This window comes from Spirosoma koreense (assembly GCF_054777875.1).
The window spans coordinates 114,822-230,164 of record NZ_BAAHAC010000002.1 but is presented as its reverse complement, the minus strand read 5'-3'; the positions used below and the strand labels follow the sequence as shown (position 1 = coordinate 230,164).

95 protein-coding genes and 2 tRNA genes (2 of these 97 cut by a window edge) are annotated in these 115,343 nt (G+C 51.5%); 40 read left to right on the top strand and 57 right to left on the bottom strand.

The features are described from left to right. The 6 genes from ACYVC2_RS01610 to ACYVC2_RS01585 form a co-directional block, all read right to left on the bottom strand. Positions 1-1,041 carry the 5' portion of a DEAD/DEAH box helicase gene (locus tag ACYVC2_RS01610; protein ID WP_461100524.1) on the bottom strand. It extends 1,959 nt beyond the left edge of the window, so the window shows 1,041 of its 3,000 coding nt (coding positions 1-1,041); it begins with the start codon at positions 1,039-1,041; its stop codon lies off the left edge, out of view. 490 nt (positions 1,042-1,531) lie between these two features. Beyond that, positions 1,532-1,957, bottom strand: a complete 426-nt coding sequence (locus ACYVC2_RS01605) for a response regulator (RefSeq protein ID WP_461100523.1) — start codon at positions 1,955-1,957, stop codon at positions 1,532-1,534. A 148-nt stretch (positions 1,958-2,105) separates the two neighbouring features. Further along, a tRNA-Leu gene (locus ACYVC2_RS01600) sits at positions 2,106-2,191 on the bottom strand. Positions 2,192-2,246: 55 nt separating this feature from the next. Then, a tRNA-Gly gene (locus ACYVC2_RS01595) sits at positions 2,247-2,322 on the bottom strand. 150 nt (positions 2,323-2,472) lie between these two features. Further along, on the bottom strand, positions 2,473-4,170 hold the full coding sequence (locus ACYVC2_RS01590) for a hypothetical protein (protein ID WP_461100522.1): 1,698 nt from the start codon (positions 4,168-4,170) through the stop codon (positions 2,473-2,475). An 11-nt stretch (positions 4,171-4,181) separates the two neighbouring features. Next, a complete protein-coding gene (locus ACYVC2_RS01585; RefSeq protein WP_461100521.1) occupies positions 4,182-5,417 on the bottom strand; it encodes a hypothetical protein in 1,236 nt (411 codons plus the stop codon). Between the two features lie 162 nt (positions 5,418-5,579). Between ACYVC2_RS01585 and ACYVC2_RS01580 the strand changes: the two genes are divergently transcribed. From ACYVC2_RS01580 to nfi, 4 genes are all read left to right on the top strand, one after another. After that, a complete protein-coding gene (locus tag ACYVC2_RS01580; RefSeq protein ID WP_461100520.1) occupies positions 5,580-6,206 on the top strand; it encodes a hypothetical protein in 627 nt (208 codons plus the stop codon). A 69-nt stretch (positions 6,207-6,275) separates the two neighbouring features. Beyond that, the gene (locus ACYVC2_RS01575) at positions 6,276-7,433 is read left to right on the top strand and encodes a helix-turn-helix domain-containing protein (RefSeq protein WP_461100519.1); all 1,158 of its coding nucleotides are present in this window, start codon (positions 6,276-6,278) and stop codon (positions 7,431-7,433) included. A gap of 46 nt (positions 7,434-7,479) precedes the next feature. Next, a complete protein-coding gene (locus ACYVC2_RS01570) occupies positions 7,480-8,859 on the top strand; it encodes a serine hydrolase (protein WP_461100518.1) in 1,380 nt (459 codons plus the stop codon). A 97-nt stretch (positions 8,860-8,956) separates the two neighbouring features. Then, positions 8,957-9,649 (top strand): deoxyribonuclease V, encoded by a 693-nt coding sequence (nfi, locus tag ACYVC2_RS01565; protein ID WP_461100517.1) that lies wholly within the window; start codon positions 8,957-8,959, stop codon positions 9,647-9,649. On the opposite strand, the gene cydB is transcribed toward nfi, so the two are convergent. The 5 genes from cydB to ACYVC2_RS01540 all read right to left on the bottom strand — a co-directional run bounded on the left by cydB (position 9,643) and on the right by ACYVC2_RS01540 (position 16,157). Then, positions 9,643-10,677 (bottom strand): cytochrome d ubiquinol oxidase subunit II, encoded by a 1,035-nt coding sequence (cydB, locus tag ACYVC2_RS01560; RefSeq protein WP_461100516.1) that lies wholly within the window; start codon positions 10,675-10,677, stop codon positions 9,643-9,645. The two genes, nfi and cydB, sit on opposite strands and share 7 nt — an antisense overlap. 3 nt (positions 10,678-10,680) lie before the next feature. Next, the gene (locus tag ACYVC2_RS01555) at positions 10,681-12,063 is read right to left on the bottom strand and encodes a cytochrome ubiquinol oxidase subunit I (protein WP_461100883.1); all 1,383 of its coding nucleotides are present in this window, start codon (positions 12,061-12,063) and stop codon (positions 10,681-10,683) included. A gap of 1,856 nt (positions 12,064-13,919) precedes the next feature. Beyond that, entirely contained in the window at positions 13,920-14,693 is a 774-nt protein-coding gene (locus tag ACYVC2_RS01550; protein WP_461100515.1) for a hypothetical protein, read from the bottom strand. 296 nt (positions 14,694-14,989) lie between these two features. Then, positions 14,990-15,358 (bottom strand): hypothetical protein, encoded by a 369-nt coding sequence (locus tag ACYVC2_RS01545; protein ID WP_461100514.1) that lies wholly within the window; start codon positions 15,356-15,358, stop codon positions 14,990-14,992. A gap of 448 nt (positions 15,359-15,806) precedes the next feature. Then, on the bottom strand, positions 15,807-16,157 hold the full coding sequence (locus ACYVC2_RS01540; RefSeq protein WP_461100513.1) for a transposase: 351 nt from the start codon (positions 16,155-16,157) through the stop codon (positions 15,807-15,809). Positions 16,158-16,407: 250 nt separating this feature from the next. On the opposite strand from ACYVC2_RS01540, the gene ACYVC2_RS01535 reads away from it, so the two are divergent. The 3 genes from ACYVC2_RS01535 (at position 16,408) to ACYVC2_RS01525 (ending at position 21,580) form a co-directional block, all read left to right on the top strand. Next, on the top strand, positions 16,408-18,504 hold the full coding sequence (locus tag ACYVC2_RS01535; protein ID WP_461100512.1) for a hypothetical protein: 2,097 nt from the start codon (positions 16,408-16,410) through the stop codon (positions 18,502-18,504). A gap of 78 nt (positions 18,505-18,582) precedes the next feature. Then, positions 18,583-18,930 carry a winged helix-turn-helix domain-containing protein gene (locus ACYVC2_RS01530; RefSeq protein ID WP_461100511.1) on the top strand — a complete coding sequence of 116 codons (348 nt, stop codon included), beginning with the start codon at positions 18,583-18,585 and terminating at the stop codon, positions 18,928-18,930. A 91-nt stretch (positions 18,931-19,021) separates the two neighbouring features. Next, positions 19,022-21,580 carry a TonB-dependent receptor gene (locus tag ACYVC2_RS01525; protein WP_461100510.1) on the top strand — a complete coding sequence of 853 codons (2,559 nt, stop codon included), beginning with the start codon at positions 19,022-19,024 and terminating at the stop codon, positions 21,578-21,580. Positions 21,581-21,631: 51 nt separating this feature from the next. On the opposite strand, the gene ACYVC2_RS01520 is transcribed toward ACYVC2_RS01525, so the two are convergent. Both ACYVC2_RS01520 and ACYVC2_RS01515 read right to left on the bottom strand, forming a co-directional pair. After that, entirely contained in the window at positions 21,632-22,825 is a 1,194-nt protein-coding gene (locus ACYVC2_RS01520) for a rhomboid family intramembrane serine protease (RefSeq protein ID WP_461100509.1), read from the bottom strand. Between the two features lie 36 nt (positions 22,826-22,861). After that, positions 22,862-24,217, bottom strand: coding sequence for a PQQ-dependent sugar dehydrogenase (locus ACYVC2_RS01515; protein WP_461100508.1), 1,356 nt, complete (start codon positions 24,215-24,217; stop codon positions 22,862-22,864). 310 nt (positions 24,218-24,527) lie between these two features. Between ACYVC2_RS01515 and ACYVC2_RS01510 the strand changes: the two genes are divergently transcribed. From ACYVC2_RS01510 to ACYVC2_RS01465, 10 genes are all read left to right on the top strand, one after another. Beyond that, the gene (locus ACYVC2_RS01510; RefSeq protein WP_461100507.1) at positions 24,528-26,234 is read left to right on the top strand and encodes a PA14 domain-containing protein; all 1,707 of its coding nucleotides are present in this window, start codon (positions 24,528-24,530) and stop codon (positions 26,232-26,234) included. 41 nt (positions 26,235-26,275) lie between these two features. Further along, a complete protein-coding gene (locus ACYVC2_RS01505) occupies positions 26,276-26,614 on the top strand; it encodes a tRNA-binding protein (RefSeq protein ID WP_461100506.1) in 339 nt (112 codons plus the stop codon). A 27-nt stretch (positions 26,615-26,641) separates the two neighbouring features. After that, complete coding sequence (locus tag ACYVC2_RS01500; RefSeq protein ID WP_461100505.1) at positions 26,642-28,663, top strand: plastocyanin/azurin family copper-binding protein; 2,022 nt, start codon at positions 26,642-26,644, stop codon at positions 28,661-28,663. Between the two features lie 126 nt (positions 28,664-28,789). Next, positions 28,790-29,032, top strand: a complete 243-nt coding sequence (locus ACYVC2_RS01495) for an AbrB/MazE/SpoVT family DNA-binding domain-containing protein (protein WP_461100504.1) — start codon at positions 28,790-28,792, stop codon at positions 29,030-29,032. Continuing rightward, entirely contained in the window at positions 29,026-29,349 is a 324-nt protein-coding gene (locus tag ACYVC2_RS01490; RefSeq protein ID WP_461100503.1) for a type II toxin-antitoxin system PemK/MazF family toxin, read from the top strand. The genes ACYVC2_RS01495 and ACYVC2_RS01490 overlap by 7 nt, the downstream gene beginning before the upstream one ends. A gap of 7 nt (positions 29,350-29,356) precedes the next feature. After that, positions 29,357-29,896: a hypothetical protein gene (locus ACYVC2_RS01485; RefSeq protein WP_461100502.1), complete on the top strand. Its 540-nt coding sequence runs from the start codon at positions 29,357-29,359 to the stop codon at positions 29,894-29,896. Between the two features lie 81 nt (positions 29,897-29,977). Then, complete coding sequence (locus ACYVC2_RS01480; protein WP_461100501.1) at positions 29,978-31,372, top strand: M28 family metallopeptidase; 1,395 nt, start codon at positions 29,978-29,980, stop codon at positions 31,370-31,372. 127 nt (positions 31,373-31,499) lie between these two features. After that, positions 31,500-32,780, top strand: a complete 1,281-nt coding sequence (locus tag ACYVC2_RS01475) for an aminotransferase class V-fold PLP-dependent enzyme (RefSeq protein ID WP_461100500.1) — start codon at positions 31,500-31,502, stop codon at positions 32,778-32,780. 229 nt (positions 32,781-33,009) lie between these two features. After that, a complete protein-coding gene (locus ACYVC2_RS01470; protein WP_461100499.1) occupies positions 33,010-33,468 on the top strand; it encodes a hypothetical protein in 459 nt (152 codons plus the stop codon). Between the two features lie 35 nt (positions 33,469-33,503). After that, positions 33,504-33,971, top strand: a complete 468-nt coding sequence (locus tag ACYVC2_RS01465) for a hypothetical protein (RefSeq protein WP_461100498.1) — start codon at positions 33,504-33,506, stop codon at positions 33,969-33,971. A 139-nt stretch (positions 33,972-34,110) separates the two neighbouring features. On the opposite strand, the gene ACYVC2_RS01460 is transcribed toward ACYVC2_RS01465, so the two are convergent. Next, positions 34,111-35,124 (bottom strand): trypsin-like serine peptidase, encoded by a 1,014-nt coding sequence (locus tag ACYVC2_RS01460; protein WP_461100497.1) that lies wholly within the window; start codon positions 35,122-35,124, stop codon positions 34,111-34,113. A 413-nt stretch (positions 35,125-35,537) separates the two neighbouring features. Between ACYVC2_RS01460 and ACYVC2_RS01455 the strand changes: the two genes are divergently transcribed. From ACYVC2_RS01455 to ACYVC2_RS01435, 5 genes are all read left to right on the top strand, one after another. Next, on the top strand, positions 35,538-36,710 hold the full coding sequence (locus ACYVC2_RS01455) for a pyridoxal phosphate-dependent aminotransferase (protein WP_461100496.1): 1,173 nt from the start codon (positions 35,538-35,540) through the stop codon (positions 36,708-36,710). 91 nt (positions 36,711-36,801) lie between these two features. Continuing rightward, the gene (locus ACYVC2_RS01450) at positions 36,802-38,373 is read left to right on the top strand and encodes a flavin monoamine oxidase family protein (RefSeq protein WP_461100495.1); all 1,572 of its coding nucleotides are present in this window, start codon (positions 36,802-36,804) and stop codon (positions 38,371-38,373) included. Between the two features lie 34 nt (positions 38,374-38,407). Further along, positions 38,408-39,415: a Hint domain-containing protein gene (locus ACYVC2_RS01445; RefSeq protein ID WP_461100494.1), complete on the top strand. Its 1,008-nt coding sequence runs from the start codon at positions 38,408-38,410 to the stop codon at positions 39,413-39,415. Between the two features lie 246 nt (positions 39,416-39,661). After that, entirely contained in the window at positions 39,662-40,870 is a 1,209-nt protein-coding gene (locus tag ACYVC2_RS01440) for an acetyl-CoA C-acetyltransferase (protein WP_461100493.1), read from the top strand. A gap of 96 nt (positions 40,871-40,966) precedes the next feature. Next, positions 40,967-43,114 (top strand): 3-hydroxyacyl-CoA dehydrogenase NAD-binding domain-containing protein, encoded by a 2,148-nt coding sequence (locus ACYVC2_RS01435; RefSeq protein ID WP_461100492.1) that lies wholly within the window; start codon positions 40,967-40,969, stop codon positions 43,112-43,114. Between the two features lie 163 nt (positions 43,115-43,277). On the opposite strand, the gene ACYVC2_RS01430 is transcribed toward ACYVC2_RS01435, so the two are convergent. Genes ACYVC2_RS01430 through ACYVC2_RS01400 form a run of 7 tightly spaced genes read right to left on the bottom strand, consistent with a single transcriptional unit; the run spans position 43,278 to position 50,353 of the window. Continuing rightward, the gene (locus tag ACYVC2_RS01430) at positions 43,278-44,222 is read right to left on the bottom strand and encodes a sugar ABC transporter substrate-binding protein (RefSeq protein WP_461100491.1); all 945 of its coding nucleotides are present in this window, start codon (positions 44,220-44,222) and stop codon (positions 43,278-43,280) included. A 34-nt stretch (positions 44,223-44,256) separates the two neighbouring features. Continuing rightward, complete coding sequence (locus tag ACYVC2_RS01425; protein WP_461100490.1) at positions 44,257-45,243, bottom strand: ABC transporter permease; 987 nt, start codon at positions 45,241-45,243, stop codon at positions 44,257-44,259. Between the two features lie 26 nt (positions 45,244-45,269). Continuing rightward, positions 45,270-46,769, bottom strand: a complete 1,500-nt coding sequence (locus ACYVC2_RS01420) for a sugar ABC transporter ATP-binding protein (protein ID WP_461100489.1) — start codon at positions 46,767-46,769, stop codon at positions 45,270-45,272. 58 nt (positions 46,770-46,827) lie between these two features. Next, on the bottom strand, positions 46,828-47,403 hold the full coding sequence (locus tag ACYVC2_RS01415; protein WP_461100487.1) for a ribonuclease HII: 576 nt from the start codon (positions 47,401-47,403) through the stop codon (positions 46,828-46,830). Positions 47,404-47,434: 31 nt separating this feature from the next. Continuing rightward, positions 47,435-48,520, bottom strand: coding sequence for a VWA domain-containing protein (locus ACYVC2_RS01410; protein WP_461100882.1), 1,086 nt, complete (start codon positions 48,518-48,520; stop codon positions 47,435-47,437). Between the two features lie 4 nt (positions 48,521-48,524). Next, positions 48,525-49,490, bottom strand: a complete 966-nt coding sequence (locus ACYVC2_RS01405) for a hypothetical protein (protein ID WP_461100485.1) — start codon at positions 49,488-49,490, stop codon at positions 48,525-48,527. Further along, positions 49,487-50,353, bottom strand: coding sequence for a DUF58 domain-containing protein (locus tag ACYVC2_RS01400; protein ID WP_461100484.1), 867 nt, complete (start codon positions 50,351-50,353; stop codon positions 49,487-49,489). The genes ACYVC2_RS01405 and ACYVC2_RS01400 overlap by 4 nt, the downstream gene beginning before the upstream one ends. 360 nt (positions 50,354-50,713) lie before the next feature. On the opposite strand from ACYVC2_RS01400, the gene ACYVC2_RS01395 reads away from it, so the two are divergent. From ACYVC2_RS01395 to ACYVC2_RS01385, 3 genes are all read left to right on the top strand, one after another. Continuing rightward, complete coding sequence (locus tag ACYVC2_RS01395; protein WP_461100482.1) at positions 50,714-51,088, top strand: DUF4296 domain-containing protein; 375 nt, start codon at positions 50,714-50,716, stop codon at positions 51,086-51,088. Further along, the gene (hemG, locus tag ACYVC2_RS01390) at positions 51,085-52,434 is read left to right on the top strand and encodes a protoporphyrinogen oxidase (protein ID WP_461100480.1); all 1,350 of its coding nucleotides are present in this window, start codon (positions 51,085-51,087) and stop codon (positions 52,432-52,434) included. Before ACYVC2_RS01395 ends, hemG begins: the two co-directional genes overlap by 4 nt. A gap of 65 nt (positions 52,435-52,499) precedes the next feature. Then, positions 52,500-53,339: a polyprenol monophosphomannose synthase gene (locus tag ACYVC2_RS01385; protein WP_461100479.1), complete on the top strand. Its 840-nt coding sequence runs from the start codon at positions 52,500-52,502 to the stop codon at positions 53,337-53,339. Between the two features lie 18 nt (positions 53,340-53,357). On the opposite strand, the gene ACYVC2_RS01380 is transcribed toward ACYVC2_RS01385, so the two are convergent. After that, complete coding sequence (locus tag ACYVC2_RS01380) at positions 53,358-53,702, bottom strand: hypothetical protein (protein WP_461100478.1); 345 nt, start codon at positions 53,700-53,702, stop codon at positions 53,358-53,360. A 334-nt stretch (positions 53,703-54,036) separates the two neighbouring features. On the opposite strand from ACYVC2_RS01380, the gene ffh reads away from it, so the two are divergent. After that, positions 54,037-55,356 carry a signal recognition particle protein gene (ffh, locus tag ACYVC2_RS01375; protein WP_461100477.1) on the top strand — a complete coding sequence of 440 codons (1,320 nt, stop codon included), beginning with the start codon at positions 54,037-54,039 and terminating at the stop codon, positions 55,354-55,356. A gap of 81 nt (positions 55,357-55,437) precedes the next feature. Here ffh and ACYVC2_RS01370 read toward each other — a convergent pair whose 3' ends face one another. The 23 genes from ACYVC2_RS01370 to ACYVC2_RS01260 all read right to left on the bottom strand — a co-directional run bounded on the left by ACYVC2_RS01370 (position 55,438) and on the right by ACYVC2_RS01260 (position 79,943). Beyond that, a complete protein-coding gene (locus ACYVC2_RS01370; protein WP_461100476.1) occupies positions 55,438-56,142 on the bottom strand; it encodes a DNA alkylation repair protein in 705 nt (234 codons plus the stop codon). A 70-nt stretch (positions 56,143-56,212) separates the two neighbouring features. Beyond that, positions 56,213-57,667 carry a cell division protein FtsZ gene (ftsZ, locus tag ACYVC2_RS01365; RefSeq protein WP_461100475.1) on the bottom strand — a complete coding sequence of 485 codons (1,455 nt, stop codon included), beginning with the start codon at positions 57,665-57,667 and terminating at the stop codon, positions 56,213-56,215. 87 nt (positions 57,668-57,754) lie between these two features. Further along, positions 57,755-59,158, bottom strand: a complete 1,404-nt coding sequence (gene ftsA, locus ACYVC2_RS01360) for a cell division protein FtsA (protein ID WP_461100474.1) — start codon at positions 59,156-59,158, stop codon at positions 57,755-57,757. A gap of 11 nt (positions 59,159-59,169) precedes the next feature. Then, the gene (locus ACYVC2_RS01355) at positions 59,170-59,943 is read right to left on the bottom strand and encodes a cell division protein FtsQ/DivIB (protein ID WP_461100473.1); all 774 of its coding nucleotides are present in this window, start codon (positions 59,941-59,943) and stop codon (positions 59,170-59,172) included. 37 nt (positions 59,944-59,980) lie between these two features. Continuing rightward, positions 59,981-61,366, bottom strand: coding sequence for a UDP-N-acetylmuramate--L-alanine ligase (gene murC / locus ACYVC2_RS01350; RefSeq protein WP_461100472.1), 1,386 nt, complete (start codon positions 61,364-61,366; stop codon positions 59,981-59,983). A gap of 45 nt (positions 61,367-61,411) precedes the next feature. After that, positions 61,412-62,503, bottom strand: a complete 1,092-nt coding sequence (murG, locus tag ACYVC2_RS01345) for an undecaprenyldiphospho-muramoylpentapeptide beta-N-acetylglucosaminyltransferase (protein WP_461100471.1) — start codon at positions 62,501-62,503, stop codon at positions 61,412-61,414. Positions 62,504-62,566: 63 nt separating this feature from the next. Beyond that, complete coding sequence (locus ACYVC2_RS01340) at positions 62,567-63,688, bottom strand: FtsW/RodA/SpoVE family cell cycle protein (RefSeq protein ID WP_461100470.1); 1,122 nt, start codon at positions 63,686-63,688, stop codon at positions 62,567-62,569. A 72-nt stretch (positions 63,689-63,760) separates the two neighbouring features. Further along, positions 63,761-65,104 (bottom strand): UDP-N-acetylmuramoyl-L-alanine--D-glutamate ligase, encoded by a 1,344-nt coding sequence (gene murD, locus ACYVC2_RS01335; RefSeq protein WP_461100469.1) that lies wholly within the window; start codon positions 65,102-65,104, stop codon positions 63,761-63,763. Positions 65,105-65,193: 89 nt separating this feature from the next. Beyond that, positions 65,194-65,526, bottom strand: coding sequence for a large-conductance mechanosensitive channel protein MscL (gene mscL, locus ACYVC2_RS01330; protein WP_461100468.1), 333 nt, complete (start codon positions 65,524-65,526; stop codon positions 65,194-65,196). A 49-nt stretch (positions 65,527-65,575) separates the two neighbouring features. Next, entirely contained in the window at positions 65,576-66,574 is a 999-nt protein-coding gene (locus ACYVC2_RS01325) for a DUF3078 domain-containing protein (protein WP_461100467.1), read from the bottom strand. Between the two features lie 55 nt (positions 66,575-66,629). Further along, complete coding sequence (locus ACYVC2_RS01320) at positions 66,630-67,454, bottom strand: mechanosensitive ion channel family protein (RefSeq protein WP_461100466.1); 825 nt, start codon at positions 67,452-67,454, stop codon at positions 66,630-66,632. Then, positions 67,451-67,654: a hypothetical protein gene (locus ACYVC2_RS01315; protein ID WP_461100465.1), complete on the bottom strand. Its 204-nt coding sequence runs from the start codon at positions 67,652-67,654 to the stop codon at positions 67,451-67,453. The genes ACYVC2_RS01320 and ACYVC2_RS01315 overlap by 4 nt, the downstream gene beginning before the upstream one ends. A 13-nt stretch (positions 67,655-67,667) precedes the next feature. Further along, a complete protein-coding gene (locus ACYVC2_RS01310; RefSeq protein ID WP_461100464.1) occupies positions 67,668-68,273 on the bottom strand; it encodes an RNA polymerase sigma factor in 606 nt (201 codons plus the stop codon). 550 nt (positions 68,274-68,823) lie between these two features. Then, the gene (gene tsf / locus ACYVC2_RS01305; protein WP_461100463.1) at positions 68,824-69,657 is read right to left on the bottom strand and encodes a translation elongation factor Ts; all 834 of its coding nucleotides are present in this window, start codon (positions 69,655-69,657) and stop codon (positions 68,824-68,826) included. Positions 69,658-69,833: 176 nt separating this feature from the next. Further along, positions 69,834-70,667 carry a 30S ribosomal protein S2 gene (gene rpsB / locus ACYVC2_RS01300; protein WP_461100462.1) on the bottom strand — a complete coding sequence of 278 codons (834 nt, stop codon included), beginning with the start codon at positions 70,665-70,667 and terminating at the stop codon, positions 69,834-69,836. A gap of 156 nt (positions 70,668-70,823) precedes the next feature. Then, on the bottom strand, positions 70,824-71,210 hold the full coding sequence (gene rpsI / locus ACYVC2_RS01295; protein ID WP_461100461.1) for a 30S ribosomal protein S9: 387 nt from the start codon (positions 71,208-71,210) through the stop codon (positions 70,824-70,826). 6 nt (positions 71,211-71,216) lie between these two features. Then, on the bottom strand, positions 71,217-71,660 hold the full coding sequence (gene rplM, locus ACYVC2_RS01290) for a 50S ribosomal protein L13 (protein ID WP_461100460.1): 444 nt from the start codon (positions 71,658-71,660) through the stop codon (positions 71,217-71,219). A gap of 464 nt (positions 71,661-72,124) precedes the next feature. Then, on the bottom strand, positions 72,125-73,333 hold the full coding sequence (gene mraY, locus ACYVC2_RS01285; RefSeq protein ID WP_461100459.1) for a phospho-N-acetylmuramoyl-pentapeptide-transferase: 1,209 nt from the start codon (positions 73,331-73,333) through the stop codon (positions 72,125-72,127). A gap of 103 nt (positions 73,334-73,436) precedes the next feature. Then, positions 73,437-74,915, bottom strand: a complete 1,479-nt coding sequence (locus ACYVC2_RS01280; protein ID WP_461100458.1) for a UDP-N-acetylmuramoyl-L-alanyl-D-glutamate--2,6-diaminopimelate ligase — start codon at positions 74,913-74,915, stop codon at positions 73,437-73,439. An 85-nt stretch (positions 74,916-75,000) separates the two neighbouring features. Further along, on the bottom strand, positions 75,001-77,115 hold the full coding sequence (locus ACYVC2_RS01275) for a penicillin-binding protein (RefSeq protein WP_461100457.1): 2,115 nt from the start codon (positions 77,113-77,115) through the stop codon (positions 75,001-75,003). Then, positions 77,105-77,512 (bottom strand): FtsL-like putative cell division protein, encoded by a 408-nt coding sequence (locus tag ACYVC2_RS01270; protein WP_461100456.1) that lies wholly within the window; start codon positions 77,510-77,512, stop codon positions 77,105-77,107. Before ACYVC2_RS01270 ends, ACYVC2_RS01275 begins: the two co-directional genes overlap by 11 nt. A gap of 122 nt (positions 77,513-77,634) precedes the next feature. Then, entirely contained in the window at positions 77,635-79,128 is a 1,494-nt protein-coding gene (locus tag ACYVC2_RS01265; protein WP_461100455.1) for a M20/M25/M40 family metallo-hydrolase, read from the bottom strand. 134 nt (positions 79,129-79,262) lie between these two features. Then, the gene (locus ACYVC2_RS01260) at positions 79,263-79,943 is read right to left on the bottom strand and encodes a DUF3431 domain-containing protein (RefSeq protein ID WP_461100454.1); all 681 of its coding nucleotides are present in this window, start codon (positions 79,941-79,943) and stop codon (positions 79,263-79,265) included. 116 nt (positions 79,944-80,059) lie between these two features. Here ACYVC2_RS01260 and ACYVC2_RS01255 point away from each other — a divergent pair, with 116 nt between their 5' ends. Both ACYVC2_RS01255 and ACYVC2_RS01250 read left to right on the top strand, forming a co-directional pair. After that, on the top strand, positions 80,060-82,213 hold the full coding sequence (locus tag ACYVC2_RS01255) for a S9 family peptidase (protein WP_461100453.1): 2,154 nt from the start codon (positions 80,060-80,062) through the stop codon (positions 82,211-82,213). 136 nt (positions 82,214-82,349) lie between these two features. Continuing rightward, positions 82,350-83,876 carry an FG-GAP repeat domain-containing protein gene (locus ACYVC2_RS01250; protein ID WP_461100452.1) on the top strand — a complete coding sequence of 509 codons (1,527 nt, stop codon included), beginning with the start codon at positions 82,350-82,352 and terminating at the stop codon, positions 83,874-83,876. A gap of 47 nt (positions 83,877-83,923) precedes the next feature. On the opposite strand, the gene ACYVC2_RS01245 is transcribed toward ACYVC2_RS01250, so the two are convergent. From ACYVC2_RS01245 to ACYVC2_RS01225, 5 genes are all read right to left on the bottom strand, one after another. Then, on the bottom strand, positions 83,924-85,300 hold the full coding sequence (locus ACYVC2_RS01245; RefSeq protein ID WP_461100451.1) for a glucoamylase family protein: 1,377 nt from the start codon (positions 85,298-85,300) through the stop codon (positions 83,924-83,926). A gap of 64 nt (positions 85,301-85,364) precedes the next feature. Then, entirely contained in the window at positions 85,365-87,035 is a 1,671-nt protein-coding gene (locus tag ACYVC2_RS01240) for a glucoamylase family protein (RefSeq protein WP_461100450.1), read from the bottom strand. Between the two features lie 87 nt (positions 87,036-87,122). Further along, entirely contained in the window at positions 87,123-88,049 is a 927-nt protein-coding gene (locus tag ACYVC2_RS01235; RefSeq protein ID WP_461100449.1) for a LamG-like jellyroll fold domain-containing protein, read from the bottom strand. 189 nt (positions 88,050-88,238) lie between these two features. Beyond that, on the bottom strand, positions 88,239-89,774 hold the full coding sequence (locus ACYVC2_RS01230) for a RagB/SusD family nutrient uptake outer membrane protein (RefSeq protein ID WP_461100448.1): 1,536 nt from the start codon (positions 89,772-89,774) through the stop codon (positions 88,239-88,241). A gap of 14 nt (positions 89,775-89,788) precedes the next feature. After that, positions 89,789-92,851, bottom strand: a complete 3,063-nt coding sequence (locus ACYVC2_RS01225) for a SusC/RagA family TonB-linked outer membrane protein (RefSeq protein WP_461100447.1) — start codon at positions 92,849-92,851, stop codon at positions 89,789-89,791. 284 nt (positions 92,852-93,135) lie between these two features. Between ACYVC2_RS01225 and ACYVC2_RS01220 the strand changes: the two genes are divergently transcribed. After that, positions 93,136-95,934, top strand: coding sequence for a two-component regulator propeller domain-containing protein (locus tag ACYVC2_RS01220; RefSeq protein WP_461100446.1), 2,799 nt, complete (start codon positions 93,136-93,138; stop codon positions 95,932-95,934). A 91-nt stretch (positions 95,935-96,025) separates the two neighbouring features. Here the strand turns inward: ACYVC2_RS01220 and ACYVC2_RS01215 are convergent, their stop codons facing one another. The 3 genes from ACYVC2_RS01215 to ACYVC2_RS01205 all read right to left on the bottom strand — a co-directional run bounded on the left by ACYVC2_RS01215 (position 96,026) and on the right by ACYVC2_RS01205 (position 99,392). Then, complete coding sequence (locus tag ACYVC2_RS01215; protein ID WP_461100445.1) at positions 96,026-97,309, bottom strand: Gfo/Idh/MocA family protein; 1,284 nt, start codon at positions 97,307-97,309, stop codon at positions 96,026-96,028. A gap of 138 nt (positions 97,310-97,447) precedes the next feature. After that, positions 97,448-98,200, bottom strand: a complete 753-nt coding sequence (locus tag ACYVC2_RS01210; RefSeq protein WP_461100444.1) for a LytR/AlgR family response regulator transcription factor — start codon at positions 98,198-98,200, stop codon at positions 97,448-97,450. A gap of 10 nt (positions 98,201-98,210) precedes the next feature. Continuing rightward, positions 98,211-99,392, bottom strand: coding sequence for a sensor histidine kinase (locus ACYVC2_RS01205; RefSeq protein ID WP_461100443.1), 1,182 nt, complete (start codon positions 99,390-99,392; stop codon positions 98,211-98,213). 242 nt (positions 99,393-99,634) lie between these two features. Between ACYVC2_RS01205 and ACYVC2_RS01200 the strand changes: the two genes are divergently transcribed. The 4 genes from ACYVC2_RS01200 to ACYVC2_RS01185 all read left to right on the top strand — a co-directional run bounded on the left by ACYVC2_RS01200 (position 99,635) and on the right by ACYVC2_RS01185 (position 102,779). Beyond that, positions 99,635-99,976 (top strand): hypothetical protein, encoded by a 342-nt coding sequence (locus ACYVC2_RS01200; RefSeq protein WP_461100442.1) that lies wholly within the window; start codon positions 99,635-99,637, stop codon positions 99,974-99,976. 131 nt (positions 99,977-100,107) lie between these two features. Further along, positions 100,108-101,565 (top strand): Gfo/Idh/MocA family protein, encoded by a 1,458-nt coding sequence (locus ACYVC2_RS01195; RefSeq protein ID WP_461100441.1) that lies wholly within the window; start codon positions 100,108-100,110, stop codon positions 101,563-101,565. 149 nt (positions 101,566-101,714) lie between these two features. Further along, complete coding sequence (locus ACYVC2_RS01190) at positions 101,715-102,020, top strand: (2Fe-2S) ferredoxin domain-containing protein (protein ID WP_461100440.1); 306 nt, start codon at positions 101,715-101,717, stop codon at positions 102,018-102,020. A 69-nt stretch (positions 102,021-102,089) separates the two neighbouring features. After that, positions 102,090-102,779, top strand: coding sequence for a YjjG family noncanonical pyrimidine nucleotidase (locus ACYVC2_RS01185; protein WP_461100439.1), 690 nt, complete (start codon positions 102,090-102,092; stop codon positions 102,777-102,779). Positions 102,780-102,969: 190 nt separating this feature from the next. Here ACYVC2_RS01185 and ACYVC2_RS01180 read toward each other — a convergent pair whose 3' ends face one another. Further along, complete coding sequence (locus ACYVC2_RS01180) at positions 102,970-103,596, bottom strand: LuxR C-terminal-related transcriptional regulator (RefSeq protein WP_461100438.1); 627 nt, start codon at positions 103,594-103,596, stop codon at positions 102,970-102,972. Positions 103,597-104,032: 436 nt separating this feature from the next. Here ACYVC2_RS01180 and ACYVC2_RS01175 point away from each other — a divergent pair, with 436 nt between their 5' ends. Further along, positions 104,033-105,601 (top strand): FAD-dependent oxidoreductase, encoded by a 1,569-nt coding sequence (locus ACYVC2_RS01175; RefSeq protein WP_461100437.1) that lies wholly within the window; start codon positions 104,033-104,035, stop codon positions 105,599-105,601. 106 nt (positions 105,602-105,707) lie between these two features. Continuing rightward, the gene (locus tag ACYVC2_RS01170; RefSeq protein ID WP_461100436.1) at positions 105,708-106,487 is read left to right on the top strand and encodes a 3-hydroxyacyl-CoA dehydrogenase; all 780 of its coding nucleotides are present in this window, start codon (positions 105,708-105,710) and stop codon (positions 106,485-106,487) included. A gap of 127 nt (positions 106,488-106,614) precedes the next feature. Here the strand turns inward: ACYVC2_RS01170 and ACYVC2_RS01165 are convergent, their stop codons facing one another. The 3 genes from ACYVC2_RS01165 to ACYVC2_RS01155 form a co-directional block, all read right to left on the bottom strand. Further along, positions 106,615-107,514 (bottom strand): FKBP-type peptidyl-prolyl cis-trans isomerase, encoded by a 900-nt coding sequence (locus ACYVC2_RS01165; RefSeq protein WP_461100435.1) that lies wholly within the window; start codon positions 107,512-107,514, stop codon positions 106,615-106,617. Between the two features lie 236 nt (positions 107,515-107,750). Then, positions 107,751-108,674, bottom strand: coding sequence for an FKBP-type peptidyl-prolyl cis-trans isomerase (locus ACYVC2_RS01160; RefSeq protein WP_461100434.1), 924 nt, complete (start codon positions 108,672-108,674; stop codon positions 107,751-107,753). Between the two features lie 102 nt (positions 108,675-108,776). Further along, a complete protein-coding gene (locus tag ACYVC2_RS01155) occupies positions 108,777-109,736 on the bottom strand; it encodes a fasciclin domain-containing protein (protein ID WP_461100433.1) in 960 nt (319 codons plus the stop codon). Between the two features lie 302 nt (positions 109,737-110,038). On the opposite strand from ACYVC2_RS01155, the gene ACYVC2_RS01150 reads away from it, so the two are divergent. The 5 genes from ACYVC2_RS01150 to ACYVC2_RS01130 form a co-directional block, all read left to right on the top strand. After that, the gene (locus ACYVC2_RS01150) at positions 110,039-110,776 is read left to right on the top strand and encodes an isoprenyl transferase (RefSeq protein WP_461100432.1); all 738 of its coding nucleotides are present in this window, start codon (positions 110,039-110,041) and stop codon (positions 110,774-110,776) included. 152 nt (positions 110,777-110,928) lie between these two features. Beyond that, positions 110,929-113,475, top strand: a complete 2,547-nt coding sequence (gene bamA, locus ACYVC2_RS01145) for an outer membrane protein assembly factor BamA (protein ID WP_461100881.1) — start codon at positions 110,929-110,931, stop codon at positions 113,473-113,475. Between the two features lie 119 nt (positions 113,476-113,594). After that, positions 113,595-114,173 (top strand): OmpH/Skp family outer membrane protein, encoded by a 579-nt coding sequence (locus ACYVC2_RS01140; RefSeq protein ID WP_461100430.1) that lies wholly within the window; start codon positions 113,595-113,597, stop codon positions 114,171-114,173. 20 nt (positions 114,174-114,193) lie between these two features. Continuing rightward, positions 114,194-114,868 carry an OmpH/Skp family outer membrane protein gene (locus ACYVC2_RS01135; RefSeq protein WP_461100429.1) on the top strand — a complete coding sequence of 225 codons (675 nt, stop codon included), beginning with the start codon at positions 114,194-114,196 and terminating at the stop codon, positions 114,866-114,868. Positions 114,869-115,114: 246 nt separating this feature from the next. Continuing rightward, positions 115,115-115,343, top strand: partial view of a hypothetical protein gene (locus ACYVC2_RS01130; RefSeq protein ID WP_461100428.1) — the 5' portion only. 1,343 nt of this gene lie beyond the right edge of the window; only the first 229 of its 1,572 coding nucleotides appear in the window; it begins with the start codon at positions 115,115-115,117; the stop codon falls past the right edge of the window.

The following is a 115,343-nucleotide window of genomic DNA, read 5'->3' as shown; positions in this document are numbered from 1 at the left end:
GCGAATTTTATGAAAAATGTACTCATCGTTTTTCTTTTCCAGACTCACATTGGCCGACGGCCCAAAATTATCGAAGTGAAAGGTGAAGTCGCCATACTGGAACGAAAGATCGAACGACATCCGCTGATTCGTTTCGTCATTTCGGTCGATCGTATCGGTGCCCCCTGTTCCGTGCTGAAGCACCGAAGCTGAAACAGGCCGACTGGAGGATACCATCTCCGAAACCGTCAGAACAGGCACAGGTTCCAGAATTTCACTCCGGATTTCGAACCCTTGGGCATATACGTCGTAAGAGGCAATGAGCTGAGTGACAAACCGCTCGTAGTACTGCTGTTCAATGTTTCGCGGAATAACGATGTGGTTTTTGGAGAAGAAAGGCCGCAGTTTTTTCCCGTCGACATTTTTGCTGAAATGATACAGGCGATTGCCTACCATGAGGTAGGCCGGTTCATCGCAAATCATCAGAGCCTCTTTGAACTGAAACTCGACCCGCGTGGTTTCCGTCGATCCATCTTCCCGCGTACCAACCGGATACCGGATAATCGGAAAATAATGGGTAGAATCGGCATTGCGGATAAAGTGGAAATGAACGCGGGCCGGTTCGGGCATCCAGTTGATTTTTTCCCAGGCTGGGTTACCGTCGTTACCCATGATGTAAAACGGCTTACCGGGCATCAGGGCCATAATCTGCGCCTTTATGTTTTCCAGATAACCACAAATTGCTTCCTGAATCAGCTTATCGCCTTTCTGCTGATCATATATCTTCAGAAAGAAATCGACAGCGGGCAACTTCCGGGTATTGAACTTCTTAACGATAGTATCCTGCTGAATACTGTCGATGAGTTTTACCAGTTCGAAATCACGCTCGTCTAAACCTTTCGCAAATTCACTAACATTTTGTGTAGATAGGGTCTGATTGAGTAACGTTAGTTCGCCCCGGCTGTTCCGCTGTACCACAAAAGCCTCAATAAGATAGCCCAGAAACTCGTGATCCAGTAACGAATACACGATTTGAAACGGTTGCAAAGGCGAAACTTTCATGTGGATGATGCAATTCAAAGCCTGCCCGTTCGTAGCTGAACAGGAGGCTGGATTTAGTTGAACACTGAAACTATCAGATCGGGTGGATAATGGCTAAAAAAAGAGCTCATAAGTTATTCATAATGAATAGATTCTGAGCAATTAATATTTGCCAAAGGTGTCAAATATACGAATCAAAATAAAATGTACAAGTAAGAACCTGACAAAATTAGAAAATGGATATGATGAACAGAAAACCGAGGAAATGGAAGGCTAAACTACGAGAAAGAACGAATTCAAAGCGGATCAGGAACAACTGGTAACGGGCTTAGCGTCGTCGATTTCGTGCAGGCATGAGCCTGGTTTAGTGATGGCCACTAAAACAAACTAATGAAGGCGCTTCTAACGGGAGCCGGATCGAACCGGAAAGCTATAAAGGATTGATACGTTACGCGTCAACCAATTGCCGGCTACGTGATTTTCTGCGCATATATTATTGATAATAAGCTATTTACCTATTGGCTTGGATTCCCTTTTTGCTGACGAGTTCGTCGATTAGCTGAGTGAGCATCGTTACCGCAACTGGTTTCACCAGATGAGCATCGAACCCGGCTTCCCTGGTCCGTTGTCTATCTTCCTCCTGACCGTAACCTGTCAGGGCAATGACCACCACAAATTGCCCCCAGGGCTGTTGGCGAAGCAGTTGACAGGTCTCAAAGCCATCCAGGTCAGGCATGCCAATATCCAGCAGGATGATCTCAGGGCTTAGGGATTCCCCAGCTTCGAGCCCCGCCCGGCCACTATTTCGGGTATGTACTTCGTATCCTCTTCCTTTCAGAAGCATGGACAGCATCAGAGTCGCGTCCATACTGTCATCGATCACTAAAATTCGATGGCCTGGCGGATTCGCTTTGCTTTTCCCGTTTCTGGCAGGCATATTCTATTCGGATTTATCTAAGAAGGGTCGTTTTTGTCTGGAAACGCAATATGCACTAATTCCTGTTTGATCTGTCAGCCGTAATCGGCTAATGTTTGAATAAAAAAGAGGTTGTATCAACGAATGACACAACCTCTGTATAATCATGTACCAGGAGCGGGAATCGAACCCGCACGGCCCGTAAGGACCACAGGATTTTAAGTCCGGCGCGTCTACCTATTCCGCCATCCCGGCTTGCCCCGCCGAAGCGGACATTTACAAAAAAAGCACCGGGTCCGGTGCCTCTTTGTGGAGCGAAAGACGGGGTTCGAACCCGCGACCTCGACCTTGGCAAGGTCGCGCTCTACCAGCTGAGCTACTTTCGCGTTTTGCAATTTGCCAGTCCATCGGCGAATTGTGGATGCAAATTTAGGGCGTTTTCATGGTTTGTCAAGCACTCTTTTCAAAAATATTTTCAAATAGGCTACGATTGGATCAGTCCTAAACTGATTCTGAATAAGTTATAGCTATTAGATTCACATAAGCGGATCATCGACTTGTGTATCGAACACGCCCGTCAGAACACGCCCGTTCCGCTTAACCTGAACCCAAATCCGGTAATGACCAGCTCGCGGAAAAGCATACGGAAATTCGACCATGTTGTTGATCGGTAACGAATGTTTCATAACGGGCATACCACCCATCAGCTGCTTGTTTTTCTCGGCTTCGGATAAAGCGTTGAGCCTGGCTACATAGGCATCTATACTGTCGCGGAATGAAGCGGCACGGGGGTAGAGGAAGGTCCGGGCGGTGTCGGCAATGCGGCTGACAAAGGACCCTTCGGCAGCCATCGAATAGGTGCCGATCGGGTGCAGGTGAATATAGACTGTGCCATCGGAGCGGAGAAGTACGGCGTGCCCACCCATGCCCAGATAGGGTTCCAGCATCGCGGCTTTTCCGGCCGAATCGGCCACGGCAAATTTTAACGTATACACTTTTCCCGTTTCTAAAACCGGGCTTGGTTTATCCATCCATAGCATCGTCGATCCATCGGCGAGTCTGGTGCCAGCGCCGGGTTTACCGCAGATGACCATATCGTTGTCTAAGCGGGGGATAGCGGCCGCTCCTGTCTTGACACCCATCGGCTCGGTGGTGAGCCAGCTGTCATCCGAATCCGTAAGTCTGGCGCTGGTGGCTGCTTCAGGACGAATTCGTAAAGCAGGTACGTCGACGGTGTCTGTTACCGTTTCGGTAAAACCGCTTCGATACACAATGTCGGCATAAAGCAGGTACTTACCACCTGGAAGTGGGGGAAGGGCTGTCTGGAACTGCAGGGTGTGTTTGCGAGCGGGATGTAAATGAGCAAAAGCATCCAGGCCTGGCACACGAACCAGAAACGCATGCATCAACTTGCCGTGGTCCGGTATGAGGTAACTCAGCTTCCGGCGGTTCCACCGGCTGGCTTTGACTCGGGCCGTATCGAACCGAATAGTCAGTTGTCGCTGGGCATCAATTACCTGAATCGACGTATGAATCGGCATAGGTCGAAAAAGCTGCTCATTCCGGTAATCCGCGGCTTTGCTGGTCCACCAGAATCGCCAACCCGTCAGGAGCAGCGTCAGCACGACCAGCCCGATCCCCATGCCTACGTAACGTCGTCGCTGAATAGAAGCCGGAATCGGTTGATTGGGGGGCGTAACTCCGTCGGCATTGCTGGCGCCGATGATCGTGATCAGCATGACGACCAGCAACAGTCCGAGTGCTGCGAGGGCGAACCCGGTACCCGCAGGCATTTCCCGCAGGGCGGTTGCTTCGGCCATCACCGGTACTACGACCTGTTGTTTTCCGTCGGGTCCGTCGATGCTCAGCTCGATACTCGATGAGCCTGATTCCATCAACCAGACCTCGCCCTCGTAGCGGTGGGTATCGATGGATTTCAGGATGTCGTGCGTGGGGGCTCCTTCATCGCCGGCATTGAAATAAATAGGTCGCGCGCCAATGGTACTTACTCGTCCCTGTTCGACAAAAACCGTGATCGAGGCTGTTCCGGGAACTACGTCGGGTGGTTTTATGCTGACCAGCAGTTGATACTTACCCGCCTGTTTCTGAACAATAACGCCTGAACTGCCAACGTGTGCTTCGACTGACTGAGCCAGCGGTAACCAACAAACCAGTATCAGAATAAGCGCAGGCCACGGCAGGCGAGCGTACTTTTTTATAAACTCGAAACGCATCTTCTTTACATTTATCGTACCACCCGTTTCATCCAGTTCCCCCACAACAAGCCGATCCGAGCCGATACAGCAGCATACAGCAAGGCTTTCCCGAAACCAATCGCGAAGTCGGCCAGAGGCTGTATACGCTCCGGATTATAGGCGTATCGGTAAGGCGAATCGGGCAGCCGGTTGTAGCCGTAGGAATAGGATAAAAAGAAACCGTTGCGGGCGCTGGGTGAGGTGTGCAGAAACTCGCCGAATGGCCACTGAACGATCAGCAGAACCAGCAGAAAGGCGATACCAATCAGTCCAGCCAATAGCCAGTCATTGACCTTTTTGCCCGTAGCCGAATTGTCGAAGCGGTGCATGAGCCAATCCATCACGAACGCAGGAAGGACCAGCAGGGGCGGAAACAGAAACGGCTGGTAATGGGTGATCGGGTTCAGAACCGGACCCAGCCGGGGTGTGGCCGGGAAATATTGCAGTACCCAGCTTGGCAACAACAGAAAGAGCATGAATAATCCCGAAATGACCGTAACCGGCCACCGTAGTAACGAAGCACGACCCATGGCGGTCAGGTAAAAAGGAAAAACGATGGCTGCCGTAATGTAAAAGCGTGAGCCGTGGGTCTGGCTGCGGGTCAGCGATTCGGCAAACATGGAAAACAGCATCGTCAGCAGTAAGCCGGCGGCAATCGCAAACAACCATTTCAACCGCGTCGAGGTAGCACTGGGTGTTAGTAGCGTGTTCCGGTATTGGTTCTGGAGCGCCAGAATACCGACGATGGCGCCGAACTGCACGGTCATGATCCCGATGATCAGGATGGTATGGGGCGGGGTAAGGATCTGCACATCGAGGCCATAGGTATTATGCCACCAGTCGTCGAACGGGGCGGAAGTGAGCATCGCCAGTGCACCCCACACGCAGAACATAGCGCCCAGCGAACCGTAGAAAATTCCCCAAAACCGCACCGCACCGGCTCGGGCCGGGTGATTTTTTGTGAATGTCAGATTCAGAATCTGATAGGCTGAAAACAAACCGGCCACTACGGCTCCTACGTAAATGACCATATGCGGGGGCGCAAAAAGTCCATCGCGGCCGATGCTCATGTGCCACATGATGTCCCACAGCAGGCCCATCACGACACAAAAGGAGGAGAAAACGACGGCGTAGATATAGGTTGGGATACCTAATCGCCAGGAAACGGATCGAAGAGGCTTTAGGGTATAAACAGGCTCGGCAGAGGAAGGAATGACAGGCTGCATAAGGAGGCTAGCGCTTTGATCTTTTAAAGATACGGGAAAGACATTTAAGTAAATAAGTATACGGTGGTTTTTCGGCCTTTTGGGCTACTTGAGCGAACGGGACACGCTGTAGCTGATTTATAACGTTATTTGCAAAGATTTAGGCCTTTGCTCCAGCTACTTATGCCACATTTTAATTCATCGGGTCGTTATCCGGCTTTTGTTCTTAAAGCCGTGTTACTAGTCGGCTTTACCCTGTGCATGAGCGCCTGCGTTCCCGATTTCCTGCTGTCGGACCCCGATTGGGTCGTGATCGAAGCAGGTGAACACGAACCGAATCCGAAGCGGAAAGTTGGGCTGCTGATCAGTCCACACGAAGTATCGGCAACCGTTACCTTCGACAGTAGCTGCATTTACGACGTTGGAACCACCGATGCCGACGATTGGAATAAAGTAATTGGTTTGGGGTTTGTTGGGTCTAAAGATCAGGATATTACAACTGGCGTCCCTCCGCATCAGGTGGATGGCGCCCGGGTGGGCTGGCGCTGGAACAAGCAGCGAAACTGCATCGATCTGGGGGCATACATTTACGTGGAAGGGAACCGGATCGATTTTAAAGTGGCCGAGACGACGATTAACACGCCCACCAAGCTGACCATCAAAATCGATTACGACCGGAAAATGTACCAGGTGCTGGGTGGTCAGGCCGTCCCGTTCACGCACAACAAAACGTTTGCCTACAACACCGGTCTTTATTTTGGAGGTAACCAGGTCGCTCCGCACCGGATTCGGGTAAAGATTGTGGATTGACACCTTTAATAGGGAAATCGTCAGCTTCGATTCTGTTTAACCGCTCGCTGTACTCCAGCGCGTTCCGGCATGACTATTTCTCCTTTCGATCTGATCGTACTGCTGGGGTCGCTGCAGGGATTTATCCTGGCAACCCTGCTGTGGATCAATCCTAAAGGCCGTCGATTGTCGAACCGGTTGCTGGCTGCACTAATCGGTCTACTGGCGCTAATGAGCTTTTCGGTGGGCACGCCCATTACCCATCGGTGGGTAGGTCTTATGCTGGAGCTTTTGCCCTTCATCATGGCTATGCCGATTGGCCCGCTCATTTACTTTTACGCCCAATCCATGCTGACTAAGACGTTCCGGATCGGTAAAGTCGAACGGCGTCATTTTTATCCAGTTGTGCTCGACTGGGGCGCCATGCTGCTCGGCTGGACGTTTATCATTGGCTTATTGGCCGGTGTTTTCCCGCAGAAAGCAGGCCCGGACTGGGGGAGCCTGATGGATGAGTACAATACGTATGTAGATATTCCTCGCTGGCTTTCGGTGACGGTCTATCTGATCCTGACGAAGCGCTTGCTAAAACAGCACCTTTCCTCGGTTAAAAACCAGCAGGCAGGTCAACCGCATCTACGCTGGCTCGGCCAGTTCGTCAACGCTTTTCTGATTTTTCAGGTCATCTGGTTCGTTCATCTGGTGCCCTACATCATTTCGTCGCTTCGCGGGCCGTTGCTGGATCGCTTTGGCTGGTATCCGATTTATGTTCCAATTGCGGTGCTGATTTACTGGCTCGGGTTTAAAGGCTATTTCTACGCCCGAACCGACGTGCCCATTCCGCAACCGCCGAAATCGCCCGGTGCCGAATTGTCCGACGAACTGGTAAATCAGATTGCGGATACGTTACGAAATGCCATGACAGCCGACCGGCAGTTTCTGGACCCCGAACTGACGGTCGAAAAGCTGGGCCAGCACACCCGGCTCAGTCCGAAACTCATTTCGGCGGTGCTGAATCAGCATCTCCATAAGAATTTCAATAGCTTCATCAACGAATACCGCATCGAAGTCGTTAAGCAGCGTTTGCTGGACCCGGCTTACGAACACCTGACGCTTACGGGCATCGCCTTCGACTGTGGGTTCAATTCACAACCCACTTTTCAGCGGACCTTCAAGCAGTTGACGGGCGTATCACCCAGTGAATACGTCGCTCAGCAAAAGAAAATACCTCTCAAATCGGGATTTGAGTAGACCAGCGCGTTGGTTTCGGCCTGTTTTGGCCCAAAAACGACGTCTGATGAAAAGAACTCTATGGGTGATTCTGGCGCTGGTCAGCGCTGGATTAGGTGCCGTGAAGGCCCAGCCCGTCCGGACAACCGCCGACAAACTCGATGAATATCTGGCTGCTTCGGCAAAACTTCACCGCTTCAACGGTTCGGCGCTCATCGCGCAAAAAGGTGAAATCCTGCTTCAGAAAGGATACGGGTGGCGCAACGAGTCAGCCAGAACCTTGAACGATACGGGCAGCATTTATCAGCTTGGCTCGATCACGAAAACCTTCACGGGCGCGGCTGTGCTGCAACTGCAGGCGGAGGGCAGGCTTTCGGTTACCGACAAATTGAGTCAATACCTGCCCGATTATCCGAATGGCGATCAGATTACGCTGAATGAGTTGTTTGCGCATACCTCCGGTATTTACGACTACAAAAATTTTCTCTACAAACAGGATGGCCCCGCCAGGCTGGATTTTACCCATCCTATACCAAAAGAACAACTGGTGGCCCGCTTCAGCAGCAAGCCCGTTACCAGCCAGCCTGGAGGGGAAATGCACTACACCAACTCGGGCTATTTTCTGCTGGGGCTGATCATCGAGAAAGTGACCGGCAAGCCGTTTGAAACGGTCATTCGCGAACGGTTTCTGACCCCGCTTGGTCTGACTAATACAGGGTTTGATTTTAACCAGTTGCGAAAACCGGGAAAAACAACCGGTTACACTTTCCCGAACGATTCGGCGCTGGTAGCCGTGCCCTCCATCGACTCCACAGCCGGTTATGCGGCCGGGGGCATGTACAGCACCGTGGGTGATCTGTACCGCTGGTCGCGGGCGATACAATCGAATCAGTTCCTAAAGGCGGAGGACTGGCAACGGGCGTTCACGCCGATCGGGAAAACAACCTGGAGTTACGGCTGGGGGATAAATACCCTTAACCAGAAGCAAACCCTGGTGTTCCAGAACGGGAACCTGCCCGGCTTCGCCACCTTCTTCGTCCTGTTTCCCAAAGAAGATGTCGTCATTATCATGCTGGCGAACGTTGACGATGCGTCGGACCTGACTACGCTTGAGCCAATTGTCCGTGACCTGATCTTTATCACATTCGGGCAGCCGTACCAACTGCCTAAAAACCGGAAAACCATACGGCTCGACGAAAATATCCTGAGCCAGTATGTGGGCAAGTACCGGCTTGATCCCAAACGGATTCTGTCCATAACCCTCGAAAAAGGAACGCTTTTTCTGCAGGTGACCGGGCAGGATAAATTCGAGATCTACCCGGAAACAGAAACCGACTTTTTCCTGAAAGCGGTCGATGCCCAGCTGACATTTCACAAAAATGAAGTCGGACAGGTATCGCAGGTTGTTGTTCACCAGAACGGCGATGTAATTGCTAAACGGTTGTAGCTCAATTTGTCAACTTATAAAGGAACCGAACAACGAATGATCGATTAAACCCTGACCCAGTGCCGGTAGTTACGTAGCCACCTACTCCCGCATTCGTATGGCTACTTACCAATCCCTCCATGACTGGAACGTTTCGCCCGCAGCGGCCGTCGCGCTTCAGCAGCAACTGCGCTCGCAGATCCGCATCGAACCGCTGGCCGAACCACCCAGAACCATTGCAGGCTGCGACATTTCGTTCAATAAATTTGAGGAGACGGTCTACGCGGGCATTGTCGTCCTGCGGCTCGACACCTTGGAAACTATTGAAGAAGCGGGCGTGGTCAGTACGGCGTCGTTTCCGTATATCCCAGGGTTGTTGTCGTTTCGTGAGATTCCGTCGCTGCTGCAGGCCTGGCAGAAACTTAAGACCGAACCCGATGTGGTGATGTTCGATGGACACGGGACGGCGCATCCCCGCCGGATCGGAATAGCTTCGCACGGAGGACTGTTTCTGAACCGGCCAACGTTTGGTTGCGGAAAGTCGGTACTGGTGGGTAAGTACGATGAACCGGCCCCGGAGCGTGGTTCGTGGTCGCCCATGCGGCATTACGGCGACGTGATCGGGGCCGCGCTTCGGACCAAAAATAAGGTCAATCCCGTCTATGTATCGCCCGGCCACCGGATCGATCTGGAAACCGCTATTTCGCTGACACTCGCCTGCGACGGGGGCTATCGAATCCCCGAACCCACGCGCCGGGCACACAACCTGGTGAATGCCCTGCGAAGAGGAGAGCGGTCTGAAAGTCAATAGCTATGCTCCTCCAGCTTGACCTTGCCGCGAAATGTCCAGAACATAAATACAGTGTAGGTGGCTACCAACGGCATACCGATGAACGCAAAGAGCAGCATCGTGCGCAGCGAGCCCTCCGACGAAGCCGCTTCGTAAATACTGATGTTTCCCTGCGGATCGACGTTCGAGAGGACCAAATTTGGGTATAGGCCCATGGCGAAGAGAATAAGCAGCAGCGCCGTCGTGATCGCCGATGAGATGAACCCGCGTCGATACTGCCGTTTTTCAATGCTTCGGCGAATGTTCAGCACGATCAGCACGGCCGCAATCGGTAGCACGAACAATTCGGGATTGGCTTTAAAAATGGCCGTCATGTGCGGCACATAAATCAGCGTTGCGAGCGACGTCGCGATAAAGCACAGGATAAAGAATTTGCTGGTGTTGTTAGCGATGATGGTCAGCTTGGCATAAAGACGATCTTCTGTTTTCATGAGCAGGTACATAGCGCCGTGCATCATAAACAGCGACAGCACCGTAACGGCAATCAGCCCGGCATAGGGATTGAAAAAATCGCGCAGGCGGCCGACAAATTCATGCCTGGCATTCAGCGGTAGTCCCTGGATCAGATTGCCCAGCACCAGCCCCAGCAGCAACGAAATGACCACACTCGACACGCAGTAGCTGACGTCCCACAGCTTGCGCCACCAGGCCATTTTTTCCTTGCTCCGAAACTCGATTGAGATTCCCCGGAAAATAATCGCGACCAGGAACAGCATGAAGGGTAAATAAAATACTGACAGAATCGTGCCGTATACCTCCGGAAAAGCCGCAAACAGCGACCCCGCGCCGATCACCAGCCAGACCTCATTGCCATCCCAGACCGGGCCAATGGCATTCAGCGCGATTCGGCGGCTCTGCTCTTTCTGAAAAAATAGGTGCAACGCCCCGGCCCCCAGATCGAAGCCGTCCAGAATGCCGTAGCCGCTGATGAGCGCGCCAATCAACAAAAACCACCAGGTTGGAAGATCGATACCAAGAACGGTGTCCATAAGTTAGTCGTTGAGAATGGGCGAAAACGACGGATTCATGCGCGAGGAAGGCGATTCGTCCGAAGCCACATCGGGACCGTGCTGGATCTTTTTGTTGAGCAGATACAGGAACAGGCCGAACAGCATGACGTAAATCAGCGTGAACAGAATGAGCGAAGCCAGTACGTGTTCGGCCTTGACAGCCTGCGACAGCGCATTCGACGTGCGCAGTAGTCCGTAGACGACCCACGGTTGCCGCCCCACTTCAGCCGTATACCAGCCGACCTGGTTGGCAATTTGTGGCAGCAGCACCGAGAACACGAAAATGGTCATCAGCCAGCGCGTCTGAAACAGTTTTTTGCGGTAGAGCAGGAACAGGCTAAACAGCGTCAGGGCAATCAGCGTCATTCCGATGGCTACCATCGTATGGTACGTCTGAAAAACAAAATTGACGGCTGTCGGTCGGTTTTCGGGTTTGATGCTGTTGAGGCCGGGAATAGGCGCGTTGACATCCTGGTGGATCAGAAACGACAGCCCACCCGGAATTTTTAGTCCCGTGGTTTTCTGCTCTTTGGCATCGACCCAACCCATCAGGTACATGTCGGCGGGGGCTAATTTCTCAAAATGCCCTTCCATGGCCGCCAGTTTGGCCGGTTGGTATTTCGTTACGACCTCTGCCGATTTGCTGCCCGTAAACAACTGCGAAAGCGCCGATACAGCCGCTACCCAGAGCGCAATCCGGAAGGCCGCCTGTGCATGCAACACGTACTTGTTCTTCAGAATATACCAGGCGCTCACACTCAGCACCAGAAACGAACCCGCCAGCAAAGCGCCGATCAGGACGTGCGAATACCGCTCCAGCGACGACGGATTGAACACCATTTGCCAGAAATCGGTCACGATGGCGCGAGCCTTCATGCCTTCTCCTTCGATACGATAACCCGCGGGCGTTTGCTGCCACGAATTTGCGACGACAATCCAGAGGGCCGAAAAAATAGAGCCCAACGCTACCAGCACCGTCGCCATGAAATGAACGCGGGGACTGACGCGGTTCCAGCCGAACAGCAGAATCCCCAGAAAGGCCGATTCCAGGGCAAAGGCGAAAATACCTTCGGCCGCCAGCGCCGACCCGAAAATATCTCCCACGTAGCGCGAGTAGGTTGCCCAGTTGGTGCCGAACTCGAACTCCATCACAATCCCCGTGGCCACACCGATACCGAAAATAAGCGCGAAAATGTTTACCCAGAAGCGGGTCAGTTCTTCGTAAACCTTGTCTTTTGTTTTGAGATACAGCCCTTCCATGATCACCAGGCAGACGCCGAGGCCGATACTCAGGGGCGGATAGATGTAGTGAAACGCGATGGTGAAAGCAAACTGTATCCGGGAGAGCAATTCTACATTGTCCATAACCAGAGCGATAGTCGGGACAGGTCGCCGGGGTCGCAGACAGGCAGTGCGAGAGAGGGCGAACAGGGCGAGAAAACTATCGCCGAAAGGTACGACCGGAACCGACACGCCGGACGCTTCAAGGAAAGTTTTTACCAAAAATGAATGGTTAAGACAGATAGTATATTTTTTAGCACCCCGGTTTGGAGCATTTAAGAAAGACGAAGCTGGGCAAATGGCCGGTACTTATTTGCCATGTAGGGAGCGTGGTCTTATCCTTACGTCTTCAGGATGAAATAATTACCAGTCGCATTTAGACCGCTCTAATAGGCTCAACGATGGAGCAATGACAATTGAAATTTTTAAAGAATTTTTCTCTACAGTAAAATTTTAATATATATGATATTAATAAAATTATTTAATCTGATCATATGTATAGAACTCAAGTCAGATAGAGAATATGTGAAAAATTACAGTTCTTACAATCATTCTTTCATTTGATGAAATTAGATAATTTGTTATATTTAATAACATTTTATTGCTAAAAAAGTAATAATAGCTGAATTAAATATACTAAAAACCCCGCGACAGTTTGGCGACGGAAGCGACGCTTTCAAAAAATCTAATGTATAACCACTAAACGCTCAAGGGTATGTAAAAACGGCTTATTGGCTTGACCTCAGTACTTCATTTATGAGCATTGTTACACCGCGTGTCTAATGAATACTTATACCATCTGCCTTCGAGATCGTACATAATCAGTTGTTTGCCGACTTGACTTATTGCGCATCTGATTGTGTACGGGTTAACCCGCACTTTATTGCTTGTCTTCTATCATAAATAAAACTATAATGGACCGTTCAACTTTTGTCAAGAGTATGCTCGCTCTGACAGGAACCGCATTTATTCATAGTTGTAAAGAAGCCGAAATCTTAGCCATAGCCCCAGACAATTCTGCTTCCTTTATTCTAAATCTAGAATATTCTCGTCAATGGTTCTCTGATATATACCTGCCTCAGTTTACCAGCGGCTCCGCTCGGGGATTGCCGAAACGTCGATCAACCGATCGCCTGATTGGTCGAATAGTGTACAGGTACAAAAAGGAAAAGAAAATTTTATTTGGGTGCCTGTCAAATATGACTCGCCAGATGTATTCCCACGATTGGTTACCTGGAAAGAAGGGCAGGAGTATATTCCTAAGCTCGCTAAGTATCTGAACTGGATGATCGCTGAAGGATTCATTGTCTGGCGGGATTCAAAAGGAGAGTATCAGGGCTTTCTGGCTCAAGTAGCCCTATAAGAGTTAATGGCTATTGGACAAAATACGATTTATGCTTTTACGGTTTTGCTTTTTACGTTAAATACTACATAAATAGATATTAACGAGCACATTATAAATAAAAATAAAGTTATATATGTAATAGCACTATCCCAGACATAATCGTAATTTTTGGTTGTAAAGTCATAATATATAAGTTTAAATATTGTAACTATTAAAATTAGTGCACCAATTATAAACAGAATTTTATTCTTAGATATGCTAGCTGTGTTAGCGTAAATAATTAAAACTAGGCCTATTAAAGGTAATATTCCATTGAAATCACCTGCAAATAGTCCTATAGGTAATGTAATTAAAAGCGGAACACAAAAAGTATGCGACCCACAAGGGGTAATAAATAGATAAGTAATAATTGGTAACCATTTGAAAATCTTTTGCGTGTTCATGTTCCGAAAAATTAATGTTCAACAACACTTTACTTACAATTGGAATTATTTATAGATTTATATTATTTACAAGCTTTGACTAACTCTATAAATAATATAAATCTATAAATAATTATCAGTAAAAAATATACTTCTTGATAGAAGTATATGGCCTAGTTACAATTAGTACTACGCTGAGGTGGGTTCTGACCAGTTTTTACTGCGTTCGAATTCATATTTCTTAAAATTTTTCCCAAAGCTCCAGGAGAATGTATCGTAAAGACATCCGTATTATTATATGGCAGTGGATAAAATACTACAATATAAGAGACTGGTTTAGGTATCGTTAGGCCGGTATCAGACATAATGCTATTTACATAATCTGTACAGTTATAGTTTTCTAAAGAATAACTCCTTCTACTATTATTAATTGCACTAGTTACAGCCTGATCAAACTGGCTACTGTTAACAGCATATATTATACTAACAGTGGCCTGAGTTGTACTGTTTTCCATAATGGCTGAAGGCACGCCACTTCTTACAGTTTGTGGTCCATATGAGTTTGGATATAACCCAACGCTACTTGATGAAGTAACTCCTGTTTGTTTATTCTGCTTTTGAAAACCTATCCAAACGTGCCCAGGGTTACCGCCATACGAAATAGACTTACCACTCCCTGGATAAGGTTCCTGAACGTATACAGTGATAGAGTAATTAAAATCGCTTGTATTCGTTCCAACAGCGAAACATTTTAATGCATCAGTTATACTTACAGTAGGTTCATTTCCAGTATTGTACGTAATATAGTTAGCATTAATTGCGCTATTGTTAATACCACCATCTGAGGATATAGTAAAAACGTTTCCACCTCCATTTGTATAAGTAACTAGATTATTATTACTACCAGTCGCAGGGTTAGGGTAATAAAGACAACCGAAATAATCCATCCCATATACTGTACAGCTACAATCATAATGATTAGATGGGTCCACATTACAAGTACATCGCATCCATTGTGTTGAACCACAAGCATCAGCTATCCTCGCTTTATTATTTTAACTTATATATGTAAGCTCAGAGATAATTAAATCATCTCTAATTTTGTAGCCGGCAATAAACTTATCCTCCCAGTTTTTAATCGTGACAAAACCAGAAAATTTAATAAGATTATTTTGTTGATCAATTGATTTCAAGCTGAGGTAATAACTGTCATCTGGCATATACGTCAAAACCTCTGTTTTAATTACACCTTTTTATCTTTATAAAAAAATAGATGGGTTAGTTCATTTTGGCTAAATCGATGTATGAGATTATTCACTTGACTTTTATTATCTGGAATTGCTGGAATCAGATTATTCTCAACCGTTACTGGTACCTGAATGTAAGTAATATTATTTTTTGTGATACTTTCGGCTAATTCCCAAATGGGTTTTTTGCCATATGAACCTTTGGTATTTATAATGTCTTTTGCTTCCTCAATAGATATAGGGGTAGTTAAATTATCTGTTACCGAAGTGTTAACTTGGGGGATATCAATCTTTAGATCTTGACAACCGAAAATCAAGTATACAATGAAAAAGGTACACACAGTGGTAAACAAGGTATTTTTCATGGGTTTGGAGATTTGATTAGTCACAAATTTCTCCGCCTTTACTTTACAAAGTCTTGATCAAAATCAATTTTTTATAAAATTGTTTGTATTGTGAGATTAGTTTGTATAGTAGCATAATGAAGAGATTCTTGGCTACTCTGCGTGCTTGTTCAATCAGAAATGACCAAATTTGACCTGTTAGTTGCCAACCGACCAGTTGAAAAGAGAGAAACCGTTATACTCAATTCATCTAAATCCCCTCGCAAGAAGGAAACGACAATGACACTGGCCGGGATCGGGAACGGGCGTTCTGCTACTGAGCCTATTCAGGGCGCGACGCCTTCTCAAATTGGGTCGCCGGAGCGATCAATTGACCAATCAGCTAATGCTTTGGCAAAAAGACCATTATAGGCTTGATCGCCGTAAACTTTTTCTAAGCGTTCACCCACTCGCCGAAGCAGATTCCCAATCAACGAAACCGCTGCTGGTCCGTCGGCTTGATTGGCTGAATGGCCCTCAACCACCAGAGCCGATCCTGGGTGTCAACGATAAGTTGCCGTTTACGGCCATTAACGCGCTTATTGGCATCTGTACTCCGATGTCCAAAGATCATTGGTTTTAATTTAATGCGCTGTGAATCAATACAAAATACCGAAGCCAAAGCTTCTTTGTTAACTTGCTTACGATCTAACTGATTCAAAGCGAAATTGATCCGCTCAAACGTGTCATCTTGACTCCATTGCTCAAAATAGTAATAGAAGGCCTGCCAATGGGGCCATTCTTCAGGTAAATTACGCCACTGGCAATCGGTTTTCAACAATCATAGAATGATGTTGAGCATTTAGCGCAAATCATGTTTACGTTTTCGTTTAAGATCAAAAAAGTGAGAAATTTCGGCCCATTGAGGGTCGATCAGTGGCTTCCACTGTTTAGTCATGACTCTGTAGTTTGGCGACCACAAAGTTGGCATGACCCTCAATCTTTCTCAATTCCCCAACACGTTCTTAAGCTTCTTTCATAGTATGTAACTGCAAGGCTACCAAAAAATAAAGCGATGGTTTACCACTGGGTTGATCACAAACCCGTACCTTCAGGGCCTCGACGCAACCCTTCATTTTCCTGTGCAACCGGCCAGTCATTCCTCGTTTTGGCAACGGATTCGTAACTACATCGTTGCGTTTTACCAGACGCAGCGCAATGCCTTCGTCATCATCATAACCCTGCTTCTTTCGTTCTACATCCTGAACATTCCGGATCAGGCGGCCGACATGATCGACGCCGTGATCGATAGCGGAGTGTTCAGCCGACTGTTTCAGTACATCCTGCTCAGCACCTTCATCTGGAGCTGGACTGTGTACGGCAGCACGCGCATGATTCTGCACATCTCGCCAGTGGGTCTGCAGCTTAATGAAGAATGCGATGTATTGCTGCGGTGGCTGCCCAAGATGGGTGGTGTAATCCCGGCTCTGATTCTGGCGTATGCGTTCTGGGAGCCTAACCGCTGGCAACCGTATATTCTGCTGCTGGAAAGCGGCCTGATGCTGGCGCTGTTTCGCTGGGTCGAGCAGCGCGTAGCGGTTTTCGGCCTGCCCCGGCACTGGCGGTTTTCGGATCGGTATACCAGCTTCGGATACGATGTTCGGGAACTGTGGCGGCACCGGCTTGGGCGGCTGGTGGTTTCGGCCGGGTTTTCCCTGACGATTTTCCTGATCAGCCTCCTGAGCCTACCCGTCGAGTGGGAAATTGCCCGACGCCTGCGCCCAACCGCCATCATTATTTTCGGGATTTCGATGTACACTTTCTGGGGAAGTCTGGTGGTGTATTTCAATGACTACCGCTACCGGCCGCTTGTGCTGCTGGTATTCGGGTATATGGTCCTGATCAGCGCTTTCAACGACAATACGGCTGTTCGGCAGGCTGACAGTCCGGCGGTACCGCCCATTTCGGTACGACCGACGGTCGAAGCGCATTTTAGCCAGTGGGTGGCGGCCCGACGTCGGGAGGATGGCGATACGATCCCGCTGGTGCTGGTGGCGGCCGAAGGGGGCGGCATTCGAGCGCTGAACTGGACGGCCGAAACCCTGATCCGGCTCGATTCGATCATTCCCGGTTTTAGTCGGCATGTGTATGCGCTGAGTGGTGTATCGGGCGGGGGCGTCGGTACGGTTTTTTACACAGCTTTTCTGCGCGACGTGGCCGAACTGGAGCGGACAAGGCGATTTGAGCAATTCCGGCAGGTGATTCGCGACGATTATTTGTCGGCGGTGTCGTCGGCTCTGTTGTTTCCCGAAGGGTTACAGCGGCTGATTCCGGTGCCGATACCCAGTCTGGAACGCGCTAAGTGGCTGGAAGACTCCTGGTCGGGATCGTATCGGGATAACCTCGGCCTGTCTACGCTCGATTCGGCCCTGACGCAGTTGTACCAGACGCCCAACGGCTACAACTACAACCTTCCTTCGCTGCTGCTGAATGGAACTCTCGCCGAGTCGGGCCAGAAAGTGATTACCTCGAACCTGCAACTGGACCCGCGTTATTTCAAAAATGTCGTGTCGACCCTGGATGTGCTGGGGAGCGACGTGCCGCTCAAAACGGCCGCATCGCTATGCAGCCGATTCCCGGTCGTAACCAACGGCGGACTGATTCAGAAAGATACCCTGCTGGGCGACGGAAGCCACCAGCGCTATGGCGGGCATGTGGTCGATGGGGGGTATTTCGACAATTCGGGGGTAGAAACCTGTATTCAACTGCTGAATAACCTGGTGCCTTCGATTCGGCGGCTGGATACGCTGGAGCGCGTCAGGATCATCCCGTATATTCTGTTTGTTCAGAACGGCAACACCATTGTCCGGTTGCCGCACAAGCGGTCGGTATTGCAGGAAGTGCAGATTCCGCTGCTGGCGTTCTTCAACGCCTGGGATAACGGTTCGGCAACCCGCGACAACATGTTCAATTCGTTTATGGACCGTTTTGCCAACCCGAAAACCAATTATCTAACCCTGCGACTGGCTTACAACAATAAGTACCCGCTCGGCTGGTTTCTGTCCGACAGCGTCGCCCGACGGCTTAGCCAGCAGGCCAAAGATTCGATCAGCCTGAAAAACAAAGAGCTGGTTCGGCTTAAGAGCGCGTTTCGACAGATGAATGTCAGACGGGTTGCCAGGCCTTAAAACACCGGAGGACCAGGTGAGTCGGTCAATGAATCGCCTGATGTCGTACTTTAGTCCCGGAAAAAGTCAAATTCTGGTATGAACCTTCGTGTAAATGGCCGTATCTGGCTTGAAACAACTACTACCGACGGCGCGGAACGGTTTATGGGCATCGGTCGTCTGGAACTGCTGGGGCATATTCAACGTACCGGATCGATCAATCAGGCGGCTAAAGCGATGAACATGTCGTACAAACGAGCCTGGGAACTGGTACATTCCATGAATACCCAGGCCGATACACCCCTGGTTGTCACCCAAACGGGTGGCGAGAAAGGGGGCGGAACCATCGTAACGCCGGAAGGAGAAAAATACCTCGCACACTACCAGGCGCTTCAGGAGCGGTTTCAACAGTTTTTGTTCGATGAACTGGGCAAATTGCCCCATTAGGTCATAATTTCAGCTTAATTCTGCTCGTCAAAGGCGTTATTTTCGATAGAATACAACGATTCATTATATTTCGTCGGAAATAACGCTCTTCATGAAGAAACTATACTGGCTCTTCCTGGGTCTTTTCGGAACGGTGCAGGCGGCTGTGCAGCCCGACGGCACCATCAAACCGGCCGACTCTTTACGGAAAATACAGCTCAATGAAATTGTTATAACGGCTTCACGGGTGCCCGAAAACATCCTGAAATCGCCGGTGAGTATTGAATTGCTCGATTCCCGGCAAATTCGGTTGTCGGCTCAACCGTCGTATTTCGACGCCATCGAAAACCTGAAAGGCGTACAACTGCTCACCTCCAGTCTGGGTTTCAAAGTGTACAATACACGCGGCTTTGCCAATCCAACCAACGTCCGGTTTGTGCAGCTTGTCGATGGAATGGACAACCAGGCTCCGCACATCGGCGCGCCCATCGCCAATGCGCTGGCTCCGTCGGATCTGGACATTCTGCGGGTAGAGGTCGTTCCAGGCGCGGCTTCGGCCCTGTACGGCCTGAATGCCCTCAATGGTCTTGCGCAGCTGATTACCAAAGACCCGTTTACCTCGCCGGGGTTTAGTATCAGTCAGAAAACAGGCGTCAATCACCTCAGTGACCCGCTGGTTTCGGCTAAAGTATATAGCGAAACGAGCCTGCGGTATGCACAGACGATTGGCTCGCGGCTGGCTTTCAAGGTTAATCTGACTTACCAGCGGGGGTACGACTGGATTGCCCGCGATGCAGCTGACCTAAATCCGAATGCCAACACCTCGCTTGGCCTGACTGGAGCCGATAATCCGGGGCGTGATCTGGTCAATAATTATGGCGATGAGTCGGCGAACCGGCGCACGCTGACACTGGCGGGAAAACGCTATACCGTTGCGCGTACGGGCTATTTTGAGAATGAAACTACCGATCTGCGGCTGGCTAATCTGCGGGGCGATGTGGCCGTCTTCTGGCGAATTCACCCGACACTGACGATTTCGTACCGGTACAAAGCCGCTACTCTCGACAATGTGTATCAGCGTACGAACCGCTTCCGGCTCGAAAATTATGTGCTCGATCAGCACGGGCTAACGCTGGAGTCTCCGTCGGTGCACATCCGGGCGTATCGGACGCGTGAAAACACCGGCGATTCGTATAACATTCGCTCGATGGCTGAGAATATCGACAAGTCGTTCAAGTCGGACAATCAGTGGTTTACTGATTTTTCGAACCAGTTTTTGGCCAGCACCGCGGCCGACCAGCCGGTGCCCGATGCGCTTCGGCTGGCCCGGTCAACAGCCGACGCCGGCCGACCGCAGCCGGGTTCTGCCGCGTTTAACGACCAGGTCGCTAAACTACGGAATATCAATAACTGGGATGTTGGCGCGGCTCTGCGCGTGAAATCCTGGATGTACCACGCAGAAGGCCAGGTAGAGCCGACCCGCGTGCTGTGGAAGAACTTCCGGGCGCAAACCGGCATCGATCTGCTGGCAGGCCTCGACTACCGCCGTTACGTGGTTTTTCCGGACGGCAACTATTTTATCAACCCCGACCGGAGCGACCATAACCTGATCTACGACAAAACGGGCGGCTTCGTCCAGGCCTCCCGGACGTTTTTCGAGGAACGGCTGAAACTGAGCGGATCGATTCGGGTCGATAAAAACCGGTATTTCGATACGAAGGTCAACCCGCGGATTTCCGCGGTTTTTTCGCCCGCAGAGAATCACAATTTCCGGGCGTCGTACCAAACGGGCTACAGGTTCCCGTCGTTGTTTGAAGCGTTCTCGAATGTCAATTCGGGGGGCGTCAAGCGGGTTGGTGGGCTGAAAATCATGTCGCAGGGTATTTTCGAGCGATCTTATTTTCGCACGGCCATCGATGCGTTTCAGGCCGCCATCAATACCGATGTAAACACTAACAAACTGACTACTGAACAGGCCATCCAGAAAAACAAAGGCCTGCTCAAACCGAATACCTACACCTATCTGAAGCCGGAGCAGGTCAACAGCATCGAGTTGGGGTATAAAGGGTTGTTTTTTACCAAAAAACTGTACGTAGATGTCGATTTTTACTACAACGTCTATCACAATTTCATCGCCCAGGTAGAAGCGAACATCCCGAAAGGGGGCAATCCCGACTCGCTGGCCTATTACCTGGCCGACCGCAATCAGCAGGACCGCTACCGACTCTGGACCAACTCCAAAACGACGGTGTACAATTACGGTTCAAGCCTGGGCTTGCGGTACTCGGCGGGCGGGAACTGGGTGTTTTCGGGCAATGCATCGCTTGCCAAACTTGACCGTACCGACCAGGGCGATGGGCTGGAAGAAGCATTCAATACCCCGAAATGGATCACCAATGTCGGCATCTCGAATCCGGCGATCTGGTCGGGGGTAGGTTTCTCGGTGAACTACAAATACCAGAGCTCATTTCTGTGGCAGTCGTCGCTGGCAACGGGTACGGTACCGGCCATCAACACCTTCGATGCGCAACTGAGTTATACGCTCCCCAGCCCCAATCTGTCGTTTAAGCTGGGAGGCACGAATATTCTGAATCGGCCGTACACGACCTTCACTGCCGGGCCGAGTGTTGGTGGTCTGTATTACCTGACGATCACCTATTCGACCTTGTAGCGCAGTAGCTTTTACCAAAAGCCGTAAGGTGCACCGCAGGTCGGGCTGGCTTTACTGCTTTTTCAGTTGATCCATAACCTGCTGAATCTGGCGATCATAAGCCTCGATCTGCTGGTCGTGCACGTGGGTCGTATCGATCAGCGAACGTTGTATGAGCGTAAAGCTTCGGAGCCGGAGGTTACTGTACTGAAGGAGTAACTTCGTATGCTGCTGGTATTTGGCCGGAAGTTTGTACTTACTGGCGTCGTCGAGCAACCCGATGGCTTCCCGCCAGGCCGGAAGGCCTCGTTCATCGATGGCCTTAGCCACCCCTGCTGCCGACGTATTGGCTGGTAGTTTAAAGACACTCATCGCCCGTTCGTCGAGCTGACCAAATTTCTTCATGACCCGCTCGTAATCAGCCATCGGATTTGCGGTATTCAAATACACTACGGTGGCTATCCCACCGACGACGATCGGTGGGATAATCGTCAGAAAAGTCCGCTCCGAGGTTCGATTTGGGTGCAGGGCCGAGTAATAAAACGCATAGCCGAAAAACAGTCCGGCCAGCAGTCCGCCGATGTGGGCCGCATTGTCGATGCCAGCCTGTAGCCCGATCATCAGGTTGTAGCCAACGAATACCAGAATGCTTCGGAGCAGACTCCGGCGCGTTTCGGCATCGAGCCAGTTGGTTGTAAGTAAGGCCAGAAAGACCCCATACAGGCCAAAAATAGCGCCCGACGCCCCCGCCCCCAACACGACGTCGTGCCACCAGAGACTGACGACGCTACCGAGCAAACCGGCCGTGAGGTAGGCGATGGTAAATTGCCGGGTACCCAGCAGGGGTTCCAGAACGGGGCCAATCTGAACCAGCGCATACATGTTGAAAAGCAGGTGAAGCACGCCGATGTGCAGAAAGCAACTGGTGAACAAACGCCACGGCTGACCGTCCAGGGTTAGGGGTGTATAATTGGCTCCCCAGCGAATAAGGGCCTCCCCGGCGGGGTGCAGGGCGTTTACTCCCGTCAACACCATGAGGATGAAAACGCCCACGTTCAGCCAGACGAGTACCGGTGTGACAATGTACCCTTCGGCCGGTTTGAGTACATCCAGCGGGTTACTTCGCCCAGGAATTTCGGAAACGGGGTCGGTGGTCTGAACAGGCGACCCACCCGACTCGTGCCTGGAACTCGGGTCGGGCGGGGGGGTAGACGCGGCAGGTTGTTTATCTTCCGAGTCAGCAGACTCTGTTGGCTCCTGGCTCATAGAACGAAAGGTGGGTTGAAGACAGACTATTCGGGCTTATTTTTTGGCCATGACGCGCCATACTTTTCCTTTTACCGAATCGGTAATGTAGAGCGAGCCATCGGGGCCCTGCGCCAGACCTACGGGCCGGGCTTTCGCATCGCCGGGGCTGGCCAGATCGAGCTTGCCCGCGTTGACGCTGGTACCGGGCTGACCCTGTTCGGGTACGCCCGCGAAGTTTTCGGCAAAGACCTCATACTTACCCGACGGCCGGCCGTCTTTTCCAAACGGTACGAACGCAACAAAATAACCACCCTGTTTGAGGGGAGCGCGGTTCCAGGAGCCGTGGAAACAAATAAACGCACCGTTTTTGTAGCGGGCCGGAAACTGATTGCCGGTGTAGAACAGCAAATCGTTGGGTGCCCAGTGGCCAGGGAACGCCATAATGGGTTTTTCTTTACCCGCGCACCGGTCTATTTTCGTACCGTCGCCACCGTATTCAGGGGCCAGGAACTTCGTATTTTTGGTATGATCAAAATAGCAGTAAGGCCAGCCGAAATCTGAGCCTTCTTTCACCATCAGAAACTCTTCAGAAGGTAATTCTGCGCTCATTTCATCGGTAAATACCCCGCCCCAGTTGTTGAGGTTGTCGCGGCCGTGCTGCATGGCATAAAGTGTGTTGGTAGCCGTGTTCCAGTCGAGGGCAACGGCGTTCCGGATGCCGGTTGCGTACCGTTTACCGTCAGCTTTGTGCTGGTTGAGTTTATTGGCGTCGAACTGCCAGATGCCGCCGTACTCTTCCAGAATGGGGCAGGGGTCCATTCCTTTTGAACCTTTCTGGCGGTCTTTTTCCTGACAGGCGTTGGAAGGCGCGCCGAAGTTGACGAACAGCTTACCATCGGGCGAGATGGCCAGCGACTTACTGGCGTGCTGACGCTGTAGGGTCAGTCCCACAACAATAGGTTCGGCGGGTGTCGTTTCCATCACTTTTCCGTTCGTCAGTTTGTAGCGGTACACCGACGTGTCCGACGACGCGTAAAGATAGTCGTTGTAAAGGGCCATGCCCGTACCGGTGTTGTTGCCAAACATTACGGTCTGGTCGGCGCGGCCGTCGCCATTGCTATCGATGAGTTCGACAATGCCTTTGCCCTCGTTCAGTTTCTCTAATTTGACAAAAACCGTCCCGGCTTTGTCGACGATAATATGCCGGGCTTTGCCCAGGTTGTCGGCAAAAACCGTAGCCTGAAAGCCGCCGGCCAGTTTGATGGCGCCTTCTTCGGGCGGACTGCTTTTGCGGGCGCGAGCCGGGTGCGTGGAGATTGCCGTTCTGGGTTTGGCGGGGTTGCCGGGCAGGGCGAAAGAAGACCCTGCGAGCGTTGTCGCCATGGTCAGCAGCAGTAACGTTGATTTCATGATCGTAGTTTGAGTTGGTCGTGTAGGTAAGTCGTTTGCAGCTAAACGGCCTGTGTCCTTATAAAGTTTGGTAGCGGCATTTTATAACCTTATCCTCAGCGGGCGGACTTCTGAGCTCATAAAATTAGGGTGTAAATTCGAAAGGCAATGTTGCCGCACTACATCATGCAGACACACGTAAATTAGCCTGCGATTAAAAATAAGATCGAAGTATAGACTTATCGGGCGAATATTTTAGAACTCCGTCAATAACCAGTTGACTTTCGTTAATTTTGGTGACCCTAACGACAAGGTTGCTTTTTTATCTCGTATGGATAAATCTATTGGAGTACGTTTGCGCCAGGTAGTCATGCTGCTGACCATCTGGCTAGTGTCTGTTTCATCTTATGCTCAGGGCGATCTGCCCAGGCTGACACTCGCTCAGCTGACTCGCCCATCGGGCTGGAGATTAGCCGGTTCTGTAACGCCGAACGCTGATGCTTCTTCCCTGCAAACCAAGTCGGGCGATAATCTGCTGGTGGGTTCGAGCGAACCCCTGGCTTTATTTACCCCAACCGCTGATTTCCGGACTCGTTTCGACGTGTTGACGACCGCAAATGCCGACCTCGTCCTGACGCTGCCGACCGGTCAGCAAATTCGTCTGACTCAGTCGTCGGACATCAATCGTCTGTTGAAAGCACCTGGGCTGTGGCAAACCATCGATGTGTGGTACAAGACCGGTAGTTCCAGCCAGTCGGCCATTCTTGAAAAGCTCGCGATTAACGGTATAACCGTCCGGGAAGGCCAGACGCTGGCTGGCAATAAGCTGGGCCCGCTCACGGTAATGGCCCAATCAGGTAGCCTGGCCGTGCGAAATCTGGGCTATCGGGTCATGACGCCCCGTACGGTAGCGCAGTGGAGTGGTCCGCTCAGCTACACGATTGTCGAAGGTGGCTATATTCTGGACCCGAAAGAAGCGGCTCGTCGGAAAGTGCTGAAGCAGGATACCACGGGCATGCTGAACTACGAAGTCGCGTATGGTCAGCCACGTCAGTATTCGATCTTCTTTTCGGGAAAGTTAAATGCCTTGCAGGCGGGCGACTACCGCTTCGATCTCGACCAGGGCGGAGCTGCCGCGTTATGGATCGATGGCAAAGAAATCATTCCGATCAATCACCTCGAACTGGGCATGCCCAACACGGGCAATGCACCCTTGACCGCAGGGCCTCACGCCGTCACGGTGTATTTTTCACGCTCGTGGTTCCGGCCGGGGCTTGGCCTGTTTGTGTCGCAGGCCGGTACGCGCCCGCAACCCCTGCACGCGCCCGGTTCATTGCCCGAGCCCGACGCTGTGGCGGTGGTGAGCGTAAATCCGGACTACGGCGACGCCCGCAATCAGGTGCAGCGGATTCGTTCGTTTGTGCAGATGCCCGGTGAGAAAACAAAACGGACCCACAGCCTGTCGGTTGGCTCGCCGACCGGGGTGCACTACACCGTCGATCTGAATCAGATGGCGCTGTTACAAGCCTGGAAAGGCGATTTTGCCAACGTAACCGAGATGTGGTACGAGCGGGGCGAACCTCAACTGCTCGCGCCCTTGGGAGTTACCGTACTGCTGCCGGCCCAAACTCCCCTGATGGTCCTTGCCAGTGATGCCACAGCCTGGCCCGATAGCGTGGGCGAAGATATGCTCCGGTACAAAGGGCTCGATATCGACAAACAGGGCGTTCCCACGTTGAATTATGTGCTGGCCGGTGCGACCGTTACGGATGCGATTCGGCCGGAGGGTAATGCGCTGGTCCGGACCCTGACGCTGACGGGCACCCCGACGGGTACGCCCTATTGCCGACTCGCGGCTGGAGCCTCCCTGGAAGAAGTCAGTAAAGGACTGTATGCCGTCAACGACCGGAGCTACTACGTACGGTTCGATCCGAAAGCGAAAGTGAAGCTGCGTCAGAGCAACGGTAAGCAGGAGTTACTGATGCCCATTGAGCTAAAAAACGGCTCTGGATCGATACAATACTCGGTTGTATTTTGAAGCAACGATTGTTGACGGGTCGAAAAACGTTTAACCGCAGTATGAACGATCAGATTACCTGGGCTGACTTCGAGAAGGTAGAAATTCGGACGGGGACGATTGTGGCCGCCGACGAATTTCCGCAGGCCCGAAAGCCTGCCTATAAACTAACCATCGATTTTGGCGAACTGGGCACCAAACGCACGTCGGCTCAACTTACCCGCCTGTATGGTCGGGAGGAACTGGTAGGAAAACAGGTGGTAGCGGTCGTCAATTTTCCGCCGAAGCAGATTGCCACGTTTATGAGTGAATGCCTGGTGCTGGGCGCGGTCGGTGCTGATGGTTCGGTTACCTTGCTTCAGCCCGAGCGGACAACCCACAATGGGCTACGAATTGCCTGATAGTGAATGTAAAATGAATAATGTAAAATGAATAAGGCTGTTACCTTACTAGCGGTTGTTTTCGCACTTTCACTTTTGTCTACTTTTTCATTGGCTCAGCGTCCGGCCAGTGAAGACGATTATTATCGCCTGATAACCCTGCCTATTCCGGAAGATATCAAACTGGAAGTGGGTGGTCTGGCTCCGCTGGCCGACGGTCGGCTGGCTGCCTGTACGCGACGGGGCGATGTCTGGATCATCAGCAATCCGTATATGCAGGGGAGCCGTTTGCCGACCTTCAAAAAGTTTGCGTCGGGGCTGCATGAACCGTTGGGGCTGATGTGGCATCCGAAGGGTTATTTCCTCTGTACGCAGCGGGGCGAAGTCACGAAACTGGTCGATAAGGATGGCGACGGCGTAGCGGACGAATACAGCTCGTTCTATAAATGGCCGCTGTCGGGAAACTACCATGAATACAGTTACGGTCCGCTGTTGCTGCCCGATGGTGATATGGTCATTACGCTGAACCTCGACTGGATTGGTTACGGAGCCAGCCTGGCCAAGTGGCGGGGCTGGATGCTGAAATTGACCGAAAAAGGCGAGATGACTCCCTGGGCAACCGGCCTGCGCTCACCCGCCGGATTCGGCATCCTGCGCGACGGCAGCATTCTGTATACCGAAAACCAGGGTGACTGGGTCGGGTCGGGGCGGATGACGCACCTGGAAAAAGGCGATTTTGCGGGTAACCCGGCCGGACTGCGCTGGTCAGGTGAACCCGGCTCCCCGCTAAGCCTTAAACCCGAAGATGTACCGAGTACGGGAAAGCCGATGTTCGAGGTGGCCAAGACGATCAAAAATCTGAAAGTGCCTGCGGTTTGGTTTCCGCACACGCTGATGGGAATCTCGACCTCCGATTTCAAGCAGGATACCACAAAAGGGGCTTTCGGGCCGTTTGCCGAACAACTGTTCGTGGGCGACCAGGGCCACAGCAAAATCATGCGGGTGGCGCTTGAGAAAGTCAATGGCGAATGGCAGGGCGCATGTTTTCCGTTCCGGGAGGGTTTCGAATCGGGCATCATCCGGACCGTCTGGGGACAGGATGGATCGATGTTCGTCGGGATGACCAGCCGCGGCTGGGCCTCGACGGGCAAAGCTTCGTATGGGATTCAGCGGCTGGTCTGGACGGGAAAAACACCGTTCGAGATGAAAACGATTATGTCGAAACCTGACGGGTTTGAAGTAACGTTTACGTTGCCGGTCGATCGCAAAACCGCCGAAAATCCGGAGAGCTACAGCCTGAACAGCTTTACGTATCGCTACCACCGGACCTACGGTAGTCCGATTGAGGATGCCCGGCCCGTACCCATTCGGGGCGTTGTGGTGGCTCCTGATGGCATGAGCGCCCGGATCGTGGCCGATACGGTGCTGCGCGAAGGCTATATTCATGAAGTGAAAGCCGAAGGGGTTCGGTCGGCATCGGGGAATATGCCGCTGCTACACTCGGTTGGCTATTATACGCTCAATGCCATAGCACCGGGTGAGAAACTGACACTACCGGCCCGGGCGGTAGCGTTGGCGAAACACGACCATGCCGAGATGATGGCAGCTGAGAAAAAAGCGGCCGTTACGACCAGTAAAAACGTGAAGGCGGTAAACGCCAAGCGTACCGTGGCCATGCCCGCTGACTGGACCAACGGCCCGGATCAGTCGCTCACGATCGGCACGAAACCAGGACTGAAATTCGATGTGGAGAAACTGGAAGTAAAAGCGGGTAGCCGCATCAAGCTTGTCTTCAACAATAACGACGACATGCTGCACAACTGCGTGATTACCAAACCTGGTGCGGCCAATGCCGTTGGTGAAGCCGCTCTGAAGCTTAATCTGAACGGCCCGAAAATGAACTACGTCCCGAATTCGTCCAACGTGCTGTATCACACCAATATCCTCCAGCCCGAAACCTCGGAAACGATCTATTTCGTTGCCCCAACCGAGCCCGGCGACTACCAGTTCGTCTGTTCATTTCCCGGCCATTCTTCGCTGATGCAGGGAACGCTGAAGGTGGTGAAATAGATTAGGAAATAGCCGTCACCGATAAAGGTATTGTTAGCGAAGGAGTCTGGCAATACCTTTATTTTTAGGTTTTGTAATGAATAGCCGTTTGTGTACGTTTGTAATTACAACGTAATCACTTGGCCTATGCAGTTAGCTGTTGTTTCTATTGGAAATTCAAAAGGAATTCGCCTGCCGAAGACCGTCCTGGAGAAATACCAGATTACGAATTCAGTCGAGGTCGAAATGCTGGAGGATGGCCTGGTGTTAAGACCTGTTCGGAAACCACGGGAAGGATGGGAAGAGGCCTTTAAACAAATGCATGAAAACGGCGATGATCGTCTTCTGATTCCTGACGTGTTTGACGACGAAACCTGGGAAGAATGGTAATCAGTCAGTATGCTGTTATCCTGGTCAACCTTGACCCGACGGTGGGGAGCGCAGTAAAAAAGATCCGCCCCTGCGTAGTAATATCGCCTGATGAAATGAATCGACAGGTTAACACACTGGTGATTGCCCCCATGACATCGACATCCAAAGCGTATCCTTCGCGTGTTCAGGTTCAATCGGCTGGAAGAACCGGATGGGTTATGCTCGACCAGGTACGTACCATCGATCGGTTACGGGTTGTAAAAGTGCTTGGTAAGCTATCCAGCGAAGAGCGAGGTAAAATCAAACAGATAATTAAAGAGTTGTTTGTTGACTGATTCGACTTTGAAGCTATACATCCTACTCGGTTTATTCCTGACGGTATTTTCGCTGTCGACCCACGCCCAGCGTCGGCGTGATGACGATACGTCGCATTACCGAACCGTGCCGATTCCGGCGCATCTGATGCCCATTGAACGGGCTTATGGATCGTCGTCGCTGGGAAGCATTTATTTCTACGGCGGCAAGAAGCTTTCCTCGCCTTACTCACTGGAAATTCCGTTCTACGAACTGAACGACCCGGAGGTTTCCCACCATTTCCAGGCCTTCCGAACGCTCACCACTCTGAGTCGGCTAACGGCTTTGGTGCCGCTGGCTTATATTCTGTTGCAGAATAACCGCTACAACAGCGGGGCTTACTGGACTGTCTACGGCAGTTCAATTGCCGCTACCCTGACGCTCTCCATTATTGGTAATACGAAGGTGAGCAAAGCGGTTACGCGGTATAACGAGCTGCTACGACAACCCCGCCTAGGGGTATCCGTGGCGCCCGTGCCGCTGACTGGGCAGGGAGCCGTGGGTGCTGGTGTAGCCTGGTCTTTCTGATTTTATCTGTCATGAATCGCTAAGCGCAGGCCAACGGGTTTGCGCTTTTTTGTTAGTTTCGCTTGCACAATCATCAACTTCATGCAAAAACAACTCCTTCCTGCTTTCTTTCTGCTCAGCACGCTTTCGGCCACCGCGCAAACGACCATTATTAATCGGGATGCCCAGATTACCGACCTGGTTGCTCAGATCTCGGCCGACAGCCTGCGGGCGCACATCGACGGCCTCGTTAGTTTTGGAACACGACATACCCTGAGCGTACCGACGGATGCCAGCGCATCGATTGGTAAGAAGGGGCTCGGTGCCGCCCGCCAGTGGATTCTGGGTAAATTCAACCAGTATGCCAAACAGTCGGGCGGGCGAATGACCGCTGCGCTCGATACCTGGACGCTTCAGCCCGACGGCCGGCGCGTGGATAAACCGGCGAACATGGGAAACGTGATGGCGACGCTCAAAGGGACCGACCCGACCGACAACCGTATTTTTATCGTGCAGGGGCATATGGACAGCCGAGTCACGAACGTCATGAACCGGGAGTCCGATGCACCGGGCGCGAACGACGACGGGTCGGGTACAGCCGCGGTCATTGAACTTTGCCGCGTGATGAGTAAAGCGTCGTTTCCGGCTACGGTCGTATTTGTTACGCTGACGGGCGAAGAACAGGGACTGCTGGGTGCCGAACACCTGTCGGAGCGGGCCGTGAAGGAGAAATGGAACGTGGAGGCTGTACTGAATAACGACATCATGGGCAGCAACAACAGCAGCGATACCCGGATCATCGACAATACCCGCCTGCGGGTGTTCAGCGAAGGCCTACCCGGCTCTTTGTTGAAAGATACCACCGGACGAATCGGTCAGATCCGGCAGTTCGGCAATGAGAACGACGGAAAAGCCCGGACGCTGGCCCGTTATCTGAAAGAAATCGGGGAACGCTACGTCGAAAATCTGGAAGTCGTCATGGTGTACCGCAATGACCGTTACCTGCGCGGGGGCGACCATACGCCCTACGTACAGCGGGGTTTTGCCGCCGTTCGACTGACCGAAATGAACGAAAACTACGAGCATCAACATCAGGATTTACGGACAGAAAAGGGGGTCGAGTACGGTGATTATCCGAAATTCATGGATTTTGAATACCTCCGTAAAAACACAGCGGTCAATCTGGCTACACTGGCCAACCTGGCGAAATCGCCGACCGTACCGCAGAAAGTAACCGTCGACGTTCGAAATCTAACCAACTCAACCGTGCTCTACTGGCAGGCGCCACAATCGGCCGGGGTTGCGTCCAACAAAGTGAAAGGCTATTACGTGCTGATGCGGGAAACTTACTGGCCGTTCTGGCAGAAGAAGTTTTTCACTACCAAACTTGGTATGACGCTTCCCTACTCAAAAGACAATTATTACTTCGCCGTGCAGGCGGTTAGTGAAGATGGCAACGAGAGCCTACCCGTGTTGCCCGTGCCGAATCTGCGGTAGTAGGGGCTAATAATATCAAATTAAAAAGGCATATCGCTGAAACGGTGCCACGGTCATTGATAACATCATCGTAAACCGTGGCACCGTTTCAGCGATATACTCCGAATGAATCTAAATCTGCTTCACAATGTCCTCCCTTTCCAAACGAGAATTTTTGAGAACAATGGTTGGAGCCACGACCCTGTCGGCCGGACAATGGAAAGGTTTCGGCGAGGTGTTGGCACAGGTGGCACATATTCCAGCCTCAACCCTGGAAGGAGAAGAGGATTTCTGGAAGAAAATTCGGGCGTTGTATCCTGTGACGACCGACTTCATCCAGCTTGAGAATGGGTATTACTCACTGGCTGCGAAACCAGTTCTGGATAGCTATTTACAACACATTCGGGATGTAAACGCGGTGTCTTCCTACTACATGCGAACCCGCCAGTTTGCCGATAAACAGGAGTCGAACATCCAGTTGGCGAAACTGCTAGGCTGCTCACCTGATGAGCTGATCATCACCCGAAACACGACCGAATCGTTAGACACCGTCATTGCGGGCCTGAACTGGAAAGCCGGCGACGAAGCCGTTATGGCCGAGCAGGATTATGGAGCCATGCTCGATATGTTTCGGCTTCAGGCCCGCCGACACGGCACAGTCAACCGGCTGGTGTCGCTGCCTAACCACCCCGAATCCGATGAACAGATTGTCAGTCTGTACGAAAAAGCCATTACGCCCAGAACCCGGCTGCTGATGGTTTGCCAGCTGGTGAACATTACGGGACAGATTCTGCCAATCCGTCCGATCGTCGAGATGGCGCATCGGCATGGGGTTGAGGTGATTGTCGACGGTGCCCACGCCTTTGGACAGCTACAATTCACAATGGCTGACCTCGGCGGGTGCGATTATTACGCCAGCAGTCTGCACAAATGGCTTGGTACCCCGCTGGGGGCGGGTATTCTGTATGTACGCAAAGAAAAAATTCCAGGTTTATGGCCCTTATTTGCCGACAGCAGCGTTGCCGACGATGACATTCGGAAACTAAATCATACCGGAACTCATCCGGTTGCAACGGACCTGGCGATTCAGGATGCGATCCGCTTTCACAACGGTATCGGTACCGAACGCAAAGAAGCCCGGCTTCGGTACCTGCAACGGTACTGGACGGATCAGGTACGTCATCACCCCCGGATTGTACTGAATACGCCAAAAGCCCCGGCGCGTTCCTGCGCTATCGCCAATGTTGGCGTGTCCAGTCGAAAACCCGCTGATCTGGCTAAAGTGCTGTTTGAGAAGTACAACATTTTTACCGTAGCCATCGATAACCCGAAAGCTAGTGTTCAGGGGGTACGTGTTACGCCCCATCTCTACACAACTCCTGCGGAACTGGACGCATTTGTGAGGGCATTAAAAGAATTGGCGGGATAAGAAAAGGAGTTATTGCTGGCTGATGATTACTGTATATGAAGGGAACCTCGTGGTACAATGGGCCAGACAGTCATGACGAAAGATAAGCGTGGATTAAAAAATGTTAAAGACCTTGCATCAATAAGTCGGCTTCCTGCGTACGATAAGTATTGCTTAATTCGTTTTTTTCGTAGTTTACAGCCCAATTGTTTGTCTTCACCCCGATTATACTTTATAAATTCAACTGCTTATGAAGCGTTATTTGTATCCTCTCTGTTTTTTTGTGGTAGCCTTAATCGGTTTAAATGCCTGTTCTAAATCAAGCGATCCGGTAGCTGCTTCGCCTGTAGTAGGTCGTTGGGAATTGAATAGAGGAGTAGCCAGTAGCTTCCCTACTTCGTTAAGCATCAATGGGGCTCCCTTAGATTTATATTACTTAGGATCAGAGGGGTCTACATTAGATATTTTTTCGGATAATACATTTAACGAGAACTATAGGTCGGTTTATGTGACAGATGGTGGGGGGACCTGGGATTTCACCAATAATACGCTGAACTTGAAGTATAACTCAGGCGCGCAGGACTCGTACACTTACAGTAAAAATAAGAATATTGAAGAGCTTACTCAGGTTGCGCCTTCAGATTATAGCCTCCCTGTGTCGAGTACAGCAACCGTTCCAGGTAAGATGCAGTGGATTTACAGGAAGTAACGAACATTAAACTAGCCAAAATTCAGTAAGTGCTTATGAAGCGCTATTTATTTATAATCTGCCTGACGAGTTCTGTTATAGGATTGAACTCCTGCTCAAAGAATGATCCTGCACCAGACCCTGTCGTGGTAGGTAAATGGACATCTGCATATGTACTGGCAAGTGGGTATGTCGCACCGTATACGTCAAAAAACGGCGAGCACGTCAGCCTTTCCCGCTTCGGTATTAATGATGGCTATGATATTAAAAACGACAAGACGTTTATTTACACGGACAGAACCACTGCCAACAATCAGACACTTTCGGGCACTTGGAATTATAGCGGAACGCAGTTAATTCTGAAAGCTAATACTATGCAATCTGATACACTAACGTATGATGGTTCAGCAGCTACTCCTTTGCTACTGTCTAATAAAGTGGCAGTGAAAGACTCATTAGTTAATCCAACTACGAACAAAAAGGAACTGGTGCAATTTAACCTGCAACTTGTCTACAGTAAATAGTAGATAAGCGCTCTTGCTAACGTAGTGAACAAGTCCGATGCAAATCCATCGGACTTGTTTTATTTTTTGTGCTCCCATGCACGATATCGACTAGCCGATGAAACAAGAGGGTGTTAACAGGCGACACCATAGTAATTGTTCAAAGCCCATCGACAATCTCTTTAATCCGTAGCCCGGTAATGCCCTCATTCCGGAAAACAGGCTGGCTCGACTCCGGATCGGTGAGTGTGCCGCCAGCATGGTGCAGGGCTACGACTTCCCAGGCCGAATTAAAAACGGGAGATCCAGAAGAGCCCGGTAACGTATCGGTCAGATACTGAATGACCCGGTCGCCAACGCCCGTCACGATGTTGTGGTAAAGCGCGATCTGTTTGGGGCCACCTGCCGGATGCTGAATGATATTGACGAAATCGTCTTTCTGAACCGGCGTTGTGCCAAACAAAAGCGCACCGTATTTAGTGTTCGGATCGCCCTGAACCTTCACAATCGTGAAATCCAGGTCCGCCGTTTCCGCCCGGTCGGTGCAGGTCAGGAAACCCGCGTCGGGAGTTAACAGAAACTCTTCATAGGGCGCATCCAGATCCTGAGTTGTTTTCTGGTAATTGAATTGCACGATGGACTGGCTGGCCGCCTGTTTGCTTTTGATCACGTGGTTGTTGGTCACGATATAATTATTGGCAATCAGAAAGCCTGTTCCCAGACCGTCGGGCCCAACGATCCGTACAACGGCCTGTGCATGATCAAGTCCGCGTTGTAAAAAGCTAATCGGCAGGAGCGTGGTTTTAGCACCCATCAGTTTCTCCAGCCGCTTTTCTTCTTCCGGCGGAGCGACCATTGAGGATGACGGTTTGGGTGCTTGGACCGAAAACTGACCTTTTCGGAAGTTTTCCAGAATACCTTGCAGCGTCTCATCATCGGCCCCCAGTTCGTTGGGACCGGTTACTACTTCGAGTAAGGCAATAATCCGTTTCCAGGTTGTCGCCTGGCGCGCATAATCCAGAATATTGAACCACATCACCACAGGCGTTCCGTCGGTATCAATCTGAATAGTGTTCAGGTTAGCTTGTTCACAAACCCGTATCGCGTCGTTTTCTCGACGGTACAGGCGGGCCAGTCGGTAATTGAGTGTGGTGAGATCAGTATTCCATTCCATACCAATAAAGATTTTGAGGGAAGTGCTGGAAGCGGAAAAGTCCTTTTGATGAAAAGGTATCACATAATAACGGATCGCCGGATGCCTATTTTATCAATCGGCGGTTGCGCAAGAAGCACGATCGATTCTTCGCCTTTCGTTGTCTAAAAGTCGGGCTCGTTTGCCGTTCCATAAATTCCTGGCAAAAGGCAGTCTCTTCGCTAATTGAAAATTTTTATTTGGCGAATTATATATTGACTCACTATTAATTTTGCCTAATTGTATAGAAGCCAAATAATCAATGATGTTTTTCCCGCCATGGATCGCTTTTTAATGACGATTAATTCGTACTTTCACAGAACTCTATCTACTGGAAGGGTGCAGGGTGCTTTACTTAAATTTTATCCGGGATAAATACAAAAAACCAACTGCTCATGTCATCACAACTAACTCGTCGGGACTGGCTGCGCGCCAGCGGTTTCCTGACGGCCGGTCTCAGTCTGAGCCGGTTTACTTCCGCTGAAGCTGGTCGCTTAAATGCCCCCTTTGTGTCGGCGTTTACCAATGAGTTTGCGTTTGCTGATGACCCGTTCGCGAGAATGCCCAAGCTGAAGGCGCGTCTGCTGGCCAATGAGAATCCGTTGGGCATTTCGCCATCTGCTAAAGAAGCGCTGGTCAAAGCGGCTGAGATTGGGAACCGGTATGCCTGGATGGAGTTTGCTCAGTTGAAAACACCTCTGGCGGCTAATGAAGGCGTAAAGCCCGAAAACATCATGATGTCGCCTGGTTCGTCGGATATTCTAATGGCCGCTGCCGATTATTTTGCTAAAGGGGGCGGTACGATTCTGACCAGTGCCATGACCTATGACGATCTGCTCCAGCGGGCTGAGAAGTTCGGGGCAAAGATCAAGGCCATGCCCATGACGAAAGATTACAAATACGATCTGCCAGCCATCAAAGCAGCCATTACACCCGAGGTGAAGCTGGTGTATATCGTGAACCCGAATAACCCGACCGGTACCATCGTGCCAACGGCGGAGCTGGAAGCGTTCTGTCGGGAGGTAGCGCCCAAAGTGCCGGTCTTCATCGACGAAGCATACATTGATTTCTACGAACCGGCAGAGCGGCCCAAACTGGGCAAACTGGTCAGCGAAGGGTTGAACCTGATTCTGGCCCGCACCTTCTCGAAAATCCACGGATTTGCGGGCCTGCGCCTTGGTTACGCCATAGCTCAACCCGACATGCTGAAAGTTCTGCACGCCTATACCAACGGCGAATTTGCGGTCAGCATCACGACACTGATGGCCGGTATTGCCAGCTACAAAGATATCGACTGGCAAAATCACTGCCGGGCCGAAAATGCCAAAGCCCGCACATATACGACAAAAGCACTGACCGACATGGGCTACGAAGTAATTCCGTCGGCGGCAAACTTTATTCTGTTTCCGATTCGCATGAAAACCAAGACGTTCGAAAATCAGATGTTTGGGCAGGGAATTGGCATTCAGACACGCGATTTCAACGGGCAACCCTACTGCCGGGTTAGTGTCGGCACGATGGACGAGATGGCTATTTTTATCGATGGGTTTAAAAAAGTAGTAGGATAGTTTAATGAATAATGAATAATGCACAATGAATAACGTACGACGAACTCATTATGCATTATCCATTATCCATTCTGCATTATTCATTAACTGAATGACGCGAAGAGATTTCATCAATTCTACGAGTGCTGGTTATGCCAGCCTGATGGCTTGGGGCCAGTTGCCTGCTGCGCCAGCGTCGGCGCTGGATTTGCCGGCCAACGGACTGGCCAAAGATGGTAAAGGCCGGAAGGTGATTATTTTAGGCGCGGGTCTGGCTGGTATGACCACGGCTTACGAACTCGGCAAACTGGGTTACGACTGCACGGTACTCGAAGCCCGTATGCGCTCAGGTGGCCGGGTCTGGACGGTTCGGAATGGAACTCAGGAAACCGAGCTGGGCGGTGCAGGACAGACCTGTTCGTTTGCCGATGGGCTGTATTTTAACGGCGGAGCGGCCCGGATTCCACACCGCCACCAGATAACCCTGCATTACTGTCGGGAACTGGGAGTGCCACTGGAGATTTTCAATGGGGCGAACGAATCGGCTTATCTTTACAACGATGGAGGAACGGGTGATCTGGGTAACAAGCGCATGCGAATCGGCGAGTATCACAACGATATGCGCGGCTATACGTCTGAATTGCTGGCAAAAGCGCTCGACCAGTCGAGCCTCGATCAACAGTTGACCAAAGAAGACGTTGAAAAGCTGATCGACTTTCTGAAAAATGAAGGTGATCTGAACACGGCTCATCTCTATAAAGGCACCAACCGGCGCGGTTACAAACACCAGAGCCACCCTGGTGCCGGCCATGCACCGGGTACCCAGACTGATCCGTATGGACTCACCGAACTGCTACGCTCGGGCTTCATGCAACCGGTTTTCTACAATGTTGGCGACTATGCCTACGAACAGCAAACGACGCTTCTGCAGCCCGTAGGTGGTATGGACGCTATTCCGAAGGCGCTGGAAAAAAAACTGTCGGGTAAAATTATTTTCGGAGCGCCCGTTACAGAGCTGCGCAAAACCGAGAATGGCGTACGGGTCGTGTACCAGAAGGCAGGCAAGCCGGTTGAAGTTACGGGTGAGTTCTGCGTTTGCACACTTCCCCTGCCTATGCTCAAAAACCTGGAGTCGGATCTGTCGGGAACCGTGAAGCGGGCGGCTGATTTCGTTCCGTATATGAAGACCGGTAAAATCGGTCTTCAGTTCAAACGGCGATTCTGGGAAGAAGACGATGGTATTTACGGCGGTATCTCGCGCACTAATATGGATATCAACCAAATCTGGTACCCATCGTTTGGTTTACAGGGACCCAGGGGTGTTTTGATCGGCTATTATAATTTTTACAGCCGCGCCGAAGCGGTCGGGGCCTTATCCGTTGCCGAGCGCGAAAAGATGGCATTAACGCAGGGCGGAAAAATCCATCCGCAGTATCCGGCTGAGTTCGAGAATTCGTTTTCTCTGGCCTGGCATCGCATTCCCTACAATGCAGGTGGTTGGGCCGTATACGATGAGGCCACCCGCAAAAAATATTACCCATCCCTGCTGGAGCCCGATGGCAATATCTACTTTGCCGGTGAGCATACCACCTACCTGACAGCCTGGATGGCCGGTGCGTTTACGTCGGCTCGTCGGACTGTGGAAGCTATTCATGCGCGCGTTGGCGAATACACGAAGAAATAAATTTGAACATCCTGAAACAGGCACTAGCAGTCCAATGAAAAACAACCTCTTCTCTCTGTTACTTTTCCTTTGCTGCGCCGTTACGACCCAGTTGCTGAGCCAGCGCGTCTGGGGGCAAACAACGGCGGCCGCGTCGAGCATGACACTCGATCAGCTCAAGGCTATTAAAGCGATTAAAATTGCCAATCTCGATAAAGACACGTATTTCAAATCGGGAGGCTTTATTCTGGATCGCTACGAAGAGCGACCCGCTTATGTGTTTACCTACAGCGATGGCATTACGCGGAAAATTTACCTCTACAAGGTTTTCACCGCCGAGGATACCAAAGACCTGGGCTTACTGGCGATTTATAAGAACGAAAAATCGGGTGAGATAAAGCCGTTCGTCATTCCGGGGGCTTCGGCCGATCGGAAAGCGTGGGATGCTTACATCGACGATCTGAAATACGTCGGAGAAAAAGAACCCGGCCTTATGTCGACGCTGACGTTTGTGTTGTCGCGCGAGATGGCCAGCCTGATGGCAGGTGGCGCTGGAAAATCCGACGAGGGGGGCAGCAAGAAAAAAGAAGAATATAACTTCTGCTTCGCAGCCGATGCATCGGTGACGCTGGCCGATGGCACTACAAAAACGATCGGTGCCGTAACGACAGCCGATGCCATCATGAGCTACGACCCGACAGCCAATACCTTGCGGGCCACTCATGTGACACGCACAGACGTTCATGAAGGTGAATTCAGGCTGGCAGGACTTTGGCTAGCCCCCGTCGATGAACTGACAGCCGGCAACCGTACGGCACTAACGGAGCCAACCCTGCTCGAAGCTACGGCCAACCACCCCGTGCTGACCAATTCGGGACGGAAGCCGATCGGCGCGGTAAGGGCCGGTGAAACCTTATATCACTACGACGCAGCCACCCGCAGCGTTTCGACCTACAAAGTTGTGCGCGTGGAGCCGACGAGTCGTTCGGTGAAAAAAGTGTATAATCTGGCTACCGAATCCGGAACGTATTTAGTTGATGGCGTAGCGGTGCTGGACAAGTAAGCTGCGGAACCAAACGATTGGCTGAAAGCGGAAGAAACGTCGACGTTTCTTCCGCTTTTCGTTTACGTACGGATCGATTCATAAAGCCGAAATCAGCGCCATACTCCCAACAACGATCGAGCCGACAGTGTAAATTGGGGTTGACAAAAACCTGACCACTGTTCTGAATCGTTGCGCCACTCCGCTTTTGCCCGTACTTTTGCTTTCGTAAAATCGTATGCATGCATACTAATAGTCGAGAGAAATATGGCAGAGGCTTTCATTTACGACGCAATTCGGACTCCCCGCGGCCGGGGAAAAAGCGATGGATCGCTGCACGATGTGCAGCCGGTTGAGCTCCTGGCCAGCGTGCTGAGCGAACTCCGCGACAGAAATCAGCTCGATACGGCGCTGATCGACGACGTGATTATGGGATGCGTGACGCCCATTGGTGAGCAGGGCGCCGATATTGCCCGTACGGCTGTGCTCCAGGCCGGTTATGATGAATCGGTGGCGGGTGTGCAACTCAATCGATTTTGCTCCTCCGGCCTGGAAGCCATCAACATGGCTGCCGCGTATATCATGTCGGGGCAGGTCGACGCTATCGTGGCCGGTGGCGTCGAATCCATGTCGCGGGTACCGATGGGTTCCGACGGTGGGGCGTTGTTCATGAACCCACAGATCGTAGCTCGTCATAATATTGTGCCCCAGGGAATCTCTGCCGATCTGATTGCCACAAAATACGGTTATTCGCGGACCGATGTCGATACGTTTGCGGCCGAATCGTACCGGCGGGCAGTAGCGGCCCAGGCCGGTAACCGTTTCCGCAAAAGCCTGATAGCGGTGAAAGATGAAATTGGGAGCTTATTGCTCGACTATGACGAAGGCGTGCGACCTGGAACAACAATCGAGAGCCTGGCCAGGCTGAAACCTGCGTTCGAGACTATCGGGCAGATGGGACTGGATGCGCTGGCGTTGCTCAAATATGCACAGTACGATAAAATCAACCATGTCCACCACGCTGGTAATTCCTCACAGATTGTCGACGGAGCCGCCGGACTGCTGATCGGGAGTGCCGCTTTTGGCGAAAAAACCGGTCTGAAGCCGCGCGCCCGGATTAAAGCGTTCGCCGTGGTTGGCTCCGAGCCGACAATTATGCTGACGGGGCCGATTCCAGCTACCCGGAAAGTGCTCAAACGAGCCGGAATGACCATCAGCGACATCGACTTATTCGAAGTGAATGAAGCATTTGCCGCCGTACCATTGCTGTTTATGGACGAGTTGGGCGTCGATCCTGGTTGTCTGAATGTCAACGGGGGCTCGATCGCGCTGGGGCATCCTTTGGGGGCTACGGGTGCAATCCTTTCGACTACGCTGATCGACGAACTGGAGCGGTCAGATAAGCAGTTGGGCCTCGTAACACTTTGCATTGGGGGTGGCATGGGCATTGCTACCATTTTTGAACGAGTGAATTAAGCGTCATTTATGGTCATGAGTCGTCATTCGTTGTTTTCTTGAATCTCACAGAAACAATGAATGACGACTTATGACGTGAAGCAACTGACAGTTAAAATGATAAACTACACGGTTGATCAAAACATAGCCATGCTGGCCTGGGCGATGACGTCAGCGCCGATGAATGTGCTCAACGACGAGTCTATCCCGGCTTTTGAAGCGGCTTTACAACGGGCCCAGGCCGACGATTCGGTCAAAGGCATCATCATCACGTCGAATAAGCCCGAGTTTGTCGCGGGAGCCGATCTGAAAATGATTTTGCGGAATAACGACAAAGAACCGTCGGAAATGTTCAGGGTATCGTCGGAATTGAATCGGATCTTTCGGAGCATCGAAACATCAGGCAAGCCGACGGTGGCCGCCATCAATGGCACTGCGCTCGGTGGCGGCTATGAAATATGCCTGGCCTGCCACCACCGCATTGCGTTGAACAACCCCAAAACCGTGCTCGGTTTGGTCGAAGTGACGATTGGCTTGCTGCCCGGCGCGGGTGGAACCCAGCGATTGCCGCGGATGCTGGGTATGCAGGCGGCTTTGCCGTTGATACTGGAAGGGAAAAAAGTCGGCGTTCAGGAAGCCAAACGACTCGGCATGATCGATGCCATTGCCGACACGCCCGACGAACTGATTCTGCAAGCGCGCACCTGGATCGAGGCAAATCCCAGACCCATAAAACCCTGGGACGAAGTCGACCGCAAGACCGGAAAGATTATCGGTAAGGATAAGTTCAGCGTGCCGGGCGGGAATGTACAGAGCGGGATTGGTGCTCAGACGTTCGGTGCCGGAACGGCCCTGTTGATGGAGAAAACCAAAGGAAACTACCCGGCTCCGCTCGAAATTATGGCTTGTGTCTACGAAGGCTTACAGGTTAACATCGATCGGGCACTGGTGATCGAAGCACGCCATTTTGTAAAGGTAGCCACCTCAAAAGTGGCAAAGAACTTAATTCAGACGATGTTTCTGGGCTTGAACGAAGCTAATAAAGGAGCCAGTCGTCCGAAAGATATTCCGAAAACGGAGGTTAAAAAACTCGGTGTTCTGGGCGCAGGCATGATGGGCGCGGGCATTGCCTATGTATCGGCGCAGGCGGGTGTCGAGGTGATACTAAAAGACGTATCGGTAGAAGCCGCCGAACGAGGCAAAGCGTATTCCCGTAGTTTGCTCCAGAAAAGCGTTGAGCGTGGTAAAGCCGATCAGGCCGAGGTAGAGCGCGTACTTAATCGGATCAGACCTACTACCGATGTGCTGGATCTGGCAGGCTGCGACCTGATCATTGAAGCCGTATTTGAGAATCGTACCCTAAAAGCACAGGTGATTGGGGAGGCTGAAACGATGCTTCGTGAGGGGGGCGTTTTCGGATCGAATACCTCTACCTTACCGATTGATAGCCTGGCGCAGGCGGCAGCGAAGCCGGAGAATTTTATTGGCATACATTTCTTTTCGCCAGTAGATAAGATGGCGCTTGTGGAGATCATCCTGGGCAACCAAACGTCTGATTATACGCTGGCGGTAGCCATGGACCATGTTCGTAAGATTCGGAAAACTCCTATTGTCGTCAACGATTCGCGTGGCTTTTATACGTCGCGCTGCTTCAGTGCTTATACGGCCGAGGGGATGGAACTGCTGAACGAGGGCGTCAGCCCGGTGCTGATCGAAAACGGCGGAAAAGACGCAGGCATGCCCGTTGGACCGCTGGCGGTAACGGACGAAATTTCCCTGGAGTTAGTCCGTAAAATTGCTGAGCAGGGAATTGAAGATGGAGCACTGACTACGGATGATACCAGCTACCAGACTGCTAACCAGTTGGTAGAATTAGGCCGTATGGGCAAAAAAGCGAAAGCTGGCTTCTACGATTATCCGGACGACGAGCCGAAGCAAATCTGGCCGGGCTTGTCGGATTTGTATCCACGACGGGATCGCCAGCCCACGCTCGACGAAGTCAAAACGCGGCTCTTATACCGGCAGGCCATCGAAGCCGTACGCTGTCTGGAGGAAAACGTCGTCCGGACGAAACTAGACGCCGATCTCGGTTCCATTCTGGGGTGGGGCTTTCCGGCTTATACGGGGGGAGCCGTATCGTTCATCGATTTTGTGGGACTGAGCACTTTTCTGACCACCTGCGACCGGCTGGCCGATACCTACGGCGAACGTTTCCGGCCAACGGAGAAACTGCGCGAGAAGGTCGGTATGTTGATTAATTCCTGATCTATAGATAGTTATCCTTTATTTTTTGTCATCCCGACAACGGAGGGATCTTAAGTTCTCCTAACGCTCTGGTAAGGAAACTTCAGGATCCCTCCGTTGTCGGGATGACAAAAAATAAAGCGTTATTGATAAAGTGAGTATTCCGAAAATTGCTGGTAGCTCACTACTGAAACTTCGCCAGATTCTCCTTCGTAACCAGCTGGAAGGGAATGAGCGTCTCTTTATCGAAGGATTGGCCTTTCGATATTTTTATGGCCGTTTCAATGGCTTTGGCACCCTGTTGCTGCGCATTCTGAAAAACCGTAGCGTCCAGTTCCCCTTTTTTTACGGCCTGTAACGCGTCTGGAATGGCGTCGATGCTCACCACGATTATTTTATTTTTCAGGCCAGCGGCCGTCAGTGCTTTGACGGCACCCATACCCATTTCGTCGTTTTGGGCAAAAACGGCATTGATCTGTGAACCGTACGACTGAATCCAGTTTTCCATCAGCGACATCGCTTTGGCCCGGTCCCATTCGGCGGTTTGCTGGGCCATCAGTTTGAGGCCCGGATAGTTTTTCAGCATCTCGCGTGCACCCTGTTCCCGCTTGATCTGGGCAGCCTGACCCATGTAGCCCTGCATCATCAGGATATTACCCTTACCGCCCAGTTTATCGGCGATGTATTTCAGGGCAATCTTCGCCGATTCGACATCGTCGGAGCCAACGAATGCCGTGGGCTTGACGCTGGTTTCAGAATTGACGTTGATGATCGGGATCTTGGCGGCCAGCGCCTTTGTCACGGCTGGCGAACTGGCTTCCACTTCGCAGGGATTCATAATGATCACATCCACTTTCTGCGCAATGAAGCTTTCGACCTGTTCGATCTGCTTCAGCGCCGACCGCTCCGCATCGACAGTGATCAACTCAACGCCCGACTCCTGCGCTTTTTTCTCCATTTCGTCGTGCACATTAACGATAAATTCATTCTGCATGCTCAGCATGGTGGCGCCAACGACCAGCTTTTTATCGCCACCGGTCTGATTCTTATCTGAAGAAGTCGATTGCGAACAGGCGGATAGTAAGCTCGCTGTCAGAAGGAGAAGGCTTAGGCTGCGGATCAATTTCATGTCAGATAAAGAGTGAGTGAGGGTAAACATGCTGTTACTTGGTTTTGTGATGTTTCAGGCTGTCTAACACAACCGCCCCGATGATGATAATCCCCATGACGACCTCCTGGTAGTAAGACGTTACGTTGAGCAGATCGAGGCCGTTGCTGATCACGCCGATCAGTAAGGCACCGATCAGTGCGCCCGACATGGTGCCGGTGCCACCCGAGGTGCTGGTGCCTCCGATAATGGCTGCGGCAATGGCATCGAGTTCGAAACCGGCACCGGCGTTGGGCTGGCCGGTCGTAATCCGGGAGGTGAGCAGAATTCCCGCCAGGGCTGCCAGCCCTCCGCATAACGTATATACGGTCATCTTGATTTTATTCAGTGGAATTCCCGATGCCCGTGCCGCCTGTTCGTTGCCACCGATGGCGTACATGTAGCGGCCCAACAGGGTTTTATTCAGCAGAATGGCGCAAATAACGAACAGGATGACCAGAATAAATATAGGCATTGGAATGCCCAGCAACTGCCCGCCACCGATAAAATTGAAGGAATCGGAGAGATTCGAGATCGGGCGACCTTTGCTCAGAATGAGCGCCAGTCCGCGACCGATAGTCATCGTGCCCAGCGTGACGATAAACGGAGGCACTTTACTCCGGGTGATCACAAACCCGTTGAAGGCCCCCATCGCCAGGCCGGCCAGCAAACCCATCAGAATGGGAACAATCAGCGGGTAATCGTCCGGATGAGCAAACGTGGCGGCAACGACACCCGTAACGGCCACCATCGAACCGAGCGAAAGGTCGATGCCTCCGGTGATGATGACAAACGTAACCCCAAAGGCCAGCAGCGCGTTGATCGAGACCTGGGTAACTACGATCATCAGGTTCGACCAGGTCAGAAAATTGGGCGTGATCAGCGACAGAACCAGGCAAATCAGCCCGAAAGCCGCGAAAATTCCGTACTGGCCCAGTCCGCGAAAGCGTAGTTTGGCTGCGCTGTCAATCAGATTACCGTATGCATTATTCGTGTTCTCCATAAATGTGTATAGGGGGCGGGTAAGGCTTAATGGGGCATGGCATAGCGAAGCACGGTTTCCGGTGTAGCTTCTTCCTGCGAAAGCAGCGCAGTCTGTTTACCTTTTTCCAGTACCAGAATCCGGTCGCTCATGCCTAGTAGTTCGGGAAGTTCGGAAGAGATGATCACAATGGCTACACCGTCGGCGGCCAGTTGTCGCATCAATTTATAAATTTCTGCTTTGGCTCCCACATCGATACCGCGGGTCGGTTCGTCGAGAATGATCAGTGAAGGCGAGGCCAGCAGCACTTTACCAATCACTACTTTCTGCTGATTGCCTCCGCTCAACTGCGTCACCTGCTGATCCGGCCCGGCGGTTTTTATTCGTAGTTCCTGAATCATTTTCTGAGCCGATGCCCGCTCGCGTCGGGAATCGATAAACAAACCAGTTGCGTGAGCGGGCAGACTGGCCAGGGTCAGGTTTTGCTGAATGGAGAGTTCAGGAACAAAGCCCCAACCTTTCCGGTCTTCACTGACGTAGCCGATGCCGTGCCGAATCGCTTCCTGCGGGGAGGCAATCGTGACGAGTTGGCCCCGAACGTAAACCGCGCCGGCGTCGGGGCGTTCCAGTCCAAAAATAGCGCGGGCCAGTTCGGTCCGGCCTGCACCCATCAAACCGCCAATTCCCAGAATTTCACCTTCGTGCACCGAAAAGCTGATATCGACAAAAGCACCCTGCCGCGTGAGGTTTTTCACCCTCAGTAATTCTTTTCCCGCTACAGACAGGCGTTCGGGAAAGAGGGTTTCGATATCGCGGCCAACCATCAGATTGATCAGCGAAGGCGAATCCAGCGCGGCTGCCGAGTATGTGCCAATGAAGTTTCCATCACGCAGGACCGTAACGGTATCGGCCAACTGGCTGATCTCTTCCATTTTGTGCGAGATGTAAATGATGGCGACGCCTTTTTTCTTCAGGTCATGAATCAGCGCGAACAGTACTTCGACCTCCCGGTGCGAAAGCGCGGAAGTGGGTTCGTCCATGATGATTACCTTAGCCTCGTGCGAAAGCGCTTTGGCAATCTCGACCATCTGCTGCTCGGCCACGCTCAGGTCGTTCATGCGCGCCCGAACGTCGATTGGAACGTTGAGTTGTGCCAGCAGGAGTTGCGCCTGTTTGTCGATGCTCCGATCGTCGAGCCAGCCAGGAAGCCAGCCCTTCAGTTCGCGGCCCAGGAAAATATTCTGAGCGACGGTCAGTTCAGGAACGGCCAGAATTTCCTGATGAATCATCGAAATGCCGCTTTGCTGGGCTTCTCTGACGGTTCGGTTGGCCAGCGGTTTTCCATCCAGGAAAATTTCGCCGGCATCGGGCGTTTCCAGGCCGGACAGTATCTTCATGAACGTGGACTTCCCGGCCCCATTCTCGCCCATAAGTGCGTGTACCTCGCCTTTTCGGAGATTCAACTGAACGTTGTGCAGCGCTTTGATACCCGCAAAGGTCTTGCTCAGGCCGCGTACCTGAAGAATATAGTCCTGTGTAGGGGTCATGGATGAAGGTTCTTCACCCAGATCAAAGCAGAAAAAGCCGTAAACCTCCTCAAAAGGGCTAAACCAGCCGGAAACTCATCCGATGGTATTTGGTTGGACCGAACTGCTGAATAGCGGCCCGATGAGCCACCGTAGGGTAGCCGACGTTCTGTGCCCAGCCATAAGCCGGAAATTCTTCACCCAGCCGCTCCATCAACGCATCCCGGTAGGTTTTGGCCAGTACGGACGCTGCCGCTATGGCTAAAAAATGGGCATCACCCTTCACGATGCAGGTATGCGGAATCATCGGATACGGCACAAAGCGGTTTCCATCGACGAGCAGGTGCTCCGGTTTGATCGCCAGCGCATCGACGGCGCGGTGCATGGCCAGAAAACTGGCTTTCAGGATATTGATGCGATCGATGTCTTCGTGCGAAACTTCGGCCACAGCCCAGGCCAGCGCGTCGCGTTCGATAGCGATTCGCAGGGTTTCGCGTTGGGTACGGGTGAGTTGCTTGGAGTCGTTTAGAATGGGGTGTGTGTAATCGCTGGGCAAAATAACCGCAGCCGCAACGACCGGCCCGGCCAGGCAGCCGCGGCCTACTTCGTCCAGGCCTGCTTCGATAGCATTGGCGTTGTAACAGGATCTTAACATGCTCAGGTACGGAGAAATTGTCGATAATCGGCTAATCTTCCAGGATATTTCCGAAGATAGTGTTCTTCAAAAATAGGGCGAACAGCAAAAAGGAAATCGACCAGTAAAGATAGATGCGGTAATAATCCTGCACATCTTCGTAGACACTCACCCGAACGGGCGCTTTTTCCAGCCCGCTGATCTGGGCAAAAACCGATCTCAGTCGGCGGACATCCGTCGCCCGGAAGAAACTGCCGCTCCCGATGGTAGCGATCGTTTTCAGAATTCCCTCATCGACGGTCGTGGCCGTAACTGAAGAACGGACTGCCCGGCCCACGGCAATGGTGTACAGCCGGATGTTGAAGAGTTTCGCCAGCCGGGCGGCCGTTATGGGGTCAAGGTTTCCGGCGGTGTTATCACCATCGCTCAGCAGGATAATAATTTTGCTGCGTTCTCTTTTGGCTTGAGCGGATTCTTTCTGCGTTGAGTCGACGGCTGGGCTCGTCCGCTCCCGCATGCGGTTGATGCAGCGGGCCAGTGCATCGCCAATGGCCGTGCCTGAGGTTCGAATCATCTGGTCGTTCAAATCGTTGAGGTACTGCTTGACCAGGCCGTAATCGGTTGTGAGAGGGCAAAGTGAAAAGGCTTCTCCTGCGAAAATCACCAGACCGATGCGATCGTTTTTACGACTGTTCACGAACGTCTGCGCCACCCGCCGGGCTGCGGCCAGGCGCGTCGGCTGCAGATCGGATTCGCTCATCGAGGTCGATACGTCCATCGCCAGCATAATATCGATACCTTCCGATTGTTCTTCGCGTTGCTCCCGCACGATTTGCGGGCGGGCGAGGGCTACCAGCGCCAGGGCCATGCCTAAAAAAACGCTCAATGGCAGTAGATACCGAAACAGGCTCAGCAGCGACTGGGTAGTCCGGACCCGAATGTCTTTTCCACCCGGGCTGGTCGGCGGAAACTGGTCGAGCGACAGATTCAGGTGTTGCTGGGCGTTCTGGTGCAGGTAATACCGAACCATGAACAAGAGCAACACAGCCGGGATGAGGATCAGGGCCAGCGGGTTGGCAATGTGAAACTGTTTCCATTGCGCCGGGCTGAACCAGTGAAGTGAATACCAGGGGACCATACGCTTAAGAAACGGGTGATGGTTGAGTGGCCTGACTAACTGAACGCTGTAAGCGGGTTCGACTACGCACATACGTTTGGGTCGCCACGTCGCGTAACACGCTCAGGGCTCTTTCAGATTGGTCCGAGAAAGTGCCCCCGTAAATCATGCGGTCGGTTTGGCGCAGCGCATCGGCGACCCGCTGATCGTTCAGTCGTTCGGCCAGCTCGGGGGTCGTCAAGGACATATACGGTTGGCGGTCGAGTCGCTCAAGGTACATTTTCCACATGATAACCGCCCGGTTTGCCGTTTCCGACGCGGTAAACGAGTTAAGACGCTGGCTCAACTGATCGTAGTTCCGCAGAAAACGGCTATGCCGTCGGTTGAGCTGGTACAGCCGCCACTGTCGCCGGATGGCCCGACCGAACAAAGCGTACAGAAGGACCAGTGTGCTGCTGATCAGAAGCAACCCCTTGATCAAAGCCAGGTAATTGAACTGCTGTTGTAGCGGAGCCAGAGTCGTTTCTGTTGCCAGTGTAATCGGCAGTGGTTTGCTGGCGTCGGCTATGGCTGGCGGAAGCTTCGATTTCAAGAAAACCGTATCCGTCTGCGTCCATTGGGCTGTGCAATCGACTTCGTTGATCATCCGAACCGGTACGCGCAACAGCTGAGCCGAATCGGTTTCAAACGATACCAGCGTGTAAACCGCACTGTCGCGGCTAACGGCCAAATCGCCCGTTCCACTGGTTAAGGTCGCGTAGCTATCTACTTTCTGAACGCGGTAAGGCTGGAAGGCATGAGCCGTATCCGGAAACAGAACATCAACGCGGGGAGAATGCCGGTAGGTCAGCGCATATCGAAACGGTCGTCCGATCTCGATGCTGTCGGTCAGGAAATGCCCCCGTACCACCGCCGGAGGAGACGTCTGCCCCCAACTGGTAGTGGAAAGAAAACCGCTGATGATCAGTAAAATAGAATTGACTGCTCTCATTGATATTTTCGGACCCTGAACAATTCAACGAGTTTCGGTACAAAGTCTTCCTGCGAATCGAGCGCCAGGTAATTGGCGTTGTACTGCTTGCAAAAACGCTCCAGGCGGGTCTGATTCTGCTGAAACGAATCGCGCAGGCGCTTCCGAAACGAAGCCGAAGAGGTATTGACCCAGACGGTCCGGCCGGTTTCGGTATCATGCACTGGAATGATACCCAGCCTGGGTAACTTCACCTCCCGCTGATCGTACAGATGAATAACGACCAGGTCGTGTTTTCGGGCTAAGGCTCTGAGGTTATGCTCGTAGCTCTGATCGATAAAATCGGACAGCAGAATCACGACGCTCCGTCGTTTGAGGATATTGAGCGTAAACAGCAGTGCATCGGCAATATTCGTCCGGCCCGATTCGGGTTGCAGCTTATACAGGTTCATGATCAACTGATAGCCCGTCTTGAGCCCATTCGCCGGTTTGATGTAGCGTTCTTTCTGATCCGAGAAGCAATACATACCCACGTGATTGGCTTCGCGGATGGCCGACATGGCCAGCACCCCGCATACTTCTTTGGTGGCCATCAGCTTATCGCGGTAGTGCGGCCCTACCTGCTGCGACGCGCTGACATCGACCATAAAAAAAACGGTCTGGTCTTTTTCTTCGCGAAATACTTTCACGAACGTACCGTGCCCTTTCGAAGAAACGTTCCAGTCGATAGCGCGCACGTCGTCGCCATACTGATAGGTTCTCAGGTCGCTGAATTCCAGGCCACTACCTTTAAATATTGATCGAAAACTCCCACGCATCTGCGAGTTGACCGCTTTGCGGATGCGGATGTCGAAATTATGGAGCCGGGCTAGAAACTCATCCATAAACAGGCGATAGCGTCGTGAAGATGCTGCTTACTGATAAACGCAGAAAGTCAACTTTCTTACCAAAATTAATTGAATCATAAACTACACCAAAGCATTCGGGCGCTTCGGTTGTGAGGCAGACTGAGGATTTAACAGCCGTACGTAGGAAAATGTGGCTTCCGCTTCTTCATGACTGAGAGCCGCCATCACCGCCCGGTTGTCCTTAGGCAGCCGGGTTCTTTCGGGTGACTGCTGATCGGAAAGGGTGATTTTAAGCCGAGGTTGTATACGAAGAAGGCAATGCACTTAAGCTATTTTAACGACTATTACCGAACTTTGCGTTCCGGGATTAACTTACACTGTTAATTCCTGCTTTGTATGCACTGGACTCAGTTGACACCTCGTTTATGGAGCCTGTTGGTCGGTATGTGGCTGGCGGTTGCCTGCACAGCCCCCGAAGATCAACGCCCTGATGGATTGATCGAGGAGGCTAAAATGGCCAATATTTTAACGGAAGTACACCTGGCCGAAGCCCGGATCAGCCGGCTGGGGCTAAGTTCGATCGATTCATCGAACATAGCCTATAAACATTTGGAGACGCAGATCTTTAAGAAATTTGGTGTAGACACGGCGTCGTATCGTAAGAGCTATATCTTTTATTCGTCGCATCCGAAGATGATGGAAACCATTTATAAGCAGGTGACCGAAAAGCTGTCGAGTAAAACCGAACCGAAAAAGACACCCCACACATGAGTATTGGGATTATCGGAGCGGGCATCTCAGGGCTGACCCTGGCCTATGAGTTACAGAAACGGGGCGTCGACTATCAGCTTTGGGAAGCCGCCGACAAGGCGGGCGGCTATATTCAGTCGCGATCGGAGGAAGCGGGCGACAACGGCGGGCGTTATCTGCGCGAGTTAGGCCCTAATTCGCTGCTGGGCAACGCCGATTTGCTACTCTGGCTCGATGAACTTGGCCTTACCCGCGAATTACTGTTCAGTAATCTGGTCAGCAAAGACCGGTATGTTTTCCGAAACGGGCATTATCGGAAACTCCCGTCGGGACCACCTTCGCTAGTCTTCGGTAATTTTTTTAGCTGGAAGACGAAACTGGCGATCCTGCGTGAACGGAACAACCAGACCCAGTCGCCGGCGGGGGAGACCCTGGCGCAGTTTTTCCGTCGTCGGTTCTCGGCTGAGCTGGTCGAGTATGCCTTATCTCCTTTTGTTGCCGGCGTTTACGCGGGCGACCCCGAAGAACTGCTGGTCGCTGAAACGTTTCCAGTACTGCTGCAGTACGAGAAAGAATATGGTTCGGTGCTGCGCGGATTGATTAAAAACCAATCGGCAACGGGTCGGCGGCAGTCGTTTAGCTTTCGCGGAGGAATGCAGGCGCTACCAAACGCCTTAGCTGCCAAGCTAACTCACCTCTCTCTGAAAGAACCCGTACGGACTATTCTCAGAACCAGCACGGGCTGGCACGTAGAAAGCCGAACCACAACGGCGAACGTCGATCAACTGGTGCTGGCTACTTCCACCGATGTGGCGGCTCAATTGATTGGTCCACACTACCCAAACTGGGCCGATGCGTTGAAGCAGGTTGTTTATCCGCCCATGGCAGCGGTTCATTCGGCTTATAAACGAGCCGATGTACGGCATCCTCTTAACGGATTTGGTAGCCTGAATCCGAAAGTGGAGGGACGTTTTGCGCTCGGGCATATCTGGAGCAGTTCGGTCTTCGACGGACGCTGTCCGGAGGATGAGGTTTTGCTGACAACCTTCGTAGGCGGCACGACCAGTCCACAGAATGCCCGGTTACCCGATGAAGTGGTGTTTCAACGGGTACATCAGGAACTCGCCGATAGTTTTGGCATTACGGCCCGGGAGCCTGTCTATCGTGCCATTCAGCGTTGGGAGCGCGCTATTCCGCAGTATGATGCCCGCATCATGGCGATCAACCAGCCGATACAGGAAGCTGAAACAGATGACTTATACGTATGCGCTAACTGGCACGGCGGTTTGTCGCTTTCCGACTGTATCCGTAAAGGCCGGAAGTTGGCCGAAATTTTAGCGGAGAAATCAGCGATTAACAATTTTTAATGATTCTTTTGTGTAAAAATCAGGGGTTTATAAGTTATATCAAGTAACTCCTCTACTAATTCTGTATGTCTGTGAAAGAGCGCTTAGTCGTTATTCCCACTTATAATGAAATCGAGAATATCGAAGCCATTGTTCGGAAGGTGTTCAGCCTGCCCGAATCATTTGATATTCTTATCGTCGACGATGGTTCTCCCGACGGAACCGCTCAGCGCGTCCGTATGCTACAGGAGGAATTTAATGCAGCTCCCGACGCTTCGTTGCGCGGGGCCACTGCCTCGCCGACGCGTGCGCGGCTGAATCTGCTGGAACGGCGCGGTAAATTAGGATTAGGAACTGCTTACATCGATGGCTTCAAGTGGGCACTTTCCCGGGGATACCAGTATTTGTTCGAAATGGATGCCGACTTCTCCCATAACCCGGAGGATCTGGTGAAATTATACCATGCCTGCGCCGATGAAGGACCCGACCGGGCCGACCTGGCCGTAGGTTCGCGTTATATTCGGGGGGTAAACGTGGTTAACTGGCCTATCGGCCGGGTGCTGCTGTCGTACTTTGCCGGAGTTTACGTTCGGTTCATCACCGGTATGTCGGTTATGGACCCCACGGCCGGGTTTGTCTGTTATCGGGCTGAAGTGCTGGAAGTGATCCTGCATAACCCAATCAAATTTGTCGGCTACGCTTTTCAGATCGAAATGAAATTTACGTGCTGGAAGTACGGCTTCCGGATTCGCGAAGTACCGATTATTTTCACCGACCGTACGAAGGGCGTTTCGAAAATGTCGTCCAAGATTTTTAAGGAAGCCGTTTTTGGGGTGCTCCAGATGAAAATCAGTAGTTTTTTCCGGCATTATATTCCACGACGGCCCGTCTCTGAGCCAACCAAGGAAGCCATAACGACAGCTTAAGCAGGCTGAACAGCGCGGTTATTTTACCGCCTTATCTTTCACCTCGGTGCGCCGGGCATGGCTTACCTCGCGTACCATGGTCATCAGTCGTTTCCAGCACCGGCCTATAGTCTGTTTGTCCTCTGGTTTCTGAACGGCCGTACCAGACGATGTGTTAGGCGAATCCGACTTTGTTGCTGTATTCCGGGCTAGTACGGGACTGCTGGATCTGGCGGGCTGTATAACTTCGGCGCTGGGCTTTGCGGTAGTCGTCTGAACTTTGCCCTGCCCTGGTCTGGCGGGCGCTGTTGTTATAGATAAGCAGCTGATTACCAGTGATAGCGCTAGGTAGCGCGTCGCGTCGAGGGACCGAAATGTTCTCATAGTTTAGGTTAAGCGCTGGACGTTGTTAGTGCGCAGGTAGTTTGCAAAAAGAACCGCTTGCCCGAACATAACGTCCATCAGTATTTATTACTTATACAAGTGTACTAAAATATTTTTCAAATAGATTACAATTCATTATTTATATTATTCAAAAAATAGTGTTTAAGGAATAATATAAGGTTTTCTTCGTTTTAATGAGGTTTACTCGTTTAGGGCAGTGAGTAACTACCCACCGCGCCTGGTAAAAAGCGCTGATTTACATACCTTCCTTTTATTTCTGCAGAATAACGCCCAGCGGAAACTGTTATCTTTGCGGTATCGTTCGTAAAAGACTATGTTTGAGAATCTTCAGGATAAGCTGAATAAGGCCATTAAGACCCTCAAAGGGCAGGGCCGCATTACCGAAATCAATGTGGCGTCGACCATTAAGGAAGTACGCCGTGCGCTTACCGACGCCGACGTAAACTATAAAGTCGCCAAGGATATTACCGATCGAATTCGGGATAAGGCGCTTGATCGAAAAGTGCTTATTTCGGTCGAGCCTGGCCAACTGTTCGTGAAGATCGTACAGGAAGAGCTGACGGAGCTGATGGGGGGCGAGGCTCAGGGCATCAACATCAAAGGTGATCCGGCTATTATATTGATCGCTGGGTTGCAGGGATCAGGTAAAACGACGTTTTCGGGTAAACTGGCGTCTTATCTGAAAAAGCAGGGGCGTACTGTACTACTCGTTGCGGCTGACATTTATCGCCCGGCGGCCATCGATCAGTTGAAAGTGTTGGGTGAGCAGGTCGGTGTCGATGTGTACGCTGAACCGGAAAATAAAAACGCCGTTCAGATTGCCCAGAACGCCATTACGCAGGCTCGTAAAACCGGTAAACGCATCGTGATCGTGGATACGGCAGGCCGTCTGGCCGTCGATGAAGCCATGATGCAGGAAATCGAAGCGGTTAAACGAGCTATTGCGCCATCCGAGACCTTATTCGTGGTCGATTCCATGACGGGTCAGGATGCGGTCAACACCGCTAAAACCTTCAACGATCGCCTGGATTTCGATGGCGTCGTACTGACCAAACTCGACGGCGATGCGCGGGGCGGAGCGGCTCTTTCCATTAAAACCGTTGTCAACAAACCCATCAAGTTTATCAGCACGGGCGAGAAAATGGAAGCGCTCGATGTGTTTTATCCCGACCGTATGGCCAGCCGGATTCTGGGCATGGGCGACGTCATCTCGCTGGTAGAACGAGCGCAGCAGGCTTTCGACGAAGACGAAGCGAAGCGGATTAACGCTAAAATGCGTAAAAATCAGTTCGACTTCGATGATTTTCTGTCGCAGCTGCAGCAGATCAAGAAAATGGGTAATGTCAAAGACCTGCTGGGTATGATACCCGGAATGGGCAAGATGATCAAAGATCTGGACATCGACAACGACTCCTTTAAACCCATCGAAGCCATCATCAGCTCTATGACGCCGAAAGAACGCCAGCGTCCCGACATCATCGATGGCAGCCGAAAAAAGCGTATTGCAGCCGGTAGTGGCACAAACATTCAGCAGGTGAACAACCTGCTGAAACAGTTCGACGAAATGCGTAAGATGATGAAGAAGATGAATACCATGCAGGCTTCCGGGAAGCTGAACAAAATGATGCGGTAAGCCGCTAAGTTATAGTCGAAGGGGTTCGGTTAATCTGGTTTGCAACATGCGTAACCAGACTATCCGAACCCCTTCAGTCATTTATAACTTAAGGTAGTACTGCCGCCGAGCGGGCTCGAAGCGCTCGATCGCATAGCGGAGTGTGGTACGGGGCATCTGTTGGATATGATCGTGCAAAAATTCTTCCAGTGCGTCCGGACTGCGCTTGCCGACTTCGCGCAGCATCCAGCCAATCGCTTTATGGATCAGATCGTGTTGGTGGGGTAGCAACTGCTCCGCCAGGGCAAATGTGTCGCTAAACTGTCCCACCCGAATAAGCGTGAATGTAGAGACAATAGCCATACGCTGACTCCATAAATGGTCTTCCTGAACCAGATCGTAGAGGATAGACCGGTCGCCCCGGACTATATGACGGCCCAGAATATGCGGACTGGTAACGTCTACCAGATCCCAGTTGTTGATGTACTGTCGATTGGCCAGGTATCGCTTCAATATCGCTTCCTGCTGACCAGGGCCTGCTTTGCGGGTCTGATAAACCCAGATTAGTAAGCCTGTCATACGGCACTCGTGGTATGCGTCCTGTACCAACAGTTCGACTTCATCCGGAGGAAGCCCCCGGTATTGTTTCGCAACCAAGTGTTGCTGAGGCATGGTAAGCCCTAAAAACTGATCACCTTCGCCATACTGGCCCGGTGCGGTTTTGAAAAAGCGGGCCAGTAGCTTCGCTCGTTCGGGCTGCGCCAACGCAAGGATAGTATTTCTAACGGTGGGGTAGGCAGGCTCCATGGTGCGTATTAATAAAAAGGCAGAGATTCGGTTGAATCTCTGCCTGAACAATCGTGAAGTCGATCTTTACTTAATCGTTCAGTTTAGAGCGAACGAACTCCTGTTCGGATAATAGCGGTATTGTGTAGAGCATCGTTTTGTTGCGCTCAAACGTAGGCCGGTCAAGATCGGCCGCCAGATACTGACCCTTGACGAAGGTATCGACGATACGTTTGATAAGGTCTGCATCGCTCGGGCGCTCTTCCTCATCCAGAACCAGTACGTCGGAATTTGGCTCTTCAAATGGAAACTCACGAACGTTCGTTCCCGATGATATATCCGGCCGGATGATGGTGCTGCCGCTGGTGTTGGTGTTCGTCGTTTTGTCGTCGTTCTTAAGGCTTACCACGGGATCTGGGTCTACCTGATCGCCGTCGCTGTCGACCAGTACCAGTTCGTCCTCGGGCTCTTCCTTCGTTTCAGCCTGTGGAAGTTCGGGTATATCCAGCTTCTCATCGACAATGACCACGTTCTCCACGTCTCTATTGACCGGACTCTTGAGCTGATCCATCAGCGTAGTCGTCCCGTCGAAACCAGCCGCGATAATCGTCACCCGCAGGCTTTCGTTAAGCGTATCATCGGTGATGGCCCCGAATTTGAACATACGGGCTTCAGCCTGAATTTTCTTCGCGACGTGCTCCGAAATAGCCATTTGTTCTTTCAGGCGCATCGCGTGGGCCTTACTCGACGAGATCGTGAGCAGGATTCGTTTAGCTCCGCGAATATCGTGATCGTTTAGCAATGGCGAGTTCAGGGCCGCTTCGATAGCGCGTAGGGCCCGGTCTTCGCCGGCAGCTTCTGCCGACCCCATCACCGACTGGCCGGCGTCTTCAAGAACTTTCTTTACGTCGGCAAAGTCAGCGTTGATGTCACCCTGTGTGGTAATAATTTCGGCAATGCTTTTTACCGCGTTGGCCAGAACATCATCGGCGTGCGCATAGGCTTCCGTCCAGGTCAGTTCGCTATACAGTTCCGCCAGTTTATCGTTCAGCACGACCAGCACTGTATCGCAACTTTTTTTGAGCTTTTCGATACCTTCCCGGGCCTGTTCTTTCTTGTCTGTTCCTTCGTACCAGTAGGGGGCCGTCACGACGGCCACCGTTAGCAGGCCCATTTCGCGGGCAACCTCCGCAACTACTGGTGCGGCTCCTGTACCTGTACCGCCACCCATACCCGCCGTAATGAAAACCATTTTGGTTGGTGGAGCCAGCAGATGTCGAATTTCGTCGATACTGCTGCGAGCTGCGTCTTCGCCTGCTTTCGCTTCCGTACCAGCGCCTAAGCCATCCCCCAGTTGTAACTTGGTTTCGACGGGGTTGCTCATTAGTGCCTGGCGGTCTGTGTTACACACGGCGAAACTCACATCCTGCATTTTCAGTTCGTGCATGTGCTTGACGGCATTGCCGCCCATGCCACCCACGCCGACAACCTTAATTATCATTGGGTTCTCGTCTGGAATTTCGAATCTATAGCCCTTACCATTCATCGCGTCGTGTCGGTATGTGATGTCTATTTGTTGTACAAAAACTGGATAACTATAAGGAACCCGGCTCAGCACCGGGCTTTCTAATCGCTAATATGGATCGGTTTCGTTGCCACGAATTGGCTGGGTCAATTTCCGCAACCAACGCATAACGGTGCTTTCTTCAGGCTCTTTGTCGATTTTTTCCGCCGGCTTTTTCTCCGGGGCTTTGTCCCGGCTACCGACAGGTGGATGGGTGTAAGCCGGACGGGGGGGCGGATTGACGGGCGGATACTCCTCGTTATACACGGCCCGGTTAGGGTCGCTGATAAAAGAAATTCGATTGTCGATCGTTTTGTAGCCTGCCCAAACCAGGCCGACCGCCGTAGCATAAGCCGGATCGCCAACCAGGTCGGCCCGACCATTGGGTTCGAGGTGTTCGGGGAAACCAACCCGCACTTCTTCGACACCAGTAACGCGCCCAAAAATGTGCTCGACTCCCGGAATAAGCGCCGATCCGCCCGTCAGAACAAGACCACCGAGTAATTTGCCGTCATAGCCTGACCGGATAATCTCGGCCTGAACCAGAGCCGCAATTTCACGCAGCCGGTCTTCGATGATAACGGCTACGTTTTTCAGCAGCACATCCTTCGGCTTGCGATTGCTAAGACCAGGCACGGCCACTACCTCGTTGAGGTTATATTCAGCCGGGTTTGCGCTCCCGAATTTTTTCTTGAGCTGTTCGGCCTGATTCGGTAAAATTTTACAACCCGCCTGAATATCCGAGGTTAGGCTATTGCCCGCCCACGGGAAGACAGCGACGTGGCGAAGGACATTCCGGTAATAAATGGCTACTTCGGTGGTTCCTCCGCCAATGTCGACCAGGGCGACACCCGCGTATTTTTCTTCGTCGGTCAGTACGGCAAGTCCCGATGCCAGCGCCGACAACATCATCGTATCCTGAGCCAGGTTATTCCGCGTAATACATTTGCGAATGTTTCGAGCGGCATTGGCCTGTGCGGTAATCAGCTGAAAGTCGGCACCGAGCTTCACGCCATTCCGACCGACAGGCTGGTTGACATTTGTCTCCGTGTCTACCATAAAATCCATGGGCAGAACGTGGATGATCTCTTTGTCAGCCGGAATGGAGGTGCGGTACATATCGTTCAGCAGATGATCGATGTCTTCAGTCTGAATCTCATCGCCCGACGACGACCGGGTAATGCTTCCGCTCGACTTTACCGATGTAACATGCGAACCGCTGAAACTGACATTGACCAGATGAATGTTCAGGTTCGATTGGTTCGAAGCTTCCATAACAGCCCGCCGAATAGCATTGACTGTATTGTTCACGTTCACGACAGAGCCTTTGGCCACTCCATCCGCCAGCGACGTTTCGCCCACACCCAGAACTTCGAGGGTTTCCTGCTCTTTGTTGTTACGAATCAACCGACCGGCTACGGCACATACTTTGGTGCTGCCAATGTCCAGACCTACTACAATTTTCTCATCCATGCCCATTGTTGTCATTCGCAAACTAGTTGATTTCGGTATTGAACGTTGATCCGGCTATAACGATCCCATCCTTTGGCCGGTAAAACGTCCGTATAAACTAATTTCAATTTCCTGAACTTCGCACTCAGTTCCGTGGGCGGACCAAATTCGATTCGGTGGTTACCCACCTGTGGCCACATCGTCACTTCCCCTTTTTCGTCCACCGCTATCTCGACAATCTGGGCTCTCCAGAACGGATCGTCGTGAATTTGGCGCAGTAAATCCAGCAGTGGCTGGTTTCGAGCGCTCCCCAACGAGCGATTTTGTTTAAAATAATCGCCGGTCAAAATCGGGACCCGCGCTGAGTAATTCATCGAGACCGGAAAAAACCGGCCCTCTTCGCTGACGTACTGACCGGCCACGGGTCGCGTGTCTTCGCCAGCAGCCATTAGGCGGGCCAGCGGTCGGGGCTGCTCAATCACGACGAGCAAATCCCCCGATAAGTCACGCGATACCTGGCAATTTTTTACCAGGCCATGTTGGAGCAAACGTTTTTCCAGCCGTTGAAAATCGACATCTTTATAATCTTTTCCAATAATTGGGTCGGCTCCGCCATTCGTCAAATACCCCATCACATCCCGGCGCGTCAAAAACGGATGGCCATCGACCTGATCCAGCCGAACGATCACCGTCTGAACGTGCTTTTTGGCCTGCCTGATTTCCGTAAAGGCGATCAGGCCAAAGAGGCTAAAAAGGCCGCCTAAGGTGAGCAACCATTTTTTGGATGATTTAAAGGTAATTAACATTTGTAAATTAGCTAGGGTGTTTTTTATATATTTTTATTTATTGGTACATAAGCGTGTTTTTTAGGGTTGGAAGAAGCTGGTCAATGTCTCCCGCCCCAATGGTGACAAGCAGAGAAGGCTTCATTTTTTGCACAACGTCGGGTAATTCGGCTTTGGTGCATTTTTGTTTGGTTTTCGAGTGTATGCCCCGAAAGATCAATTCTGAGCTTACTCCTTCCATAGGCAGTTCACGCGCCGGGTATATATCGAGCAACAGCACGTGGTCGGCGATGGACAGGCTTTTGGCAAATCCTTCGGCAAAATCGCGGGTGCGGCTGAACAGATGTGGCTGAAATACAGCCGTTAGCTCGCGGTCGGGGTATAGCGCCTTCACAGAAGACAAAAAGGCTTCTACCTCGGCCGGATGATGCGCATAATCGTCGATCAGAATAGCTGAATCAGTTTTAAGAATATATTCGAACCGCCGACGAACGCCCAGGTAACTGTTAAGTGCTGCACGGACAGCTTCCGGTGATACACCTACCTGCAGGGCAACAGCCCCAGCAGCTACTGCATTCTCGACATTATGGAAACCCGGCACCAGCAACTGAATCGCTTCGATGATACCTGCTGGATAAACCAGATCGAACGTAAATGTTCCCTGTTCGATTCGTACATGCTGGCTGTAATAATCACCTTCCGTCAAGGAATACAGCCGAACGTAGGCTTTTGTTTTATCGGCAAGGGTCAACCCTTTTTTCATAAAAAGTACACCGTCCGGCTCAATCTGGCTGACAAACAGGCCAAATGACTCAAGCACAGCCTCGTGGGCTCCGTAAATATCGAGGTGATCGGCGTCGGTTGAGGTGACGATGGCGTACTTCGGAAACAGGGTCAGAAACGAGCGGTCGAACTCGTCGGCTTCTACCACACACACCACCGACCGAAGATCTTCGGTCGGTTGGTTAAGCAAAAAATTGGTGCCGTAGTTATTGGTGATACCTCCCAGAAAAGCCGCGCAGTTGATCCCCGCATGACGCAGAATATGGGCTACCATCGAGGAGGTAGTGGTTTTGCCGTGCGTACCGGCCACCCCCACGGTAGTCATCTGACCGGCCAGTAAACCCAGCACCTGCGACCGTTTCTGAAGCGTAAAGCCCTGTTCGGTAAAATAAATATATTCGGCGTGGGTTTTAGGAACGGCCGGCGTATAAATCACCAGGGTTTCGGCCGGATTTGCCCGGAACGAAGTGGGTATCTGGTCGACATCTTCTGTAAAATGAATCGTCATTCCTTCCGATTGCAGGACTTCGGTCAGGGTGGTCGCCGTTTTATCGTAGCCAGCAACCGGGTAGCCGTTCACCTGAAACCAGCGGGCCAGCGCGCTCATACCGATACCACCGATACCGAGAAAATAAATGTATTTGAACTGATCTAAACGCATTTGGTAAAGCAGGAGAAAGAAAGTTCTGGCTTACAGTCTCTGATGCTATTTTGTTAAATGAATGACTTCCTGTGCAATGTCATGAGCCGCCTGGGGCTTCGCAAATTGTTTAATGGCAGCACGTAGCTGCTTTTGTTCTGCCGGGTTGTCGAGCAAATCCAGGGCCACGGTGACCAGCTCTTCCCGAGCCGTCCGGTCATTGACCAGTAAGGCGGCCTTCCGCTCCACCAGACTCATCGCGTTTTTAGTCTGATGATCTTCGGCAGCCGCTGGAAAAGGGACCAGCACAGCGGGCCGGCCCACCAGACATAACTCCGAAACCGATAGGGCTCCCGCCCGCGATACGACCACATCCGCTACCGCGTAAGCTTTGTCCATATCGTAAATGAAATCGTATGCTTTAATCAACGGTGAACCGACGACAGCTACGGCCTCGCGAGCCCGCTCGATAAAGGCCGGCCCTGTTTGCCAGATTACCTGAACCCCCGCATCGACAAAACGCTTGAGCCCCGCTTCTATACTCTCGTTAATGGTTCGTGCTCCCTGACTACCGCCAATAATCAATAAAGTCGGCCGGGTAGCTTCGAGCCCAAACAGAGCCTGGCCCGGCGCTACCTGCTGGTCGGCAAACTGAATGTCGCTACGAACGGGGTTGCCCGTTACTTTTATCTTGTCGGCCGGAAAAAAAGCATCCATGTTGGGGTAAGCTACACAAATACGTTTTGCCCAGCGGGCCAGTATTTTATTGGTCAGCCCGGCATACGAATTCTGTTCCTGAATCAGAGTTGGAATTCCTTTGAGCGAAGCCGCCAGCAGCAAAGGCCCACTGGCGTAACCACCTACCCCTACAGCTGCGTCGGGTTGAAAATCGCGGACGATCTGCCGTGCCCGCAGTAGACTTCGGCCTAGTTTGAGCGGAAATCCCAGATTTGCCAGCGTCAGTTCCCGTTTGATGCCAACGACGGGTAGCCCTACAATGGTGTAGCCTGCCCGAGGGACTTTCTCCATCTCCATCTTGCCTTCAGCGCCTACAAAAAGAATCTCTGTAGCCGGATTTATACGTTTCAGTTCGTTGGCAATGGCAATGGCCGGGTAAATATGACCGCCAGTTCCGCCCCCGCTGATGATAATTTTCATACTGAATCAAAGTTTGTGGTGGGTGGTTTGCCATTCGAGCCCGACGAACGACAAGCCACAAACTTAAATCTTACTCTCGTCGGCTTCTTCTCTGCTGACACTCAGAACAATGCCAATCGCCAGACCGGTGAATATCAGCGACGTTCCGCCCATACTTAGCAACGGCAACGGCTGACCCGTAACGGGAGCCAGACCAATGGCTACACAAATACTGGCAAAAGCCTGAAAGACAATGCTAAAGGTTAAGCCGGCTGACAACAACCCGCCGAACGGACGAGTTGCTTTCTGGAGCGTTTTCATGCCTCGCCACAAAAACCAGATGTAAGCCAGAACGATCGGAATACCTCCCAGCAACAGGCCATATTCTTCTACAATGATGGCATAAATAAAGTCGGAGAAGGGATTGGGAAGCGTATTGCGCTGATGACTGTTGCCCGGCCCCTGGCCGGTTAAGCCGCCGTTGGCAAGAGCGATATAAGATTGTTCGACCTGATAAACGATCGTGTCGGAGTTCATAAAACTTTTCATCCGGTTGCTGGCCGTTCCGAAACGCTGACCCGCCAGTAAGGCAATACCGCCGAACAGAACGCAGACCCCGATCATGTACCCCAGATACCGCACCGGCACCCGACCGATATACATCAGCAGAAAGCAGGTGGCACCGAGCAACAGCGCGGTCGAGGTATTGGACAGGATAATCAGCGAGCAGATAACACCGATCCAGAGAATCAGGTTAAACAATACGCTGGGATCGCTCATGAAGCGCTGCCGCTTTGCCAGCATAGCCGCCAGATTCGAGATGAGCGCAAGTTTCGCCAAATCGGACGGCTGAAAGGTTTGGTTGATGATCGGAATGGTAACCCAGCGCGATGCATCATTCAGGTTAGTTCCTTTAAAAAAGGCCCACAGCAGCAGCGGTACCGACAGCCATAAGCCATATTTCGATAAACGGGCGTAATAGACGTAGTTGATTTTGTGGGCAAAATAGGTGCAGGCCAACCCAATCAGCAGCAGCGAGCCATGCTTCAGCAAGAATACCTCGGTATTGCCGTCGAGTTCTCGAAAAGCTTTGGTGCCCGTTGCACTGTAAACGACCAGTACACTCATGATGGACAGATAAAGGACAATCCACCAGATCTGGCGATCACCTTTCAGATGCGTACGAATCCATTCGCGGAGAGCCATGTTTTCTGAATGTGTGATGTAGACTATAAAATGCAGGTGAGCCACTTAGGCGTATATCCCACAGTCTATGACTTACATTAATTTTTGTACGGCGGCTTTGAACTGGTTGCCCCGGTCTTCGTAATTTTTAAATAAATCGAAACTTGCGCAAGCAGGCGATAACAGCACGACATCGCCGGGTTGACCCCATTCGAGCCCTTTTGCTACAGCTTCGGTAACTTGCTGGGTTTCATATATAGTCGAAATGATATTGCCGAAGTAATCTACTAATTTGTGATTATCTACCCCAAGGCAAATTAGCGCTTTTACTTTCTGGCGCACTACTTCGTCGAGTTGGCTATAATCATTGCCTTTATCGAGGCCTCCTGCGATCCAGATCGTTGGGGCTTCCATACTCGATAAAGCGTAAAAAACAGAATCGACGTTGGTTGCCTTCGAATCGTTGATAAACTGAACCCCCTGAATCGTTCCTGCCGGTTCCAGGCGGTGGGCGGCATTCTGAAATGTGTTCAGCCCGGCCGCAATAGCTTCATTCGAGAGCCCGACCGACTGACTCACCAGTATAGCGGCCAGCATATTGATTGCGTTGTGTGGTCCGCGCAGGGGCGTTTCGGCCTGTGAAATCGTAAAAGTGCGGTCTTCAGTAGTGGTGATCAGGTTTCCATTAGCCCAATAACCGCCTTCAGCCATTTGTGTTTGCAAAGAAATAGGCAATTGATGGACGGCTGGATTCTGTTTGGCGAGTTCGGCAACGATGGGGGCACTTTCGGCGAAGTAAATAAACTCGTCGCCGGGCCTGGCATTTTGTAAGATTCGGAACTTAGAATCGACGTAATTCTGGAAACTGTAGTTGTAGCGATCGAGATGGTCGGGAGTAATGTTGAGCAGCACCATAACATCGAGGTGCGTGGCGTACATGTCATCCAACTGAAAACTGCTCAACTCCAGCACGTAATAATCGTACGTATCGGCAATAACCTGTTTGGCAAAGCTGTCGCCGATATTACCCGCCAAGCCGACATTCAGACCGGCGGTTTTAAGCAAGTGATAGGTTAATAGGGTAGTAGTGGTTTTGCCATTACTACCCGTGATCCCGATGAGTTTGGCTTTGGTATACCGGGCCGCAAATTCAATTTCAGAAATAATCGGTGTTCCCTGCGCGCGCAGCTTCTGAACCAGCGGAACCGTTGCCGGAATGCCGGGGCTCTTGATAACTTCCGATGCGTCGAGGATCTGATCTTCTGTATGTTGGCCTTCTTCAAAGGGAATGCCCGCCGTTTGGAGAACAGTGCGGTAACTTTCTTTCAGAGCACTTTTATCGGACAAAAAAACGACAAAGCCTTTGGCCTGCGCCAGCAACGCAGCGCCGACACCACTTTCGCCCCCGCCCAGAACAACAACTTTATTAACTGCCATAGCGAATGTATACTATTGGCAAAATAACGCATAAATAAAGAAGCCCCGACTATGGGTCGGGGCTTTTCAGGTATTTTTCTAGCGAATGCTTATTCTTTGGAGGCCATCGAATTGGATAAGCGCGTCCGGTTAGCCACTTTCACGATCAGGAAAACCACCCAGGCAATAATTAAAAACTGAATCACCGTATTGATGAAGTTGCCGTATCGAATGGCCACTTCCGGAGCTGTGCCAACGGCTTCTTTCAGCACCACTTTCAACTCGCTAAAATCGACGCCCCCCAAGATCAAACCCAGAACAGGATTGATAATGTCTTCGACTAAGGAGGTGGTGATTTTGCCGAAGGCAGCGCCAATAATAACACCGACTGCCAGATCGAGCACATTGCCCTGGGCAATAAATGTACGAAACTCGCTTAACATAGGCTTTTAGGTTAAAAAGGGTTGATAATCTACTACCGTACAAGTGAGGTCAAAACCGGGTGTCTGATGGTTTTGCGGGCTCTTTTTTTGTGCGGAAGTTACTAAGATTATATACTAAACCAATAGCCAGTGTTTGCTGGATCTGTAAATCTGAACTAAAATCTTTGTTATAAAGCGCGATCAGGCCAAAGGTCGTGCTCAGATACCGGCTGATTTTGGCCGTCATCAATAAATCAAGACGATGGTTGATATTATTCAAATGGGTATATTCGGTAAATAACTGATAGCGAGCGTTTAAACTTATATTCTCAGTCAGGTTGCGGTTGATGACCGTTTGCAGTTGGAAAGCCAACCATTCGGTTCGGAAGCTTTTGCCTGGCGTTACACCGTAAACTGTAGCATTAGGGTCAGGAGCATACAGCCCCGTTGTAGGATCGGCACTTACCCGAACGGTCTGATCTGACAGGAAAGTAAAGCGGGGGGCTATCGGACTCATGCGTAGGGCAAACCAGTCGTTAGGTTTGTAGGCTATACCAGCCGCGAAAGTCAGCTGAGCCGGAGTGAAAAAATTAGATACGCGCAACCGCGACTGATCGGCCGGGAGTTTGTCGTATCTATAGCCGGGCGCAAAGAACGTATTGAATGTTGTCGAAAAGAACACATCCCATTTAGGGGCAATCTTATGGCCCAGCACAGAAATGAGAATAAGCTGATCGGCTGCTTTACGGGTATTACCTAACTGGGTCACGTAACCCAACTGAAGGTCGGCTGTGTTATCCCAGGAGATTTTACCTTTTTCGTATAATGCCCGGGCGGCTACGGCAGCGCCAATGGCCACTGAATTGACCCCGCCCCCGGACCAGTTGCTAAACGAAGCCTGGTTGAAATTGACCCCCCCACTAAACGACTTCTGCCAATAAGAGGTGTCTGGTTTTACGGCTACGGTATCCTTGAAGTTGGTCGTTGTACGGGTTGAGTCCTGAGCCAATGTAAGCGCATTTAGTAGACAAAAGCTACTCAGGAGCGCACAGGTAATGTATGTTTTCATAAGTTGAAAAGTTACGGTCGATGGTAGAATGAATCGGGGTAAAACTAGTAGTCCGTCAAAAGACCTGTACTTTTTTCGTTTGAAGGGTTTGTAGCGGAATAACCGTGGTCGTCTCACCCGTGCGGAGCGTCAGCGATAAGGTGTCGATCCGTATGATCTCACCTTTTACGTCCTCTACCTCGATTGTCTGGCCTTCTTTATACTTGTTCTTTGTGTAGAAAGAAGACAGGATGTTGGCCATTACATCGCGGGATGCGAACCCGTAGCCAACGGCAAAGGCGAAAATGACTCCACCGATGATCAGGTTAAAACTCGATTCGAGGAGTTCGGTATTGATGCCGGCCTGCCCCAGAGCGCTGATGATGGTAATGATCAGAAAGAAAACAAATACGATCATGCTCAGCAGCCGACCCGAGGAGATATTGAACGACTGACACAGGCTTAATACCGCGCCCCGTAAGGCATCGGCCAGCAGCACACCGACCTGCAGCATAATGGCCGCCACGATGAGCTTAGGGATAAAGTTCACCAATGACGAGACCATCTCGGTGATAGCGGCTACGCCCAGGGTTTCGGTAGCCGCCGTGATAAACATCAGCAGAATGTAATAGTAAAGTACTTTGGCAATAATTTCACTCAGCTTTATTTCGGTTTTGAGCTGTTTTATGATGCTGATTTCATTCAGCCGATTACCAATTTTGTCGAAACCTACCCGGCCTAAAACACGCTGAATGACATAGGCGACCAGCCGGGCAACGCCGATCCCGATCAGCAGGATAAGCACCGCTCCAAATAGCCGTGGGACAAATTCGACAAACTGATTGATAAGGTTTTGAAAGGTGTTACGGACTACTTCGGCCAGATTTGGAAGTTGTTTCATACGGGAAGGTGTAAATCGTCTGAGGTAAATTGACTGGGGTTCACCAGTGCCGAAACAAGGCCGAACAGGTCGCCAACGTAGAGTTCAACAACCGTAGCCGCGTTGCGGATGAGGTCGATTTCCGAAACCAGTTCCGTTTTCAGATGAGGAGGGCAAACGGCATCGGATTCGATTTCTTTAAAAGGATTCGAAGGTTCCATAGTTATTGGTTAATTAACGAAAAGGCCACCGAATAGCCAGAGCCGCTTTAGCCGCCAGCAGCAACCAGAACACCGCGCTTTCGAGGTAATGCTTGCGCAGTTTATCGCGTAACCGTTTGAGTCGCATCTTCACCGCGCTCTCGGTCAGGCCGTTTATAGCTGCAATATCCCGGATGCTGATGTCATCCTGATATTTCATCAACAGCATAGACTGTTCTTCAGGAGCCAGTTTATGCAGGGCTGATTCAAGTTGTTTAGCCTCCATTTCGGCCAGATCGGCCAGCCCATCGTCAGACTCGACTTCCAGACGCTCCCAGTTATCATCCATGTACACTTCCCGGCGCATATTATGCGACCGTAGCTGATCCGTACAGTAGTTGTATGTGATTGAGTAGAGCCAGGTGGAGAATTTAGCCTGCTCCCTGAAACTGCTCAGTTTGATAACCAGCTTCAAAAAAATATCATGCGTCAAGTCCTCAGCACGCACCGGGTCTTTGGTAAATGACAGGCATTTTCGGTATACTTTGTCGCAGTAGCGTTCATAAAGCCGCTCGAAATAGCTGTTACGCTGCGTTTCTACGTATAACCGAACTAACTCCTCATCCGAAAAATTATCCATTTTATAAAGTGGTGGGTATTTAGACTTGAATGCGGTATAAAAGTAACATTACAACTTTGCAGAAATTATTTTGAGCCAAATTGTTCATAACCAGGGCTATTTCTGCAATATTCATAGGTTTCTGCCAAAGTCAGATTAAAAACCCACTCAAATTTGTTATTCATTTGTTTCAGCATCCCCTTGAGCTGTTTTACTTATTGACCACGGATAACGAATATAGGGGAAAGCCTATACACGTAATATTTATGGACCTGTACAGTATTGACCTGCTAACTGGATTCTATCAGGAATAAAGTTAGGATCAGTAACTTATGCTGACGTTGTAACTATGCTCAACCTTGGGATTCTCATCATACAAAGCTCCTCCTTTTCCAATACAAGAATTGACATATAAAAATAAGAAAATGATATCTGTTTTTTTATAAAAGTGAAGTATCTGGCAGGATTTCAGCCAGTCGATTTCCTGGCTCTTTTTGAACGGTTGGTTTAGGGACCATAAAAAAAGCCCGACCTCATCAGGTCGGGCTTTTGTATAAACAAGCAGTGAGAATTAACCGATAGCTACGCGTTTGAACGCAGATACGGTCAGGCCTTTGCTGGTTTTATCTAACAACTGGGCAATCGTCAGCGAGCTATCTTTTACAAACTCCTGATTCAGCAGCGTATTTTCTTTGTAGAACTTATTCAGCTTGCCCAGAGCAATTTTTTCGAGCATGGCTTCGGGCTTACCTTCCTGACGAGCCTGCTCTTTACCGATCTCGATTTCACGCTGTACGATCGTTGCATCGACGCCGTCTTTATCCAGTGCAACTGGTTTCATAGCCGCAATCTGCATGGCAATGTCTCTACCGACTTCGGTCACATCGGAGCCGTTGGTATTTGTCAGTCCTACCAGTACACCCAGTTTACCATTCGAGTGAATGTAAGAAACAACTTTATCTGCCGAAACGGTTTCGAAAGAAGCAACATCGATTTTTTCACCGATTTTGCCCATCAGATCCGTAATATGGTCCTGGAGCGAACGACCATCAGCCTGTGGTGTAGCTAGTAAAGCAGCTTTGTCGGTGGCGTCTGTAGCAACGGCGGTACTGATTATAGCCATCGCCAGGTTCTGGAAGTCGGCAACTTTCGATACGGGCTCCGTTTCGCAGGCTAGGGCAATGACTTTACCCGCTTTACCATCCGGACTAACGTGCGCCAGCACAACACCTTCAGCCGTCGTATTGTCCGCCCGTTTGTCGGCTATTTTTTGGCCCTGCTTGCGCAGAATTTCTTTTGCTTTTTCAAAATCGCCATCGGCTTCGGTAAGGGCTTTTTTACAATCCATCATACCGGCTCCGGTCTCTTGCCGAAGTTTGTTTACGTCAGCAGCAGTGATTGCCATAATAAAAAGGGGTTGTTGATTTAAATAGCCAAAATTAATTTGGCCGGTAAAGATTTATCTATTCAAATGAATAGCCCATAGCGGCTGGCTACGGGCTATTCATACGTCTGCGGGTCTGGTCGGTAGTTTGCTGACGAGTCAATTAGGCTTGCGTCAGCCACCAACCCGTAATGGATTTATGCGTCCTGTTCGTCTTCAGCAACAGCGGCCGGAGCAGACTCAGCCACGGGCTGTTGTTCTCCTTCAGCACGAGCCTGAGCCAGATCTTCCGCCCGTTTCGCTTCTTCCTCTTCCTGAATCCGCTGATCGTCTTTATCCTGTTTGCGCTCCATCAGGCCTTCTTCAATGGCCTTGCCGATGGCAAGCGTAATCAGCGAAATCGACTTGTAAGCGTCATCATTGGCTGGAATAGCAAAATCGACAGCTTCAGGATTGGAGTTGGTGTCGCAGATTGCAAAGACGGGAATACCTAGCCGATGTGCTTCGGCAACGGCAATGTGTTCGCGCTTAACATCAACAACAAACAGGGCTGCCGGTAACCGGGTCAGGTCGGCAATACCGCCCAACACACGCTCCAGTTTTTCTTTGTCACGCGTACGGGTCAAACGCTCACGCTTGGCAATGCTCTTGACGGTCTCCTCGTCTTTCAGCATTTTGTCCAGCGTTTGCATTTTTTTCAGTGACTTACGAATCGTGGCGAAGTTTGTCAGCATACCACCCTGCCAGCGGTCGGTAACATACGGCATCTTCAGGCGACGGGCTTCTTCCGAAACAATTTCCTGAGCCTGCTTCTTAGTAGCGACAAACATTACTTTCCGGCCGGAGCGAACGATGCCTTTGATGGCGTTCGAGGCTTCTTCCAGAGCGGCAACGGTTTTGTTGAGGTCAATAATATGGATGCCGTTCTTCTCCATGAAGATATACGGAGCCATCCGGGGGTCCCACTTACGCGTAAGGTGACCAAAATGTACACCAGCGTCGAGGAGTTCTTTATATTCGATTTGTGCCATTTTTAAAATGAACAAGATAAAATGAGTAATGAAACAGGTATGCAGCACCCCGCATCGGCATCATCTAAGCGCGGTCTGGACAAAAAAGAGCACAGGGATCGGGGCAAAGGGCGGAGGGAAATGACCCTATACCCCAGGCGCCATACCCAATGCCAATTAACGTTTCGAGAACTGGAACCGACGACGCGCCTTCCGACGACCGTATTTCTTCCGTTCTACCATCCGTGAATCACGCGTCAGGAAACCCTCTTTTTTGAGAGCCGGACGAAACTCAGCGTTCAGTTCAACCAGCGCCCGAGCGATAGCCATGCGTGTAGCTTCGGCCTGACCCGCTACGCCACCACCACGTACGTTTACCCGTACGTCGTAACCCCCTACACCATTGACGGTGGAAAAAGGTTGGTTAAGAATGATTTGCAGTACTTCGGTCGGAAAATACTGTTTGTAATCTTTTCCGTTCACCGAGATGGCCCCGCTACCCGCCGACAAATAAATGCGGGAGATAGCTGTTTTACGGCGGCCAATGGTATTGATACGATCCATTATGACTTAAAATTTAACGGCTGTGGGTTGCTGAGCTTCGTGTGGGTGCTGATCGCCAGCATAAACATACAGGTTGGTGTACAACCGCCGACCAAGCCGATTCTTCGGCAACATGCCTTTTACAGCGTGTTCGATAATGCGCTCGGGGTGCTTTTCCAGCAGCAACCGGGGCGATGCAAACCGTTGACCACCCGGATAACCGGTATGACGAACGTAAACTTTGTCGGTCATCTTGTCACCTGTCAGGCGGACCTTCTCGGCATTGATGACGATCACGTTGTCTCCGCAATCGACGTGCGGAGTAAAGTTGGTTTTGTGTTTGCCACGAATCAGGCGTGCAATTTGGCTGGCCAGCCGACCGAGCACTTCACCCTGAGCGTCAACCACAACCCACTCCTTCTGCACCGTTTCTTTGTTGGCAGAGATTGTTTTGTAACTGAGCGTATTCACTTTATGGAGACTAATTGGTTGATTTCTAGTTGCTTGCCCACAAAAAGGCATTCCCGCTTCGAAACGGGAGTGCAAATATAGGTGGTATAGGCCTGAAAAACAAGGAGATTGCTGGAAATCGTATTAGCTATACCAGGTATGAAATCGACCTGGCTAATTTGTCCTGATTAAGAAATTCGTTCGTTTTGCCCATTGGTGCCTGCAAATTCTCTAAAATCACTTCGCTTATAAACGAGCGTTCTGCTTCGTTGGCTGCGCGTCAGAAGCATGAATTTGGGTCGAAAAGCGGCTTTTTCTTCATCATTTAACAATGTTCGTATGCTGCCATTTCTTGCCGAATCAGCTCCGTCGTCCGTTATTTGTTCGTCTGCTTCCTGTATCTGCTTATCCGTTGCTGTAATTTAGCAACTGAACTATAGCGCTAAAAATCAACTCTTTCCAAGGTGCAGGCATATTTTCCCGCACTATCGCAACTTCAGCGTGGCCAGTGCCAGAACGGCCAGAATAATCCCCACAATCCACAGGCGGGTTACAATCTTGGCCTCATGGTATCCTTTTTTCTGAAAATGGTGATGCAGGGGAGACATCAGGAAAATTCGTCGACCTTCGCCATACTTTCGCTTGGTGTATTTGAAATAGCTCACCTGCGTAATGACCGATACCAGTTCGGCCAGGAAAATACCACAAATAACCGGAATCATAAGCTCTTTCCGGATGGCCAGGAACAGTACCGCAATAACTCCGCCCAGCATCAGACTGCCGGTGTCGCCCATGAATACCTGTGCCGGATACGAATTGTACCAAAGAAACCCGACACAGGCCCCTACGAATGCCGCACAGAAAATTACCAGCTCACCGGCATTGGGAATGTACATGATGTTGAGATACTGCGAAAAAACCTTATTGCCTGACAGATAAGCCAGTACTCCCAGCGTCAGGCCAATGATGACCGACGTACCGGCTGCGAGCCCATCGATCCCATCGGTAATGTTGGCTCCATTCGAAACGGCCGTAATGATGAAAATACAGATCAGTACGTAAATGATCCAGGTATAACTATCGGGTAGCAAGCCGAACAGCAACGAACTGTAATCGAACTCATTGTTTTTAACGAATGGAACCGTTGTCAGGGTAGACTTGATGTCTGTGTAAACATCCGGAACGTTCGAAGTACTCAGCAGCCGGGGCGCGTACTTTCGAATTTTAACGTAATCATTAAAATACAACGTCAACCCCACGATTAGCCCCAGTCCCACCTGCCCGACCACTTTAAATTTACCCTGCAGGCCTTCCTTATTCTTCCGAAACACTTTTATGTAATCGTCCAGAAAGCCGATTAGACCCGTCCAGACGGTGGAGACCAGCGCCAGCACCACATATACATTGGAGAGTTTGGCAAACAGCAGCGCAGGAATCAGCAGGGAGGCCAGGATGATAAAACCACCCATCGTGGGTGTCCCCCGCTTTTGCATCTGACCTTCCAGACCCAGATCGCGGATGGTTTCGCCGATCTGCAGATTCCGGAGAATATCGATAATCCGCCGTCCGAAAATGGCCGCAATCAGTAAGGACGTGACTACGGCGCCGAGCGCCCGAAACGAAATATATTGGAAAACCCCTGCTCCGGGGAAATTATAGCGTTCGTCAAGAAATTGGAAGAGGTAATAAAGCATAAAACAAAATGAGTGAATGAGTGAGTGAGTAACTGAGCGAATAGCCGGTACCTGAGTTATTCACTCAATCACTCATTCACTCATTCATGATTGATTGTCAAAGTTATAGATTTCCGCGTTCCGTAAAAGCCTCCCGCAATACCAGGCGGTCATCGAAATCGTATTTAACTCCGTTGATTTCCTGGTACGTTTCATGACCTTTTCCGGCAACCAGAATAATGTCGTGCGGCTGAGCGAGCGATACTGCCTTCCGAATCGCTTCGTGCCTATCTTCAATAGTTTGGGTTTTCTTCACATCCACTGCCGGTACACCCGCCTGCATTTGCTCTAAAATAGCCAACGGATCTTCATTACGCGGATTGTCGGAAGTCAGAATCACCCGGTTGCTGAACTGACAGGCGATAGCGGCCATGATGGGACGTTTGGCGGCATCCCGGTTGCCTCCGCAGCCGACAACCGTTATAATCTGGGGCAGCCGTCCCTGTTCGTTGGTTTGCCGAAGGCCATTGATCGTTTCCAGTACATTTTGCAGGGCGTCGGGAGTGTGGGCATAATCGACGATACCCACAATTTTGTCGTCCGACATGACCTGCTCGAAACGACCGGGCGGGGGTGTAATGCCCGATAGTAAGGTCAGCACTTCGCCTGGGTCTTCGCCCAGTAAACTGGCGGCTCCGTAAACACTCAGAATATTGTACGCGTTGAAACGGCCAATGAGCTTGAACCAGACTTCCCGATCATCGACCAGCATGTGCAGGCCAAACAGGCTGTCGGCCAGTATTTTTCCTTTAAACGATGCCAGCGTTTTCAGTGAGTAGGTTTCTTTACGGGCGGCTGTATTCTGAAGCATAACCAGCCCCCGCTTATCGTCTGCGTTGGTCAGCGCGAAAGCCGAAGCTGGTAGCTGGTCGAAAAAACCTTTCTTTGCCCGGATGTAATTATCGAACGTACCGTGAAAATCGAGATGATCGTGGGTAATGTTTGTGAAAATGCCGCCCGTAAAAGTCAACCCCGCAATACGCTCCTGCACCACCGCGTGTGAGCTGACTTCCATAAACACGTGTGTGCAGCCATGCTGGAGCATTTTTGTCAGCAGTTGATTGGTGGTTATAACATCAGGGGTAGTATGCGTTGCCGGAATGACATCGTCGTCGATCTGGTTCTGAACCGTCGATAACAATCCGCACCGATAGCCTAACAGCCGAAACAGCCGAAACAGCAGGGTGGCTACGGAGGTTTTGCCGTTTGTCCCCGTTACACCGATCAGCTTAAGTTTCTGCGCGGGACGCTCGTAGAAGTTGGCCGCTACCAGCCCCATCGTTCGGGCGGAGTCCTGCACCCGAACGTAAGCCGTATCTGCGCTGATTTCGGCCGGAAGCTCTTCGCACAGAATAGCCACTGCTCCCTGCCGAATGGCCGTTTCAATAAACTGATGACCATCGGTAACGGTACCGCGCACGGCAATGAACAAACTACCCGGCCCTGCCTTGCGCGAGTCCATCGTCAGCCCCGTTATGTCGGTATTCATGTTGCCAGACGTTGCCAGCAGGGGAATTTTATAGAAGAGGTCTTTGAGCTGCATACAGAAAGAACGAACCAGCCGGCCGCTTGTGGGCTGCAAAAAAACAGAACGGTTGGATGACTACCTAATTTTTTCGCAGCAACGCCTACCCAAGGGTGAGCGTTATGACCTTGCCCGCTGTCTTGTTGGTTTCAGCCCCCGGTTCGACCGACTGCTCTTTCACTTTACCCCGGCCTTCCACCAAAACCCGGAATCCGCGGTTTTCCAGCAGAAACAGCGCGTCGCGTAAGCTCAATCCACGTACATCCGGAACCTGATCTGGGCGAGTCGGCCGGGCTTGCCAGCGGCCACTGGGTGTGGCTTCGACCCATCCTTCCGTTATGGGTTCGCTGCGTAATTTGAGCGTCGAACTGATGGTATGCAGATCGCCCGCATACCCTGCCAGCAAACCGCTGGTCGACTGAGGCTGCGAGGCATTCGACCGCATCGGTGCATGCATCCGGATGTCGTAAGCAACGATCTGATCGGCAACTGCTTTGAAGACTGGCGCCGATACGGCACCCGCATACAGGCTGCCTTTGTTCTCGCCCTGGTGCGGGTTATCGACAACCGCGATCATGCTGTATCTGGGCTTATCGACCGGAAAGTAGCCGATAAAGGAGGTATAATACCGCCCCGCCTTGTACTGCCCTTCGATAATTTTCTGGGCCGTTCCGGTTTTACCCGCTATGCCGTAATACGGATTGTTGATGTGCTTGGCCGTACCATGCTCGACCACACCCCGCAGCAACTCCTGCGCCTTACGGATGGTAGACGCTGAGCAGATCGGATTCGGATCAACATATGGTTTGTTGTCTTCGATCACTTCATCGGCCAGCTTGATCTGCTTGACGATCATCGGGCGGACCCAGTGACCTCCGTTGGCAACGGCGTTATAGAACGTCAGCATTTGCAGTGGAGTGATCTGCATTTCGTAGCCGTACGACATGGAAGGCAACGAATATTTACTCCAGCCTTTCATATCGGGGTTCCGAACCACAGGTATCGCTTCGCCTTTCATGTGAATGCCCGTGGGCTGGGTCAGATGAAACTGACGCAAATACTGACAGTACAGATCCGGTCGGCTGTAGAAGTAAGTCCGCATGAGCATGTGCGTGCCGATGTTGGACGACTTCTCGAATACCTGCCGGGCCGTGATGGTGCCCGAGCCACCTCCATTGGAATCGGTAATTCGAAGGCCGTTGTAAATTATGGCATGCTGGCCGGTCTCGACCTTCTGGTCCAGCGAAATCGCCTTTTCTTCCATCAGCGCCATCATAGTCGCCAGCTTGAAGGTAGAGCCGGGGTCAGTACGTCCCGACAGCGCATGGTTGAAATTCTCGACGTAGCGCTTGCCTTTGCGGGTCAGGTTGGCAATGGCCCGTATTTCGCCCGTCGCTACTTCCATCACAATGACGCAGCCCCGATCGGCCTCATAGCTCTCAAGTGCCTTGTGTAGTGCCGATTCGGCCATGTCCTGAAAATTGACATCGATGGTCGTGTAGAGGTCCATGCCCGGTTCGGGTTTCATATCGGGCCCGTCGTTGACCGGCTTCCGTATCCCGCCCGACAAAACTTCGACCAGCCCGACCGCATTCTTACCCGCCAGTTCAGGCTGAAAGCTGGCTTCCAGGCCAATAAGTCCGCGCCCGGTCCGGGCGTCGAGACCACCGATCGTCCGTTCGGCCATGCGGTCGAACGGATGATAGCGTTCGTAGTAGGGCCGCAGCACACCACCACGCGCTGCTACTTTCGGCGACGACCGGAAGAAAGGCTCTTTGATCAGTTTCTGCCGTTCCGGAAAGGTGATCCGACGGCGGTTCAGCAGAACATACCGGCGCTTGCGGGAGCGGGCATCGCGGATGAGATCGGCATAATCGCGGGCCGAGCGATCTTTGTAAATACGGGCCAGCGCCACGCCGAGCGTGTCGACCCACTTGTCGAAGTATTCCTGTTTGGCCATCGTCGGGTCCAGACCGACGATGTAGGTAGGAAGTGAGGTAGCCAGCAAACGTCCGTCGTTGGCGTAGATATTTCCCCGCATGGCCCGAACCGTATCGCGCTGGATCAGGGTGGCCGCCACCCGTTCGCGCCAGAATTTACCCTTGAAGGTTTGCAGATACTGCACATATACCAGCCGGACAATGACGCCAACGGCCAGGAGAATAACGATATAAAAGACGTTGTTCGCCCGCTTGATAATATCCTGCTTAATGTTCATCGGTCTTGACAACGATTTTGTGGGGTGGAGTCTGACTATCGGCGAGTCCCAACGCGGCTACGCGCTTGCTGATTTCGGATTGTTTGCCGCTTTTGTCGAAGTCGGCCTGGAGAACCGTGTATTGGGAGCGGAGTTCATCGACCTGGGTTTTGGTGCGCTGAATCCGCCGGACCAGCCGTTCGGCGTTGTGGTTCAGGCCGATGTACAGAATCAGCAGCATCGTGACCCACAGGATACGGTCGATGTGCCGGATGGGCCAGCTGTTGTCTTCTCCGAACAGGCGGTCCAGGCCAATAAAATCATTCAGCCAGGAAGCCAGCTTTAGTTTCCGCCGTTGCTTCTTTTGCTGTTTCTGCTGAGCAATGCGTTCGGGTTCACGAAACGTGTTTTTAGCCATGGCAGGGTTAGAACCTAATGGATTCTACAAAGAAACGAAAACATTATCGCCTGTTTTGACAACGACGAAATCTTTCCCGGAAAGATTTTTTAACGGTACAAAATTGAAGAAGCGTGTGATTTTTACTCTTTCCAGCGCCACTCGTTCGCGATCTGCAAGGGCGTCCGCAGACCCTGCGCAACGAGGTAATCACGAGTTTGGGTATCTGTCTGCCGACGGGTCGGAATGTCGTCGGCATCGGCGAGTGCGTATAGGAGCATGGTGGCGTAACGGACGGTGTTTTTTAGCTGATCCGCATTGACCAGATTCATGTTATCGCAATTCGCGTGGTAGCAGTCCAGCACTTCTCTGGCCAGATGCCCGTTCATGCCTACGACCGGCACCCCTTCGAGCATAAACGGCTGATGATCTGAATGAAGCCCGGCCTGGTTCTGCATCTGGTTGGCAAAGGTGGGCTCCACCTGCTTCATGGTTTCGCCAACGGTATTCAAAAATGGCACGATATCGGAGCGGCCAAAAGCATTCAAGCCAGTCGGGTCGTTGGTCATGTCGAGATTCATCATGTAGCGGACATTATCCAGCTGACCCGTTTGCTTTAGTCCATCGACCATAGCTCGGGAGCCCAGCAGCCCCTGCTCTTCGCCCATGAAGAGAACAAACTCAACCGTGCGCTTTGGCTTCAGCTTCAGGGCTTTAAACGTTCGGGCGATGTCCATGACGGCAAAGGAACCAATTCCGTTGTCGATGGCGCCCGTGGCCAGATCCCAGGAATCCAGATGCCCGCCCACGATGATTTTTTCGTCGGGATATTTCGAGCCGCTTAAGGTGGCTACTATGTTGCGGGCGCGGATCTTACGGCTGGTATTCGTCATGTCGATCATGGCGTGAAGCGGGCTTCGTTCTTCCTGCATCCAGGCCCGCAAAGCCTGCCCGCTTTCAAGCGAAATGCAGACCGACGGAATTGGAATGAGCTTGCCCGTTACCGAGGCCGTGCCTGTCAGCAAGACATTACCCGGCACAAGGTTGACCATGATAACCCCCGAAGCGCCGTACTGAATCGCCAGCGCCGTTTTTTCGGACCGGTGCAGGTTGCGGGCCCCTTTCGTTGGAGCCGCCAGACCGATGTTTACCAGCGCGACTTTGTTCTTCAGTTTGTCCTTAACGGCCGCAAAATCGCCTTCGAGCCCGTTACCCACGTCCACAATTTCCCCCTGCACATGCGCTTCAACGGGCGAATGCGCCAGCGCAACGACCGATACTTCCCGGAAATTATCGCTCCGGTACGGCACCACCGATAGCGTAACCGTGTCGCGCGTCCAGGCTTCTACTTCAAACGGTTCATACCGCACCTCTTTGAATCCATAAGACGACAGCAGATCGAATGCATAGTCTTCAGCCCGGGTACCATTGGGGCTGCCCGTCAGCCGATGACCCACTTGTTTTGTCGCGTTTGTCAGGGTTTCGTAAGCCCGGCTGTGGCTTTTTACCTCATCGTTGATGCGGATAAAAGCCTTTTGCAGAGAGATCTTGTCGGGGTAGAAAGCAGTGAGAAAACCAGCCGTGCCGATGCAAAGCAGCACGATCCGGAAACGAGGCACGTAGAACGTTCGGGCCATAAGAAGGGTATAAAATTCTTTGCTAAATTTAGAAAAACAGGTGCAGAATAGCAATATCAACTGATTAGACGCAAACCGGAATTAAAGCGTTCGATTTACCCGGAAAAATATAGCAAGCGTACCCGCAGGATTGATTAATTGGTCAGAATCTGATGTTTCATCGGTTTTAGCTGAACCATCAGCCGTCCGTTGAGCCAGACCCGGTCGATACCCACAACACCGAATACACGGTCCCAGCTTCGTTCGAAACAATGAGCCGCATCGGGAAAGGAAATCGAAACGGCCAGCGCCCGTTCGTAGAACGATACGGGGTTCTGGTGAATCAGGTCGCGATGTACGGCAAACTGTGCGCCCAGCACAAACGTGTACTGAGAAGGCCCGTCGGAATCGAACAGCGCCTGATGAAAACCGCGCAGGTCGAGCCCGCGACCGTCCTCGTTTTTACTCCATGGCTTAAAAAGCCGGTGCCCCTGATCGTCGTCTGTATCAATCAGATGACCAAGCCAGATAAATTTCTGATTTTCCGGGAAATGGCCTGCCGCAAATTCGCGGAGCGTCTTCTTGAAATCGTACGCATGATCGAAGGGTTTGCCCTGGCAGAAAATGGTCCAGTCGGCCAGCGAGTCGTAGTGGCTGACGAGATGATGCAGGTAGGTATGGGCTTCGCGGCCGATGTTAGGTAGGGGAATGGCTTCCCGGCCCGGCAAACCATTCGGACTTTTATCGTAGACGGTTATTCGCAGACCAGTAGGTAGGTTTCGGAGCCAGTTCAGGTTTTCGGTATAGTGCGCGACGACGAGTTCGGGCGTAGACATAATGTTTCGCTGAGTAATTTTATAACCTGAAGTCAGGAATTCTTTCTGGCGTAAAGATGGCGGAAAACTGTATTTTTACGGATGATCTTTTGAACCGACCTGCTTAGCGGACCGTTATGAACCGAACATATACTACGCTTCTTATTACGCTCACTGTTTCCAGCATGACTCAGGCACAAACTCCTATACTGACTCCTCCTAAAGCCGCCGTTAAACCCAAAGAACTCATTACCAACGGCCACAAACGGATCGACAATTATTATTACCTCAACGAACGCGAAAATCCGGAGGTAATCAACTACCTGAAAGCCGAAAACGCATACCTCGATCAGGTATTGGCTCCCGTTAAGGATCTGCAAGCCAAGTTGTTCGAGGAAATGAAAGGGCGCATCAAGCAGCAGGACGAATCGGTGCCTTATAAAGAGGGGGAGTATTATTACTACAGCCGCTACATCACGGGCGGAGAGTACCCGATCTACTGCCGGCGGAAGGGTTCGATGCAGGGGAACGAGGAAGTGATGTTCGACGGCAATGTGATGGCGAAAGGCCATAATTATTACCAACTGGGTGGCTACGAGATATCGGATAACGAGGAACTGGCCATTTTCGCCGAAGACACCGTCAGCCGCCGGTTATACACGCTCCGGATCAAAAACCTGAAAACCGGAAAAATCTATCCGGAAGCGATCCAGAATACTGAAGCTGGAAGCTTTGCCTGGGCAACTGACAACAAGACCCTGTTTTACATCAAAAAAGATCCGCAGACCCTGCTCGGTTATCAGGTATACCGCCATACGCTGGGTGCCGATCCTAAGACAGACGTACTGGTGTACGAAGAACAGGATAACCAGTTTTATATGGGTCTGAGCCGCTCGAAATCGAAGAAATACATCGAAATCGGTGTAGATCACAACGGAGTCGCGACGGAATACCGGTTGCTGGAAGCCAGTAAGCCATTGGGCGAATTCAAGGTGTTTCTGCCCCGCGAGAAAGGGCATGAATACGACATCGTGCATTACAAAGATAAGTTCTACGTCCGCACGAACTGGAAAGCCGAAAACTTCCGGCTGATGGAAGTGCCGGAAGGCAAAACCGCTGACCGTGCGTCCTGGAAAGAAGTCATTCCGCATCGGGCCGACGTATATCTGGCCAACATGGATGTCTTTGTCAATCACCTGGTTCTGGGTGAACGAAAAGCCGGTTTGACGAATATTCGGATAATCAATCAGCAACAGTCCGGCGATCCGCGGTCCGGCGATCCGGCGAAAGTCGATGAATACCTTGATTTTGGCGAACCGGCTTATGTCGCGGGTATCGGCTACAATCCGGACTTCAATACGAATGTGCTGCGCTACAGTTACTCATCGCTGACAACCCCCAATTCCACCTTCGATTACAACATGGATACGAAGGAAAAAACGCTGATGAAACAGCAGGAGGTGCTGGGTGGCTTCGACAAAGACAACTACGTGTCGGAGCGTATGTACGCGACCGCCCGGGATGGCGTAAAGGTGCCGATTTCGCTGGTATACCGTAAAGGCACGAAGAAAGACGGTTCCGCTCCCTTACTTCAATATGCCTACGGCTCGTACGGTTACTCGACCGATCCGGGTTTTAGCTCGACCCGCCTGAGCCTGCTGGACCGGGGATTTATTTTCGCGATTGCGCACATTCGGGGCGGGCAGGAAATGGGTCGTCGGTGGTACGAAGACGGCAAAATGCTGAAAAAGAAAAATACGTTCAACGACTTCGTCGACGTATCGGAATACCTCATTAAGAACCAATACACCAGTGCTGACAAGCTCTTTGCGATGGGCGGCAGCGCAGGTGGCTTGCTGATGGGCGCGGTAATCAACCAGGCACCACAGCTCTACCGGGGTGTAGTGGCCGCCGTACCGTTTGTGGATGTCGTGACGACTATGCTCGACGAAAGCATTCCGCTCACGACCGGCGAATTTGAAGAATGGGGTAATCCGAAGAACGAGCCGTTTTACAAGTACATGCTGTCGTATTCGCCTTACGATAACGTCGAAAAGAAAGCGTATCCCAACTTATTGGTAACCACTGGCCTGCATGATTCGCAGGTGCAATATTGGGAGCCCGCCAAGTGGGTGGCCAAGCTGCGGACGCTGAAAACAGATAACAACCAACTGCTGCTCCACACCAATATGGAAGCTGGCCACGGAGGAGCTTCCGGTCGGTTTCAGGCGCTGAAAGAAATCGCCCTGGAATACGCCTTCATGCTGAATCTGGTAGGGGTACGGATGTAATAGTGAGATAGGCTGGTTAACGTTAAAGTATATCACAAGCTAATTAATGTCTCAAGATTGGGATTTATAGCAGCGCGGGTTGCCACCCGCGCTGCTATAACCAGGCTTTACTTTACCCGTGGTAATTTTTAAACAATTGACCTTTTCCCGAATTTACGCTGGCCTTTTATGCGTCGTAGCCCTGAGTTTGCTGGTCGGCAGTTGCCAGTCGAAAAACAAGTCGGCGCTGGATGATCCGGTCATTGCGGCCGGGCAGCAACTGGCTCAGAAACATTGCCAAAGTTGCCACGTCCTGATCGAGCCCGATAAACTGGATAAAGAGACGTGGGTAAAGCAGGTGTTGCCCGCCATGGCACCCAATCTTGGGTTGGAGGTATATCCGGGCCAACAATATTATGCGGGCCATACGGCGGCTATTTCTTACGACGACTGGCAAAAAATTGTCGCGTATTATCAAACCCTGGCTCCGGATAAACTGAAATCGGCCCATCCGCCAGCGAAGGCCGTAACCGACTGGGCTATTTTTTCGCTTGAAACCCCGCGTCGTGATACAACGCAAACGTTTATCACGACGTTAGTGGCCATCGATACCATTGGTCACCAACTTTATTCCAGCGATGCGCTGCGTAATGACCTGCACCGCTGGAACCAGCAGCTACGCCCAACCCTGGCCAGGCAGTTGCATTCACCGGCTGTCAACGCGACGTTTTTCCGGGACACAAAAGGGCAGGAGCGGAGTGCCTTTACCTGCCTGGGGACTATGCGGGCCGCCGACCTTTCACTGGGTGAGTTGATCGATCTGGGCCTGACAACTAATCGAACGAGCGATTCCCTGACTGTTTCGACGGGCCTGCCCCGTCCGCTGCAATCCATTCCGATCGACATGAATAAAGACGGGCTGATGGACTGGGTCGTCTGCGGGTTTGGTCATAACCGGGGTGGGCTATACTGCCTGAAACAACAACCCAACCGTCAGTTTGTCAGAACTCCGATTCGTGAAGTTGCCGGTGCGATACAGGTGGTTTCCGGCGATTTTAACGCCGACGGCTGGCCGGATCTGATGGCACTCTTCGCACATGCCGACGAGGGAATCTGGCTATTTCTGAATGATAAGAAAGGGGGCTTTACCGGGCGAGACCTATTGAAGTTTCCGGCCGTGTACGGCTCGACCAGCTTTCAACTTGTTGATTTTAATAAGGATGGTCAACTGGATATCCTGTATACGTGTGGTGACAACAGTGACTATTCTAAAATTCTGAAGCCATACCACGGGCTTTACATCTACCTGAATCAGGGTGGTTTCCGGTTTAGACAAACCTATTTCTACCCAATCAACGGCTGTACGAAAGCTATAGCTACCGACTTCGACCAGGACGGTGATCTGGACATCGCGACGATTGCCTTCTTTGCTGATTTCAAACAAAATCCAGCCGAAGGCTTCATGTATTTCGAGCAACAGCAGTCCTTGAAGTTTAAGCCTCATGCCTTACCGGTCAGTACCTACGGCCGCTGGATCTGCATGGACGTCAACGACTTCGATCAGGATGGCGATGCGGACATCGTACTGGGTAATTTCTCGAAAACGTTCATCATTCAGAAAGACCTCAAGCCGTTCTGGGACACGCATATTCCACTGATCGTGCTGAAAAACAAGACTAGGTAGTGCCGGTTAGGCAATTGTGGGGGCTCACCCGACCGTCCCGGTCGGTGCTACTGCTTCAGCCAGCCGCCCGTAAACCCAGCCTGCTTTAAACCTTTAATGATGTGCGGGTTTCGCTTCATCAGGTTCCAGATGAAGTTCGTCCGCAGGTTTTCCGCCATCAATAAAATAGGTCCCTGGTCGATACCCAGATAGTCAATATCGAACCAGCCGTTGGCGGTGGAACCGTTCGCGAAAGCCGATGGATAACGGTAGGTTGGGTTGAACGCATCCCGAAAACCATATTGCCCGTACAACTTAGCCCCGTACTTCGTTTTCATAGCTTTCAGGGCTGGTAGGCAAATTTCCGGAGCGAACGCCAGCGATCCACCAGCCGCCGTTGGCGCCAGAGTACCATCGTCGACGATTTGGGTAGAAGCTGCCCCCCGGGCGCGATAGGAGAAAAATTCACGGCCCGCAACAGTCGTATCTTTGGGGCCATCGCAGGCGGTCAGGCCCCAGATGGTAGCGCTGTAATCCTGCCAATGGCCTGGATTTTTTAGACAATACGCTCGATTGGCGTAGGTTGCCCGGCGAGAGTTTTCGGCGTAATCAATGCCTTTTTTCTGGATGTACTCGTCCTGAATACCCCGAAAGTCGACCCAGATGTGCGAGTACTGGTGACCAAAAAGCGGATCGAAATTGACGTGCGGCTGGTCGTAGAACGTGGCCCACGGATAGGATTGCGTCCAGGCTGTCCAGGCGTCGGGGCCAACCGGGTGCGTAGGCGAGCCTAAGGCCAGAATATAGAGCAGCATGCCTTCATTGTAGCCCTTCCAGTCGGCCTTGATAAACCCTTTTTCGGGATGCCAGCCCATGGACACGAACGGCTGGGACGCTTGAATCCAGGTCCAGTCGACGCGGCTATAAATCTGTTCGGCCAGTTTTCGTATTTCGGCTTCAACCGGCGTGTTTTTGTCAAAATACGTCTGACAGCTAAGAATTCCACCCAGCAGCAAAGCCGTGTCGATGGTCGATAGCTCGACCTGTTTGAAGCGTTCCCCGGTTTTCATATCCAGAAAGTGGTAGAAAAAACCCTTGTAGCCGGTTACGCCCGTTGGTTTATCGGATTGCGGGGCTTGCGCAAAAAAACGAAGGGTTTCCACGGTCCGGTCTGCTGCCTGGGTCCGGCTGATGTAGCCCCGCTCCACACCAACCAGATACGATGTCAGACCGAAACCGACGGCGGCAATGCTGGCAAACGAAGGGGTAGGCATCCGGTCGGGAATCAGGCCGTTCCCGGAATCTTCGGTTTCCCAGAAATACCGGAATGTATCCCGCTGCAAGCTGTCCAGAAAGGCATTGTCGGCTGCCGTAAGCGTATAGGCTGGATTCTGTTGGGCCAATCCCACGCCGATTGTGAGCAGAAAAATGAAGATCGTTTTCATCCAAATGTACCGCGGATTTCAGCCCGCTTCTAGTGGAAAAGAGCGGACTGAAATCCGCGTACCATCAGTTCAGTTTCGGGCTCTGGAAGCCCAGGTTTTTCATGCCTTTTTTCACTTCGGGGCAACTCATGAACAAGTTCCAGAGCAGTTGCGAACGCTGGTTTTCGATCATGACGATAATCGGGCCCTGGTCGATGGCCAGAAACGAGTCGGCAAACCAGATATTGGTTAGGTTGAACGCGTCGACAAAGCCGTAGTTTTTCCAGATTTTATCCCCCAGTTTGTAGTAGAAAAACCGGAGTGCCTGCATCGATTCGGTCGGTGTGTAGGGCATGGCCGAGAGAGCGGCTGTTGGCGAGATGGTGCCGTTATCGTTGTTCGGTTCGTGCGCCGAATAGCCGTTTTGCTCATCGCTGGCGGTCAATCCCCAGCAACTCGAACTGTAGCCGACGTATTGCTTCGGATTGGTTTTGCAGTAGGTGTAGTTGATAAGCGAGTGAGCCGTATTCTGTTGCCAGTAGTCGGCATACGTGTCTTTCAGATCATGCGGATTGATGCCCAGAAACGAATACTGAGAAAAGAAGAGCGGACCGCCATTGGCCGGGCCAAGCGGCAATTTGATGCCGTAATAACTGTTGCCATTGGCGATTTTGCCGTTTTGCGCCCAACTGTTGTCATAAACGGTTTTCGGGATCGCGCTGGTGTTCGAGGAAGCGGCCAGCACGTAGGTGATGAGCGCTTCATTCCATCCCCGAATGGGTAGGTTCATGTCCCAGTTGTAGTTCGGCGACCAGTGCCAGTACAGGTTCGTTTCGGCTCCGCTTTTGGTAAACCAGTTCCACTCGACACCGTCCCAGAGCGCATTGATCGTTTGCCGAAGCGCGACTTCATTGGCATCGGTCGAACTGTTGAAATATTGCCGGGCTGTCAGTAGTCCCTGCATCAGATACGAGGTTTCGACCAGATCGGCACCGTCGTCTTTCTGGCTGAACGGCACCGTAGCGCCGGTAGCACCGTTGAGCCAGTGCGGAAAAGCGCCGTGATAGCGTTTGGCGCTGTTGGTCAGGAAGTTGGCGATCTTCGCCAGCCTTGTCAATCCATCCTGACGGCTGATAAAATTTCGATTGATACCCACCAGAATTGCCATCACACCAAAGCCTGTTCCGCCGGTCGTAACAACATCACCCGACGAGTTGCGCTCGCGGGCCATGCCCGATACCGGGTGCCCGAAATCCCAGAAATAGGTAAGGGTTTGTTTTTGAACGAGATCCAGCAAGAGTGAATCACTGATGCGCTGGAATTTATCCGTACTGTCGAGCGCCGTGACGAGGTTGATCACCACATTCGAGCCAAGCGTCGTGCTCCGTTGCGAGGTCAGGGTAGGCTGAACCGTAACGGTATAAGCCGTCAGCGATTTCAGTGCTTTCGTGGGGCCAATCGTCACGGTCGTATCAGTAGCGCCAAAGGCATAGGAGAGCGAAACCGGACTGGCGGTAGCTTTTTCGGTCAGCTGAATTGTGTTCTTTGCCGATTCCTGGTTGATGGGTGCCGTAAACCCCAGCCGGATCGTTGGCGTCAGCGATACATTCTGGTAGGTCAGTGACGCCGACGTTTGCCCATTGACCTGCACTGATTTATAACTGAACGATTCAGCCGGTTCCGGGTCTTTCTGCGTCTTGCAGGACAGGCAGCACACAAGCGCCATTAAGGGCAAATAACAGGACGTTGAGTTCATAATGAGATACTGAAACCGGAGACACCAAATAAAAGGTAGTCAATAAGGGCTGTATAAGTACGTAGCCCTTATTGACTATTTGTAAGTTTACCTTCCTGCTGATTCGAGTTGATATAATGCTCCAATCTCGGCTGTGCTTAAAGCCTTATTGTAAACCCGAATTTCATCAATTGAGCCGGTGTACAGGCCCTGCCACGTTTGATTTGGCGAGTTAGTATAGCCAGTTGAGACACTTGGCCAACCACCAATGAGAACTTGGGTAGGTGTTGGTAAAACAATGTTACCAGTAGGAGTACCATTAAAATCTCTCTTCCGGTAGGTGCTATTTGAAACCAGGACATTGTTAGCGTATAAATCGATTGTAGAATTGGCTCCATCATACACCATGATGAAATGTACCCATTTATTGGTCCCTTTCACTACTTGATATGTTTTCCCAGCATCTGCAAGCCCAAAACCAGTAACATTATCTCCGCCTACATCAAAATTGCCATTTTGATAAGAATGAAAAGCAGCATGTAATTGTAAGGTATCACTACTAGCAGGATGGGCATTCGCATCGACATACATGTTGATTGGCCCTCTATTCCAGTCTGTTTGTTCTGATAAAGCTCGCGTTAAAGCAAATACCGAGCTTGCGGTTTTTCCATTATTAGCAGTATTGATCCAAGCGCTGACACTTACGCTTGGAATCGCATTAGCGGTATTTAACTTAGCAATTATTGGATATACCAGGTAGCCTGCGTTTAACTGAAGCGCTTGTCCTTTTTGGCCTGTTGTAAATGTTGCATTGCTACTATTCGAAGGAGCCGTTTTTGATATGTCTTCATTGTTAGTTCCGTCGAATGTCCAGTGTGCTAACAAATTAGTCGACGCGACCTCATTGGAATTATTAAAACCACCGATTGGAGGTAATGTGGTGGCCCCATCGTCGCTTTTTTTACAGGAGATAACCAGCGTTGTGCCTGTGAGCAAGCCAATTGCCAGCAGACCGGCGAATTTTGTCGTTTTCATGGTAAGTTGATTTGTTAGTAAAAATTGGGTTTGTTGTTAGCCTTCCTGCGTTTGTCATTCCGACGTTAGGAGGAATCTGCTTCGGTAGCCCGGTTGAGCTTGACTACTAGGAGATTTCAAGATTCCTCCTAACGTCGGAATGACAAAAAGCCGTCGGAATGACAAAAAGTTGGCCCTGACAAAACTCATTTAGTAGCCCGGGTTCTGATCCAGTTGGTTGTTGCTTAGCTGGATTTGCAGACTTGGTACCGGTAGCAACTCATTCTTGCCCGCGACGAAATTTTTGCCCGCAGCCCGCATCACCTGAGCGGCTCGCCCGGTTCTGACCAGGTCGAAAAAGCGGTCGTGTTCCATCGCCAGTTCGATCCGGCGTTCTTTCCAGATCGCTTCCCGGACATCGGTCTGCGAAGCCGCTTTCGTATTCGGTAAGCCAGCGCGGGTGCGAATCAGATTTAGGTTGGTGGTCGCTGCGGCTGATTGGCCCAGTTCGTTATTTGCTTCGGCGTTCATCAGCAGCACATCGGCGTAGCGTAGCAGCCGAACGTTTTTCTGCTTCTTGTCACGGTTGCCTAAATACGGCTCTATACTTGAGTTTTCGCTGGCATAAGCTTTGTAGTTGTAGTACAGGTTCTGAACCGAATCGGCGCTGGGAATCCGGAAGCCATCGTACAAAACCGTGCCTGCGTGTTTGGGGCTGGTGTCGACAATGATGATCGTCGAGGTTTTACGCTTATCCCCGGCTTCGTAGGCATTCACCAAATCCTGGCTGGGGGTGTCAAAACCGAAGCCGAGATCGCTCCAGCCCCCTTTGCCGCCCACCCGTGGGCCCTGCCAGGTGCAGTAGCCACCCACGGCGAGGTCGCCATTATTGAACGTACCGCTCTGGGTTTCGAAAATCGATTCGCTGCTGTTATTGCCCACATACCGCCAGATGGTCGTGTAATCGGGCACCAAGGCATACTGACCGGAGTTGATCACCTCCTGCGTTAGTGTCTGCACCTGCTGCCAGTTCTTGCGGTACAGGTAGGTTTTGGCCAGCAGCGCCTGAGCGGCTCCTTTGTTGGCATGCCCCACTGCCGACTGCGACCGTAACGGCAGATTATTGGCGGCAAATTGCAGATCCTGGGTAATGACATTGTAGATCGTATCGACCGGTGCGCGCGTCTGAAACGCTGGGTCGGTATTGGCGTCCTGTGCATCTTTGGGAACCCGTACCACCTTCGGCACCTTACCGAAAAAGCGGACCAGATTAAAGTAATAGTACCCCCGGATGAACCGAACCTCACCAATCAGTTGGTTTTTGGTTTTGGCGTCTAATGTCGATGCATCAATGGCGACCAGGGCCTGATTGGCTCTGGAAATGCCGCTGTAATAGCCGTTCCAGAGAGCCGCAACAAAATTGTTGGTCGGGGTTACCGTAAAGTTATCGATGTCGACCAGCGAAGGCTGGTCGGTGGGTGTACTCCCTTTGTCGGCGTCGTCGGAAATGATGTTGGTAGTCGCGATGAAGCTAATGCCATGCACATCGCCACCCGCCCCGCCGAAGGCTTCGCTATTGTATAAGCTGTTGTAAACGCCGGTTACTAGACTGGAAGCCAGATTCGGATCGGTAGAAGGAGTTGCCTGACCCTGAACGGGGACATCCAGAAAGCTTTTCTGGCAGGAAACCGTCAGCAGAAGCGCCCCGAAGCTGGCGCTGAAAACGAACAATGTAGGGAATTTCATACTGGTTGAGTCGGTTAAAAGCCAATGTTGAGCCCGGCGGCAAGGGTGCTGGGCATTGGATAGGCGTTTAGTTCAATACCCTGGGTTGTGGGGCTACCGGTGGTTACAATACCCGCATTGCTGGTGGTGACGAAGCCGGGCAGTTCGGCAGTGAAGCCGCTGTATTTTTTGATTGTGAACAAATTCTGGCCGGTTACAAACACCCGTACGCTGCTCACATTCACTTTTTTCAACAACGCATCGGGTACCCGATAGCCTAAGGTGATGTTGTTGACCCGTACGAAGTTGCCCGACTCGACGAAGTAAGTAGAAGGCGGTAGGTTGCCACTGTTGGCCGCCGGTTCGGTCTGGATACCGCTGCCCGGACTCCAGCGTTTGTAGGCCATCGACCGTTCGACATTGTCGAGCGCCTGCTGGCGGAAAGCCCGTTTCCCGTTGTAAAGCTGATTCCCCACGTTGCCGTAGAAATCGACGCTGAAGTCGAGGTTTTTGTAGGTCAGTCCCAGGTTCAGGCCGAAATAAGCTTTAGGCTGGTACGAACCCGCAAAGACCCGGTCGTTATCATCTATTTTTCCGTCGCCGTTGGTATCCTGGTATCTAAAATCGCCGGGGTTGGCCGAAGGCTGAATGACCTGACCAGCCGTATTTTTATAGTTGGCGATTTCGTCGGCCGTCTGAAACACGCCCAGTACCTGCAACACGTAGAAACTACCCACGGGTTGCCCATTGTCGGTGCGGGTCGTGTATTGCTGGTTAGCGCCGATGCCGCCATCCAGAATAGGCTGCCCACCGTTCAGGCCAATAACCTTGTTCTGGTTGAGGGTTGCATTGCCGCCAATCCGGTACGATAAGTTATTGGTGATTTTGCCCCGCCAGTTCAGGGTTAGCTCGACGCCCTGATTCTGAATGGAAGCTGCATTGGTCAGCACGACCCCGTCTGCATCCCCGGTGACCGAAGGGACTTTTACGTTGATCAGCAGATCGCGCGATTTTTTGTTATAGTAGTTCAGCTCGCCGGAGAGTCGGCCGTTGAGTGCGGTGAATTCAATGCCTAAGTCGGCTTCTTCGGTGGTTTCCCACTTAACGTTCGGGTCTTTGATCTGCGTGATGGCGCTGCCTGGTGTTGCAATGCCACCCCCGAACGGATACGCCAGGTTTGGCTGAACCGTTACGGTATAGGCGTCCGTCGGAATGCGGTCGTTGCCAACTTTACCCCAGCTCGCCCGCAGTTTGAGCAGATCGAACACCTGTTGACCCGCCATGAACCGTTCGTTGCTGATCACCCAGCCGACGCCAACAGAGGGGAAATAGCCCCAGCGGTTTTGAGTCGGGAAGCGCGAGGAGCCATCAGCCCGAATCGTAGCGGTGAGCAGGTATCGGTCGTTGAAATTATAATTCAGCCGACCGATATACGAGTTGCGGTTATACTGATCACCGGCACCGTCGTTGGTGGACGTATTGGCGTTACCCGTGTTGATGTACCAGAGGTTCTCCGCAGCCGGAACATCTTTTCGGTAAGCTGTAAAGCTGGTCAGCGTATATTTTTCGGCGGTGGTGCCGACCAGTACGGTCAGGGTATGCTTATCGAATTTTTTGTTGAATGTCAGCAGATTATCCCAGGTCCAGTGAAAGGTTCGGGTGTTGATAAGCTTCAGATTGCTGTTTGGATTCCGCTGATTTCCGCCCGGATTGATGAACGTTGTGGTGTCGTTATCGAACTGGTAATTGTATTCGCGGGCGTTCAGGTTAACCCAGTCGCCACCGATGTTACTGCGGAACGTAAGCCACTCGATGGGTTTTATTTCAAGATAAGCCGAGCCCAGAAGTCGGTTATCCAGCACCCGGTTATTGTTATTTTTGATGTCCAGAATAGGGTTTCCGACGTTCTGGTAGACCGATGTATTCCCGTATTTATTTCCAACTTCGGATGGGATGATGGGAGCAGCCCGGTAGGCGTCGTTGTAGGCCGTTCCCAGGTTGGCGAGTCGGTTGTCGCCGTTCGCATACGAGGCCGATAGCCCGGCTTTCACGTATTTGTTGAAGGTAAAATCGTTGTTGGCCCGGATCGAAAACCGTTTGTACTGATTATCGATCACCAGCCCCTGATCGGTATAGTAACCGGCACTGACGAAATAGGTCGATTTGTCCGTGCCGCCGTTGACTGACAGGCCATGATTTTGTTGGAAGCCGTTTCGGAGAATCTGTTGATACCAATCTGTCGATGTCGTACCGGGCGTAATCACATTACCGGTGGCTGCGCTAGCGTAGTTGGCATACTCGGTTGCGTTGGCCATCGGCACCAGAAACGAGGGGAACCGAAAGCCCGCATTGCCCGAGTAGTTCACGGTCATCTTGCCTGTCGTGCCGCGCTTCGTCGTAATAATGACCACGCCGTTAGCGCCCCGCGAGCCATAAATAGCCGTGGCCGAGGCATCTTTCAGCACATCGACGTTGACGATATCGGCGGTATTGATGTTAGAAATGTCATCCGTGAGCACTCCGTCGACCACAAACAGAGCGGCCGTCCCGCCCAAAGCGCTGCCTGTACCACGTACCCGTACAACGGGCGAACTGCCCGGCTGCCCGCTGCTGATGATCTGTACACCAGCGGCTTTTCCCTGTAACGCCTGGGTTGCCGTCAGAACCGGCTGTTTAACCAGTTCATCACCTTTGATGGTGACTGTAGCGCCCGTCACGTCTGCTTTACGCTGGGTTCCGTAACCAACCACCACTACTTCCGTTAGGGCTTTAGTGTCTTCCTGCAGCGGCACATCGATGACCGTCCGGCCGCTTACGGCGATCTCAACTCGGGTATACCCAATGCTTGAAAAGACCAGGGTTGCGTTCTGGTCGGCCTGGATAGCATAGGTGCCGGTTGCGTCGGTTACCGTTCCGGTATTCGTGCCTTTCACCTGCACGGTAACGCCGGGCAAGCCTGTACTCGTGGTGCCATCGGTTACCTTACCTGTAACCCGGATGGGGGCTGCCCACGCGTTGGGCAGGAGAAGGATAAAAAGCAGACCTGTCAGCAAACGGACGAGTCTTTTTTTGTGGTGAAAAAATGAAAAGTATGTCATAACGAACCCTCTAAAATTTTCCTCACCGGCCTGTTATGAACTGCATTATTCCAGAGCAGTGCTCAGCAGGTTAAGCGATGAAATGCACTAACTTTCCTATAATTTTTTGCACAAAAGTATGTTAGGTCGGTTCGGTTACCTAAAAATGAACCACATCATTACTACATCATTCTGCATTATTCAAGCTATTTTCAGCGTTTTTTCTACATCAAAGCCCCTGTATGACTCCTAATCATGAAAATAGTCAAATGGTATCATGTAAAATCTTCGCAGGATGGGCGATTATGGTTCTCTTAGGGCTCTTAGGAAATGGCTCGGCTGTCAGGGCTCAGGATACGTACAGTTTTTGCCAGCCTGAGTTGATCAGCTACAACCGTCTGGTATACGGAGCCTACAACCAGAATTGGGGAGTAGCTCAGCATCCGAAAACCCGATTTATGTACCTGGCTAATTCAAAAGGATTGCTCGAGTTCGATGGCGGTCGCTGGAAGACTTACGAGCTGCCCCGAAAACAGAAAGTGCGGTCGGTGGCCATCGATCCATCCGGACGAATTTATACCGGTGCGCTTGGCGAGTTCGGCTATTGGGTGCCTGGCTCCGGTGGTGACCTAGTGTATCATTCCCTGACACCGCTCATTCGCGAGAAGACGTTTCTGAACGAAGAAATCTGGAATATACTGGTTACACCAGAGGGTGTCTTGTTTCAGTCCTTTGCATTTGTGTACCGCTATCGCCAGGGAAAAGTCACCCTGATACAGCCACCGGCTACGATTTTATTCGTGTACCAGGTTCGGCAGCGTCTGTTGCTGGAGGTGATCGGGAAAGGGCTTTACGAACTTCAACAGGATAGGTATGTACTGGTGCCAGGTAGTGAATTTCTGGGTCACGAGACCATCAATAGCATTCTGCCAATTGGGACCAATGATTTACTGATCGGCACCGAGCGTGCGCTTTACCACTACGACGGGCAGCAGTTCAAACCGTTCAATGCCGGTATCAATGCCTTTATCCAGCGTAATCGCCTGAACAGAGGAACGTTGATCAAACCAGGTCTGTATGCATTTGGAACGTTGCTGAACGGTGTATTGATCGTAACGGAAGATGGCCAGATTCGCTATCATTTCAACCAGAAAAATGGTTTGCACAACAACACGGTCCTGTCGATGAGTGAGGATGCCGATGGTAATCTGTGGGTCGGTCTGGACAAAGGCATCAATCTCATAAACCTGGCTTCTCCGGCTCGCTACTTTACGGATCCGGAAGGTGAGTTGGGAACTGTATATGATATGGTCCGCTACGGGAATGCCTTGTATCTGGGGACCAATCAGGGCGTTTATTACAAACCTTTAGACCGCCCTCAGACTCCTTTCCAGCTCATTACCGGTACGCAGGGACAAGTTTGGGATTTGACCGTCGTCGATAACCAGTTGCTGTGCGGTCATAACAGAGGCACTTTCCGAATCGAGGGTGATCAGGCTCATTGGCTATCTTCCGTGACGGGCGGATGGGTACTGCGCCGGCTAAAGTTTCACCCGAACCGGCTAATTCAGGGAACCTATACGAACCTGTGTATTTACCGGAAAGATCTGCAGGGGCAGTGGGTATTCTCGCATAAGGTGGATGGTTTCTCGGCTCCGGTTCGGCAATTGGAAGAGGATGAAGAGGGCAGAATCTGGGTCAATAGAGCGCCGGATCAGGGAATACAGCGGCTTCTGCTGTCGGCCGACATGCGCCGGATCGAAAGCCGCAAAAGCTACACCGATGCCGAACTGGGTGGCCCAGCTCTGGATTTATGCCGGTTCCAGAACCGTATTCTGGTTACCTCTCCCAAACATGTACTGGTACAGGACAGGTATACCGATCGGCTTATACCCGCGTTATCCTCGTATCCCTGGCTGGGTCGGCCCGTCCGAAAGTTGTTTTCCCTCGATAGTACGGGGTTATTCGTGCTCCGACAGGATGGATCGCTGAGCTGGGCTCAAGTAGGTAAGCGGGTAGCCGACGATATTCCGATTAAAGCCAGTCAATGGGTAGAAGAGTACGAAAATATGGTAGCGCTGGATACCAGCTACCTGGCTATCTGTCGGGAGAATGGCTTTGCGCTGTTGCCCCGGACGGGTAAGGCAACGGTGGTCGACCCCGCGCTCCAGCCGGTTATCCGATCTGTAGCCGCTGGCGAAAATGCTTCCGAAAGGCTGGCCTTTCAGAAAGCGGTACCATCACTAACGCACCGGCAATCAACGATCCTAATCTCCTTCAGTACACCCTTCTACACGCAGCCTGTCAAATACAGCTATTGGCTCGAAAACGGAATGACGAACTGGACACCGTATGAAGCGATTTCTCAGAAAGAATTCAGTAATCTGCCGCCGGGCCAGTATGTTTTCCACCTGAAGTCGAATCTGAACCCCAATGAGTGTAGCCTTACGTTTATAGTTCAACCCCCCTGGTACTGGACAGGCTGGAGTAAACTGTTGTATCTGATCGTAGCAGGAGCGCTTATCTGGCTATTTTATCGATTACATCTCCGGCGAGTGGCTGTGCAGCAAAACCGTATCCGGCAGAAACTGGAGGAACAACTGCGCCATCAGGAAGAGCAGAGCCAGCGCGAGATCATTCTCTTGCAGAAAGATCAACTGGAGCAGGGATTGATTCAGAAATCGGAAGAGCTGGCCAACTCGACCATGTCACTTATTCATAAAAATGAATTGCTGATGCAACTGAAAGAAGAACTGAACCGGGTGAAATTGCGGTCGGTCAATCGGTTGTCGGGCGACGATTTTGAGCGGATCAATGTGTTGATCGACAACAATATATCCAGCGAAAAAGACTGGAAATTGTTCGAAGCCAACTTTAATAAAGTGCACGAGCAATTTCTGAAACACCTCATCGAGAACTACCCGGACCTGAGCCCGGGCGATTTGAAACTGGCGGCTTATCTACGCATGAACCTATCGACAAAAGAAATCGCTCAGTTGCTGAATATTACCCACCGGAGCGTCGAGCTGAAGCGCTACCGGCTCCGGAAAAAACTCAGCCTCGATGCCGATATGAACCTGGGCGAGTTCATGATGAAGTACTAGGATTTTTCGACAGGATAAAGCAGGATTGAAAGTGAGAAGTAATCCTGTCTTATCCGAATCGTCGGCCCGGCTGTAAATCCTGTCGAAAAGTCTATACTAACTTCCACGAACTTCGGTAGGCCCTCGATAGCAACGCGTTGGCTTCGGGATTATGCCGGAACTTTTCTTTTTTCGCGTTCCATTCCAGCGGTTGGCCCAGCCGGTACGAAATCAGTCCGAGGTGCATGGGCATGGTCATCTGGCGAGCGTAAGCCAGATTCGATTCTGGTTGTTTGCGCGATTTGACGGCATCAATGAAATTCTGCTGATGACCCGGCGAGCGTTCGAGTGTAATCGGAATTTCGGGTACGTCGGTCATCATGACGCCGTTGATGGTGATCTCCCGGGTATTGTAGTCGCAGAGGAGCGTCCCTTTATCCCCTTCAAAATAAGCGCCGATGCCCCGTTTTTCGGCACCCGGCACGTTGGGTGGGGTGCTAGTCCAGTGCAGGTTCAGTCCGTCGAATTCGTAGTCGATGTCGATCCATTTGGGAGCATCACCGATGCCTTCGGGGGCTTCGCCTTTGGCTTTGATGCTTTTGAGACCTGTAGGGTTGATAGCCCACCAGACGACATCGGCAATGTGGCACCAGAAATCCTGAAATATCCCGCCCGAATAATCCAGAAAATACCGATACGTGAAATGGCACCGTTCGGGCGTATACAACGAAACCGGCGCGGGGCCCTGCCACATGTCCCAGTTCAGGGTAGCGGGTGGGGTTTGGTAGGTAGCTGGGCCAAGCACGGGCGGGAAGCCGGTTTTCCAGAGCCGTACGGTGTGTACTTTCCCAATGGCTCCCGACCGGATAATTTCTACCACGCGGTGGTAGTTATCGCCCGAATGAATCTGAGTACCTAGCTGAAAAATACGGTCGTACCGATTTAGTGCTTTCAGCATTTTCTGTCCTTCCCGAACGCTGTAGGAAAGCGGCTTTTCGCCGTACACATCTTTTCCAGCCTGAAAAGCCATGATGGCAATCTGGGCGTGCCAGTGGTCGGGTGTGGCACAGGTGATGGCATCGATATCCTTGCGGTCGAGCAGGTAACGGAAGTCGGCGTAGGTTTTCGCGCTCGTGTTGGGATGCAGCGATTGCAAGGAACTGTACGCTTTGTTCAGATGCGTTTCGTCCAGATCGCATAGCCCGACGATTTCGACTTCGGGGAGCTTGGCAAACCAGTTCAGGTGATTCGTACCCATGCCGTTCAGACCGATGTGCGCTACCCGGACCCGGTCGCTGGGCGCAACCTTCCGTTTTACATTTGGAAACAAGGCCATACTCAGTGTGGCCGCACTGCTCTGTTTGAGAAATTCCCGGCGATTCAGTGGAGGAGTCATGGTCGAATCAGGTTCGTTGGGCTACATGCTGTCTATCAATAGCATCATTACCCCAAAATCTACTACTCCTGCGCTACGACAGTTGTTTTTTCGTGGCCGAAGTCCCCATTTCGGCGCTACGACGGGCCAATGGGCTGTTTATTTGGCTCCCATTTTCAGTGCCTGACTGACTTCTTTATGGTAAAGCCGGCCGATGGGTAGTTCCTGCCCCGCAATATCTACGTGGCTTGGTGTGTAGGCATTGATTTTGTCGATAGCTACGATAAACGAACGGTGAATCCGCAGGAAACCCGAATCGGGCAGCATCTCCTCCAGCGAGCTAATGCTTTGTTTAACCACCAACGGCCGGGCCGCCGTGGTCACGATTCGGATGTAATCTTTCAGACTTTCGACATACAGGATGTCGTGTACGAATACCTTGACCATTTTACGGTCGGCCCGAAAATACAAAAACGAGGTGGCTGGCAATTCGGCGGACTTGCCAGCTATCGAAAGCTGGTCCGTTTCGGGTGGTCCGGCGTTGGCGACTCCCAGTTCGGTCCGCATGGCTCTGGAAACGGCGCGCAGAAATCGCTCGAAGGATATGGGTTTCAGCAGATAATCGACCACGTCGAGTTCAAAACCGTCCAGTGCATAATCGCGGTAGGCCGTCGTAAAAATAACTTTCGGCGGATGGGGCAGGCTCCGCACGAAGTCAGTGCCCAATAGCTTGGGCATCTTAATATCCAGAAACATCAGATCGACCGGAGTAGTCTGTAAGAGCCCGAAGGCCTGGATGGCATTATGACATTTGCCCACAACAACCAGACTATCGATCATCTCGATATGCGATTCGATGACCGCCAGGGCGGGGGGTTCATCGTCGACAAGCAGACAGCGTATGGGTATCATGGCAAAGGAGTCAGTAAGCGGCTTCCGTCAACCGGACGGCGGGCTGCGAGTCAGGCGACGGCGTAGAGTGTAGAGCCAGCGTTAACGTGATCATAAAGGTTTCGGCTTCGGCCGTGATCCGCAGGTCATAGCGATCGGCGTAGAGCAGTTGCAGGCGTTTCTTGACGTTCTGCAAACCAATGCCACCCATATATGGGGTTGGCGCATCCGAAGGCGTCGATTCCCGGCTGTTGATAACCTTAAACTTCAGCGTCGAACCCTGCACCGACAGGTCGACGTGCATCCAGGCCTGTTCAAGCTGTTCGCTGGTACCGTGCTTGAAGGCATTTTCCAGAAATGGCACCAGTAGCAATGGGGCCACGAGCTTATCCTCGTACTCGCCTGAAATACTGACGGACATATCCAGCCGGTCGCCGTAACGCAGTTGCTCCAGGCCAATGTAGTTGCGCATGAATTCAATCTCCTGCAGCAGCAGCACTTCCGATGCATTGCATTCGTAAAGCATGTACCGAAGCAGCTCCGACAGCTTCACGACGACCGATGGCGAGTGATCGGATTTCTGAAGCGTAAGTCCATACAGATTATTCAGCGTATTGAACAGAAAATGAGGATGGATCTGGGATTTGAGCAGTTGCAGTTCGGCCTGTAATTTTTCCCGATCGATCTGTTCGTAGGCCTGCTGCTTCAGGTACCATATTTTGGCCAGTTTAATGGCAGCCGCAAAGCCGCCAATCGTCGTTGCACCCCGCAGCCCGGCCATCATTGCAAAGACGAAACCGTTTCCTGAGCTACGCATATTCAGATAAATATGCACTGGATCTACCACGTATACCGTCAGGTAGGCGGCTGTCAGTGTAATACACACCACCAGCAAGCCGGTATAAGTGACCGCCCATCCATACCGCTCTTTAAGCATAAATCGGGGTATTATCCACTCGGTGAGGCCATAAGCGAACAGTATGTGTGCGGGCATAAATAAAATCGCGTCCATACTGGCAATGGTAACTCCTTCGAGGAAAGCCAGTGGCCAGGAAACACCCTGATGTACCAGAACGCGAGTCGGCAGGAATGCATAGGTAAAGGCAAAGAACAGAACCCAGGTCAGCCAAAATAAGCCGTGTCGTGCCAGCCGCTGCCGGGGTTGATTCGAGAAGACAAATTCGTAGTTCAGGCGTTGCATCAAGTTGGCCATTGCTTTCCCGAAAATAGACAAATGGAACCGGTTCTGCTATCCGCTAACTAAGTTGTCGACAAACGACGCGCTATCGTCGCTGAACAGCCTCGGTGATCGCTAAATAACACTGATAGACAGTACAAGGGTGTATAAGGTCCAGCAACTGTCGTTAAGCGAAAAGCTGAGCAGACGCGTACCGCTGTTTCTATTTTTGATTCGGTTATCGACTAATCGTAAAACACAACCCAAACACGAATACCATGAACACCTTCGCTAACTTCCGCCTGGCGGCCATCGCCCTTTTATTTACTGCCGCTTCGTTCTCTGCACGGGCCCAGGCCAAACCCGATCCGATCGTAAGCCGCGAAGGTTTCTGGGTAATCGAATCGCAACCCAAAAGTCGTGAGTGTACCGTACGTTTTTACACCGACGACCGCAAGTTGATTTACGAAGAAACCGTCAGTCGGAAACTGAACATCGCCCGCCGGCAAACCAAGCGTCAGTTGAACATGGCCCTTGAGCAGGCCATGTTCGTTTGGAACGCAACCCATCAGGTGCCCACCGATCGCCAATGGGTAGCCATTCAGTTCGATCGGAAATAGCGTTGCCGTCGTTTCTTGTGGGTAACAGAAATAAACGGTCTGGTTAGTTACAGCGAGATGAAACCTGAGTTTTCAGGTAAATTTTGACGCCTTTCCGCTTTGAGTGATGTACACGAAATCACTCAAACGACATGCAACCCAACAGACGCACGTTTATAAAAAGCCTGTCAGCAGCTTCGGCGCTGGTTGCTACAGAAAGTGTCGCCCGGCCGTTCGGTGTTCCGGCTTACATTCCAAATCTGGTGCGTGTAAGCCCGAACGACAAGATCCGCATCGCCACCATCGGTATGGGTATTCAGGGCAACTACGACACACAGGCGGCTCTGCGGAACCCCGATGTCGAACTGGTCGGTGTGGCGGATTTATATACTGGTCGGCTCGAACACGCAAAAACGGCTTTCGGTAAAGACAAGGACCTCTTTACGACCCGTGATTACCGCGAGATCCTGGCGCGCCCGGACGTCGATGCGGTGCTGATCGTAACGCCCGACCACTGGCACGACCACATTACCATTGCGGCTTTGAAAGCGGGCAAGAACGTATATTGTGAAAAACCAATGGTGCAGCACCTGAACGAGGGCAAGGCCGTTATCGATGCCTGGAAAAAATCCGGTAAGACCATGCAGGTGGGCAGTCAGCGGATCAGCAGCGCTGCCTTTCAGGAAGCTAAGCGGCTGGTAGCGGCCGGTGAAATTGGCGCGATCAATTACATCGAGTCGAACAACGACCGATTTAATGCCATTGGTGCCTGGAATTACTCCGTCCCGCCCGATGCATCGCCCCAAACCATCGACTGGGACCGTTTCCTGGGCGATGCGCCCAAGCGGCCGTTTGATGCCACCCGGTTTTTCCGCTGGCGAAACTATAAGGATTACGGTACGGGCGTAGCAGGCGACCTGTTTATCCACCTCATTACGGGCGTTCATTTCGTCACGAACACCCTCGGGCCAACCAGGATTTTCTCATCGGGTAATCTGGCGTACTGGAAAGACGGGCGCGACGTGCCGGATGTGATGTCGTGCATCATGGATTACCCCAAAACCGATCAGCACGAGGCTTTCCAGATGGTGCTGCGCGTAAATTTTGCCAACGCAGGTAAGATCAGCAACGTTACCCGCATCATCGGCAACGAAGGGCAGATCGAGTTCTCGGAAGACAATCTGATCATGACCAAAAAGAAATTGCCTATTGCCCCCGGTTACGGCAACTATGATAGTTTCTTTACGTTCACGGAGCCCGTGCAGCAGGAATTCGTCAAGGCCTACGACGCTAAATACCCCCCCGAAACCCGCACGGCCGAACCGGTGAAGGAAGTGAAGTTTACGGCTCCCAAAGACGACGATGCCCACGCCAAACATTTCGGTAACTTCTTCGAGAATGTCCGGAAAGGTAGTCAGGGAACCGTCGAAGATCCGGTGTTCGGCTTTCGGGCTGCGGCACCGGTACTGGCCTGCAACGAAAGCTATTTCGAGCAGAAAGTGGTGTACTGGGACCCGGTTACGATGACACAGAAAAGCCCGGGCGCCCCTCCTTCGGCTTCGAAGAAGAAAACGCTGGCCTCGGCTAAAAGCACGGCGAAAAAGTTGTAGAAAATTTCATTCATGAAAGCCATTGACAGAACCTAATCAATTTCAGGTTCTGTCAATGGCTTTTTAGTCGCCCTTACTTTTGATGCCAGCCACTTAGCCAGAAGGTGGGGTTCATTGCGTACCTTTGAGTACGAATTTCCTGAGATCTTATGAAATACAAGAAGCACGTTTTTATTTGCAATAATCAGAAACCCGCTCCCAAGAAATCCTGTGGCGAAGCGCACGGTAACGAATTGGTCGATGCCTTTAAAGCGGCACTGGCTGCCCGTGGGTTACAGAAAGATATGCGCGCTCAGCGGACCGGTTGCCTGGATGCCTGTGCGTTCGGACCGGCACTGGTAGTTTATCCCGAAGGCACTTACTACGGAAATGTTCAACTCTCGGACGTCGACGAAATCGTAGATAGCCACCTGGTGAACGACCAGCCCGTAGAACGACTGAAATTAGCCTTTTAAGTTGCTGGTACTTAGTAGACAGTAGTCAATAGCCGTCGGCTGTCTGCTAAGTACCAGCAACTCATTTTTATGTACAGACACCTTTTTTTCGACCTCGACCACACCCTCTGGGACTTTGACCGGAATTCGGCCGAGAGTCTTACCGAACTCTTCGAGACGTTCCGGCTGACGGAGGTCGGGATTGCGTCAGCTGAAGAATTCAGCCGGCACTTCATCGACATCAACCGAAAGTTATGGGCTGATTACGACAAAAACCTCATTGAACACGGGTACATTCGGCAGCATCGATTTCCGATGGTATTCCGATCGCTGGGCGTAGATGAGTCGGCTGTTCAGGTCGACCTGAATGCCGAATACCTACGGCTATTGCCTCTGAAACCGCATTTACTGGAGTCAGCGCGGGAAATCCTGGATTATCTGAACGGACGTTATACGCTACACATCATCACCAATGGCTTTGCCGAAATCCAGGCCGTAAAAATGGCTAGTGCGGAGATCGCCCACTATTTTACGCATGTAGTTACGAGCGAAAACGCCAACGCCAAAAAGCCCGACCCACTGGTGTTTCAGTTTGCAATGGACATCAGCGGGGCGTCGGTGGCGGAAAGCCTGATGATTGGCGATAATTACGATGCCGATATTCTCGGAGCCAAAAGCGTGGGAATGGACACCGTCTTTTACAATCCGCAGGGCGCCATTGTTGCTGACAAGCCTACGTACGATATTCGCCACTGGAAGGAATTGATGGCTATTTTGTAGGCGCCATAGACCGCAGAAGTTCAGGACCTTACCTGCGGTCCAGTTGTTAGCTTTATAAGGCTTTTATACGGAAGCTGAACCAATGAGTCTCTAAAGTACAAACAGAGTCAATTGTCTGGATAGGCTATCTTGATCTGGGATAGCCTGGTTCGACTGGTGTTCAACTTGACCAGGCTATCCTCCTGTCCCATTACGAATGGGGATTTATCTTTTCAAGCAGTTCGACCAGACTACTGACCTCGAATTTCTGAAAAATGCGCTTTTTGACGGTACTCACCGTGTTCTGCTTTAGATTTAGATCGGCTGCGATCTCTTTAGTGTATTTGCCCGCCAATAGTCCTTCGAGTACCTTTTGTTCGCCAGTCGACAAGCTTTCCAGCGGGTCAGGGATAAAGGGGCGGGTCGTGTTGAGCCGCTTCTTTAGCCGTTGATCGATAGTTTCGCTGACGTACGTCTGACCCTGCCAGAGAGCCTGCACCGCACGCAGGAATTCGGCTTCCGAAGCTTGCTTGGACAGATACCCATCCGCCCCGGCCTGCAGCGCTGGCAGCGCATGGCGCTGTTCGTCCAGGCTTGTAAAGATCAGCAGCCGCAGGGTGGGGTAGCACCGCCGGATACGCTGAATGACGGAGCGATAATCCGGTAAGGCCAGCAGCAGAGCCATGATCAGCAGGTCGGCAGCGTGCTGGGTGAGGGTCTGCTCCAGCGAGGCAAGCGAATCACAATGGATGTAGGTGGCTTGAGGAAACAGATCGGCAAGCTGGAGTTGCACACTACGTCGGATCATAGCGTGGGCATCCGCGATGAGAATTACCATAATAAGGTTCGTTACGGAGGAAGGTTAGGTATCTCGGGTATGCACACGGAATGTATACAACGAGGTCTCTATCGCTAACATAATGGATCGATTTGTAAAGAACAACCGCCATTGGGCCAAGCCAATATTCATTCTATTATCCGGTCCTTTTATGCTCAACCGGGTCCTGAGCTTTCAATAGTCAGGTTTCGGCTTCCGAAAGACTAGCCCTTAAAAGAAGAATGCTTCCAGGGTCATGCAGGAGGATTGGGTATTTAGTTAAAGCTATCCGACCACTTAGTAATTGAGTCTGATTTTGTAATCAACACTAGTATTTTCTTCCTATTTCCGCGCTCTATAGTAGGCTCATTGCCTCAGGACGCTTTTATTTCGATAAATTCCTACATTGAAATCATACCGATCACGAAACACCATTCTATTTCAACCCGATTCGCTTATGAACCGATTGTTCCACGCTATTCTTGGTATCGTTCTTCCTTTTGTTCTGCATGGACAACCTACCAGCGTCGATGTGTGCATTTACGGCGGTACTTCGGCGGGCGTCATTGCTGCTTATTCGGCTAAAAAATCCGGGAAATCGGTTTTGCTGATCGAGCCTAGTCGTCACCTGGGCGGGATGTCGTCGGGTGGGCTAGGCGCTACCGACATCGGCAATAAGCAGGCGATCACGGGCTTATCACGGAATTTTTACCGGCGTATTGGGCAGCACTACGGGCAACCGGAGCAGTGGACGTTTGAGCCGCACGTAGCCGAAGCCGTATTCAACCAGTACATCAGCGAAGCGGCTATAACCGTCTGGTATGCGTATCGGCTGGCGTCGGCCAAAACGCAAAAGAACCTGATTCAGGAGGTCGTGCTCGAACCGGCCTCGCCGGACCAAACCGGTAACCGAACCGTGCGAGCGAAGCAGTTCATCGACTGCTCCTACGAAGGCGATCTGATGGCCAAAGCAGGCGTTGCCTATACCGTCGGTCGGGAAGCTGCCAGTCAGTACAACGAGTCGCTCAATGGAGTGCAGTTTCGCGATAAACACCAGTTTCCGGATGGCGTCGACCCGTACGTGGTGCCCGGCAAGCCCGAAAGCGGGTTGATCTGGGGCGTCAGTACGGCGAAACTGGCTCCTAATGGCACTGCCGACAAGAGCGTACAGGCGTATAATTTTCGCTTATGCCTGACCGACGATCCGGCAAACCGCCTGCCAATTACGCGCCCGGAGGGGTACGATTCAACGAAATATGAGTTGCTACTGCGGCAGATCGCCAAAAAGATGCCCAAAGAGCTTACCTGGAACCTGATGCACTTTGTGATGATGCCCAACCGGAAAACCGACATCAATAACTGCGGGGGCTTATCGACCGATATGATCGGCGCAAATTATGATTATCCGGATGGCGACTATGCCCGGCGGGCCGAAATTATTCGTGATCATGTGAGCTATACGAAAGGATTCTTTTATTTCATTGGTCACGACCCACGAATGCCCAAACACCTACGCGATGAGATGCTGCTATGGGGTTATCCGAAAGACGAATACATCGATAACGATCATTTTACACCTCAGCTTTATATCAGGGAGGGCCGTCGGTTAGTGGGTGAATACGTGATGACTCAGGCGAATTGCGAGGGAAAAGTTACGGTGCCCGATCCAGCCGGCATGGCGGCCTATACCATGGACTCGCACAATTGCCAGCGGCTTATTGTGGAAGGTGCAGGAGGTGTGGCGCAGGTGCGGAACGAAGGCGACGTACAGGTTGGGGGCTTTCCGCCGTATCCGGTCAGTTACCGGGCCCTTATTCCGAAGCGGGGCAGTATCCAGAACCTGCTGGTTCCCGTTTGTTTATCGGCCAGTCATATTGCCTATGGTTCCATCCGGATGGAGCCGGTGTTTATGGTGTTAGGTCAATCGGCCGCACAGGCCGCCTGTCTGGCTATCGACGAGAAGAAGGCGGTGCAGGACATCGATGTAGCAAAACTGCAGCAGCTGATTCATAAGCAAACCAAATAAAAGGAGCGGGAACTACTGGGCTGGCGTACCACCGGGCTGGCGTACCAGTTTTAAGCCGCATTTTTAGTCATTCAATGCGGATTAGAACCCGCGCAATACATCATCTATGCAACTTACCAACTCAACGGCCATCGTCACCGGAGGAGCTTCCGGCCTTGGCGAGGCTACTGTGCGGCAGCTTGTCGCCAACGGTGCGAATGTCGTTATTCTCGATCTGAATGAAGAGCGCGGACAGACGCTGGCCGAAGAACTGGGTTCCTCGGTTCGATTTCATCCTACCAACGTGACCAATGAGCTTGAGGTAGAAGCGGGCATTAATCTGGCAATCGAAACCTTTGGCGGCTTACACATCAACGTCAACTGCGCCGGGGTAGCCGAAGCCCGCAAAACGCTCGGGAAGGTCGATGGCGTGTACGGCGCCCATTCGCTGGCAGTTTTTCAGAAGGTCGTTGCGGTTAACCTGATCGGTACTTTCAACGTGATTCGGCTAGCCGCGCTGGCGATGGAAAAAAATGCACCCAACGCCGAAGGCGAACGGGGCGTAATTATCAGCACCGCTTCAGTAGCGGCTTATGACGGGCAGATCGGACAAGCGGCTTATTCGGCTTCTAAAGGCGGCATCGTTGGGATGACCTTACCCATTGCCCGCGATCTGGCCCGATCGGGGATTCGGGTGATGAGCATTGCCCCAGGGTTATTTGAAACCCCTTTGCTGGCGGGCCTTCCTGAAGAAGCCCGACTGTCGCTGGGTCAGCAGGTACCGTTTCCGTCGCGGCTGGGTCGTCCGGCCGAATATGCCCTGCTGGTCAAAAGTATTATCGAAAACCCCATGCTGAACGGCGAAGTGATCCGACTGGATGGTGCGATCCGCATGGCACCGAAGTAGTCACTGAACAGCTTGTGTAAGAAAAAGAGCCGCTTTTTTAAGCGGCTCTTTTTGTGTAGAAATTCATCTTGACCCGGCCGATAAGGTTTCGATCGCTGAAACTTCCCTGATTCGGCTGATAAAGGAGTTATTGTACGCCAACCAGCTCTATATCGAAGCGGAGGGGTGCGTAAGGTGGAATCTTCTGATATCCGTCTGGACCGTAGCCGATTTTCGATGGGAACACCAAAGTCGCTTTTTCACCCACTTTGAGTTTTGCAAGGCCCTCGCTAAACCCAGAGATGGTGTTGCCCAGAGCGAAAATCCGGGTACCGGTACCGGTGCTGTCGAAGGCGGAAGCCGCTCGTAACAACTTGCCTGAGTACCTTACAATAAGGCTTTGAGTAGAGGTAGGCGTAGCCCCACTTGAATTACTGCCCGTTTTAACAAAGCGCAATCCGCTGGTTGTAACTTCGGTCGGTGTTAGTTTATTCGCGGTCAGATATTCGTCGATTTGCTGGTCTTCGGTGCGGGTACGCTTCAACGTTACATCGAACCGGACGGGTGTATTAGCTGGAATCAGTCCGTTATAAGCAGACTCGGTTCCGAACGCCAGAATAGATGGCATCAACAGGGTGGCCTGATCCCCTTCGTGCATGCGCAATAATCCCTCGATCAGACCCGAAGTGCTCTGTACCAGTGTACCGTACAACGTTGTGGTCGATGCGTAGGTCGAATCGACTTTGCGGTCAGCGACAACAGCGGAGTTCGCGCTGCTGCGGATCAAGGAATACAGCGTGTAATTGATTTCGGCTTCCTGACCGATACTCGTGGCAATCGACGAGTTGCCGGGCTTGGTTAAGGCATAGTATAGACCCGAGCTAGTTAATGTGCCCGACAAGCCTTTGCTGGTGGCATAATTATTAATATCAGCCACATTGGACTGAAAAATGGCAGACGTGTCGACACCCGGATCGATGCTGTTATTGCAGGACGCCAGTGCGCCCAGCATCAGCGCGCCGAAACTGAATAAATGAAGTTTATGCATGAGGAATAGAGAAACAAATGATAATACGCAGGTTAGTCCACAAATGTGGCAAAACATCGGAACGTTAACAGCAAAACCGGTTAAAGCCGTAGCCTCGGTTACATTCTGTTCAATAAAAAGCCTTAGTTGGATCAATCTGTCTAGTTGAGTACGACCATCATGCTGGCTTTATTGCCTTTGGTAGCGAATAGGGATCGACTTCGGCTAATGGGTGTAACATAACCATGCCACACTAGTTATAGTGCATTGACCAGTTCTACGTCGTAACGCAGGGGTGTACCAGGCGGTATGACATACAGGCCAGTCGAACTATTTACCGCTCCGGTGGTACCGTATCCTATCGAAGAGGGAAAAATAAGCGTTGCTTTTTCGCCCACCCTAAGTTTGGCCAGGCCCTCGTTAAAGCCGGCGGGCATTTTTGTTTTCGAATAAGTGACGGTTGATCCCAGGCTATCGAACGGGATTGCAGCACGCAGGAGCCTTCCTGTGTAGCGAATAGTCAGGGTTTTATCGCTGGTCGGAACCTGGATGGTTGAATCGACGGATACAGTCTTGATAAACCGCAGTGCATCGGAGGTTGTCTCGGTGACGGTTAGCTTATTAGCCGCGATGTACTCGTTGATTTGCTGATCCTCCGTACGGACCCGCTTCAGGGTGATGTCGTACCGAACAGGTGAGTTGGCCGGCACGGTGGGGGTCGATCCACTGCCAAACGCCAGCGCTGAGGGAATCAGAAGTGTAACCTTGTCGCCTTCGTGCATTTGCAAAAAGCCTTCCTGTAGACCTTGTTTCAGCGAACCCGAAAAAAACGGATAGTAGACGGAAGTCGATGCGTAGGTCGTGTCGATCAATGTGTCGGTAACGCCACTCGTAACGGTGGAGTTGCTGGGGCCATTCAACACGTATAACTTGTAGTTGAATTCGATTTCCTGGCCAAAAGCGGGGGTTACGGTCGACGAACTGGCCTGGCTTACCGCATAGTATAAGCCTGACGTGGTCATGCTTCCGGAAATGCCTTTGGAAGTGGCATAGGTCATAATATCCGCTTTGTTGGCATCCAGCGTAGCCGATGACGTACCGCTCGGGTCAACATCCGTTTTGCAGGAGGCTAATCCGCCCAGTAAGGCGATAAGTACGATAATGAGATGAAGCTTATGCATGAAACTTGAAAAGAAACGACATACTGCCAGTACGCTTACTGACCCCTGTTCGGGGCAAAGGGTTGCGGTATTCCTTAAATTTTTTAGAAATATGCCGATCGGTTACGGTTGCAGAACTTTATCGATAATGTGGATCACGCCATTAGTAGTCGGTATATCAGCCTGTTTTACAGTAGCCGTGGTTTGATTTCTGTTTCCTTTGAGAGTCGTCTGATTCGAACCGACCGTTACCGTAAATTTATTCCCGTTCAGCAGCGACGTGATCGTGCCGGTCTGAAATTGGCTGGAGAAAAGCACCCCCGATGTAACGTGATACAGCAACGTGTTGGCCAGCGTCTGTACGTCGGCCGATTCGATCGCTGAGAGGCTATTGTACCGGCTATCTGCTTTAAACGCATCGTCGTTTGGCGCAAAGATGGTGACAGGGTTTGTAGACGCCGAATTGTTCAGGGTGGCCAACAGGGTTGGGTTGCTGGAACCGATTCGCTTTAAGGCGGCTGACAGGTAGGTAAGGTTGGTATTCTGTTGAATGCTCGCTAGCAAATTCCCGGTCGAAGGAGTCAGGACGCGGTTTATTTTATGAATGTACCCATTGGCTTCGGTCAGATCAGCCTGGATCAGTTTCGCATTGTTGACGTACGTGGTTCCGTCGCTGGCTTTACTGATATAGGCAATACCCTGGCTGGCCATGGCCACCGCATTCGTGCCGGTCGGAATTCTGGCTGCGTTCGATGAGCCATATAAGGTATGGTACAGAACCAGCGCGCGTACCCGCTCCTGGGGCAGGGCCGTAATGGCGCTCAGGCTTCCCAGCCCCGACGCCTGAAAAGCGGAGTCCGTTGGCGCAAACAGGGTCAGGTTACCGGCTTTGAGTGCATCCCCAACGTTGGCATAGGCTACGGCCGCCCGCAATAAGCTGAACTGACTATCTTCCTGAATTCGGTCGGGTATGGTTTGAGGAACAGCGACGGTGTCGTCGTTGGTGCTGCAACCCACCGTTGTCAGTAGCACCAGCGCCAGGATTGCAATCCGCCCTGACAGCCCCGAAAAAGAAGTCATCATATAACGTAAGAAATGAAATGACAGGCTTGTATTCACAAAACGTGTGGCAAGCTTGGTTTATGCTTCCCGCTGGCAAAGATACGCAAGATAGTTTGTGCGCCTGCTGAGACATACGGATGCCGCTCCGCGCCGACCCAAAGAGCGGATTCGTTAAATAATTATAAAACTGAGGATTGAAAGCGCCAACAACAGCAACGATTCGATTTATTTGCACTGTGTTTCAAGTCAGCAGACTCAAAGAACCGACTAAATTTGCGTATCTTCGCGGTTCTGTTAAATACTGTTAAAACTCCCCGATTGGGATGAAGGAACACATTAACCCGAGCAATCTGCCTAAGCACATAGCCGTTATCATGGATGGAAACGGTCGCTGGGCCAAACGGCAGGGAGCGGCCCGGGTATTTGGCCACCGCAATGCGATTAAGGCGGTACGTGAAGTAACGGAAGGGTGTGCCGAGTTAGGCGTAAAGTACCTGACACTTTACGCATTCTCTACCGAAAACTGGAATCGGCCAAAGTTCGAAGTCGATGCACTGATGACGCTGCTGGTCCATACTATCCGCGATGAGATTAAAACGTTAATGGACAACAACGTACGGCTGGCAACGATCGGCCATACCCAAAGTCTGCCTACCGACTGTCAGCGCGAATTAGCCGAAGCCATGCGTGAAACGCAGGGAAATACGGGCCTGACACTCATTCTGGCCTTGAGCTACAGCGGGCGCTGGGAGATCGTGGAGGCTGCCCGTCAACTGGCGGCCGACGTGCGAGACGGTAAACTGACCCCGGACCAGATCGATGATACCTTGTTTAGCCAGCACCTCACCACGGGCAACATACCCGATCCTGAGCTGATGATCCGAACCAGTGGCGAAATGCGTATCAGTAATTTTATGCTCTGGCAACTGGCTTATGCGGAGTTGTATATGCCCGAAGTACTCTGGCCCGATTTCCGGAAAAATCATCTGTACGAAGCTATTTTGAATTATCAGCAACGCGAACGGCGGTTTGGTAAAACCAGCGAACAATTAGTTAAATAAGGGATAAAATCACGCGGCAGCTGAAAAAGCCTGAATTCTTCAGGCCGATTCCAACGCCAACTTCGTAAATTGAATCCTGACAATCAACAACATAATACGTAACTAACTTGGAACACCGTATAAAAGTCATATTGGGAGCGATTTGCCTGCTTATGGGCCTGATGCCCGCCTATGTTCGGGCGCAGGTGCGGGTGGGGGTCGGGCGGCCGGTGGAAACTCCGGTCAGTGATGACGAATTATTGAATTACGCAAATCCGAAAGAATATGAAATTACCGGGCTGACCATGACCGGTACGCGCTATCTGGACCCGAACTCACTGGTGTCGCTGGCAGGTCTGAAAATAGGCGATAAAATCCGGATTCCGGGCGAAGCGATCGGCTCATCGGTCCGCAAGTTGATGGAGTCGGGGCTGTTAGACAACGTCGAGTTGTTTGCCACCCACGCGGGCGAAGGAAAAGTAAGCCTGCTGTTTCGGGCGCAGGAGCGTCCCCGGCTTTATCGGGTAACGTTTATGGGCGTTAAAAAAGGTGAGCAGGACAACCTCAAAGACAAGGTTAAACTTAATCTGGGTAAAATCGTGACCAACACGATTACCAAAAATACCCAGATGGCCGTGCGCAAATTCTTCGTCGATAAGGGCTATCTGAACACAAAAGTAAAAATCACCACGATTCCCGACAGCACCCGGAATAACGCAACCATGCGGGTGCTGGTCGATAAAGGGCAGAAGGTGAAAATTGCCAAAATCAACTTCGAGGGCCTCAATGAAGTAGATGAAACGGCGGTGCGGATGAAAATGAAAAGCACCAAAGAAATGCGCTTCGGCCGAGTATTCACCCCGTCTAAATTCGTTCCGAAAAAATACGAAGAAGATAAGCAGAAACTGGTCGAGTATTACAACAAACTAGGCTACCGCGACGCGGCTATCGAGAGCGATACGGTCATCAATACCGGAGCGAACAGCATTCGTCTGAACATAAAGCTCAACGAGGGCCATAAATATTACTACCGTAAGATCGACTTCTCGGGTAACTATTTGTACACTGCCGATCAGCTTCGACAGGTGCTGGGTGTCACGAAAGGGGATGTCTACAACCCGGAAGACCTGGAAAAACGCATGAATGGGAATCCCGGTCAGGATTTGAGCTCGCAGTACATGGATCTGGGCTACCTGTACTACAATGCACAACCCATCGAGAAAGCTATAGACGGTGATTCGATCGACTTGGAAATTCGCATTTTTGAGGGAAAACAGGCCACGATCAACCGGGTGATCCTGAACGGAAACACCAAAACCAGCGACCACGTGGTGATGCGCACCATCCGGACGCTGCCGGGCCAGAAATTCTCGAAAACCGCCCTGATCCGTACCCAGCGCGAACTATCGACCCTGGGCTATTTCGACCCTGAAAAAATTGGAATCAATCCGGTACCGCAAAGCGACGGAACCGTCGATATCGAGTACAGTGTAGAAGAAAAACCATCTGACCAGATTGAATTATCGGGTGGTTGGGGCGGTTACGTTGGCTTCGTCGGTACCCTCGGTTTGACGTTCAATAACTTCTCGGCCCGGAATATTCCGAATCTGAGCGCCTGGCGTCCGTTGCCAGCGGGTGATGGTCAACGGGTACAGTTGCGCTTTCAGGCCAACGGTAGTCAGTATCAGGTATATTCGCTGTCGTTTACGGAGCCCTGGCTGGGTGGGCGCAAGCCAAATGCCTTCTCGGTCAGTGCCAGCCATACGGTCTATAAAACCTTCTACGACGCCAACAACCCCTATAGCATCTATCAGAGTTTGCAGGGGCGTACGCCAACGGGATCGTATACCAATACCGCCCTGACGGTTGGGCTAGGTCGCCAGCTTAAAGTGCCGGACGATTATTTCTCGCTGAGCAATTCGTTAACCTACCAGCGCTACGACCTGAACAACCTTGACCTGTTCTACATCGGGTACAAAAACGGGATATCGAACAACATTACGTTCAACACTACTCTGTCTCGGAATAGCATCGATAACCCACAGTTCCCGCGGAATGGATCGTCGTTTACGTTGAGTGGTTCGTTTACACCGCCGTATTCGGCCTGGCGTACGGTAACAGCCACCGAGAAGCCCGAAGACAAATACAAGTGGGTCGAATACCACAAGTGGATGTTCGATGCGAGCTGGTTCCAGACCGTCTTCGGTAAACTGGTGCTGAACACCCGGGCTCACCTGGGCTTCCTGGGTAGCTACAACAAACGCACGGCGATCGGGCCGTTCGAACGCTTCGTGCTGGGTGGATCGGGTCTGGCTGGCCAAGGTCAGTTCGCCCTCGCACAGGACATTATTGGCTTGCGCGGTTATGACGATCGCAGCGTTTACACGGCTGATTACGACCGAACATCCGACGCACAAACCCGTAGCCAGGGGGGCGTAGTATACAACAAGTTCGTTGCCGAACTGCGGTATCCGGTTTCACTGAATCCGTCGGCTACAATTTTCGTCCTGACATTCCTCGAAGCGGGTAACAACTGGGGGAGCTATAAACAATATAACCCCTTCGATCTGAAGCGGTCAATGGGCTTTGGAGCTCGTATCTTTATGCCTGCTTTCGGCCTGATCGGGATCGATTATGGATATGGCTTCGACAAGATTCCAGGGGTCAAGGATAAAGCTTCGGGCCAGTTCCACTTCACGATTGGTCAGCAGATCAGATAAGATTTCGGCATGGACGGCGTTTTAATACAGAGGAATCTTTGTCGCTCACAGAGCGGCAGAGGTTCCTTCTACCATTCCTGAGAATCAATTACTTCCTGTAAAAAATGACTGGCGGTATAATGAAAAAAGCCTTAATTTTCGTACTTTTGTGCGCCGTTTGGCTTGCAACCCCCGCGCGGGCGCAAAAGTTTGGGTACGTCGATACGGAATTTATTCTGGGTAAGATGCCTGACTACCAGAAAGCACTGAGCGAAATTGATAAGTTTGCCGACAAGTGGTCGAAGGATATTCAGGATAAATATGTCGAGATCGACAAATTGCAGAAAGCATACCAGGCAGAAGAAATCCTGCTGACCGAAGACATGAAACGCGATCGTCAGCGGACGATTAGTGACAAAGAGCGGGAAGCGCGGGAGTACAATAATAAAGTGTTTGGCTATCAGGGACTTCTATATGAGAAAAAGAAAGAGCTGATGAAAGTGCCCATGGATATGGTCAATCGGGCCGTCGAGAAAGTAGCCACTCAGAAAAAGCTGGACTTTATTTTCGACAAAGCTTCTGATTTTGTGATGCTTTATACCAATCCCCGGCACGACTATTCGGATTACGTCATGGAAGAACTGGGTATCGACATTAAACCAACCGCCACCAACGGCAATCCAACGAATACAAATAAATCAACCACAAATCCTAAGTAAATACAAACAATTAATTCGAGATGAAGAAAAACCTCGTCATGGCGTTTGCAGCAGCTCTTCTGTTGGGCGGCTTAAACGCACAGGCACAAGCCCCAACGGCGGCACCTGCTACGACCACCGCAGCCGGACCGCTGAAGCTAGGCTATACGAACATCGATTACGTTCTGTCGCAAACCCCCGAAGCCAAAGACATTCAGAATCAGTTAACTATTCAACGGACTCAGTCAGAAAATGAGCTGAAGCGGATGCAAACCGAACTTCAGGGTAAATATGAGTCGTATGAAAAAGGAGCTGCTCAAATGTCGGATGTGATCCGGAAAGACCGCGAAACGGAATTGCAGAGCCTGCAAACCCGGATTCAGGAATTTGGCCGGACCGCCGAACAGTCGCTGCAGGCCAAGTATCAGCAACTGGTCAACCCAGTCGTCCAGAAAATTCAGAAGGCCATCGATGGTGTAGCTAAGGACAATGGCTATCAGTACGTATTCAATCTGGACGCGGGTGCCAACACCATCCCTATTTTGCTGGTAGCGCCCGAAGAAAACAACATCACGGAACTGGTGCTGAAAAAATTAGGTATCGATCCGGCTAAAGCCGCTGCAGCCGCTAACGCTGCGAACAAACCAGCTGCTACGGGTGGAAGCGCCCCAACTACCAAACCAGCTACTGGCTCGGCTACAACGCCCAAGAAGTAAGCAAAAGCTATAACTAATCCATAAAAAAGTCGCTTCTTACTACGCTAAGAAGCGACTTTTTTATAAGGAAGCTGAGTTGGCTGTAAGTTGCCCCTTTTATTCTGATCTTGGATAAATGTAAATTTAGTAAGAATATATGGGCTTTTATCTGAGAAAAATATCAAAACAAGCTCATCGATTCAATTGAACAAAATCTTCAGCCTTACTTTTACGTTCTCCAAAACAGACCACCTTCCAACATCACCCATGAACCGAACTGCCGGTATAGTAGCGTGGATGTTTTTGACTTTTTCGGTCATTGGCACTTACGCGCAGGATAACAAACCAATACAAATCGTTTTTCCTACACAGACAAACTGGAACACGGTTCCCGAGGGAAGCACGGTTCGGTTTGATCTAAAGGCAATAACTGCCCCCAACGATACGATTCGGTATTCGCTGGGTCCTGTCAGGCAGGAAGGTATGCAACTGGATT

Coding starts and splice junctions, on each gene's coding strand:
- ACYVC2_RS01515 (WP_461100508.1), bottom strand. CDS start 24,217: ATGAAATCAACGTTACTGCTGCTGACCATGGCGACAACGCTCGCAGGG.
- ACYVC2_RS01185 (WP_461100439.1), top strand. CDS start 102,090: ATGTACAGACACCTTTTTTTCGACCTCGACCACACCCTCTGGGACTTT.
- ACYVC2_RS01555 (WP_461100883.1), bottom strand. CDS start 12,063: ATGGACAATGTAGAATTGCTCTCCCGGATACAGTTTGCTTTCACCATC.
- ACYVC2_RS01520 (WP_461100509.1), bottom strand. CDS start 22,825: ATGAGCCAGGAGCCAACAGAGTCTGCTGACTCGGAAGATAAACAACCT.
- ACYVC2_RS01405 (WP_461100485.1), bottom strand. CDS start 49,490: ATGAGAGCAGTCAATTCTATTTTACTGATCATCAGCGGTTTTCTTTCC.
- ACYVC2_RS01260 (WP_461100454.1), bottom strand. CDS start 79,943: ATGTCTACGCCCGAACTCGTCGTCGCGCACTATACCGAAAACCTGAAC.
- ACYVC2_RS01235 (WP_461100449.1), bottom strand. CDS start 88,049: ATGAAAACGACAAAATTCGCCGGTCTGCTGGCAATTGGCTTGCTCACA.
- murD (WP_461100469.1), bottom strand. CDS start 65,104: ATGGCAGTTAATAAAGTTGTTGTTCTGGGCGGGGGCGAAAGTGGTGTC.
- ACYVC2_RS01200 (WP_461100442.1), top strand. CDS start 99,635: ATGAACACCTTCGCTAACTTCCGCCTGGCGGCCATCGCCCTTTTATTT.
- cydB (WP_461100516.1), bottom strand. CDS start 10,677: ATGGACACCGTTCTTGGTATCGATCTTCCAACCTGGTGGTTTTTGTTG.
- ACYVC2_RS01240 (WP_461100450.1), bottom strand. CDS start 87,035: ATGAACTCAACGTCCTGTTATTTGCCCTTAATGGCGCTTGTGTGCTGC.
- ACYVC2_RS01165 (WP_461100435.1), bottom strand. CDS start 107,514: ATGCATAAACTTCATTTATTCAGTTTCGGCGCGCTGATGCTGGGCGCA.
- ACYVC2_RS01205 (WP_461100443.1), bottom strand. CDS start 99,392: ATGGCCAACTTGATGCAACGCCTGAACTACGAATTTGTCTTCTCGAAT.
- ACYVC2_RS01475 (WP_461100500.1), top strand. CDS start 31,500: ATGTCCTCCCTTTCCAAACGAGAATTTTTGAGAACAATGGTTGGAGCC.
- ACYVC2_RS01550 (WP_461100515.1), bottom strand. CDS start 14,693: ATGGATTATTTCGGTTGTCTTTATTACCCTAACCCTGCGACTGGTAGT.
- ACYVC2_RS01460 (WP_461100497.1), bottom strand. CDS start 35,124: ATGGAATGGAATACTGATCTCACCACACTCAATTACCGACTGGCCCGC.
- ACYVC2_RS01255 (WP_461100453.1), top strand. CDS start 80,060: ATGAACCGAACATATACTACGCTTCTTATTACGCTCACTGTTTCCAGC.
- ACYVC2_RS01325 (WP_461100467.1), bottom strand. CDS start 66,574: ATGAAAACATACATTACCTGTGCGCTCCTGAGTAGCTTTTGTCTACTA.
- ACYVC2_RS01190 (WP_461100440.1), top strand. CDS start 101,715: ATGAAATACAAGAAGCACGTTTTTATTTGCAATAATCAGAAACCCGCT.
- ACYVC2_RS01195 (WP_461100441.1), top strand. CDS start 100,108: ATGCAACCCAACAGACGCACGTTTATAAAAAGCCTGTCAGCAGCTTCG.
- ACYVC2_RS01410 (WP_461100882.1), bottom strand. CDS start 48,520: ATGGTCCCCTGGTATTCACTTCACTGGTTCAGCCCGGCGCAATGGAAA.
- ACYVC2_RS01435 (WP_461100492.1), top strand. CDS start 40,967: ATGATAAACTACACGGTTGATCAAAACATAGCCATGCTGGCCTGGGCG.
- ftsZ (WP_461100475.1), bottom strand. CDS start 57,667: ATGAATGGTAAGGGCTATAGATTCGAAATTCCAGACGAGAACCCAATG.
- ACYVC2_RS01155 (WP_461100433.1), bottom strand. CDS start 109,736: ATGATGACTTCTTTTTCGGGGCTGTCAGGGCGGATTGCAATCCTGGCG.
- ACYVC2_RS01370 (WP_461100476.1), bottom strand. CDS start 56,142: ATGGAGCCTGCCTACCCCACCGTTAGAAATACTATCCTTGCGTTGGCG.
- ACYVC2_RS01310 (WP_461100464.1), bottom strand. CDS start 68,273: ATGGATAATTTTTCGGATGAGGAGTTAGTTCGGTTATACGTAGAAACG.
- ACYVC2_RS01480 (WP_461100501.1), top strand. CDS start 29,978: ATGCAAAAACAACTCCTTCCTGCTTTCTTTCTGCTCAGCACGCTTTCG.
- ACYVC2_RS01230 (WP_461100448.1), bottom strand. CDS start 89,774: ATGAAATTCCCTACATTGTTCGTTTTCAGCGCCAGCTTCGGGGCGCTT.
- ACYVC2_RS01270 (WP_461100456.1), bottom strand. CDS start 77,512: ATGGCTAAAAACACGTTTCGTGAACCCGAACGCATTGCTCAGCAGAAA.
- ACYVC2_RS01575 (WP_461100519.1), top strand. CDS start 6,276: ATGACTATTTCTCCTTTCGATCTGATCGTACTGCTGGGGTCGCTGCAG.
- ACYVC2_RS01135 (WP_461100429.1), top strand. CDS start 114,194: ATGAAGAAAAACCTCGTCATGGCGTTTGCAGCAGCTCTTCTGTTGGGC.
- mscL (WP_461100468.1), bottom strand. CDS start 65,526: ATGTTAAGCGAGTTTCGTACATTTATTGCCCAGGGCAATGTGCTCGAT.
- ACYVC2_RS01400 (WP_461100484.1), bottom strand. CDS start 50,353: ATGGATGAGTTTCTAGCCCGGCTCCATAATTTCGACATCCGCATCCGC.
- ACYVC2_RS01220 (WP_461100446.1), top strand. CDS start 93,136: ATGGTTCTCTTAGGGCTCTTAGGAAATGGCTCGGCTGTCAGGGCTCAG.
- hemG (WP_461100480.1), top strand. CDS start 51,085: ATGAGTATTGGGATTATCGGAGCGGGCATCTCAGGGCTGACCCTGGCC.
- ACYVC2_RS01395 (WP_461100482.1), top strand. CDS start 50,714: ATGCACTGGACTCAGTTGACACCTCGTTTATGGAGCCTGTTGGTCGGT.
- ACYVC2_RS01430 (WP_461100491.1), bottom strand. CDS start 44,222: ATGAAATTGATCCGCAGCCTAAGCCTTCTCCTTCTGACAGCGAGCTTA.
- ACYVC2_RS01580 (WP_461100520.1), top strand. CDS start 5,580: ATGCCACATTTTAATTCATCGGGTCGTTATCCGGCTTTTGTTCTTAAA.
- ACYVC2_RS01245 (WP_461100451.1), bottom strand. CDS start 85,300: ATGAAAACGATCTTCATTTTTCTGCTCACAATCGGCGTGGGATTGGCC.
- ACYVC2_RS01160 (WP_461100434.1), bottom strand. CDS start 108,674: ATGCATAAGCTTCATCTCATTATCGTACTTATCGCCTTACTGGGCGGA.
- ACYVC2_RS01445 (WP_461100494.1), top strand. CDS start 38,408: ATGAAAAACAACCTCTTCTCTCTGTTACTTTTCCTTTGCTGCGCCGTT.
- ACYVC2_RS01315 (WP_461100465.1), bottom strand. CDS start 67,654: ATGGAACCTTCGAATCCTTTTAAAGAAATCGAATCCGATGCCGTTTGC.
- ACYVC2_RS01420 (WP_461100489.1), bottom strand. CDS start 46,769: ATGACCCCTACACAGGACTATATTCTTCAGGTACGCGGCCTGAGCAAG.
- ACYVC2_RS01470 (WP_461100499.1), top strand. CDS start 33,010: ATGAAGCGTTATTTGTATCCTCTCTGTTTTTTTGTGGTAGCCTTAATC.
- ACYVC2_RS01265 (WP_461100455.1), bottom strand. CDS start 79,128: ATGGCCCGAACGTTCTACGTGCCTCGTTTCCGGATCGTGCTGCTTTGC.
- ACYVC2_RS01340 (WP_461100470.1), bottom strand. CDS start 63,688: ATGGCTCTCCGCGAATGGATTCGTACGCATCTGAAAGGTGATCGCCAG.
- bamA (WP_461100881.1), top strand. CDS start 110,929: ATGGGCCTGATGCCCGCCTATGTTCGGGCGCAGGTGCGGGTGGGGGTC.
- ACYVC2_RS01425 (WP_461100490.1), bottom strand. CDS start 45,243: ATGGAGAACACGAATAATGCATACGGTAATCTGATTGACAGCGCAGCC.
- rpsB (WP_461100462.1), bottom strand. CDS start 70,667: ATGGCACAAATCGAATATAAAGAACTCCTCGACGCTGGTGTACATTTT.
- tsf (WP_461100463.1), bottom strand. CDS start 69,657: ATGGCAATCACTGCTGCTGACGTAAACAAACTTCGGCAAGAGACCGGA.
- ACYVC2_RS01510 (WP_461100507.1), top strand. CDS start 24,528: ATGGATAAATCTATTGGAGTACGTTTGCGCCAGGTAGTCATGCTGCTG.
- ACYVC2_RS01585 (WP_461100521.1), bottom strand. CDS start 5,417: ATGCAGCCTGTCATTCCTTCCTCTGCCGAGCCTGTTTATACCCTAAAG.
- ACYVC2_RS01380 (WP_461100478.1), bottom strand. CDS start 53,702: ATGAGAACATTTCGGTCCCTCGACGCGACGCGCTACCTAGCGCTATCA.
- rpsI (WP_461100461.1), bottom strand. CDS start 71,210: ATGGATCGTATCAATACCATTGGCCGCCGTAAAACAGCTATCTCCCGC.
- ACYVC2_RS01605 (WP_461100523.1), bottom strand. CDS start 1,957: ATGCCTGCCAGAAACGGGAAAAGCAAAGCGAATCCGCCAGGCCATCGA.
- ffh (WP_461100477.1), top strand. CDS start 54,037: ATGTTTGAGAATCTTCAGGATAAGCTGAATAAGGCCATTAAGACCCTC.
- ACYVC2_RS01505 (WP_461100506.1), top strand. CDS start 26,276: ATGAACGATCAGATTACCTGGGCTGACTTCGAGAAGGTAGAAATTCGG.
- ACYVC2_RS01415 (WP_461100487.1), bottom strand. CDS start 47,403: ATGTTAAGATCCTGTTACAACGCCAATGCTATCGAAGCAGGCCTGGAC.
- ACYVC2_RS01495 (WP_461100504.1), top strand. CDS start 28,790: ATGCAGTTAGCTGTTGTTTCTATTGGAAATTCAAAAGGAATTCGCCTG.
- ftsA (WP_461100474.1), bottom strand. CDS start 59,158: ATGGATGAGAAAATTGTAGTAGGTCTGGACATTGGCAGCACCAAAGTA.
- ACYVC2_RS01175 (WP_461100437.1), top strand. CDS start 104,033: ATGAACCGATTGTTCCACGCTATTCTTGGTATCGTTCTTCCTTTTGTT.
- ACYVC2_RS01440 (WP_461100493.1), top strand. CDS start 39,662: ATGGCAGAGGCTTTCATTTACGACGCAATTCGGACTCCCCGCGGCCGG.
- ACYVC2_RS01355 (WP_461100473.1), bottom strand. CDS start 59,943: ATGTTAATTACCTTTAAATCATCCAAAAAATGGTTGCTCACCTTAGGC.
- mraY (WP_461100459.1), bottom strand. CDS start 73,333: ATGCTTTATTACCTCTTCCAATTTCTTGACGAACGCTATAATTTCCCC.
- ACYVC2_RS01590 (WP_461100522.1), bottom strand. CDS start 4,170: ATGCGTTTCGAGTTTATAAAAAAGTACGCTCGCCTGCCGTGGCCTGCG.
- ACYVC2_RS01320 (WP_461100466.1), bottom strand. CDS start 67,454: ATGAAACAACTTCCAAATCTGGCCGAAGTAGTCCGTAACACCTTTCAA.
- ACYVC2_RS01180 (WP_461100438.1), bottom strand. CDS start 103,596: ATGGTAATTCTCATCGCGGATGCCCACGCTATGATCCGACGTAGTGTG.
- ACYVC2_RS01525 (WP_461100510.1), top strand. CDS start 19,022: ATGAAGAAACTATACTGGCTCTTCCTGGGTCTTTTCGGAACGGTGCAG.
- ACYVC2_RS01570 (WP_461100518.1), top strand. CDS start 7,480: ATGAAAAGAACTCTATGGGTGATTCTGGCGCTGGTCAGCGCTGGATTA.
- ACYVC2_RS01140 (WP_461100430.1), top strand. CDS start 113,595: ATGAAAAAAGCCTTAATTTTCGTACTTTTGTGCGCCGTTTGGCTTGCA.
- ACYVC2_RS01465 (WP_461100498.1), top strand. CDS start 33,504: ATGAAGCGCTATTTATTTATAATCTGCCTGACGAGTTCTGTTATAGGA.
- ACYVC2_RS01275 (WP_461100457.1), bottom strand. CDS start 77,115: ATGAACATTAAGCAGGATATTATCAAGCGGGCGAACAACGTCTTTTAT.
- ACYVC2_RS01280 (WP_461100458.1), bottom strand. CDS start 74,915: ATGCAGCTCAAAGACCTCTTCTATAAAATTCCCCTGCTGGCAACGTCT.
- ACYVC2_RS01455 (WP_461100496.1), top strand. CDS start 35,538: ATGTCATCACAACTAACTCGTCGGGACTGGCTGCGCGCCAGCGGTTTC.
- murG (WP_461100471.1), bottom strand. CDS start 62,503: ATGAAAATTATCATCAGCGGGGGCGGAACTGGCGGTCATATTTACCCG.
- ACYVC2_RS01225 (WP_461100447.1), bottom strand. CDS start 92,851: ATGACATACTTTTCATTTTTTCACCACAAAAAAAGACTCGTCCGTTTG.
- ACYVC2_RS01210 (WP_461100444.1), bottom strand. CDS start 98,200: ATGATACCCATACGCTGTCTGCTTGTCGACGATGAACCCCCCGCCCTG.
- nfi (WP_461100517.1), top strand. CDS start 8,957: ATGGCTACTTACCAATCCCTCCATGACTGGAACGTTTCGCCCGCAGCG.
- ACYVC2_RS01545 (WP_461100514.1), bottom strand. CDS start 15,358: ATGAAAAATACCTTGTTTACCACTGTGTGTACCTTTTTCATTGTATAC.
- murC (WP_461100472.1), bottom strand. CDS start 61,366: ATGCGTTTAGATCAGTTCAAATACATTTATTTTCTCGGTATCGGTGGT.
- ACYVC2_RS01385 (WP_461100479.1), top strand. CDS start 52,500: ATGTCTGTGAAAGAGCGCTTAGTCGTTATTCCCACTTATAATGAAATC.
- ACYVC2_RS01170 (WP_461100436.1), top strand. CDS start 105,708: ATGCAACTTACCAACTCAACGGCCATCGTCACCGGAGGAGCTTCCGGC.
- ACYVC2_RS01490 (WP_461100503.1), top strand. CDS start 29,026: ATGGTAATCAGTCAGTATGCTGTTATCCTGGTCAACCTTGACCCGACG.
- ACYVC2_RS01215 (WP_461100445.1), bottom strand. CDS start 97,309: ATGACTCCTCCACTGAATCGCCGGGAATTTCTCAAACAGAGCAGTGCG.
- ACYVC2_RS01530 (WP_461100511.1), top strand. CDS start 18,583: ATGAACCTTCGTGTAAATGGCCGTATCTGGCTTGAAACAACTACTACC.
- ACYVC2_RS01450 (WP_461100495.1), top strand. CDS start 36,802: ATGACGCGAAGAGATTTCATCAATTCTACGAGTGCTGGTTATGCCAGC.
- ACYVC2_RS01500 (WP_461100505.1), top strand. CDS start 26,642: ATGAATAAGGCTGTTACCTTACTAGCGGTTGTTTTCGCACTTTCACTT.
- ACYVC2_RS01150 (WP_461100432.1), top strand. CDS start 110,039: ATGAAGGAACACATTAACCCGAGCAATCTGCCTAAGCACATAGCCGTT.